The organism is Actinoplanes italicus (assembly GCF_003001815.1).
In the GTDB taxonomy this organism is placed as follows: domain Bacteria; phylum Actinomycetota; class Actinomycetes; order Mycobacteriales; family Micromonosporaceae; genus Actinoplanes; species Actinoplanes italicus.
Genome location: NZ_PVMZ01000022.1, coordinates 1 through 115,343, shown reverse-complemented (window position 1 = coordinate 115,343; position 115,343 = coordinate 1). Strand labels below are relative to the sequence as shown.

At 70.3% G+C, this 115,343-nt stretch carries 98 protein-coding genes, 2 pseudogenes and 1 riboswitch (1 of these 101 running past the window's edge); of the genes and pseudogenes, 64 read left to right on the top strand and 36 right to left on the bottom strand.

All coding sequences use genetic code 11. From position 1 onward, the window contains the following. The 4 genes from CLV67_RS39755 to CLV67_RS39740 form a co-directional block, all read right to left on the bottom strand. Nucleotides 1-1,694: the 5' portion of a ThuA domain-containing protein gene (locus CLV67_RS39755; protein ID WP_106328100.1), read on the bottom strand. It extends 7 nt beyond the left edge of the window; only the first 1,694 of its 1,701 coding nucleotides appear in the window; its start codon is at nt 1,692-1,694; its stop codon lies beyond the left edge, outside the window. Nucleotides 1,695-1,708: 14 nt separating this feature from the next. Further along, nucleotides 1,709-4,522, bottom strand: coding sequence for a PQQ-dependent sugar dehydrogenase (locus CLV67_RS39750; protein WP_373873126.1), 2,814 nt, complete (start codon nt 4,520-4,522; stop codon nt 1,709-1,711). Nucleotides 4,523-4,678: 156 nt separating this feature from the next. Continuing rightward, nucleotides 4,679-7,720 (bottom strand): glycoside hydrolase family 9 protein, encoded by a 3,042-nt coding sequence (locus CLV67_RS39745; protein WP_106328096.1) that lies wholly within the window; start codon nt 7,718-7,720, stop codon nt 4,679-4,681. Between the two features lie 156 nt (nt 7,721-7,876). Then, on the bottom strand, nt 7,877-11,413 hold the full coding sequence (locus CLV67_RS39740) for a ThuA domain-containing protein (RefSeq protein WP_106328094.1): 3,537 nt from the start codon (nt 11,411-11,413) through the stop codon (nt 7,877-7,879). Between the two features lie 327 nt (nt 11,414-11,740). Here CLV67_RS39740 and CLV67_RS39735 point away from each other — a divergent pair, with 327 nt between their 5' ends. The 6 genes from CLV67_RS39735 (at nt 11,741) to CLV67_RS39710 (ending at nt 18,612) form a co-directional block, all read left to right on the top strand. Beyond that, entirely contained in the window at nt 11,741-13,249 is a 1,509-nt protein-coding gene (locus tag CLV67_RS39735; RefSeq protein ID WP_106328092.1) for a sugar ABC transporter ATP-binding protein, read from the top strand. Next, a complete protein-coding gene (locus CLV67_RS39730) occupies nt 13,246-14,220 on the top strand; it encodes an ABC transporter permease (RefSeq protein WP_106328090.1) in 975 nt (324 codons plus the stop codon). Before CLV67_RS39735 ends, CLV67_RS39730 begins: the two co-directional genes overlap by 4 nt. Further along, nucleotides 14,220-15,191 (top strand): ABC transporter permease, encoded by a 972-nt coding sequence (locus CLV67_RS39725; protein ID WP_106328088.1) that lies wholly within the window; start codon nt 14,220-14,222, stop codon nt 15,189-15,191. The genes CLV67_RS39730 and CLV67_RS39725 overlap by 1 nt, the downstream gene beginning before the upstream one ends. Nucleotides 15,192-15,200: 9 nt before the next feature. Further along, a complete protein-coding gene (locus CLV67_RS39720) occupies nt 15,201-16,382 on the top strand; it encodes an ABC transporter substrate-binding protein (RefSeq protein ID WP_239166111.1) in 1,182 nt (393 codons plus the stop codon). A 5-nt stretch (nt 16,383-16,387) separates the two neighbouring features. Continuing rightward, entirely contained in the window at nt 16,388-17,245 is an 858-nt protein-coding gene (locus CLV67_RS39715; RefSeq protein WP_106328269.1) for a sugar phosphate isomerase/epimerase family protein, read from the top strand. A 116-nt stretch (nt 17,246-17,361) separates the two neighbouring features. Further along, on the top strand, nt 17,362-18,612 hold the full coding sequence (locus CLV67_RS39710; protein ID WP_106328084.1) for a GAF domain-containing protein: 1,251 nt from the start codon (nt 17,362-17,364) through the stop codon (nt 18,610-18,612). On the opposite strand, the gene CLV67_RS39705 is transcribed toward CLV67_RS39710, so the two are convergent. Next, the gene (locus CLV67_RS39705) at nt 18,602-19,060 is read right to left on the bottom strand and encodes a hypothetical protein (RefSeq protein WP_146169483.1); all 459 of its coding nucleotides are present in this window, start codon (nt 19,058-19,060) and stop codon (nt 18,602-18,604) included. The two genes, CLV67_RS39710 and CLV67_RS39705, sit on opposite strands and share 11 nt — an antisense overlap. Before the next feature lie 135 nt (nt 19,061-19,195). Between CLV67_RS39705 and CLV67_RS39700 the strand changes: the two genes are divergently transcribed. Next, nucleotides 19,196-21,382 carry an NACHT domain-containing protein gene (locus CLV67_RS39700; protein ID WP_170154182.1) on the top strand — a complete coding sequence of 729 codons (2,187 nt, stop codon included), beginning with the start codon at nt 19,196-19,198 and terminating at the stop codon, nt 21,380-21,382. On the opposite strand, the gene CLV67_RS39695 is transcribed toward CLV67_RS39700, so the two are convergent. The 3 genes from CLV67_RS39695 to CLV67_RS39685 all read right to left on the bottom strand — a co-directional run bounded on the left by CLV67_RS39695 (nt 21,379) and on the right by CLV67_RS39685 (nt 25,540). Beyond that, entirely contained in the window at nt 21,379-22,476 is a 1,098-nt protein-coding gene (locus CLV67_RS39695) for a hypothetical protein (RefSeq protein WP_106328077.1), read from the bottom strand. The genes CLV67_RS39700 and CLV67_RS39695 overlap by 4 nt on opposite strands. A gap of 190 nt (nt 22,477-22,666) precedes the next feature. Then, complete coding sequence (locus CLV67_RS39690) at nt 22,667-24,466, bottom strand: RICIN domain-containing protein (RefSeq protein WP_106328075.1); 1,800 nt, start codon at nt 24,464-24,466, stop codon at nt 22,667-22,669. 45 nt (nt 24,467-24,511) lie between these two features. After that, nucleotides 24,512-25,540, bottom strand: coding sequence for a LacI family DNA-binding transcriptional regulator (locus tag CLV67_RS39685; RefSeq protein WP_239166110.1), 1,029 nt, complete (start codon nt 25,538-25,540; stop codon nt 24,512-24,514). Nucleotides 25,541-25,658: 118 nt separating this feature from the next. Between CLV67_RS39685 and CLV67_RS39680 the strand changes: the two genes are divergently transcribed. Continuing rightward, a complete protein-coding gene (locus tag CLV67_RS39680; protein WP_106328073.1) occupies nt 25,659-27,380 on the top strand; it encodes an amylo-alpha-1,6-glucosidase in 1,722 nt (573 codons plus the stop codon). A gap of 22 nt (nt 27,381-27,402) precedes the next feature. On the opposite strand, the gene CLV67_RS51390 is transcribed toward CLV67_RS39680, so the two are convergent. Then, the gene (locus tag CLV67_RS51390; RefSeq protein ID WP_146169482.1) at nt 27,403-27,699 is read right to left on the bottom strand and encodes a hypothetical protein; all 297 of its coding nucleotides are present in this window, start codon (nt 27,697-27,699) and stop codon (nt 27,403-27,405) included. 81 nt (nt 27,700-27,780) lie between these two features. Here CLV67_RS51390 and CLV67_RS52290 point away from each other — a divergent pair, with 81 nt between their 5' ends. The 10 genes from CLV67_RS52290 to CLV67_RS39640 all read left to right on the top strand — a co-directional run bounded on the left by CLV67_RS52290 (nt 27,781) and on the right by CLV67_RS39640 (nt 37,519). Further along, complete coding sequence (locus tag CLV67_RS52290; RefSeq protein ID WP_170154181.1) at nt 27,781-27,918, top strand: hypothetical protein; 138 nt, start codon at nt 27,781-27,783, stop codon at nt 27,916-27,918. Nucleotides 27,919-28,091: 173 nt separating this feature from the next. Continuing rightward, nucleotides 28,092-29,483 carry a DM9 repeat-containing protein gene (locus CLV67_RS39675; RefSeq protein WP_106328071.1) on the top strand — a complete coding sequence of 464 codons (1,392 nt, stop codon included), beginning with the start codon at nt 28,092-28,094 and terminating at the stop codon, nt 29,481-29,483. 116 nt (nt 29,484-29,599) lie between these two features. After that, complete coding sequence (locus tag CLV67_RS52285) at nt 29,600-29,773, top strand: hypothetical protein (RefSeq protein ID WP_170154180.1); 174 nt, start codon at nt 29,600-29,602, stop codon at nt 29,771-29,773. A gap of 40 nt (nt 29,774-29,813) precedes the next feature. Next, nucleotides 29,814-30,629, top strand: a complete 816-nt coding sequence (locus CLV67_RS39670; protein ID WP_239166120.1) for a helix-turn-helix transcriptional regulator — start codon at nt 29,814-29,816, stop codon at nt 30,627-30,629. A gap of 72 nt (nt 30,630-30,701) precedes the next feature. Further along, nucleotides 30,702-31,463 carry an alpha/beta fold hydrolase gene (locus CLV67_RS39665; protein WP_106328265.1) on the top strand — a complete coding sequence of 254 codons (762 nt, stop codon included), beginning with the start codon at nt 30,702-30,704 and terminating at the stop codon, nt 31,461-31,463. A 73-nt stretch (nt 31,464-31,536) separates the two neighbouring features. Then, a complete protein-coding gene (locus tag CLV67_RS39660; protein ID WP_106328264.1) occupies nt 31,537-33,525 on the top strand; it encodes an ABC transporter ATP-binding protein in 1,989 nt (662 codons plus the stop codon). A 35-nt stretch (nt 33,526-33,560) separates the two neighbouring features. After that, the gene (locus tag CLV67_RS39655; RefSeq protein WP_239166109.1) at nt 33,561-34,358 is read left to right on the top strand and encodes an ABC transporter ATP-binding protein; all 798 of its coding nucleotides are present in this window, start codon (nt 33,561-33,563) and stop codon (nt 34,356-34,358) included. A 9-nt stretch (nt 34,359-34,367) separates the two neighbouring features. Next, nucleotides 34,368-35,129: an ABC transporter permease gene (locus CLV67_RS39650; protein ID WP_106328065.1), complete on the top strand. Its 762-nt coding sequence runs from the start codon at nt 34,368-34,370 to the stop codon at nt 35,127-35,129. A gap of 45 nt (nt 35,130-35,174) precedes the next feature. After that, nucleotides 35,175-35,975 carry a MerR family transcriptional regulator gene (locus CLV67_RS39645; RefSeq protein WP_106328063.1) on the top strand — a complete coding sequence of 267 codons (801 nt, stop codon included), beginning with the start codon at nt 35,175-35,177 and terminating at the stop codon, nt 35,973-35,975. Between the two features lie 89 nt (nt 35,976-36,064). Continuing rightward, nucleotides 36,065-37,519, top strand: coding sequence for an LmeA family phospholipid-binding protein (locus CLV67_RS39640; RefSeq protein ID WP_106328061.1), 1,455 nt, complete (start codon nt 36,065-36,067; stop codon nt 37,517-37,519). 21 nt (nt 37,520-37,540) lie between these two features. Here the strand turns inward: CLV67_RS39640 and CLV67_RS39635 are convergent, their stop codons facing one another. Both CLV67_RS39635 and CLV67_RS39630 read right to left on the bottom strand, forming a co-directional pair. After that, entirely contained in the window at nt 37,541-38,008 is a 468-nt protein-coding gene (locus CLV67_RS39635; RefSeq protein WP_106328059.1) for a hypothetical protein, read from the bottom strand. 77 nt (nt 38,009-38,085) lie between these two features. Then, entirely contained in the window at nt 38,086-39,195 is a 1,110-nt protein-coding gene (locus tag CLV67_RS39630) for a hypothetical protein (RefSeq protein ID WP_146169481.1), read from the bottom strand. On the opposite strand from CLV67_RS39630, the gene CLV67_RS51385 reads away from it, so the two are divergent. Beyond that, the gene (locus CLV67_RS51385; protein WP_146169480.1) at nt 39,154-39,636 is read left to right on the top strand and encodes a hypothetical protein; all 483 of its coding nucleotides are present in this window, start codon (nt 39,154-39,156) and stop codon (nt 39,634-39,636) included. The genes CLV67_RS39630 and CLV67_RS51385 overlap by 42 nt on opposite strands. A 264-nt stretch (nt 39,637-39,900) precedes the next feature. On the opposite strand, the gene CLV67_RS39625 is transcribed toward CLV67_RS51385, so the two are convergent. Beyond that, nucleotides 39,901-41,262 (bottom strand): SGNH/GDSL hydrolase family protein, encoded by a 1,362-nt coding sequence (locus tag CLV67_RS39625; RefSeq protein WP_170154179.1) that lies wholly within the window; start codon nt 41,260-41,262, stop codon nt 39,901-39,903. Between the two features lie 652 nt (nt 41,263-41,914). Here CLV67_RS39625 and CLV67_RS39620 point away from each other — a divergent pair. From CLV67_RS39620 to CLV67_RS39590, 7 genes and pseudogenes are all read left to right on the top strand, one after another. After that, the gene (locus CLV67_RS39620; protein WP_146169479.1) at nt 41,915-42,247 is read left to right on the top strand and encodes a hypothetical protein; all 333 of its coding nucleotides are present in this window, start codon (nt 41,915-41,917) and stop codon (nt 42,245-42,247) included. Between the two features lie 404 nt (nt 42,248-42,651). Continuing rightward, the gene (locus tag CLV67_RS39615; protein WP_106328051.1) at nt 42,652-43,251 is read left to right on the top strand and encodes a DUF4956 domain-containing protein; all 600 of its coding nucleotides are present in this window, start codon (nt 42,652-42,654) and stop codon (nt 43,249-43,251) included. Further along, nucleotides 43,248-44,033: a polyphosphate polymerase domain-containing protein gene (locus CLV67_RS39610; RefSeq protein WP_106328049.1), complete on the top strand. Its 786-nt coding sequence runs from the start codon at nt 43,248-43,250 to the stop codon at nt 44,031-44,033. Before CLV67_RS39615 ends, CLV67_RS39610 begins: the two co-directional genes overlap by 4 nt. Continuing rightward, nucleotides 44,026-45,972, top strand: coding sequence for a CotH kinase family protein (locus tag CLV67_RS39605; protein WP_239166108.1), 1,947 nt, complete (start codon nt 44,026-44,028; stop codon nt 45,970-45,972). Before CLV67_RS39610 ends, CLV67_RS39605 begins: the two co-directional genes overlap by 8 nt. A gap of 47 nt (nt 45,973-46,019) precedes the next feature. Next, nucleotides 46,020-46,364: pseudogene (locus CLV67_RS53850) on the top strand (chorismate synthase); the annotation flags it as partial. A 63-nt stretch (nt 46,365-46,427) separates the two neighbouring features. After that, nucleotides 46,428-50,261, top strand: a complete 3,834-nt coding sequence (locus tag CLV67_RS39595) for a GTPase (RefSeq protein ID WP_106328047.1) — start codon at nt 46,428-46,430, stop codon at nt 50,259-50,261. Next, nucleotides 50,258-51,847, top strand: coding sequence for a GTPase (locus CLV67_RS39590; protein WP_203736928.1), 1,590 nt, complete (start codon nt 50,258-50,260; stop codon nt 51,845-51,847). The genes CLV67_RS39595 and CLV67_RS39590 overlap by 4 nt, the downstream gene beginning before the upstream one ends. Here CLV67_RS39590 and CLV67_RS39585 read toward each other — a convergent pair. From CLV67_RS39585 to CLV67_RS39575, 3 genes are all read right to left on the bottom strand, one after another. Next, nucleotides 51,834-52,577 (bottom strand): L,D-transpeptidase family protein, encoded by a 744-nt coding sequence (locus tag CLV67_RS39585; RefSeq protein WP_239166107.1) that lies wholly within the window; start codon nt 52,575-52,577, stop codon nt 51,834-51,836. The two genes, CLV67_RS39590 and CLV67_RS39585, sit on opposite strands and share 14 nt — an antisense overlap. 54 nt (nt 52,578-52,631) lie before the next feature. Next, complete coding sequence (locus tag CLV67_RS39580; RefSeq protein ID WP_106328043.1) at nt 52,632-53,660, bottom strand: zinc-dependent alcohol dehydrogenase family protein; 1,029 nt, start codon at nt 53,658-53,660, stop codon at nt 52,632-52,634. 287 nt (nt 53,661-53,947) lie between these two features. Then, the gene (locus CLV67_RS39575; RefSeq protein ID WP_106328041.1) at nt 53,948-54,517 is read right to left on the bottom strand and encodes a C40 family peptidase; all 570 of its coding nucleotides are present in this window, start codon (nt 54,515-54,517) and stop codon (nt 53,948-53,950) included. 6 nt (nt 54,518-54,523) lie between these two features. Beyond that, nucleotides 54,524-54,699: riboswitch (cyclic di-AMP (ydaO/yuaA leader) on the bottom strand. A gap of 460 nt (nt 54,700-55,159) precedes the next feature. Between CLV67_RS39575 and CLV67_RS39565 the strand changes: the two genes are divergently transcribed. After that, nucleotides 55,160-55,999: a flagellar M-ring protein FliF C-terminal domain-containing protein gene (locus CLV67_RS39565; protein ID WP_170154178.1), complete on the top strand. Its 840-nt coding sequence runs from the start codon at nt 55,160-55,162 to the stop codon at nt 55,997-55,999. A 38-nt stretch (nt 56,000-56,037) separates the two neighbouring features. On the opposite strand, the gene CLV67_RS39560 is transcribed toward CLV67_RS39565, so the two are convergent. Next, the gene (locus CLV67_RS39560) at nt 56,038-56,466 is read right to left on the bottom strand and encodes a peptidase inhibitor family I36 protein (protein WP_106328034.1); all 429 of its coding nucleotides are present in this window, start codon (nt 56,464-56,466) and stop codon (nt 56,038-56,040) included. Nucleotides 56,467-56,619: 153 nt separating this feature from the next. Then, nucleotides 56,620-57,423, bottom strand: coding sequence for an alpha/beta fold hydrolase (locus CLV67_RS39555; RefSeq protein WP_106328032.1), 804 nt, complete (start codon nt 57,421-57,423; stop codon nt 56,620-56,622). 73 nt (nt 57,424-57,496) lie between these two features. Between CLV67_RS39555 and CLV67_RS39550 the strand changes: the two genes are divergently transcribed. The 6 genes from CLV67_RS39550 (at nt 57,497) to CLV67_RS39525 (ending at nt 62,033) form a co-directional block, all read left to right on the top strand. Then, nucleotides 57,497-58,168 (top strand): winged helix-turn-helix transcriptional regulator, encoded by a 672-nt coding sequence (locus tag CLV67_RS39550; protein WP_106328030.1) that lies wholly within the window; start codon nt 57,497-57,499, stop codon nt 58,166-58,168. A gap of 64 nt (nt 58,169-58,232) precedes the next feature. Continuing rightward, a complete protein-coding gene (locus tag CLV67_RS39545) occupies nt 58,233-58,784 on the top strand; it encodes an RNA polymerase sigma factor (protein WP_106328028.1) in 552 nt (183 codons plus the stop codon). Further along, complete coding sequence (locus CLV67_RS39540; protein ID WP_106328026.1) at nt 58,781-59,650, top strand: zf-HC2 domain-containing protein; 870 nt, start codon at nt 58,781-58,783, stop codon at nt 59,648-59,650. Before CLV67_RS39545 ends, CLV67_RS39540 begins: the two co-directional genes overlap by 4 nt. After that, nucleotides 59,647-60,342, top strand: a complete 696-nt coding sequence (locus CLV67_RS39535) for a hypothetical protein (RefSeq protein ID WP_146169476.1) — start codon at nt 59,647-59,649, stop codon at nt 60,340-60,342. Before CLV67_RS39540 ends, CLV67_RS39535 begins: the two co-directional genes overlap by 4 nt. Beyond that, complete coding sequence (locus tag CLV67_RS39530) at nt 60,339-61,154, top strand: hypothetical protein (RefSeq protein WP_106328022.1); 816 nt, start codon at nt 60,339-60,341, stop codon at nt 61,152-61,154. Before CLV67_RS39535 ends, CLV67_RS39530 begins: the two co-directional genes overlap by 4 nt. A 12-nt stretch (nt 61,155-61,166) precedes the next feature. Continuing rightward, the gene (locus CLV67_RS39525; protein ID WP_106328020.1) at nt 61,167-62,033 is read left to right on the top strand and encodes an ATP-binding cassette domain-containing protein; all 867 of its coding nucleotides are present in this window, start codon (nt 61,167-61,169) and stop codon (nt 62,031-62,033) included. A 159-nt stretch (nt 62,034-62,192) separates the two neighbouring features. Here CLV67_RS39525 and CLV67_RS39520 read toward each other — a convergent pair whose 3' ends face one another. From CLV67_RS39520 to CLV67_RS39510, 3 genes are all read right to left on the bottom strand, one after another. Next, nucleotides 62,193-63,554, bottom strand: coding sequence for a glycoside hydrolase family 6 protein (locus tag CLV67_RS39520; RefSeq protein WP_106328018.1), 1,362 nt, complete (start codon nt 63,552-63,554; stop codon nt 62,193-62,195). Nucleotides 63,555-63,648: 94 nt separating this feature from the next. After that, on the bottom strand, nt 63,649-65,085 hold the full coding sequence (locus tag CLV67_RS39515) for an FAD-dependent oxidoreductase (RefSeq protein WP_106328016.1): 1,437 nt from the start codon (nt 65,083-65,085) through the stop codon (nt 63,649-63,651). Between the two features lie 38 nt (nt 65,086-65,123). Continuing rightward, nucleotides 65,124-67,133, bottom strand: a complete 2,010-nt coding sequence (locus CLV67_RS39510; protein ID WP_106328014.1) for a DnaA/Hda family protein — start codon at nt 67,131-67,133, stop codon at nt 65,124-65,126. Between the two features lie 353 nt (nt 67,134-67,486). Between CLV67_RS39510 and CLV67_RS39505 the strand changes: the two genes are divergently transcribed. From CLV67_RS39505 to CLV67_RS52280, 8 genes are all read left to right on the top strand, one after another. Next, the gene (locus CLV67_RS39505; RefSeq protein WP_106328012.1) at nt 67,487-68,584 is read left to right on the top strand and encodes a hypothetical protein; all 1,098 of its coding nucleotides are present in this window, start codon (nt 67,487-67,489) and stop codon (nt 68,582-68,584) included. Continuing rightward, nucleotides 68,574-70,823 carry a sensor histidine kinase gene (locus tag CLV67_RS39500; RefSeq protein ID WP_106328010.1) on the top strand — a complete coding sequence of 750 codons (2,250 nt, stop codon included), beginning with the start codon at nt 68,574-68,576 and terminating at the stop codon, nt 70,821-70,823. Before CLV67_RS39505 ends, CLV67_RS39500 begins: the two co-directional genes overlap by 11 nt. A 12-nt stretch (nt 70,824-70,835) precedes the next feature. After that, nucleotides 70,836-71,285 (top strand): roadblock/LC7 domain-containing protein, encoded by a 450-nt coding sequence (locus tag CLV67_RS39495; RefSeq protein WP_106328008.1) that lies wholly within the window; start codon nt 70,836-70,838, stop codon nt 71,283-71,285. Continuing rightward, entirely contained in the window at nt 71,282-71,752 is a 471-nt protein-coding gene (locus CLV67_RS39490; protein ID WP_239166106.1) for a DUF742 domain-containing protein, read from the top strand. The genes CLV67_RS39495 and CLV67_RS39490 overlap by 4 nt, the downstream gene beginning before the upstream one ends. Continuing rightward, nucleotides 71,730-72,347 carry a GTP-binding protein gene (locus CLV67_RS39485; protein ID WP_106328006.1) on the top strand — a complete coding sequence of 206 codons (618 nt, stop codon included), beginning with the start codon at nt 71,730-71,732 and terminating at the stop codon, nt 72,345-72,347. Before CLV67_RS39490 ends, CLV67_RS39485 begins: the two co-directional genes overlap by 23 nt. Beyond that, a complete protein-coding gene (locus tag CLV67_RS39480) occupies nt 72,344-72,832 on the top strand; it encodes a GNAT family N-acetyltransferase (protein ID WP_106328004.1) in 489 nt (162 codons plus the stop codon). Before CLV67_RS39485 ends, CLV67_RS39480 begins: the two co-directional genes overlap by 4 nt. 299 nt (nt 72,833-73,131) lie before the next feature. Then, the gene (locus CLV67_RS39475) at nt 73,132-73,338 is read left to right on the top strand and encodes a hypothetical protein (protein ID WP_146169475.1); all 207 of its coding nucleotides are present in this window, start codon (nt 73,132-73,134) and stop codon (nt 73,336-73,338) included. A 510-nt stretch (nt 73,339-73,848) separates the two neighbouring features. Next, on the top strand, nt 73,849-74,016 hold the full coding sequence (locus CLV67_RS52280; protein ID WP_170154177.1) for a hypothetical protein: 168 nt from the start codon (nt 73,849-73,851) through the stop codon (nt 74,014-74,016). Here the strand turns inward: CLV67_RS52280 and CLV67_RS39470 are convergent. Then, entirely contained in the window at nt 74,003-74,380 is a 378-nt protein-coding gene (locus CLV67_RS39470; RefSeq protein ID WP_146169474.1) for a hypothetical protein, read from the bottom strand. The two genes, CLV67_RS52280 and CLV67_RS39470, sit on opposite strands and share 14 nt — an antisense overlap. Before the next feature lie 289 nt (nt 74,381-74,669). Beyond that, on the bottom strand, nt 74,670-75,656 hold the full coding sequence (locus CLV67_RS39465) for an aldo/keto reductase (protein WP_106327998.1): 987 nt from the start codon (nt 75,654-75,656) through the stop codon (nt 74,670-74,672). A 102-nt stretch (nt 75,657-75,758) separates the two neighbouring features. On the opposite strand from CLV67_RS39465, the gene CLV67_RS39460 reads away from it, so the two are divergent. Then, on the top strand, nt 75,759-76,616 hold the full coding sequence (locus CLV67_RS39460; protein ID WP_106327996.1) for a helix-turn-helix transcriptional regulator: 858 nt from the start codon (nt 75,759-75,761) through the stop codon (nt 76,614-76,616). A 41-nt stretch (nt 76,617-76,657) separates the two neighbouring features. Here CLV67_RS39460 and CLV67_RS39455 read toward each other — a convergent pair whose 3' ends face one another. Next, on the bottom strand, nt 76,658-77,800 hold the full coding sequence (locus tag CLV67_RS39455; protein WP_106327994.1) for a MalY/PatB family protein: 1,143 nt from the start codon (nt 77,798-77,800) through the stop codon (nt 76,658-76,660). Further along, on the bottom strand, nt 77,797-78,255 hold the full coding sequence (locus tag CLV67_RS39450; protein WP_239166105.1) for a mycothiol transferase: 459 nt from the start codon (nt 78,253-78,255) through the stop codon (nt 77,797-77,799). The genes CLV67_RS39455 and CLV67_RS39450 overlap by 4 nt, the downstream gene beginning before the upstream one ends. Before the next feature lie 98 nt (nt 78,256-78,353). On the opposite strand from CLV67_RS39450, the gene CLV67_RS39445 reads away from it, so the two are divergent. Beyond that, nucleotides 78,354-78,926: a CGNR zinc finger domain-containing protein gene (locus tag CLV67_RS39445; protein WP_106327991.1), complete on the top strand. Its 573-nt coding sequence runs from the start codon at nt 78,354-78,356 to the stop codon at nt 78,924-78,926. Between the two features lie 100 nt (nt 78,927-79,026). Here the strand turns inward: CLV67_RS39445 and CLV67_RS39440 are convergent, their stop codons facing one another. Further along, nucleotides 79,027-79,884, bottom strand: coding sequence for a hypothetical protein (locus CLV67_RS39440; protein ID WP_146169473.1), 858 nt, complete (start codon nt 79,882-79,884; stop codon nt 79,027-79,029). A gap of 169 nt (nt 79,885-80,053) precedes the next feature. Between CLV67_RS39440 and CLV67_RS39435 the strand changes: the two genes are divergently transcribed. The 4 genes from CLV67_RS39435 (at nt 80,054) to CLV67_RS39425 (ending at nt 82,701) form a co-directional block, all read left to right on the top strand. Beyond that, on the top strand, nt 80,054-80,956 hold the full coding sequence (locus CLV67_RS39435) for a LysR family transcriptional regulator (RefSeq protein ID WP_106327986.1): 903 nt from the start codon (nt 80,054-80,056) through the stop codon (nt 80,954-80,956). A gap of 200 nt (nt 80,957-81,156) precedes the next feature. After that, complete coding sequence (locus CLV67_RS54445; protein WP_275414880.1) at nt 81,157-81,285, top strand: hypothetical protein; 129 nt, start codon at nt 81,157-81,159, stop codon at nt 81,283-81,285. Beyond that, nucleotides 81,282-82,070, top strand: coding sequence for an SDR family NAD(P)-dependent oxidoreductase (locus CLV67_RS39430; protein WP_106327984.1), 789 nt, complete (start codon nt 81,282-81,284; stop codon nt 82,068-82,070). Before CLV67_RS54445 ends, CLV67_RS39430 begins: the two co-directional genes overlap by 4 nt. A gap of 16 nt (nt 82,071-82,086) precedes the next feature. Beyond that, nucleotides 82,087-82,701: a nitroreductase family protein gene (locus CLV67_RS39425; protein ID WP_106327983.1), complete on the top strand. Its 615-nt coding sequence runs from the start codon at nt 82,087-82,089 to the stop codon at nt 82,699-82,701. A gap of 53 nt (nt 82,702-82,754) precedes the next feature. Here the strand turns inward: CLV67_RS39425 and CLV67_RS39420 are convergent, their stop codons facing one another. Then, nucleotides 82,755-83,504, bottom strand: coding sequence for an SDR family NAD(P)-dependent oxidoreductase (locus tag CLV67_RS39420; protein ID WP_106327981.1), 750 nt, complete (start codon nt 83,502-83,504; stop codon nt 82,755-82,757). 89 nt (nt 83,505-83,593) lie between these two features. On the opposite strand from CLV67_RS39420, the gene CLV67_RS39415 reads away from it, so the two are divergent. The 8 genes from CLV67_RS39415 (at nt 83,594) to CLV67_RS39380 (ending at nt 91,259) form a co-directional block, all read left to right on the top strand. Further along, nucleotides 83,594-84,193, top strand: coding sequence for a TetR/AcrR family transcriptional regulator (locus CLV67_RS39415; RefSeq protein ID WP_239166104.1), 600 nt, complete (start codon nt 83,594-83,596; stop codon nt 84,191-84,193). A 34-nt stretch (nt 84,194-84,227) separates the two neighbouring features. Continuing rightward, nucleotides 84,228-84,791, top strand: coding sequence for a hypothetical protein (locus CLV67_RS39410; protein ID WP_106327979.1), 564 nt, complete (start codon nt 84,228-84,230; stop codon nt 84,789-84,791). Between the two features lie 85 nt (nt 84,792-84,876). Beyond that, entirely contained in the window at nt 84,877-85,563 is a 687-nt protein-coding gene (locus CLV67_RS39405; RefSeq protein WP_106327977.1) for a response regulator transcription factor, read from the top strand. Continuing rightward, nucleotides 85,560-87,311 (top strand): sensor histidine kinase, encoded by a 1,752-nt coding sequence (locus tag CLV67_RS39400; RefSeq protein ID WP_106327975.1) that lies wholly within the window; start codon nt 85,560-85,562, stop codon nt 87,309-87,311. The genes CLV67_RS39405 and CLV67_RS39400 overlap by 4 nt, the downstream gene beginning before the upstream one ends. Nucleotides 87,312-87,336: 25 nt before the next feature. After that, the gene (locus CLV67_RS39395; RefSeq protein WP_203736927.1) at nt 87,337-88,440 is read left to right on the top strand and encodes an efflux RND transporter periplasmic adaptor subunit; all 1,104 of its coding nucleotides are present in this window, start codon (nt 87,337-87,339) and stop codon (nt 88,438-88,440) included. Next, nucleotides 88,437-89,102: an ABC transporter ATP-binding protein gene (locus CLV67_RS39390; RefSeq protein ID WP_106327973.1), complete on the top strand. Its 666-nt coding sequence runs from the start codon at nt 88,437-88,439 to the stop codon at nt 89,100-89,102. The genes CLV67_RS39395 and CLV67_RS39390 overlap by 4 nt, the downstream gene beginning before the upstream one ends. Beyond that, on the top strand, nt 89,099-90,259 hold the full coding sequence (locus CLV67_RS39385) for an ABC transporter permease (RefSeq protein ID WP_106327971.1): 1,161 nt from the start codon (nt 89,099-89,101) through the stop codon (nt 90,257-90,259). Before CLV67_RS39390 ends, CLV67_RS39385 begins: the two co-directional genes overlap by 4 nt. Before the next feature lie 247 nt (nt 90,260-90,506). Then, on the top strand, nt 90,507-91,259 hold the full coding sequence (locus CLV67_RS39380) for an alpha/beta hydrolase (protein ID WP_146169472.1): 753 nt from the start codon (nt 90,507-90,509) through the stop codon (nt 91,257-91,259). Between the two features lie 151 nt (nt 91,260-91,410). Here the strand turns inward: CLV67_RS39380 and CLV67_RS39375 are convergent, their stop codons facing one another. Then, nucleotides 91,411-92,307, bottom strand: coding sequence for an SDR family NAD(P)-dependent oxidoreductase (locus CLV67_RS39375; protein WP_106327967.1), 897 nt, complete (start codon nt 92,305-92,307; stop codon nt 91,411-91,413). 105 nt (nt 92,308-92,412) lie between these two features. Here CLV67_RS39375 and CLV67_RS39370 point away from each other — a divergent pair, with 105 nt between their 5' ends. Continuing rightward, entirely contained in the window at nt 92,413-93,075 is a 663-nt protein-coding gene (locus tag CLV67_RS39370) for a TetR/AcrR family transcriptional regulator (protein WP_106327965.1), read from the top strand. Between the two features lie 21 nt (nt 93,076-93,096). On the opposite strand, the gene CLV67_RS52275 is transcribed toward CLV67_RS39370, so the two are convergent. Continuing rightward, nucleotides 93,097-93,396 (bottom strand): hypothetical protein, encoded by a 300-nt coding sequence (locus CLV67_RS52275; RefSeq protein ID WP_170154176.1) that lies wholly within the window; start codon nt 93,394-93,396, stop codon nt 93,097-93,099. A 424-nt stretch (nt 93,397-93,820) separates the two neighbouring features. Here CLV67_RS52275 and CLV67_RS39360 point away from each other — a divergent pair, with 424 nt between their 5' ends. After that, nucleotides 93,821-96,664: a PLL family lectin gene (locus tag CLV67_RS39360; RefSeq protein ID WP_106327961.1), complete on the top strand. Its 2,844-nt coding sequence runs from the start codon at nt 93,821-93,823 to the stop codon at nt 96,662-96,664. A gap of 45 nt (nt 96,665-96,709) precedes the next feature. Here the strand turns inward: CLV67_RS39360 and CLV67_RS39355 are convergent, their stop codons facing one another. Together CLV67_RS39355 and CLV67_RS39350 are read right to left on the bottom strand one after the other, a co-directional pair. After that, nucleotides 96,710-98,503 carry an RNA polymerase sigma factor gene (locus CLV67_RS39355; RefSeq protein WP_106327959.1) on the bottom strand — a complete coding sequence of 598 codons (1,794 nt, stop codon included), beginning with the start codon at nt 98,501-98,503 and terminating at the stop codon, nt 96,710-96,712. 159 nt (nt 98,504-98,662) lie between these two features. Further along, nucleotides 98,663-101,401, bottom strand: coding sequence for an exo-rhamnogalacturonan lyase family protein (locus CLV67_RS39350; RefSeq protein ID WP_203736926.1), 2,739 nt, complete (start codon nt 101,399-101,401; stop codon nt 98,663-98,665). A gap of 76 nt (nt 101,402-101,477) precedes the next feature. On the opposite strand from CLV67_RS39350, the gene CLV67_RS39345 reads away from it, so the two are divergent. From CLV67_RS39345 to CLV67_RS39330, 4 genes are read left to right on the top strand one after another with little or no spacing between them, the layout of a single operon-like run. Next, entirely contained in the window at nt 101,478-103,241 is a 1,764-nt protein-coding gene (locus tag CLV67_RS39345) for a DUF2264 domain-containing protein (RefSeq protein ID WP_106327957.1), read from the top strand. A gap of 35 nt (nt 103,242-103,276) precedes the next feature. Next, a complete protein-coding gene (locus tag CLV67_RS39340; RefSeq protein ID WP_106327955.1) occupies nt 103,277-104,368 on the top strand; it encodes a LacI family DNA-binding transcriptional regulator in 1,092 nt (363 codons plus the stop codon). Further along, the gene (locus tag CLV67_RS39335) at nt 104,365-104,880 is read left to right on the top strand and encodes a hypothetical protein (protein ID WP_106327953.1); all 516 of its coding nucleotides are present in this window, start codon (nt 104,365-104,367) and stop codon (nt 104,878-104,880) included. Before CLV67_RS39340 ends, CLV67_RS39335 begins: the two co-directional genes overlap by 4 nt. A 29-nt stretch (nt 104,881-104,909) precedes the next feature. Next, a complete protein-coding gene (locus tag CLV67_RS39330) occupies nt 104,910-105,401 on the top strand; it encodes an SRPBCC family protein (protein WP_106327951.1) in 492 nt (163 codons plus the stop codon). Between the two features lie 13 nt (nt 105,402-105,414). On the opposite strand, the gene CLV67_RS39325 is transcribed toward CLV67_RS39330, so the two are convergent. After that, the gene (locus tag CLV67_RS39325) at nt 105,415-106,290 is read right to left on the bottom strand and encodes a S41 family peptidase (protein ID WP_170154175.1); all 876 of its coding nucleotides are present in this window, start codon (nt 106,288-106,290) and stop codon (nt 105,415-105,417) included. 183 nt (nt 106,291-106,473) lie between these two features. On the opposite strand from CLV67_RS39325, the gene CLV67_RS39320 reads away from it, so the two are divergent. Both CLV67_RS39320 and CLV67_RS39315 read left to right on the top strand, forming a co-directional pair. Beyond that, nucleotides 106,474-108,801 (top strand): M4 family metallopeptidase, encoded by a 2,328-nt coding sequence (locus CLV67_RS39320; protein WP_106327947.1) that lies wholly within the window; start codon nt 106,474-106,476, stop codon nt 108,799-108,801. A gap of 147 nt (nt 108,802-108,948) precedes the next feature. After that, complete coding sequence (locus CLV67_RS39315; RefSeq protein ID WP_106328249.1) at nt 108,949-109,404, top strand: hypothetical protein; 456 nt, start codon at nt 108,949-108,951, stop codon at nt 109,402-109,404. Between the two features lie 16 nt (nt 109,405-109,420). On the opposite strand, the gene CLV67_RS39310 is transcribed toward CLV67_RS39315, so the two are convergent. The 4 genes from CLV67_RS39310 to CLV67_RS39295 all read right to left on the bottom strand — a co-directional run bounded on the left by CLV67_RS39310 (nt 109,421) and on the right by CLV67_RS39295 (nt 113,635). After that, a complete protein-coding gene (locus CLV67_RS39310; protein WP_203736925.1) occupies nt 109,421-110,059 on the bottom strand; it encodes a hypothetical protein in 639 nt (212 codons plus the stop codon). A 76-nt stretch (nt 110,060-110,135) separates the two neighbouring features. Then, on the bottom strand, nt 110,136-111,761 hold the full coding sequence (locus CLV67_RS39305) for an extracellular solute-binding protein (RefSeq protein ID WP_106327942.1): 1,626 nt from the start codon (nt 111,759-111,761) through the stop codon (nt 110,136-110,138). Nucleotides 111,762-111,773: 12 nt separating this feature from the next. Next, nucleotides 111,774-112,658, bottom strand: coding sequence for a carbohydrate ABC transporter permease (locus CLV67_RS39300; RefSeq protein ID WP_106327940.1), 885 nt, complete (start codon nt 112,656-112,658; stop codon nt 111,774-111,776). Then, nucleotides 112,655-113,635: an ABC transporter permease gene (locus tag CLV67_RS39295; RefSeq protein ID WP_239166102.1), complete on the bottom strand. Its 981-nt coding sequence runs from the start codon at nt 113,633-113,635 to the stop codon at nt 112,655-112,657. Before CLV67_RS39295 ends, CLV67_RS39300 begins: the two co-directional genes overlap by 4 nt. Before the next feature lie 174 nt (nt 113,636-113,809). Here CLV67_RS39295 and CLV67_RS39290 point away from each other — a divergent pair, with 174 nt between their 5' ends. Beyond that, complete coding sequence (locus CLV67_RS39290; RefSeq protein ID WP_106328245.1) at nt 113,810-114,805, top strand: hydroxyacid dehydrogenase; 996 nt, start codon at nt 113,810-113,812, stop codon at nt 114,803-114,805. A 103-nt stretch (nt 114,806-114,908) separates the two neighbouring features. Here the strand turns inward: CLV67_RS39290 and CLV67_RS39285 are convergent. Further along, a pseudogene (locus CLV67_RS39285) lies at nt 114,909-115,343 on the bottom strand (SPFH domain-containing protein); the annotation flags it as partial.

Below are 115,343 nucleotides of genomic sequence, written 5' to 3'. Positions count from 1 at the left end.
AGAACCCACCTCTGGTTGGCGGCGCCGTGGCAACTCCAGATGATCAGTTGGGTGCCGTCGGCGGTGCTGGCGCCGTTGGCGTCCAGGCATCGGCCCGAAGCGGCGTGGACCAGGGATCCGTTGCTGCCGGCGGTCCAGTTCTGCCCGGCCGCGCCGGTGCAGGTCGACAGCTGGACCAGTCCGCCGTTCGCGGTGCTGCCGCCGGCCACGCCCATACACTTGCCGAGCGACCGCAGGGTGCTCCCGTTGACCGTCCACTGCTGGTTGGCGCCGTTGGTGCAGGTCCACAGCTGGATCTTGGTGCCGTCGGCCGAGCTGTTCCCGGCGACGTCGACGCATTTGCCCGTGGAGCTGGTGATCCGGCCGACCCGGGGTGTCGTACCGCCCAGTTCCTTGATCCGGACGTTGCGGAACGAGACGTCGTCACCGGTGCCGTGGTTCTGCAGCCCGATGTGGCCCGAGGTGAGCGAGCGCGCCGGATCCGTGTTGGTGAAGTCGTTGATCCGTACGCCGTTCAGGAAGACCTGCAGCCGCTCGCCCTCGACCAGCAGCTCGTAGGTGTTCCACTCACCCGGCGGGTTCAGCGCCGCGTCTCGGGCGGCGATGTCGGCCGACTTGACGCCGTAGACCGCGCCGGTGGTCCGGTCGGTGGCGTCGGTGGCGTCGATCTGCACCTCGTAGCCGCTCGCCAGAGCCGCGTCCGGGGTGCTGCCGGCCGGGAAACCGATCACCACGCCGGAGTTGTCGTCGCCCGGCATCATCCAGTCGAGCTTGAGTGAGTAGGAGCCGAACTCCTTGGCGCTGTACCACAGCATGCCCATCCCGCCGGACGAGGTCAGCGTGGCGTTGCTGTTGCCGAACGAGCCCGGCCCGGCCTGGGACCAGCCGGTGGTGGAACCGTTGTAGAGGGTGGTGTAGCCGGTCTCGGGACGGCAGTCGGCTTTCGTCCGGTTGGCCGCGTACCGGATCCCGCCGAGGATCAGCGCCCGGAAGCCGGCCTCGCTGTAGCTTGCCTGGGTGTGGCCGGCGCCGGTGTAGAACGAGCGGCCGCCCTGGTAGCTCTTGCACCAGGTGTGCGGGTGGTCGCCGCCCATGGTGCCGCCGGAATAGCTCGACTCGTCCAGGGTCGACAGCACCCGGGCCGACGAGCGGGGGTTGGTCCGGAAGTTGTACCACTCGTCGGTGCGGGTCGCCGCCGGGGCGAGTCCGGCGGTGGCCGCGTGCGCCCGGTTCTCCGTCCGGACGGTCGCCTGCTGGATCGCCGGGTGCGAGGCGAAGTACGCGCCCACCAGTTCGCCGTAGAACGGCCAGTCGTACTCGGTGTCCGATGCCGAGTGCACGCCCACGTAGCCGCCACCGGCCCTGATGTAGTTCTCGAAGGCGGTCTGCTGGGTGGCGTTGAGCACGTCGCCGGTGGTGTTGAGGAAGACGACGGCTTCGAACTGAGCCAGGTTGGTGGCGTTGAACTGGCCGGCGTCCTCGGTGGCGGTCACCGTGAAGCTGTTGGCCGCCCCCAGATCCCGAACCAGCTGGATACCTGCCGGGATCGCGTCGTGCCGGAAGCCGGCGGTCCTGGAGAACACCAGGACGTCGTACGGCGTGTCGGCCGCCCTCGCCGGTGTGCCGCCGGTGCCCGCGACGGTCAGCAGCACCGCTGCCGCGACGCCGAGGACGTGGCGTGTGAGTGATCGCATGGCCGGGATTCCTCTCATGGCAGGGTCCAGCGCTGGTTGGTGCCGCCGTGGCAGGTCCAGATGATCAGCTGTGTTCCGTTGGCGGAGCTGGCGCCGTTGGCGTCGAGGCACTTGTTCGACGCGCCGTTGACCAGGGAACCGTTGGTCCCCGCCGTCCAGTTCTGCGCCGCCGCGCCGGTGCAGGTCGACAGCTGCACGAGGCTGCCGTCGGCCGTGGCCCCGCCGGCCACGCCCATGCACTTGCCCAGCGCCCGCCAGGTGCTCCCGGTGCGGGTCCACTGCTGGTTGGTGCCGCTGTTGCAGGTCCACAGCTGGATCTTGGTGCCGTCCGTGGACGCTCCGCCGTTGACGTCGACGCAGGAGCCGCCCGCCCCGACGATCCGGCCGGTGCCGCCGCTGGGCGGGGCCGCGCCGAAGGTGAACGCGTCCAGGTCGAACAGCGTCCCGGAGCCTCCCTGGAAGGTCAGGTACAGGGTGCTGGTGCCGGCCGGGACATTGGACAGGGTCGTCGAGACCTCGGTGAAGGTCTCGTAGCTGCCGGTGACCGGAACGGTGACGGAGCCGAGCACGGTGCCGGTGGCCGATCCGGCGCGCACCGAGATCGTGCCGCCGGCGCCGCCGGACGAGACCCGGGCGGTGAACCGGTTCTCGCCGGCGAGGGAGTAACGCTGGAACGCGATCCAGTCGCCGCTCTGGATGTCGCCGACGGTCTGTCCACCCTCGGCGGTCGTCTTGCTGTACAACGACGTGCCGGACTGGGTGTTGCGGTGCTCGGCCTGCCGGTGCCGTGGCTGCAGGATCTGCTGCGTGTGCGTGGTCAGCGCGGGCTGGCCGCCGGCGCCCTGGTCGGTGTACTCGGCGTCGAACACCGCGTACAGGTTGGCGGCCGTGTCGTGTTCTCCGTCGGCCGGGATCTGCAGTGTTCCCGAGCATCCGGTGCTCGAGGTGATGGGGTGCGCGTGGTCGTCGTGGCCGAGGTAGTAGCTCAGCTTCACCCGGCCGCAGTCGACGGCGCCGTCCTCGGGGTCCGAGACCGTGATCGTGTACGGCACGTTGTCACCGAAGCTGAACAGTGCCCCGTCGGCCGGTGTGTTCAGCACGACCGTGGGAGCGGTGTTGCCGACGGTGACCGTCGTCGAGGCGGTGGCGGTGAGGCCGGCGGGATCTCTCACGGTGAGGGCCACGGTGCGCACGCCCGCGGTGGTGTAGGTGTGGCTGGGGTTGGCCGCTGACGAGGTGCCGCCGTCGCCGAAGTCCCAGGCGTAGCTGAGAGCGCCGCCTTCGGGGTCCGACGAGCCGCTCGAGGAGAAGTTGACGGTCAGCGGCACCGCCCCGGACGAGGGGTTGGCCGCGAGACGGGCGATCGGCGCCTGGTTGTTGCCGGCCCCGGTGTACTCGATGCGGTACAGGGCGGAACTGGCGTCGCCGCTGCCCCAGCCGGTGCCGTAGTCCAGCACGTACAGGGCTCCGTCGGGGCCGAACGCGCTGTCCATGACCTGCGTGCCGCGCCACGGGAAGGCATTGATCTGCCCGGCCGATCCGTCGGCGTTGACGTCGATGTTCTTGATCCAGCGCCGGCCGAACTCCATGGCGAGGAAGTGCCCGTCCATGGCGGCCGGGAACTTGACCGTGGACGGGTTGGCCGCGTCGTACCGGTAGACCGCGCCGCCCATCGGCGACTCCGACCCGCAGCCGAACGCGGCCAGCGAGCAGTTGTCGTACCTGATCCACGCGGGGCGCGCGGCCGGCAGGTTGGTCAGGCCGGTGTTGCGCGGCGAGTTGTTCACCGGTGCGGCGCAGTTGAACCGGCTTCCCGAAGGGCCCGACGGGAACGTGTAGTCCACGTAGGTCTCGTTCGTCGTGTTCGAGCCGGTGCAGTAGGGCCAGCCGTAGTTGCCGGCGGAGGTGATGCGGTTGAATTCCACCTGGCCCGCCGGTCCGCGCGTCGAACTGGTCGTGCCGGCGTCGGGTCCGTAGTCACCGACGTACAACACGCCGGTCGCCTTGTCGACGCCGATCCGGAACGGGTTGCGCAGGCCCATCGCGTAGATCTCCGGCCGGGTCTGTGCGGTCCCCGGGGCGAACAGGTTGCCCGAGGGGATCGAGTACGTGCCGTTCGCGTTCACCTTGATCCGCAGGACCTTGCCGCGCAGGTCGTTGGTGTTGCCGGCGGTGCGCTGGGCGTCGTAGACGGGGTTGCGGTTGCTGCGCTCGTCGATGGGCGTGTAGCCGCCGGAGTCGAACGGGTTCGAGTCGTCACCGGTGGACAGGTAGAGGTTCCCGGCCGCGTCGAAGTCGATGTCGCCGCCGACGTGGCAGCACATGCCCCGGTTCGTCGGGACCTCCAGCACGGTCACCTGGCTGCCCGTGTTGAGGGTGAAGTCGGCGTTGAGCGTGAACCTCGACAGCCGGTTGACCCCGTTCCACGCGGAGAAGTCCGTGCCGGTCGCCGGGGCGTCACCACCGGGAGTGGACAGCGGTGGCGCGTAGAAGAGGTAGATGAACCGGTTGGTGGCGAAGGCGGGGTCCACCCCCACGCCCTGCAGGCCCTCCTCGTCGTGGGTGTACACCTGCAGCGTGCCGATCACGGAGGTGACCCCGGCCGCGGTCGTCCGGCGCAGGACGCCGTTGCGGGCGGTGTGCAGAACCGAGCGGTCCGGCAGGACCGCCATCGACATCGGCTCGCCCATCTCCGAGACCCCTCGGGCGAGTTCGACCTGCTGGAAGTCGGCGGCGTTGACCGGATGAGCGGTCGCCGGCGAGGCAGGGCCGAGAACTGTCGCCACCATGCCGGCGGCGGTAAGGACGGCGGTCACTGCCGCTGTCATCGCGCGTCTTCCCATGGGCTGGTCACACCTTCGTCAACGTCACGAGTAATCATTCATATGACGTCTGATGTTATTCGTGGCATAGACGCTAGTCAATGAAATGGGGACGTCGGCCAGACCGGGCCCGCCGCGGCCCGGCCTGGCCGACGTCGTCTGTCACCGGCAGGCGGATCCGTTGAGCGTGATCAGCTCCGGCGCCGGGCTCGGGCCCCCCGGGGTGGTGGCGTTGAACCCGAAGTACACCGTCTGCCCCGGCTGGATCCGCCGGTTGGTGGGATTCCTGGCGGTCACCGTGGCGCCGTCCTGCGTCGCCGCCGCCGACCACGCCTCACGCACCCGCTGGCCACCGAGGAAGGCGAACCGTGCGGTCCAGCCGTCGATCACCGTGCTGCCGGTGTTGGTCAGCGTGACCTGCGCGGTGAAACCGCCGTTGCCCTGCCACGGCCCGTAATCGGTGTAGGTCGCGTCGCACGACACCCCGGCGGCCGGCTGCCCGGTGCCCTGGTCGGCGAGGAACGAGGCCACCCACGCGAGCGCCGAGTTCCAGTTGATCGCCACCTCGTTCGTCGCATACGACTCGATGTGGTCGACGTAGCAGAACATCGGCTTGCAGCCCTCCAGCAGATCCTTGGCGTACGGGTCGTCGAGGCTCGCGTTGGCGCCGCCGGCCAGCGAACCCGCCGGAGGATGCGGCGTGGACGCGTCCGCCTGGTGCGCGAAGATCCGGCTGTGCTGGTTCTGCGAGAACTTCTCGCCCCAGCCGGTGACGTACGACTGGTTCAGCGCGTTGCGCCCGAAGACGTAGTCGACGCCCTGCAGCGCCCCGTCCCGATACTTGACGTCACCGGTCAGGTCGTACGCCGTGGCCAGCACCTGGACGTTGTTGAGGACGTTGCTGTTCGCGCCCCAGAAGTAGCTGCCCGCGTTGCCCGGCATGGGCAGCCCGTACGCCTGCGCCTTCAGCGTCGCCAGGTAGCTGTCGGCGGCGTCCGCGACCGACTGCCGCACGCGCTGCCGGTCGGCCGTCGGGAGCAGGTTGGGCACCGTGGCCAGATCGAGCCGGCCCAGAGCGGCCGTGCTGCCCCAGCCGAAGCCGGTGGCGGCGAAGACGTCGCCCGTGTGGTGCGGGCTGGCCGAGAGATCGGTCAGGAACGCCTGCTCGGCGGTGCTCAGGTACAGCTCCGCGGCAGCCCAGTAGAACTCGTCACTGACGTCGTTGTCGCCATACCCGCCGCCACCGCCACCGAGGTCCTGCGCGATCTTCGCGGGGTTCGCCTTCGCCGCCGCGTACGCCGTACGCGCCGCGCTCAGGCAGCGACCGGAGAACGCCGCGTCGTACGGCGCGAACAGCCGCGCGCACTGTGCCGCGGTCGCCGCCAGGTTCAGCGTGGCCGCCGTCGAGACCGGGTGCAGTTCCCGCTGCTCCGGGTCGTCCTCGGGCTGCATCGGGATGCCGGTCCAGTTGGCGTCGTGCATCTTGTGGTGCGCCATCCCGGCGAATTGCTTCCCGGCCGGCACCTGCATCCGCATCAGGAACTCCAGTTCCCAGCGGGCCTCGTCGAGGATGTCCGGCACCTTGTTGCCGCGCTCGGGTACCCGCAGCGTGCTGTCGGCCAGCGCGGCGCCGTGCCCGGCGGTGACCGCCGTCTTCGTGCGCTCGAACGTGCTCATCAGCTGCTGCACGGCGATGCCGCCGTTGACCACGTACTTGCCGTGGTCGCCCGCGTCGTACCAGCCGCCACGCACGTCCAGCCGGTAGTCGCAGGCGCCGGCGCGGCAGGGCACGTCGGTGTCGCCGCGGTTCGGTGCCACGCCGAGGTGTCCGGCCGGGCGGGCGTACTGCTCGCCGACCAGGTCGCCGTCGATCGCGATGCCGCTGCGCTGGATGTAGAAGAACTGCAGGGCGTCGGAGCGCAGCTGCTGGTAGACGGTGCCGGAGATGTCGAACGGGTGGCTGGTCTGCCCGTCGGCGACCAGCGTGTAGCCGGTGCCTGCGGTGCGGAACGAGGTGAAGTCGATGCTGTGCACGTTCTGCCCGGACGCCGCGTCCACGCCGCGCGGCGTACTGGTGCCGTCGGCGACCACATCACCGCCCGCGTTCCTCAGCTGCCAGGGCAGCGCCGCGGAGGCGTCGGTGACGACCGTCGCGTTCTTCGGTCCGGCGGGCAGGTAGCCGACCTGATTGACCCGGACCCGCGGTCCGGTCTCCGGCACATACGGCGGCTCCTCCTCGCCGCCGATCAGGGAGACGTTGTCCAGGCAGATGGTGTACGCCTCCGCGCCGCCGCCGAGCTGGAAGGCGACCTGACCCTCGGCCGTGCCGGCGGAGGCGGTGAACGTGTACTCGAAGTGCTGCGAGCTCGCGGTGAGCGCCACATCGCGAGACAGGAACGAGGTGTACGGCTCCGCCCCCAGCTGCACGTTCGCCCGGACGGTCGCGCCCGGCGCCGCGGAGGCGTCGAACGCGAACGTGTACGACGACCCCGCGACCAGGTCGACCCCGTTCTGCCCGATCCCGGCGTCCCACGGGTTCGCCAGCCCACCCGGCACCGCCGAGCACAACCGGCCGTCGTCGGTGGTGGTGGATGTCGTGCCGTACGAGTACCAGCCCGAGCTGCCCTCGGCGAAGTCCCCGTTCTCGATCTGCTCCGGCCCGCCCGGCGGCGCGGCCTCGTCACTGGTGAGGCTCACGTCATCGAGGCAGAACGTGAACGGGTCCGCGCCGCCGCCGAGCTGGAAGGTCAGGGTGCCGTTGGACGAGTCGAGCCCGGCCGTGAACTCGTACGCGAAGGTCTGTGCCGTTTCGGTGAGCGCGACGGTGCGCGACAGCGCCGTGGTGTACGGCGCCTCATTGAGCTGGACGTTGGCCCGGACACTGACCGGCTCGCTGGCCGAGGCGCGGAAACTGAGGGCGTACGCGGCCCCGTCGATCAGCGGGACGTCGTTGTGGCCGAGGCTGACGTCCCAGGCGTTGGCCGTGCCGCCGGGAATCTCGGCGCACAACCGGCCGTCGACGACCGACATGGGCGCGTTCTCGGTGGACCACCAGCCGGTGGTTCCCGAGCCGAAGGATCCGTTGGGGATGTGCTGGACCGGCTCGGCGGCGGCCGGGACCGCTGCCAGAACTGTCGACGCGAGGACGGCGGCCGCCGACGCCGCGAGCGCCGCGATGGCCTGCCGAGGTCGATGTGGATTCACGGGGGTCCTTCCGATGGCCTGCAACTCGGTCTGGGAGCGCTCCCAGAACTGCCTCGATTGTTACCACCGGATTAATCGACGTCAATGACAGTAGCGGGGTCGGGCCGGACGGGCGGGTCCAGGAGCCCTGGGAGGAACCCGCCCGTCCGGTGCCTGTCACACCTGGCCGAACCGCCACTGCTGATTCGGTGAACCCTGGCAGGTCCACTGCAGGATCCGCGCCCCGTCGCTGGTCGCGGCCCCGTTGACGTCCACGCAGAGCCCGCTGACCGCACTGCGCAGGGTGTACACCCCGGAGGTCCCGGTCGGCGTGGCGGTGAATCTCTGCTGGGTGCTGCTGGTGCACGTGGCCTGTTGCAGGAACGCGCCCGCGGCCGAGGAGCCGCCGGTCACCTCCGCGCACTTGCCGCTGTGCCCGGCCTTCAGGGTCACGGCGCCACCGCCCGCGTCCACGGCCTGCCACCGCTGGTTGGCGCCGCCGGTCGCCGCCCACTGGAGGATCTGAGCGCCGTCGGCGGTGGAGGCGGCGTTGACGTCCATCAGCTTGCCGCTGTGCTGGGCGGTGAGCGTCCAGGTCTTCCCCGCCACGCCGGTGGCATTCGGCACGCCGACACCGGCCCCGCCGAACGTGTGCGAGTCCAGGTCGAACCCACTACCCCTGAACACCATGTAGAGCGTCGAGGACCCGGCCGTGCCGGCGACACTCACCGGAGCCGTGGACTGGTAGTTGTTCCAGCCCCCGGTGCTCGGCACCGTCGTCGTGGCGAGCAGGGTCCCGGTCGGTGAGCCGCTACGCAGCTCGATCGACCCGCCACCCGACGGTGACGACAGCCGGTAGCTGACCGTCGAGATTCCGGACAGGCTCATCGGGGTGAACGACACCCAGTCGCCGGCGGAGATGTCCCCGATGCGCTTGCCGCTCTCCGCGCCGGTCTGCTCGACGACCCGGGTCCCGGACTGGCTGGAGTAGTACTCGCTCTGTTTGTGCTTGGGCTGCAGGATCGCCTGGGCCCGGCCGGTGAGTGGCGCCGCCCCGCCCGTACCGCCGTTGTCGGTGTATCGGGCGTTGAGCACGTAGAAGAGGTTGGCGCCGTCCGGGTGCCCGCCGAGCAGCTCGGTGAGGATCGTGCCGGAGCAGCCCGGGTACTCGCTGGTCTCGTGCGCGTGGTCGTCGTGCCCGAGTGCGGGGTTGACGAAGACCTTCGAGCAGTCGACCGCGGCGCCGCCGGGGTCGGTCACGGTGACCGTGTAGGCGACCCGGTCGCCGAAGTCGACCATGCCGCCGGTGGGCGGGGTGGTGATGGTGACGACCGGAGCGGTGTTGCCGACGGTGATGGCGATGTTCGCGAAGCCGGACTTGCCCGACTCGTCGGTGACCTTCAGCTGGGCGGCGTAGTTGCCGTTGCTCGTGTACACGTGGCTCGGGTTCGCCGCCGTCGAGGTCGCGCCGTCGCCGAAGGTCCACTGGTAGCTCAGGGTACTGCCGGGATCGGGGTCGGTCGTGCCGGTGCTGCTGAACTGCACGGTCAGCGGCGCCGTGCCACTGGTCGGCGTCGCGGAGGCTCTGGCCAGCGGTGACTGCCCGCCCTGGATGTAGTCGATGCGGTAGAGGCCGGAGTCGCTGTTGCCGCCGCCGAAGTTGGTGCCCCACTCGAGCAGGTAGAGCGAGCCGTCGCGGCCGAACTCCATGTCCATCGGTTTGTTGAACCGTCCGCCCGGCAGGAACGGGTTGGTGCGGGTCACCGCGGTGTTCGCGTCGAAGTGCACCTCTTTGACGTAGTTGCGCGACCACTCGTAGAAGAAGTGGACCCCGTCGTAGTAGGCCGGGAACTTCGTGTCGGACGGGTTGGCCGCGTCGTACCGGTAGACCGGCCCGCCCATCGGCGCGGAGCCTCCCGACCCGAGTTCCGGGAAGGTCGGCGAGTTGCCGTACCCGTACCACATGTTCGGCGCGACGACCGGCCGCAGGCTGGTCAGCCCGGTGTTGTTGGGGGAGTTGTTCACCGGTGCCGAGCAGTTGAACTTGGCCCCGACCACGCCGGTGTCGGGGTTGAAGGGGGCGTACGGCTGGTTGTCGCCGTGGCAGAACGGCCAGCCGTAGTTGCCCGGCGCCTTGATGACGTTGAGTTCGACCAGACCTTCCGGCCCCCGGTTGGTGGTCGGCGGGTTGCGGTCGGGTCCGTAGTCGGCCAAGTAGACCCAGCCGTTCGCCGGGTCGATGGAGAACCGGAACGGGTTGCGGAAGCCCATCGCGTAGATCTCCGGCCGGGTCTGTGCGGTCCCCGCCGGATAGAGGTTGCCCGACGGGACGGTGTAGCCGCCGCCTGCCTGCGGCCGGATGCGCAGCAGCTTGCCGCGCAGGTCGTTGGTGTTTCCGGCGGTACGAGCCGCGTCGAGGTTGGCCTTGCCGTTGCGCCAGTCCAACGGGGCGTAGCCCTGCCAGTTCGCGTCCAGGTTCGGCGGGGTGTCGTCGCCGGTGCCGATGTAGAGGTTGCCGTCCGGGCCGAAATCGATGTATCCACCGGTGTGTCCCGGTTCGGGGAAGGTCCGGTCCCGGTACGCCGGGATGTCGATGATGGTGACTCCGCCGGAGACGTTCAGCGTGTCGCCGGTGAGGGTGAAGCGGGAGACCCGGTTGACGTCCGTCGCGCTGCTCGCGGGAGAGTGGTACAGGTAGACGTACCCGTTGGTGGCGAAGTCCGGGTCGAGTGCCAGCCCGGTCAGACCGTCCTCGCCGCCGGTGTAGACGCTGAGCGTGCCCGCCGTGACGGTGGAGTTGGACGCCGGCTTGAAGATCTTCACCTGTCCGCCCCGCTGGACGTACATGACCCGTCCGTCCGGCAACGCGGCCAGCGCCATCGGGTCGACGGTGTCGTCGTCCAGTGTGCGCTTCTGGAAGTTGCTCCACACCGTCCCGCCGCACTCGCCCGGCTGGTTGCCGGCGGCCCACTTCACCCCGCCCAGGACGTGGTTGCGGAAGTTCGCCTCGCTGTAGGACTCGGCGGCGTGGCCCATCCCGGTGGCCCACACCCGTCCACCGGCGGCGTTACGGCACCAGGAGATGGGATGGTCGGGACCCATCGCGCGGGAACCGGGGTTGTACGTGCGCTCGTCAGCGGTCACGAGCACGTGCACGTCACCGCGGGGGTTGCGGTCGAAGTTGTACCACTCCTCGCTGCGGATCCAGCGGTCCGGCAGGCCGGCCGTCGACGGATGCTTCTTGTCCGCGACGATGGCGGTGCCCTGCAGCACTCCGGGGGAGTGTTCCGGCATGTGGGCGCCGGCGTTGATCGTCTGATCCCACCACGGGTATTCGCCTTCGATGCCCATGTCGGTGGCGTTGTGGACGGCGACGATGCCCTTGCCGGAGGCGAGGAAACCTTCGACCGCCTGCCGCTGGGCCGCTGAGGTCCACACCATGCCCGAGGTCTGGAACATGATGAGCACGTCGAAGGTGGCGAGGTTGGCGGGCGTGAAGACGCCGGCGTCCTCGCTGTGCACCAGTTCGAAGTTCTCGGCCGCGGCCTGCTGCTGGAACATCGCGATGCCGGCGGGAATCGAGTCGTGCCGGTAGCCCGTGGTCTTGGTGAACAGCAGGGCGCGGAAGGTCGGGGCGGCCGACGCCGGGGCGAAGAGCGCGAGCGAGGCCAGCAGGCCCGCGATCACCCCGATGGCCAGCGTTGAGCGGCGCATGCGTCTCTCCTGGTCATGATTGCCAGCTCCGCCCGAGGCATGACGGAACGTAGTGTCACGTCGCGTCTTCCGGTTCGGCCCGGAGCGTTCGGAGTCTTCGAATTAATTCATGTACTTCGATCTACTCGAGCCTCTCCGTTCCGGTTGGGCGGCAGGGCGGCGCGCGCCGGCCCTGCCCTACAGAGCTCTGAGCATTGGTTTCAGGTAATGATTGCCTGAGGATCGGAGAACATCTATCTTCATACGTGTGATGTTTCCTGCCTGTCAAGCATCGCCCTTTGCCGGGCTGTCGAGCACCACGACGCGCTGGCGCAAGAGGGACCGACGATGACTACTCCTGGTGATGTCGGGTCGCTGCTCGACCTCCGGGCCGTCACCAAGTCGTTCCTCGGCGTGCGCGTCCTCGACCGCGTGGATCTCGACGTGGCCCCCGGCGAGGTCCACGCCGTCGTCGGCGAGAACGGCGCGGGCAAGTCGACACTCATGAAGATCATCTCGGGTGGGTACGCACCGGACGAGGGCACTGTCGTGTTCGCCGGTGAGGCACGCCGGTTCCGCGGACCGCGCGACGCCGGCCGTGCCGGAATCGGGATCATCCACCAGGAGCTCGCTCTGCTGCCGGACCGCACGGTCGCGGAGAACATCCACCTGGGCCACGAACCGGTCCGCCGGGGCCTGGTCGACCGGCGCGAGATGCGCGCCCGTACCTCGGCGTTGTTCGCCTCGATGGGCGCGGGACCCGTCCCGGCGGACGCCCTGGTCGGTGATCTCGGCGTGGCCCAGCGCCAGCTGGTCGAGATTGCCAAGGCACTCGCCCTCGACGCCCGGCTGCTCATCATGGACGAGCCCACGGCGGCGCTCGCCGACCACGAGGCCGAACTGCTCCATGCCCTCGTGCGGCGCCTGCGGAGTCAGGGGATCGGGCTGCTCTACGTCTCGCACCGCCTGGCCGAGGTTTTCGCCCTGTCGGACCGCATCACGGTCCTGAAGGACGGCCGGCGGGTGACGACGGTGCCGACCGCGCAGACCACCACGAATCAGCTGGTACGACACATGGTCGGCCGCGACCTGTCCGGCTACTACCCCGGCCGCGCCGACCCCGGGGATCTCGGGCCGGTCCGGCTCACCGTCCAAGGCGGTGGCAACGCCAAACTGCGCGGCATCGACCTGCGGCTACGGGCCGGTGAGGTCGTCGGCGTCGGCGGACTGCAAGGCTCCGGGCGCTCCGCGCTCGCCCGGGCCCTCTTCGGCGTCACCCCGTTCACCAGCGGGGTGGTCGAACTGGAGAACAGGCCGATCCGAGTGGCCTCGCCACGCGCCGCCATGCGGGCCGGCATCGCCTACGTCAGCGAGGACCGCAAGGGCGAGGGCATCACCGCCCGTCAGTCGGTGCTCGACAACGCGCTGCTCGCCGGCCGGGCCCTCGGCGGCGCGTGGACCGGCCGCGCGGCCCGGGTCACCCGGATGCGCGGACTGCTCGACGCGGTGGACGTGCGCAGCGCCGGGACGGACCAGGAGATCCGCTTCCTGTCCGGCGGCAACCAGCAGAAGGTCGTGCTCGCCCGCTGGCTCGCCCTCGGCCCGCGCGTCATCCTTTTCGACGAACCGACCCGCGGGATCGACGTGGGTGCCAAAGCAGCCGTCTACGACGTCGTACGCCGTCTCGCCCGCGACGGGGCCGCGGTCCTGATGATCTCGTCCGACCTTCCGGAACTGCTCGGCATGAGCGACCGGATCATCGTCATGCGCGAAGGCCGCATCGCCGGTCAGGTGCCCGCCGGAGCGAGCGAGGCGGACGTCGTCGCCCTGGCGATGGGCGCGGTGGCGGCAACGTGAGTGCCCTGTCCTTCCGCGCGGCCCGGCGTACCGTCCCCGGCGTCTACCTCGCCCTGGTGCTCACTCTCGCGATCGGGTGGCTCGTCGTCGTGCTCAGCGGCGGAACTCTGTTCACTCAGGCGACGGTCGTCAGCCTGCTGCACGTCGCCGCCGGCCTCGGACTCGTCGCCGTCGGCCAGACCCTCGTGATCATCGGCGGCTCCCTCGACCTGTCGGTGGCATACGTGGTCAGCCTCAGCACCCTCGTCGCCGCCGAGGCGATGAACGGCAGCGACACGGCCCTGCTTCCGGGCGTCCTGCTGGCACTGGCGGTCAGCGCCGGCATCGGGCTGCTCAACGGCCTGCTGATCGCGCGGACCCGGATCGACGCCTTCATCGCCACCCTCGGCGTCGGACTGCTCCTCAAGGGCTACCTGGACAGCGGCTACGACGGACCCGCCGGAGCCACCTCACCCGCGCTGGTGCAGGCCCTCGGCTACCAGCGCATCGGGCCGGTGCCGATGTCGTTCCTGCTCCTGGCAGCGGTCGCGGCGGGGGCCTGGCTGACACTGAGGCGCACCCGTTTCGGCCACCACCTGCTCGCCGTCGGCGGTGACCCGGAGGTCGCGCGGCTGTCCGGTGTCCGCAACGACCGCGTCCTCGTCGCCGCACACGTCCTGTGCTCGCTGTGCGCCGGCCTCGCCGGCGTCTACCTGGCCGCACGGCTCGGCTCCGGCGCGCCCCGGGTGGGCACCGAGGGCATCTACGACCTGGAGTCCATCGCCGCCGTGGTGATCGGTGGCACCGCGCTCGCCGGTGGACGCGGCGGCGTCGCCGGCACGGTCGGCGGCGTCCTTCTGCTCGCCGGCCTCGACGCCGTCTTCAACCAGCTCCAGCTCGACGCGTTCGCCAAGCAGGTGGTCCGGGGCGTGGTGATCATCGGCGCGGTCGCCGTCTACGCACGCCGCGTCATAGGCAAGGGCAGGTCCTGATGCAGGACACGCTGCCCCGGCGCGCGCTGCCGGTCCGTGCCGGAGGTCCTCTGCCGATCCTCGCGATCCTCGGGGTGCTGCTGGTCCTCGTCGCGATCCGGCAACCCGACTTCCTAGCCCCGGCCTCGCTGATGTCGTTTCTCGGCCGCTCGGCACCGATCATCCTGCTCGCCGCCGGTCAGTACTTCGTCATCGTCTCCGGCGAGTTCGACCTGTCGGTCGGGTCCCTGGTCACCGCCGAGGTGGTGATCGCCGCCCGGCTCATCGACGGCGATCCGGACCGTACCTGGCCCGTCATGGCCCTCGTGCTCGTCTCCGCCGCGTTCGTGGGACTGGTCAACGGCCTGATCACGTCGTGGCTGCGGGTGCCGTCGTTCATCACCACCCTCGGCATGCTGCTGATCCTGGTCGGAGCCGTCTACCTCTGGTCCGACGGTTCCCCGAAGGGCGAGCTCTCGGAACAGTTCCGGCGGTTCGGGCGACGTGCCGTCGAGGACGTCCCGGTACTGGGCCGGGTGCCGTACGCGTTGCTGATCGTGCTCCTGCTGGCCGTGCTCGCCACCGTGCTGATGCGATCGGACTTCGGGCGCATCCTGGTCGCCGTCGGTGACAACCCGCGTGCCGCCGAACTCAGCGGGGTGCGCGTCGGGCGAACCCGCACGATCGCGTTCGTCCTGAGCGGATGCGCGGCCGGCGTGGCAGCGATCCTGCTCGGCGGCTACAGCGGTGTGTCGTTCCAGGCCGGCAGTGGCCTGGAGTTCTCCGCCATCACCGCGGTGGTCCTCGGCGGTGTCGCCCTGGGCGGCGGGCGCGGATCCGTCGCCGGCGCGATGCTCGGCGCCCTGACGCTCGAGCTGCTGTTCGCCCTCATGAACTTCTTCGGTGTCTCCGGGACGGTCCGACCCGCCGTCCAGGGCGCCATCATCCTGCTCGCCGTTGCCGTCTCGGCAGCGCGCTCACCGTCCAGATAGGGGAACATCGTGCGCCGTCGCATGGCATCGCTGGCCGCTGTCATCGTGCTGTCCCTCGCGGGCTGCTCCACCGACGAACCGGTCACCGGACCCTCCGGCGGCCCGCCCTCCACCGGCGCGGGCACCGGGGAGCAGTCGAAGTTCTTCGTGTCCGCCGACTACGAGGCCGAGCTCGCGATGCTCGGCGCCACCGCGACCGGCCCGGCCGGCAAGCCATGGGAGCAGGTGCTCAACCCCACCATGGTGGACACCGCCTCCTTCAAGAAGGCCGGCCCGCACAAGATCTGCTTCTCGAACGCCGCGCTCAACAACCCGTGGCGTCAGGTGGGATTCAAGACCATGCAGGCCGAGGTCGAGACGCACCGCGACAAGATCGCGGAGTTCGTGCACGTCGACGCCGAAGGCAAGGACCAGAAGCAGATCGCCGACATCAACGACCTGCTCGGCAAGGACTGCGACGCCCTCATCGTCTCGCCCAACACCACCGCGACGCTGACCCCGGCCGTCGAGGCGGCATGCCGCACCGGAGTCCCCGTCATCGTCTTCGACCGCGGCGTCGACACGACGTGCCCGGTGACCTACATCAACCCGATCGGCGGGTACGGATTCGGCCATGTCGGCGCGGAGTTCGTCGCCCAGAAGATGAAGCCCGGTGGCAAGGTGCTCGCCCTGCGGATCCTGCCGGGAGTCGACGTGCTGGAGACACGCTGGTCGGCGGCGAAGCTGGTCTTCGACCGCGCGAAGGTCGACGTCGTGGGCGTCGAGTTCACCGACGGCGACCCGGCGAAGACGAAGAAGATCGTCGACGATTACCTTCAGCGGTACGGGACGATCGACGGGATCTGGATGGACGCCGGCGCCGTCGCGGTCGCGGCGGTCGAAGCATTCCAGGACGCGGGCAAGCCCGTACCCCCGATCAACGGTGAGGACCAGCTCGACTTCCTGCGCATGTGGAAGGACCAGAAGCTCACGGCCATCGCACCGACCTACCCGACCTATCAGTGGCGTACACCGATCATCGCCGCACTGCGAATCCTGGACGGTGAGCAGGTCTCCAACCCCTGGAAACTGCCGCAGCCGACGATCACCGAGCAGAACCTCGACGAATACCTCGACCCGGACATGCCCCCGCTGCACTACGCGATGTGCGGCTGCACCGGCCTGCCCGGCTATCCGCAGCGCTGGAAGTGACCGGCGTGCGCGCCGTCGGAGTCAACCCCTGGGTGTGGGCGTCCCCGATCGACGACCAGGCCCTGGCGGAACTGATCCCACAGATCGCCGCGTTCGGCTTCGACGCGGTCGAGCTGCCCATCGAGCAACCCGGTGACTGGGACCCGGCCCGCACCCGTGACCTGCTGGCGGCACACGGCCTCACCGCGGCCGCCGTCTGCGCGGTCACGCCACCCGGCCGGGACCTCGTCAGCACCACCCCGGCCGTCACCGGCGCGACCGTCGCCTACCTGAAGGGCTGCGTCGACAGCGCGGCGGCGGTCGGCGCGCCCTGTGTCGGCGGGCCGGTGTACGCGTCGGTGGGCCGGACCTGGCGGATGACGGAGGCGGCCCGCACGGCGTGCTACGCGGACTTCCGCCAGGCGATCACGCCGGTCGCCGACCACGCCGGCGAACGCGGGGTATCGATCGGCGTGGAGCCGCTCAACCGCTACGAGACGAGCGTCGTCAACACCGTGGGGCAGACCCTCGAGATGATCGCGGGACTGCCGTCCACGATCGGCCTCATGATCGACACCTATCACCTCAACATCGAGGAGGCCGACCCGTACGCCGCTCTCGCCGCGGCCGGGCCACACATCAAGCACGTCCAGGTCAGCGGCACCGACCGCGGCACCCCCGGAGCCGACCACTTCGACTGGCCCCGCTTCTTCTCCGTCCTCGACGGCACCGGTTACGGCGGCGGGGTCTGCATCGAATCCTTCACCAGCGCGAACGAGACGATCGCGACCGCCGCGTCCATCTGGCGTCCGCTGGCCCCCTCCCAGGACCGCCTGGCACTCGACGGACTGAACCACCTACGACGGTTCCTGCGGAGCCCTTGAGCGGCGTTGTCCCGATCCTCGGCCGCCACGCCGGGAGCGCGACCAGCGGGCCCGCCCGGTCGCGCGTACCCTGGCCACCATCATTTGCCGGTGAGCAACGAATGGGTGGCGACAGGATGACGTCGGTATCAGGCCAGCAGCATGCCGCCGATGACATGCGAACCCTGTTCGGCCAGTCCACCGTCGTCTTCGCCCAGCTCACTGGCGCGGAGCACGTGGTGGAGACGGCGAACCCGGCGTTCGTCGCCGCCATCGGCGCCGCTGAGCACGCCGGCACCGGGATCCCGCTGGCCGAAATGGCCGACCAGCGACTTCTCGACCTGATCGGCCAGGTCTTCCGTACCGGCGATCCGTACACCGACCGCGACGTGCGAGCGCTGCTGGGCGATGGTCCCCACGCGCGTGAGGCGTTCTTCGACCTCACGTACGAGCCGTACCGCGACGCCGACGGCGCCGTCATCGGAGTCCGGGTGATCGGCGTCGAGACCACCCAGGTCAAACACGCCCAGCGACTGATGGCCGAACACCGGGCACTGCTCGAGCAGATCGCACGCCAGGCACCCCTGGCCGATGTGCTCGACGGGATGGCCCGCAGTATCGAGGACCTAGCCCCGGACGACGTGCTCGTGTCCGTGCTCCTCGCCGACCCCGACGGGCTGCACCTGCGTCACGGCGCCGCTCCCAGCCTGCCCGACTTCTACAACGAGGCCATCGACGGCATCGCCACCGGTGAGGGGGTCGGTTCCTGCGGCACCGCCGCGCACCGGCGCGAGCCGGTCATCGTCACCGACATCACCAGCGACCCGTTCTGGCGCGACTTCCGCGACCTGGCCGGACGCGCCGATCTGGCCGCCTGCTGGTCCACACCGATCCTGGCCCGCGACGGCGCGCTGCTCGGCACCTTCGCCATGTACCACCGCACCCCGCGAGTCCCGCAGGACACCGACCTGGCCCTCGCTCACCTCTTCGCCGGCACCGCCGCCCTGGCCATCGAACGCCACCACATCGAGCAGGCGCAGCAGGCCGCCGAAGCCCGTGCCCAGGCCGCCAACGACGAACTGGCCAAGACAGTCCGCTCCGAACAGACACTGCGCGCCGCCGCCGAGGAACGCGCGACCGCCGCCGCCGAGCTCACCGCGCAGATGCACGCCGCCGCGGCCGTGCAGGCCGCCGCACCGCACCCCGAACACTGCCAGCTCGGCGGCGCCTCCGGATGCACCGAGCCGGCCGAGCTCAAGGTCGCCGACTCATGGGGCGACGCGGCCTGGGGCTGCCCCGTCCACGTCGAGGAGGCCATCCTCAACGTGCGGTCGGTCTTCATCGCCAGCGAGGAACTCGGCGGCCTCACCGCCTACCTCAACCGCTGACCTCGCCGGGTGGCTGCTGCTTGCGGAGACGCTCCTGCCGCAGCCCCGGATTCCACAGGCCGTCCTCGTCCTCGTCGGGGCGAACGGGCTGCGGTGGCGGCTTCGAGGGCAGGGGCGGCAGCGGCTGCTCCACGGGCGGCGCCGGCCGGCGGGCGAAGCCCAGCAGAAGCGCCACGATGTTGCCGAACAGCCCGATCGTGACAGCGGCTCCGATCCGGCGGCTGCGGCACTCGGCGGCGACCCAGTCCGGGACCTCGCCCGGATCGAGCCAGTAGTAGCGCGCATCGTCGGAGAGCACGTAGCTGATCGGAGGAGAGCACTCATACGTGGTGTTCGACGAGGAGGACCCTTCGATCGTCGGCCCGTCGAGGGCGAGCAGCGCGCTCCAGGCTGCCAGGAGCACCGCGATGACGCGACAGATCACGGTTCGGCGGTGAGCCTTCGTCACCAACAGCACGATAGCGGGAGCCGGCACCCGTCGCGGTCCCGTCTCGCCGCGTACGGTCAGCGCGGGACCACCGGCGCCATGTCAGGCGTTCGCGTGGTGTCGGCGATGAGCATCAGGCGGCCACAATGGGCAGTCATGAGGGCCACGATCCGCTGGATACTCACCGCGATGCTGGCGCTGAGTGCCTCCGGCGTCGCATGGATGTTCCTGGGCGACCCGGCACGCGACGGCCTGATCGGCAACGCCAACGTGCTCGACGCGCTCATGGGCGTGGCCGCATTGATCGCCGCCGTTCTGCTCGGCTTGCCGGCGCTCCGGCGGGATCGGTCGTCGATGACCGCGGAGCAGGCGAGATCGGCGACCGAGCGACTGGCCTCCGAGGTACTGCGCTTCTGGGTCGCTGAGGCGAAGACCCGCGGGATCATCACACCGATCCCGGCCGCGGTGCGGTGGCGGTGGGCCAGGACCGCGGTCGCCGCACCCGCTTCCGACATGCAGTGCGACGTCCTGACCAGCGGAGTCGTGACCAGTCTGCGGACGGAACTCTACGAACGACTCCAGCCGCCGGCCCGGTTGGTCGTCATCGGAGGACCGGGTTCCGGCAAGACGACCGCCATGATGCTCCTGCTGATCGACATCCTGCGTAACCGGACCGCGGACTCCGAGGAACCGGTGCCGGTCTGGCTCACGCTGGGAAGCTGGAACCCGGAGACCACGCCGCTCCTGGACTGGGCCGCCGACATTCTCGCCCGGGACTACCTCGGGCTGCGGCCCCATGACCGAACCGGGCGGGAACTCGGTGAGCAACTGCTGCGGAGCCGGAAGGTGGCCCTCTTCCTCGACGGACTCGACGAGATGCCGGACAGCCTTCGCATCGCCGCGCTGTCGGCGCTCGACCAGGACGCCGCAACCCTGCACGTGGTGCTGACCTGCCGCTCCCGGGAGTACGAGACCGCGGTCAAGGCCACCCGCCTATGGAGCACCGCGGTGATCGAGTTGCTGCCGGTCGAACTCGATCAAGCGGCCGCCTTCCTCCTCGCCGAACAGATCGGCGCGCGCCGCGTCGCCTGGGAGCAGGTCACCCAGCACATGTCGGCTGACCCGGACAGCGTCGTCGCCCGCACGCTGACCTCACCGCTGGCACTGAGCCTCGCCCGGCACGCTTATGCCCAATCGGATCCGTCCAGGATGCTCGACGAGGCCTCCTACCGGGATCCCGAGTCCCTCAACCGGCATCTGCTGATGCGGACTCTGAACCTGGCCTATCCGGACCGGCGCGAACGGGAACACGCGGTCTACTGGCTCGGATGGCTGGCGGGCCGGATGATGACCTCCCGGGAGTTGCCGTGGTGGGACATCCCTCGCTGGCGGACCCAGCGCCGGTTGCCGCTCGCAGCTCCGGGCGTCTGGCTGCTCGCCGTCCTCGGTCTCTGCGGCTGGGCGGTCGGTCACCGCGCCGGAATCGGCTGGCTGAGCACCAGCGCCGTCGTTCTGCTCGGCCCCGCATTCGTGCTCACGCTGTGGGACCTCGCGTTCCGGATCTCCTGTGACCGGCCGCCGCTGCGTCTTGTGGTGCGATGGCCCCGCAGGTTGTGGCTCGTCGGTGTTCCGCTGGCCCTGGTGTCGGTGCCCGAGCTGACCGCCTTCGACTTCCGGGGTGCCGAACAGGCCGCTCCTACGGCGCTGCTGCTGCTCGCCTTCCTGCTGCCGACTGTCCTGGTCTTCGCCTGGACCGCACCGCTCGCCGCAGCCGGGGTGGCGACTCCGTGGCAGGCGTACACCGCGGACCGGCGCCGGACACTGATCGTCGGACCGGCCTCCGCCGCCACGACCGGTGCGATCGTGTGTTTCGCCTGGTACCGAGCCACCGGCTCCCCGCTTCTCGGTGAAGCGTCGGTGCTGGCACTCGGCACTGGACTGTGCACCGGTCTGATCCTGTCGGCAGGCGCGACCCTCGGACTGTGGTTCGTTCAGAGCGTCATCCGTCTTCGGGGCCGCAGCGTCTCCTTCATGCGACTGCTGCGTACGGCTGCGGAGCGCCAGGTGCTTCGGCAGGCAGGTTCGGTGTACCAGTTCCGTCATGCGGAGCTTCAGGATCTGCTCGCCCGGGTGGAAGCCGGCACGATCGTCGAGGACGAAGGAACACCGGATGGTGACCGCCGGCTACCCGAGCCGGAACCACGGCCGCAGGTCAAACCTGACCGGCACATCATTGCCACCACCTGGACGGAACCGGACGTCCACGAGGGCCTGGCCTCCGGCTGGATCTACCGGCCCGAGACCGGCTCGACCAGCCGAGAGCCGTTCCGGCCGAACGGCTAGCGCACTGCACTACCACTGGGCGCCGGGACCGCCGCGCTGCTGCCGTCCGGGCGCAAGCGCTCGACCAGGATCGTGTTCACCCGGGCGGCGATCCGGATGTCGTACTTGGCGGGGGCGGTACGCCAGCCGGTCTCCCGCAGGGTCGCACCGTTCGCGACGTCGCGCCGCGTCGTGCCGCCGATCGTCGCCAGAGCGGCGCCCTTCGCCACACGGATCCGGACCAGGGCGCCCACCTCCGTGCGAACCGTCAGGTCACCGACCGGCCCGGTGATCGTCAGCGGGGCGGAGCCCTTCGGCTTGGCCAGCTGCAGCACGCCGCGCGACACCGCCGAGACCGACTCGATCGTCGCGAGACCACCGGCTCGCGCGTCAACGTCGAGGTCGGTGGCACCACCGGTGAGCTTCACCGTCCACGACGCCGCCGAGTTGAGCACCACCTCGGCGCCCGGCGTCACGACCGCCTCCGGCGACAGGGTGAGCACTGAACCGCCACCGGCCTCGGCGACCCGAGGAGGGATACCCGGATCGAAACCCGTGATGCTGTACGACGACTCGCCCAACGGCGCCGTGCGGATGCGCAGCGTCGTCACCGCGCCGGTGATCTCCAGTCGCCGCTGTCCGGGCGCGCCGAGCGGGGCGGTCAGCGGAACCGGCGACACCACCGACGGCGCTGCGACGCTGGGGGCGGCCGCCACCGGCCGTGACTTGCCGGCCCGGTAGGCCTCGGTCTGACCCAGCACCACGCCGACGGTCAACGACACCAGCATGGCCGTGAACATCAACAGCCGCCACGGCCTGCGCACCTGCTCATAGACCAGCACCACCCGACCGGCATCGCTCGACGGCGGCCGCCGGACGGGCTCGCCGCCGACGGCCGGTGAACCGCCCCGCAACCTGGCTATGGTCTTCCTGCCGACCAGCCGGGACCCGCGCGCCGGGGTTGCCTCGGCCCACCGCCCGGCCACGGGTTGCTCACCGGCCGGACCGCCGCCGGTCGTGCCTGGCCGGGCCTCGGAGCCGTCCGACGGCAGGAAGCGAAGTTCGACGTGCGGGCGTCGTTGATCCGAGAGCTGTTCGCCCCGCTGTTCTGCCATCGCGCCTCCGCCCGCCTGAATGCAATCTTCAGCGTCACGGAGTACGGATGACAAGCTCGTCCCGGATCGACGAAGATCGAGTAATTCAACATCAATACGGGACGGTGAAGTAGAACCGCGGCGCCGTGGCAACCTGGTGGACGGAACCAGCGAACAGGACCAGGCTGATCACCAGCTCGGCGACCATCGGTCAGCGGCCGAACAGTCGCCAGGTCTGGTTGAGCGGGCTGCTCTGGGTCACCGGGTTGCAGGTCCACTGATGGATGACCGCTCGCGCGGCGGTGGAGACGGCGCTGACGTCGACGCACTTGCCGCTGTGCCGGGCGACGAGCTGATAGTCGTGGCCGTCGTTGCCGGCGTAGGTGACCTTGCGGAGCGTGAACTGCTGGTTCGTGGCGCCGCCGGTGCACGTCCACTGCTGAACGGCCACGCCGTCGGCCGTGGCGCCGGCGTTGACGTCGAGACACTTCCCGGACTGCTGGTTGACGACCGTGTAGGTGCCGGCGACCCCGGCGACCGGCCGGAAGTTCCAGAGCTGCTGGTCACCGCCCTCGCAGTGGAACTGCTGCTGCCGGTTGCCGTCGGCGCTGCTCAGACCGGTGTTGTCCAGGCACTGACGGCTGTGCTGCGCGACAGCGACGGACTGGAAACTCGCGTCGGACGGCGGCAGCAGGGTGACGGTGAACGTGTCGTCGGCGTTGCCGTGGGCGAGGTTGACGGTGGTGGCGTTCCCGGACAGGGTCACCGTCGTGTCGGACACGGTGATCGGCCCGGCGACGGCAGCGCCGCCGTCGTGGGGGATGCGCTGGACCCGTACCCGCACCTGGTTGTTAACCACGATGCCGGTGGTGGCGTCGACCCGGTTGAGGCGCACGGCGATGTTGCCGGTGGTGCCGCCCCCGCCGACGAGGATCTTCGCGCTGCCGGCGGTCCTGGTGGCGAACGCGTCGTACGCGGCGCTGGGCGTCGTGGAGACGATGCTGCCGGTCTGCCCCGCGTAGTAGCGGTAGACCCACCACTCACCCTTCGGCAGATGCTGACCGGCCGCGTTGCGTACCAGAAGATTGCCCAGGTCGTTGTGCAGGTTGCCGGCGGAGGCCCAGTTCGCCCGCAACCCGTCCGCGCCCGCGCGTTCGAGACGGGCGATGTACCAGGAGCCGTCCCCGGGATTCTGCTCGTGCGGGGCGCCGTACTCATTTATCTGGTACGGGCGGGGGTGTGCGATGCCACGAGAGCCCAGCGACGCGTTGGCGCTGGCGACGTCGGCGACCGGGTCGCCGGGCAGCGAGTGCCAGCTGAAGATGTCCGGGACCACGTTGTTCGCGCGGACGTGGTCCAGGAATTGCGTCCACCAGCCGGCCGAGGTCTGCGGGACACCGGCGTGACTCGGGCCGACGATCAACGTGCCGGGCATCTCGGCGCGCAGGCGCTGGTGGGTGCGCCGCCACAGTTCGAAGTACTGCGCCTGCGAGCGGTTCCAGAAGATGGAGAGGTTCGGTTCGTTCCAGATGTCCCACTGCACCGGTACGCCGGTCGCCTTCACGTCGGCGATGAGCCGGGTCAGGAAGTTGTCGTAGTCGGTCCAGTCCCCGTTGTCGCCGGGGAAGCGGGCGATGCCGGCGCCGTCGGCGCCCCACAGGTCGTGGGGGAGCAGGATGAACGTGCCGCCGAGGGCCCGGGTCCGCAGCATCTGGGCGCGGGTGGAGTTCCAGCGGCGATCGTAGGTGCCGTTGGCCCACCCACCGGGGCTGCCCAGCTGGGCGCCACCGGCGCGCATGCCCCGGAACCTGACGTCGGTGAAGAAGTGGTCGGCGGGCCCGGCACCGTTCTCGGTCATGCCGTAGATCCAGGCTGACGCCCGGTGGGTGGGGGCGCCGCCGGCGATCGAGAAGTCGACGCTGATGGCTTCGTCGGCTGCCCGGGCGGGGCTGGGAAGGGTCAGCAGGAGGGCGCCGGAGAGCAGTCCGGCGGCGACGCGGCGTACGGGCATGGGGAATCTCCTGTCCTGGGGGGAACGCACGGAGAAAGCGGGGATTCAGCGCGGTACGGGCCCGGTGCTGGCGCGCAGCGAGATGGGCGGGGTGAGCAGCAGGTGGCGCACGGGCGCGTCGGGTGCGGCGATGCGCTCGAGGAGCAGGTCCACGGCGCTCGCGCCCATCTCCACGGTCGGGACGTCGGCGGCGGTGAGCTGTGGCCGGAAGTCCTCGGCCCAGTGGCGGGCGGCGACTCCGGCGAGGGAGAGGTCGCGGGGCACGACCAGGCCGGCGCGTTCGATGCCGCGCTGGATGCCCGGAAGGGCGGCCTCGTTGACGGTGACGACGGCGGTGACGTCGGGATGCCGGTCGCGGAGCTGCTCGAAGCAGGTCTCCCCGGCTGCGGGCTCGTCGGCGCAGGTGAGCCCGACTCCGGCGAGGCCGCGCTGCGCGACGGCGTCGGTGAAGCCGGTGATCGCCCGGTGTGCGGGACCGTAGCCGGTGGCGAGCAGCTCGGCGGATCGGTTGACCAGGGCGAGGCTGCGGTGCCCGAGGTCGGCCAGGTGGTGCACGCAGCGGGCGATGAGGGTGGTGTAGTCGACGTCGACCCAGCAGGTGCCGTGCGGGTTCGCGGTGTGCCCGATGGTGACGAAGGGCAGGCCGCTGTCCTGCAGGCGGGCGACGCGTTCGTCCTCGAGACGAATCTCCATCAGGATCACGCCGTCGACGCGGCTGCCGGTGAGGATCCTCTCGAAGGATCGGTCGTGGTCGCCGCCGGACGGTGACAGCAGGACGTCGAGGTCGGCGCGGGCGGCTGCCTCGACGACGCTGGCTACGAAGCCGAGCTGCATGTCGGTCAGGCGCTGACCCGCCGGTGGGATGACCAGCCCGAGGGTACGGGTGCGGCCCTCCTTGAGAGCGCGGGCGGCGGCGTTGGGGCGGTAGCCGATCTCGTCGATCACGGCCTGGATCCGTCGCCGGGTCTCGGCGGTGACCGGCCGTTTGCCGCTGAGCGCATACGACACGGTGCTGCGCGACACCCCGGCGCGCCGTGCGATCTCGCCGATGTTCATCAGCACCCTCCGGGTCATCGAACCGATTCGCAGGAGGACCGTAGGCAGTGATGGTTGGCAATGTCAATGAGCGCGTATCATCGTGCGAAACGTATCGTCGAATCGATTCGCTCGTTGAAGGCAGGACGCCCCCACGATGACCGTCGCGCCCTTCTCCGTCCAGGAGATCCCGTTCAGCTACCGCGGATCCTGGTTCGACATCTCCCCGGTGATCGCCGAGAAGACCAGCGCGCCGGATCTGCACCTGGTGTCCCACCAGACCGGCATGCACCCGGTTCTTCGCTTCGAAGCCCGGCACGATGACGTCCGCGCCGAACCGGTCGTCGTCGCGACCCCGTCCCTGCTGTCCTGGCGACACGAAGGCGGCACGATCGACCTCGCCTACCAGACCCCCGACACCATCCGGCTGCGAGGAACCGGCCTCGGTCTGCGGATCACCGCGGCGGCCGGCGCCCTCACCCCGTTCGGCGGTACCTACCTCTACCGCGACCCGGCCGACGGCGCCCACGTCTTCACCTCCTACGAGACCGGCCGCCGCTACCGGATCACCGTCCTCAGCGGCGGCCCGCTCACCGCCCACGGCATCGAAGGCCTCGGCACGGGCGAGCGCCACCTCGACCTACCCGGCGGATCCGGGTGGGAGATCGCCATCGAGGAGTACGCGACCGCTCGCGCCCCCTACACCGCCGGCATCCCGTTCGAGCAGGTCGCGGCGGATGCCGGGACAGCGTTCGGTGCCTTCCTCGACGCGATCGCGCCGTGGCGCAGCACACGGACACCGGCCGCCGGGCTGGCCGCCTACGTCATCTGGTCGGCCACCGTGGCACCCGGCGGTTTCGTCACGCGTCCGGCCGTACTCATGTCCAAGCATTGGATGGACAAGGTGTGGAGCTGGGACCACTGCTTCAACGCGATCGCCGTCGCCGCCGGCGACCCCGAACTGGCCTGGCACCAGTTCATGCTCCCCTTCGACCACCAGGATCCGGCCGGAGCGCTGCCCGACTCGATCGCGCACTCCGAGATCCTCTACAACTTCGTCAAACCCCCCATCCACGGCTGGGCGTTCCACCATCTGCGGCGCCTTCTGCCGCAGCCGCTCAACCACGATCAACTGCTTTGTGCGTACGAGCGGATGGCGCACTGGACGCGGTTCTGGCTCGAGCATCGCCGGGCACCCGGTGACGAGCTGCCCTGGTACCAGCACGGCAACGACAGCGGCTGGGACAACGCCACCACCTTCGACAACGGTCGCGTCCTGCAGACCGCCGACCTCGCCGCCCACCTCGTCACCCAGCTGACCGAACTGGCCGGCCTCGCCACCGAACTCGGCCGGCCCGATGACGCCGGACACTGGGCGGCCACCACGCACGTCGTCAGGAAGGCGATGCTGGAACGCCTGTGGAGCGGTGACCGGTTCGTGGCCCGCCGACCGGCCGACGGACAGACCTTCGGCAGCACCAGTCTGCTCGACCTGATGCCCCTCACGCTCGGCGCCGAACTGCCCGCACCCATCCGGGAGCAGCTGACCGCCCGCCTGCGTACCCATCTCACCGCCAACGGCCTGGCCACCGAACCGGTCGACTCCCCGCATTACGACCCGGACGGCTATTGGCGCGGTCCGATCTGGGCGCCGTCGACCGTTCTCCTCGAGGACGGCCTGCGCCGAGGCGGCAACGACACTCTCGCCGACGAGATCAGCGAACGGTTCCGTGCCCTGTGCGAGAGGTCCGGCTTCGCCGAGAACTTCGACGCCGAAACCGGAGCCGGCCTGCGTGACCGCGCCTACACCTGGACCGCGAGCAGCTACCTCATCCTCGCCGGGGCCCACGAGAACCGCGGGTTCCGGACGCCCTCGTGACCAGGCTCGGCCGACCGCTCGTTCACGTGATTCGCGGCTTCCGCGGGCCTAGACTCAAGAATCTAATAAATGGTGCAAAAGTAATCGGTGCGATAGTGCTGGGAATCGGACCCCACACCATCACGACCAGGCCCTTCGCAGTGCCGTGACACGGCCGGGCCAGCACCGCGTCGAGACGCTTGCCGGCGAGGTTGATGCCCGTCCGCTCCTCGGAGACGCCGTAGTCGGTGCCGACGACCGTCACCCCGGTCGAGCAGGCGAGCACCCCGCGTCGCCGCCGCAAGTCAACGAAACGCTGATCCTGCCATTGCGGCGTCATGCGTCCGGCAGATGCGGGAGCAGGGCCCGCTTGGAAATGATGTGGGCCGTACTACTAATACCCACGAAGGGAAACACGCTGATGAACATCGACGACTTCGAGGAAAAGAACGCACACCTGGCCCGTCGTGCGGCCGCCCGCACCGGTCGCGACCGGATTGCTCAGGTGCTGGTTCTCGAACCATGGGGGTTGTTCTCCCGCCTGTTCTCCTGGTTCTGATCGTGTCCCCTCCGGCCGGGAGGAACAGTGGGTAGCCTGCCGGAACTGATCGACCTCCCTCATTGATTACCTTCGGGTCGTGAACGGGTGACAGATTCCGCCTCAGGTCTGTCTGGCCGCCTGCGGCCGCCTCTGCCGCGACCGGCTCGCCCCGTTGATCTATCCTCCACGGAATGCGCGCGTCGGCTGAGGAATATCGCTGGGAGACCGCCCGCGGCGGCCGGATTCCGTCCGGCGCGACGCCACACGGCTACGAGGCCGACGGCGAGCCGCTCTGGGTGTGCCGCGTGCGGATGCACGGCGGAGTGCACCCGGCCAAGGTCCGCCCCGCGTTCGGCGCGGCACAGGCGAGCTGGGGCGGTGACGAGGTCGCCGTCGACGAGTACGAGGTGCTCTTGGACCGCGGTGTCTGGGGCATCGCGTCCGGCGGCGCGGTACCCGCGAACGCGTTCCCGGCCGGCCGGGAGAGCGACGGCGAACCGCTCTACGTCGCCCGCGCGGCGGTCGGGCCTGGCACCCTGCACCTCGGCAAGGTCCGCCCCGCCTTCGGCGGCGCCAACATCGGATACGGCAACGAGGAACACCAGATCCTGTCGTACGAGGTGCTGCTGGACCCGTCGTCTCCCGCGCCCCGGACCGCCCGGCGCCCCGGCGTGCCGATGGAACCCACCTACGCCGACTTCGGCACCGAACCGCCGCGCACCGGCAACATGACGGTCCGCGCCGCCGAGCGGGCCTCGGCCGCGGGCGACCACCTGGCCATCGGCGACGGCGGCTACGTCGAGCTCGAGTTCGACGTGCCCGACCCGGCCGTCGTCCGCGAGGCCTGTGTCGCCCTGCGTGCCCTCGCGTCGATGCTCTCCCACGAGCCGGGACACGCCCCGCTGACCGTCCGCCTCAACGGCCGGCCGCTCGCCGAGCGGCTGCGGATCCCGAACGGCGGGGGACTGCCGCAACGGCTCGCCTTCGCGGTGCCCGCCGAGGACCTCGTCGCCGGCCGCAACACCCTGCGCATCGAGAGCGGCGACGACGCCCGGACCATGCTGTGGCTGTACCGGGTGACGATCGACCCGATGCACGCCCACGACCAGGCGAACCTGACGCTGGAACGGCAGGTGATCGCCGAACCGGTGCTGCGGTACACGACCGAGGCCGGCGACGTCACCGTCTACATCGACCGCGGCGAGCAGGCCGTCCTCGAGCAGGTCGCCTGGGCGGACGCGTCCGGCGCCGAGTACGCGATCACGTTCGAGCAGCGGCAGGCCGCCTTCTACGGCTGGCGCCGGCAGCCGGGACAGCGGCCGAGGGAGTTCCGTGGCCGGCTGATCGGGCGTGGCGCCGTGGCCAAGGAGGCGCTCCGCTTCACCACGGAGGAGGGCTGGAGCGGCGGATGGCACCGCAGCGGGGACCTGCACCTCGCGGTGGGCGTGCCGGGCCACGCGGCCACCAGGCTGAGCTGGCGCGACGGCCGCGGCAACAACGGCACCGTGGCATTCGGCGGCGGCGGATTCCTGGGCACCTATCAGCGGGCCGGCGAGGGCCCGATCGGCTACCGCGGCCACTGATTCCACTATGGTCACAGTACGTAACGCGCATGTCGGGTGACGGCCCGCATTGGAGTGCTCGACATCACCTGAACTGCGTTTTTCCCGTGGAGTTTCGGTGTCGTAACCTACGCAGCGTGATCTTCTTCGACGACTCGGACGCCGTCGCCGTCCAGGACGCCCCGGTTCTCTCCGCCCGCTTCGACCTCTGGACCGTCGCCGGCCGTCTCGCCGCCGGAGCCGGCGCCGCGGCGCTGATGCTCGTCGCTGTCGCCGCGGCCGCCGCCGGGGTGACCGCGGCCCTGATCTGACCGTTCGGCCGTCCAGGGCGGCGGCTAACGTGGCGGCGTGATGCGTGCGGAACTCGGTGACTTTCTGCGGCGCCGCCGGGACGCGCTGACCCCGGCCGCGGCCGGTCTCCCCGGCGGCGGCCGCAGGCGGGCACCCGGGCTGCGCCGCGACGAGGTGGCGTCGCTGGCCCACCTGTCGGTCACCTACTACGAGCGCCTCGAACAGGGCCGCGGGCCGCACCCGTCCGCCGCCACCCTCGCGGCGCTCTGCGCGGCACTGCGGCTGACCGGCGACGAACGCGACCACGCCTATCGGTTGGCCGGACACGCGGCACCGGCCGGCCCGGACGAGACGCCCGACCCGGGACTGCTGGCGCTGCTGCACGGCAACGCGTCCGCCCCGGGCTATCTCGCCGACGACCTCGGCACCGTCCTGGCGCAGAACGCGCTCAACGTCGCGCTGTTCGGCCCGTTCACCGGGCTGCCCGGCCGCGCGGGCAACCTGATCTGGCGCTGGTTCACCTCACCGCGGTGGCGCCGGACCCTGGAACCGGGCAAGGACCACGAGCCGACCGGGCGAGCCTACGTGGCCGACCTGCGGGCGGTGACGGTCCAGCGGGGCCACGACGAGGCGGCACTCGCCCTGGTCGAGGATCTGCGGGCGGCCAGTGGCGAGTTCGCGCGGATGTGGGACGAGCACCACGTGTCCGCGCTGCACTGCACGACCAAGCACATCGTCGACCAGCGGGTGGGCCGGCTCGACCTCGACTGCGTCGTCGTGACCAGCCCACACTCCCGGCAGAGGCTGCTGCTTCTCCTCCCGATGGCGGGCACCGGCACCGAGGACCGGCTGATGGGCGTTTTATCCCCGCACTGACGGGACGTGGCTGACTGGCAACGGAGTTTCTACGGTTTCCCGGACCACAAGATCACCTCCGGAGGTATCCGTATGAACACCGTCGTCCTCGTGCACGGCTTCTGGCACGCCAGCTGGTGCTGGAGCCCGGTCACCGAACTGCTGTCCGGCCACGGCGTACCGTGCGTCGCGGTCGACCTCGACGGCCACGGACTACGCGCCGGCACGCCCGCCGTCACCGCCACCTCGGCCGCGTCACTACTGATCGAACAACTCCGCACGATCGGCCGTGGCGAACCGGTCACCGTGGTCGCGCACAGCATGGGCGGCGTCGTCGCCACCCGCGCGGCCGAACTCGCACCCGAGCTGTTCGCCGGCCTGATCTACCTGAGCGCGTTCGCGCCGGTCCTCGGCCTGCCCGCCGGCGCCTACATCGACCAGCCGGAGAACCTCGGCGAGCACGTCACCGGCCTGATCGCCGCCGACCCCGCGGTCACCGGCACGCTGCGCATCGATCCCGCGAACACCGGCGCCGTACGCGACTGCTTCTACCACGACGTGCCGCGTCCCTTCGCCGACGCGGCAATCGCCCTGCTCACCCCGGACGGCCCGCTGGGCGTGACCACCGAGGCGTTCGACGTCACCACCGAACGGTTCGGCCGGATCCCGGTCACCTACCTGGTCTGCACCGAGGACCGGGCCGTCCCGCCGGCTCTCCAGCACCGCTTCGCCAAGGAGATCAACACCAAGACCATCACGCCGGTACGGGTGATCGAGCTGCCCACCGCGCACTCACCGTTCCTGTCGCACCCCGGCGTGCTGGCCGACGCCATCCAAGCCCGCAACGGAAGCTGACCGCGTCGGGTCCCCGACACATCACACTGTGTCCGCCCCGGTGCGGAAGGTTCGTGTCGTAATGGTGACGAGCATTCCGACCACGTCCGCGAATCCGGCGAGGAGGACTGATCGAGTGAGCGCCACCACCCGCGAGACCCGCCCTGACGAGCCCGTTCCCGACCGGCCGGAAGAGCCGGAGCCCGTACTGCCGGAACTCCGCCCGATGTGGTGGGAGCAGGGCATGCGCGCCCGGGTCAACGCCGGCCTGTTCGGCGTGTTCACCGGCATGCCACGCCTGATCGTCGAAGCCCTGAAGATCAGCTGGTCCGCCGACCGCGTCCGCACCGGAATAGTCGCGGCGTCGACGCTCACGTCCGGGGCGATGGCCACCTTCGGCCTGCTGGCGACGCAGCGCGTGCTGGTCGCGCTGTTCGCCGCCGGACCGACCCCGGACCGGGTCCGCGCCGCCCTGCCGGCCCTCGCGCTGCTGGCGTTCGCCACCGCGGTGCGCGGCGCACTCGGCATCGCCACCGGCTACGCCATGAACGGGCTGACACCCCGGGTGAACCAGCGCGCCGAGCGGCGCCTGTTCGAGACCACCACCGCGGTACGACTGGACGCCTTCGACCAGGACAGCTTCGCCGACAGCATGGAACGCGCCTCCCGCGGCTCCGACTCGGTGATCGACCTCGTCCAAGGTGTGATGAACCTGCTGGCCGGCGTGGTCAGCCTCTGCGCCGTCACGGTCGCGGTCGTCGTCATCCACCCGCTGCTCCTGGTGGCGCTGGTCGTGGCCACGGCACCCAACGGCTACGCCGCCCTGCGCGCCGGCCACGTCAAGTTCGGCACCTACCTGGAGAGCTCGGCACGCCGCCGCCGCATGTGGGTGCTGCACCGGCTCATGGCCGAACGGGTCTCGGCGTCGGAGCTGCGGTCGTACGGCCTCCGGGACTTCGTGCTGGGCCTCTACGACCGGGTGATGGGTGCCCAGACCGCCGTCGAGATGGTCCTCGCCCGGCGGATGACCACGACGACCAGCCTCGGCGCGGTGATCAGCGGCCTGGCCACCGCCGGCGTCTACGTGCTGCTCGGCGTGCTGCTGCTGGAGGGCCGGATCCCGCTCGCGGCCGCGGCCACCTGCGTGGTCGCCGTCCAGGCGGCGCAGCGCGCGCTGGTGCAGGTGACCTTCCAGACCGACCGGGTCTTCACCGACGGCCAGCACTTCAACGAGTACGTCGCCTTCCTGTCCCGCGCCGACGCCCACCTGCCCCGCCGTTCCGAGCAGACGCCGCCGCAGCCCGGGCCGCTGCGGGAGCTGATCGTGCGCGGCATCAGCCACCACTACCCGGAACGTGACACCCCGGCCGTCGACGACGTCACCCTGACGATCCGGGCCGGGCAGACCGTCGCCCTGGTCGGGGAGAACGGATCAGGCAAGTCGACGCTGGCGGCGCTGATCGCCGGACTGCGCGACCCGTCCGCAGGCGTTCTGCTGTGGAACGACCGGCCGGTCACCGACTGGGACATCACCGCACTGCAGGGCAGGATCTCGGTGGTCCTCCAGGAACATCACAAGTGGCCGTTCACCGCCGCCACCAACCTCGCCATGGGAGACATCGACACCCCGCCCGAACGGCAACGCATCGAGGACGCCGCGAGGCTGGCCGCGGCCCACGACATGATCCTGGAGCTGCCGCACGGCTACGACACCCTTCTCGATCGTACGTTCGCCGAGGGACAGGACCTCTCCGGCGGCCAGTGGCAGCGGATCACCGCGGGCCGCGGCTTCCTGCGTGACGCCGACCTGCTGATCATGGACGAGCCGTCGTCGGCACTCGACCCGCGCGCCGAGGACACCCTGTTCCAGGCGATCCGCGGCCGCCAGGGCCACCGCACGACCATCCTGATCACTCATCGGCTCGCGAACGTCGTACACGCCGATCGGATCTTCGTCATGCATCACGGCCGTCTCGTGGAGGAGGGCACGCACGGGGAGCTCATCGCGGCGGGCGGCCGCTACGCGGAGCTGTTCGCCCTCCAGTCCGCGGGCTACCAGATCGGGCGGTGCCCCGGGGCTTGACCTTGACGCTGCGTCAACCCCTCATGCTGGCCGGCATGAGCATTCCGCCGACAACAGGTCGCGCCCAGTCGCCCGCGATCTTCGTGCAGGGCCTGGAGAAGTCGTACAAGCAGCTGCGCGTGTTGCGCGGCGTGGACTTCGAGGTGGCCCGGGGCGGCATCTTCGCCCTGCTCGGCTCCAACGGGGCGGGCAAGACCACGCTGGTGAAGATTCTGTCCACGCTGCTCAAGGCCGATGCGGGGACCGCCCGGGTCAACGGCCTCGACGTCGCCGAACAGCCCGCCGAGGTACGCGAGTCCATCAGCCTCACCGGGCAGTTCGCGGCGGTCGACGAGGTCCTCAGCGGGCGGGAGAATCTCGTCCTGGTCGCCAGGCTGAGGCGCCTCAGGGATCCGGGTGTGATCGCGGATGACCTGCTGAGGCGCTTCTCGCTGACCGAGGCGGGCACCCGGAGGGTGGCGGCGTACTCCGGCGGCATGCGCCGCCGCCTGGACATCGCGATGAGCCTGATCGGACATCCGCCGGTCATCTTCCTCGACGAGCCGACGGCCGGGCTGGACCCGCAGGCACGCATCGAGGTGTGGCAGGCCGTCGAGGAACTCGCCGCGGGAGGTACGACGGTACTGCTCACGACGCAGTACCTGAACGAGGCGGAACAACTCGCCGACCGGATCGCGATCCTTCACGAGGGCCGGATCATCGTCGATGGCACCCTGGCCGAGCTCAAACAGCTGGTGCCGCCCGCCGAGGTGGAATACGTCGAGAAGCAGCCCTCCCTCGAAGACGTCTTCCTGGCGGTCCTCGGCGGCGCCGGCGACCAGGACGAGAGGTAAGGAACAACCATGGCCACGCATCTTCTGGGCGATACCACCGTACTCACCGGACGGACCATGCGCCACATCACCCGCAGCCCGGACACCATCGTCACGACCGTGATCACCCCGATCGCCATCATGCTCATGTTCGTCTACGTGTTCGGCGGCGCGATCGACACCGGGTCGGTCTCGTACGTGAACTACATGCTGCCCGGCATCCTGCTCATCACCATCGCGTCGGGCGTCTCCTACACCGCGTTCCGGCTCTTCGGCGACATCCAGAGCGGAATCTTCGAGCGATTCCAGTCCATGCCGATCGCCCGGCCGGGCATGCTCTGGGCACACGTGCTGACCTCACTCGCCGCCAATGTGATCTCGCTCGTGGTCGTCGTCGGCGTCGCCCTGCTCATGGGCTTCCGCTCGAGCGCCGGAGTGCCGGCCTGGCTCGCGGTCGCCGGCATCCTCCTCCTGTTCACCCTGGCGCTGACATGGCTGGCCGTCATCCCCGGCCTCACCGCGAAGTCCGTGGACGGCGCGAGCGCGTTCGCCTACCCGCTCATCTTCCTGCCCTTCGTCAGCTCGGCGTTCGCGCCCACCGACACCATGCCGGGCCCGGTGCGCGCCTTCGCCGAGCACCAGCCGGTGACCTCCATCGTCGATACGATCCGGGACCTGCTCGCCCAGCGGCCGGTCGGCACCGCCATCTGGATCGCCCTGGCCTGGTGCGCCGGCATCCTCGTCCTCGCCTACCTCTTCGCCGGCATCTCGTACCGTCGCAGGATCTCCTGAGCCGGTGCCGAGCGGGTCAGGGCGAGTCGAGGGCGGGATCAGGGCATGCTGACGATCGGTCAACTGGCGGCGTATGCCGGCGTCACGGTGCGGGCAGTGCGGCACTATCACCAGATCGGACTTCTGCCCGAGCCCGAGCGGGATGCTTCGGGGTACCGCTGCTACGGCGCACGAGCAGTCGTGTCCCTCGTCAAGATCCGCACCCTCGCCAACGCCGGCGTGCCGCTGTCTCAGATCGGTCAGATGCTGGAAGCCGACGCGTCGACGTTCGCCGAGGCGATCCAGAGGATCGACAGTCACCTGAACGACGAGATCGAACGGCTGGAGACCAGCCGCGAGCAGATCGCGCAACTCACCGCCGGGGACAGTCTGGCACTCCCACCGGAGGTCGTCTCCTATCTCGACCGGCTACGAGAGATCGGGGCGTCAGAACGGATGGTGGAGGCCGAACGGGACGGTTGGATCGTGGTTGCGGCCCGCTGGCCCGACGGCGTCCGCGAGATCATGCCCGCGAAACACGCCCAGCTCGATGACCCGCAACTCGTTCGGCTCTACCGGCTCGGGTCGGAACTCCTCGACAGCGACAGCGACACCGACACCGACACCGACACCGACCCGCGCCTGCAGGAGGCTGCCGACATCATGGCCGGCCTTCTCGAGCAGGCACACACCTCCGGCGAGAACGTGGGCGAGGCGGTGCACGACGACCTGCCTTTCGACCTCTTGGACGCACTCGCCCTCGAGTCCGACCCGCGGACGCGGCGGCTGATGGACCTGATGCGCGAGCGTGGCTGGGCCAGTTGGATCCGGACGCGGCCGGAGCGGCTGGCGGAACCACCCGGGTGACCGCCCGCGAACCGGTCTGAACTGATGAGTAACTTAGGCCGTACTCCTCCCCGATCGCGTCAACGGAACCAGACCGTCGCGGAGGTGGCATGTCCACGTTGCTCAGCAGTCTGCTCCATCGTGCCGCCCACGCCGCGGGGACCCGCCGCCGACGGTGGCTGATCGGGACCGGTGCCGGTGCGACGGTGCTGGTCACTGTCGGCGTGGCGGCGTACGCACTGCCCGTGCCCTTCCTCGACAGCCTGATCGCCGGCCAGGTCACCGAGCGGGTCAGCGCCCAGATCTCCTGCGCACAGGTCACCGTAGGCGGTGACCGCCTGCTCGCCCAGGCTGTGCGCGGCACGCTTTCCGAAGTGCGGCTCACCGTGCCGGACGTGACGCTCTCCGGCGTACAGCACGCGTCCTTCACCGCCACCCTCAACGACGTGAGCCAGCCCGCCGCCGGCCAGACGCACGTCGGCACGATGACCGCCTCGATCGCGATCGGCTTCGCGAACATGCCGACGGTCGAGGGAACCACCGCCCCCACCTACTCGCGCGCCACCGACGGCGGCCTGATGGTCGACACGGTGGTGCCGGCCGAGGCGTCGGAGAACGTCAAGGCGAAACTGTTCCTCAAGATGCGCATCGCCGGGGACAGCGCCGAAGCCGTACCGCAGCAACTGGAGATCTTCGGCCGCAAGGTCGCCGCCGCCAAGGCATCGGCGCTCACCGGCGGCGTACGCAAGCAGAACCTGCCCGAACTCCCGGACGGCGTGACCTACCGGTCGATCACCCCGCGGGCCGACGGCCTGCACATAGTGCTCGCCGGTGTCGGCACCCAGGCGCTGAACACCCTGCCCACCCAGGTCGGCGACCAGACGGTCACCTACTCGGCCGCCGACGGCCTGCTCGGCATCTCCACAGCGATCAAGGTCGAGCCGATCGTCGACGTACCGCTCACCATCCGCGCCGAACCGCAGCTGGACGGCGACTCGCTCACCCTCGTCCCGCGCCTGGTGCGCATCCTCGGCAAGGACCGGCCGACCGACGAGTTCCTCTCCAAGATCGTGCTCTCCCGGATCGACGAGAAAGACCTGACCCGCAAGCTTCCGCCGCTGCCCCCGGGTGTGCGATACCGAGCGGTCACCGTGGACCCCGATGGCGTACACGTGACCGTCGGCGGGACCACCGTCCAGCCGTTCTCCGTCCTCAAGCAGCCGGAGGGCGGCCAGCCGACCACCTTCGGCGCGGAGGGCGGTTTCCTGACCGCGTCGACCAAGGGCTCAGAACAAGACACCAAGATCCAGCTGTACGCCCAGCCGAAGATCACCGGCAACACGCTGGACATCTCACCGCAGCAGATCGAGATGTTCGGCACCCGCTTCCCCGCCGACCGGGTGCTCGCCCAGGTGAAGTCGTCGCCCACCACCTACCCCCTGCAGGAACTGCCACCCGGCCTCACCTACCGCGACGTCGAGGTGACGCCCAGCGGGCTGCTGATCCACCTGGAGGGCAGCGATGTGACCCTGGCCAAGGGCGCACTCGGGGGCGGCTCCTGCTGATACCACTGGAACCGCGGCGACCTAGTCCTCTGTGTTCCCACCGGCTCCCGGCGCCAGTCCTGGAAGTGCACCCAGCATCGCCTCGAGTTGGCTGACCACCTTGTCCTTCTGCGCGGTCAGATCGACGACCTCCCGGCGGGCGGCCGCGACGATCTGGTCAGCCTCGCCCCTGGCCTCGGCGACTATTTGATCCGCGCGAGCCTGGGCATCCCGGATGATGGCCGCTGCGCGCCGGGTCGCTGCCTCGTCAGACTTGTCAGTTCGCACCATCGACGAATCCCGGCCGGAGTCACCCACGCTCGAACCTCCCGTCAAGGACTGCGCCGGTCCAGTCACCACCGAGTAGATGGCGACGAACAATGCGCCGACGCCGGCTATCCAGCTGGCGATTTCGATGCCGTCCTTGTTCCATTTGGCGTTGATTGCCAGGAGGCCTGCGACCCCCACAAAGAGCAGAGCGGCAGCAACCGTTCGGCGATCCGTCGTCACCGGTTCATCCTGAGGCATTTGAAGATCGACTGCCACTGACACGAGAACGCTGCTCTTCTCGCCCGGGGCGTTTCGAGTCAGAACTCGATGTGCTCGTATTCGACGCTCTCCAGCCAGCCGGTCATCTCTGCGAACTGGTCGCGGGTGACGCCGTGGGCGACCCACTCGTCCTGCTGGTCGAGCCGGAGGAACCCTTTTCCGGCGAAGGCGCGCCGCAGGTAGTCGGTGAAGGTCAGGCAGTGCTCCTCGTCCCGGACGAGCGGATCCGCCCCGGCATGTGGCAGCCAGACGGAGTACGGTGCGCCCCCGCTGATGTTGGCCTTGTGCAGATAGTCGGCGGCGATGGTGATTTCCAGCGGTCCGACGATTTCAGGGTGCAGGTCCTCCGATTCCTCCTGCCACTCCTCGACCGAGAACCACGCCGTGCTGAGGTCGGTGATCTCCAGTGGGTCGGCGACGGCGAGTTGTTCGGGTACGCCGGGCGGGAACGGCGCGTTCCAGGTGCCGCGCGGGACGAGGTCGATGGTTCCGACGATGCGCCAGTAGGCGGCCAGCGCCGGCGGCACCGGCGATCCCGTGATCTGCTCCAGTTCCCGTAGCAGGTCCTCGACATCGTCAGCGGGACCGGACAACGCCTGCTTGTCGATGACCGGCCAGCCGCAGGCGATGAGAGCGGCGGTGAGGCTGGAGGCGTTTCGCCGGACACGCTCCATGGTCAGCTCGGCCACCTGCTCGGCCTCCGCGCGCCACACGTCGTCAAGCGCATCGACCGCGCCGAGGTCACGCCAGACACCTCGATGGTCGCCGTCCCGATAGCGGGCCACGAGATCCCCCGGCCGTAGGTGCCTGCCGGCAGGCGTCCTCGTCTGGACCGCCCGCAAAGCTCTGGCAGCGTCCAGCGCCGGACCGGTGATGGCGGGATCGGCATCCCCGAGTACTTGGCGGGCCTGCGGGCCCAGGAACTCGTGGTCGCGAAGGCTGACGCACAGGTCGAGCCAGCGGCGATCGTGCGACAGCGGGTCGCGCGCCTCCTCCGACTGCCCCGCGTGGTCCGTTCGGGGGAACGAGCGCGGCGATAGAAGACCGAGAGCCTCAGCCGCAGCCGTCAACCCGGCCGTGGTCGCAAGGCACTCGCCGGAGAAGAGATGGCCGACGTTGTCCCAGGCCGTACCGTCGTCGGTGAACATGACCTTCAAAGCCATGAAGCGGCCGAGGTGGTCGTGGTCATGGATACCGTGCCGGAGGGCATCGCGGGCTTCGGCGGTCCCGATCTCGAACAGCGCGTGAGCGGCGGCTACCGCGACCGGATGGACAGGACACTTCTCCCACAGCCCGATCAAGGCCGGAACGGCCGGCTCATACCGCAGCCTGCCGAGTTCACGAATCTTGTCGGCCGCCGGCCGCCAATCGGCACCACCACGGACGGCGGAGATGCCTATCTCCTGGTAGACCCTGGCTTCGTCCGCAGAAAGGCCGGCCCATTGCTCGATGCTGAGGCGGGCCCGGATACCGACATCCGGCCATCGAGCGAGCGCGTCGAGGAGCGACTCCAGCAAGCGCGCGCCATCAGCTTCATTACCGCCCGAGTCGCTCAGCACGCGCACAGTATGCCAGCGGCCGGACGGTGAGCCACCGCCGCTCAGCACAGTAGGCGAGTGCCGGCAGGACCGACCACACCCCGAGCCCCAGCAGTGAGGACAACCTTCGGACGAGTGCCGGCACTCTGCACCCTGGAAGGGCCTCCCGAGACGGACGGAACCCTGGACGAGTCCCATCGTTCCAGCTCAGAAGGCGCTCTGGCGTTCCCGGCCACCGCTACCGGCCGCCCTCACCGAAGGGCTGAGGCTACGCCGCGCGGACATTCCGAGCAGGGAGGCCGCGCGGCGTTCGCATCAGTCCAGGAAAGATGCGGCGGCTGCGCTGATGGCTGCCTGTCCGCTATCGGATGGGTGTAGTCCATCAGTTGCGTACAAGCCCCCGCCGACACCTGCGGGTGAGCCGGTCGACGTCAAGTCGAGTAGCGCAACAGATGAATCCGCGGCCGCTACATCGCGGATGGCATCGGCAAAGTCGCTCCACGTGTAGCCATTAATGGTGCCGTAGGCCGAGAAGTCCCAAGGGATCACTACCGTGACAGACGGTTGGTGGGTGGAGTGCGTACTTGCCTTGGAACGGATACTTTCAATCATGTCTTGCAAGTTTGCAGTGACGCCGGCGGGGGTCTCTGAGCCGCTCAGGTAGTCGTTCGCGCCGAGTGCAATGGTTACCAGATCTGCTTTTGCGGTCGCCGTGATTTCGGCTTGGTCCCACATGCTGGATGTAAAGTCGTCGGTGGTGGCGCCGGTGTGTGCGGCGTCGTACAGGCGGATGCCTCTGGTCTCATCGCCGTTGTACACCATCAGGCCTTCAAGATAACTTGTACCTGATACGCCGGTAACAGTCACCGTATGCGTGCCGGGTGTCGTGAAGGTAACGTGGACGTGGCTGGACGGATCGTAGCTGCCGGAAGTGCTGACATTCACGGGTGCGCCGGAATCAATTTGGTAGCTGAAGGTGCCGCCGGCGCCCTGTGCGTACAGTATGTCAACGGACGTACCGGTGACCGTGAAAGTTTCGTATCCGCCGGTGCTCATGTTGACAATGCGATTGCCCAGCGAGCCACCCCAATATTCCCAGGAGTGGCTGCCGCCCGATGAGGTAAATGGCATCCAGGTCGAATCGGGGGCGTAGGTCGCGTAAAACGATGGCAGATAGCCCGCGCCGCCCGTTGTGCCAGTTGTCGGGTAGGTGCTGCGCAGACTGCCAAGTGTTTCGTCGATCCAGCGATCGGACCTGCTCGATGCGCCCTGGCCCTCTGTGAAGGAATCCCCCCAGGCAACCCAAGTCGCTGGTTGCGAGTTGCGGTTCGCGACAGCGTTGCTCCATTGTTCAAGGGCGTCGTCGCCATAGCTGCTGCCCGAGGGCGCGGGGGTGGTGTGGCCTACGGTAAAGGTTTGCGAAGCGCCCGCCTGGTACCAGACGTTATTGACGCTGAGGCACACAAAATAGGTGTACGTTCCGGCATCGAAGGCTTTTGTGGAGCCATTTAAGTTTGTGCCGGTCGTGCTGATGAGATGGTTGGTGTGCTTATCGAAGTCCCAAATCTCGCCAGAAGCATCACGCACACAGATACCGGCATGTTCGGCCGTTGTTTGTGGCGACGCCTGCACATTGGCAGTAGCCGTGACGTTGGCGCCGCTCACTGTTGCCGACATCGAGTTCAGGGTGAATGTCGGACTGGCATGAGCCACACTGCTATGCGTGAATGGTGCGGCGACTGCCGCCACCATTGCGATGGCGAGAAATTCTCGGTGTGCGTTTCTGCGTACCATGCACTTCCTCCCAGACATGTACTCAAGGTTTACTCGAAGTGCCGATTTCGAAGAAGACATGTGTTCTCGGCGACATTGGTGATTCTTGCTTAAATGCTGTCTTCATTGTGGGCGGCGGGGCCGTGCGAACGCCCCGGCCGGTACGAGTTGCCGATGTAACCCGACGACAGCCGCATGCTGCTGTGGCTTGGGGTCTCATCGTGCCGGTCGTCGGTCAGCGGGTACGCGGTACGCGGACGTTCGCGCGCGAGTGAACTCCTCGTAGCCCGCCCGCCGGATGGAACCTCGACCAGTCCGTTCCGCGACCCGCAGCCAGCCGAGGCGACGACTGACGGTCGACGACGACCCTGTCCAGATACGACAGCACGTCCTCCAGGTATCCATGATCGCACCGCCGGCACCGTAACACAGTGGACGATCGCGGGGACCGATCTCGATCAGCGATCGGTCAGGTTCACTGTCAGGCATCCTTGACGCCGATCACGGTCGGGCCGGCCGGGACCGGGGCGAGGCGCTACCGGTAGCAGCGAGTGACGTGCGACTGCGTCGATCACCATCGGGTTTGCCGAGCCGGCTCGAGGACGACGAGTTCGGTACGCCGAGCGCGTCCTTGCCGGACGACGACCACCTGGGTCTCCGGTTGCCGCACAAAGCGCAGCTCCGTGAACCCGCGGGGAAGCTGTGGCCGGATCACCGGGGCTTCTTCCAGCTCGGCGGATACACCTGGGGCATAGGCGCGCGGGCCACCGATCACCTGTGGCACACCCCGGAGGTCGAGATGGCCGAGCGGCACCTCGATGCGCGCAGGCAGGCCGGGGAACTGGCCATCGGACGGGGTGAGCGGGACGGGTATCTGGAATCCTGCTGAGGGTTCGGTCGGCATCCATTGCTGGTGTTCGCGGTACGCCTGTTCGCCGGTCCACGTGTTGCTGCCTCATGGCATACCGCTTCGCGCCATCGATGCCTCGGCTGACAACGGGACTTCGTCCGACCGAAACTTCCGGCCGGGATCCCGGCCGAATGCCCGGGCCGCAGTGGTGTGCTTTTTCGGACTCGACGGTATCTGACGCGCCACCACGATGACCCGCATCGGCGCCCGGTCCGAGCCGCGCTCGACGAGCAGCTGGTGCGGCAAGGGGTCGGTGGAGCTGCTTGCCGGGGTTCCCGCGGTAGACATTGACATTCATCGAATGTTAACCCTAGCCTTCGGTCGAAGTTCCGGATGTTAATCGAAACTTCCGAAACGTTCTCGCGCTCGGAGGAGGACCGCAGATGTCCGAATTCGCCCTACTCGGGGCCGAACTTCTGGCCGTCACCGTGCTGGTGTTCGGGCTCTACTTCCCGCGGCACCGGCGCCGCGACCTGGTGGTGGCCTACTTCGCCGTCAACATCGGGGTGCTCGCCGTGGCCGACGCGCTGCGCACCAGCGGCGCCGGGGCGGGCCTCGGGCTGGGGTTCGCGCTGTTCGGCGTGCTCTCCATCATCCGGCTGCGGTCCACCGAGCTGGATCAGCACGAGGTCGCCTACTTCTTCTCGGCGCTCGCGCTGGGTCTGCTGGGCGGCCTGGAGACCACCTCGATCTGGCGCAACATCGCGCTGATGGGCCTGATCCTCGTGGTGCTGGCGATCGTCGACAACCGGTGGGTACTGGGCCGTTACCGCCAGCAGATCATCGTCCTCGACTCGATCGTGACCGATGAGGACGAGCTGATCCGACGGCTCGAGGACCTGCTCGGCGCCAAGGTCTACTCCGGCCGGCTGCTGCGGGTCGACCTGATCAACGACTCCACCGTGGTCGACGTCCGCTACGCCGGCCGGCCCGGGAGGCTGATCGCCCCGGTCGGCACGCCGACGTACGCGGGGCAGCGATGACCGCGGCCGTCGCGTTCGACACACTGGGCGCGTTGCCCGCCGTCAGCCTGGCCGAGATGGATCAGCGGGCCGCACTGCAGTGCCGGTTCGACCGCAAGTACCTCCTGCCGGCCGGCGACGCGCACCGCCTGCTCACCGAGCTCGCACCGGTGGCCCGGGTGCTGGAGATCGACGGAACCCGGCACTTCACCTACGAGTCGCTCTACCTCGACACTCCCGACCTGGTCAGCTACCTGCGGACCGCGTACCGGCATCGGCGCCGTTTCAAAATCAGGACCAGGACGTATGTGGACTCCGGCTCCTGCTGGCTGGAGGCGAAGGTGCCGGGCCCGCGCGGCAGCACGATCAAGTACCGGACGCCGCACGTGCCCGGGCAGCCGCACCCGACCGACACCGGGCTCGCCTTCCTCGACGAGGTCTTCGCCCGGCACGGCCTGTCGCCTACCGCCCGGGCCGGTCTCACCCCCGTGCTGCGCACCGCCTATCTGCGGTTCGCGCTGCTCATGCCGGGCGACAGCCGGGTCACCGTGGACACCGATCTGCGCTGGATCGCCGACGGCCGCGAGCTGCGGCTGCCCGGCGTCGCGATCGTGGAGACGAAAACCGGCTCGGCCGCCGCCGAGGCCGACCGCCGGCTGTGGCGCCGCGGCCACCGTCCCGTCGCCATCTCCAAGTACGCCACCGGCCTCGCCGCACTCCGCGCCGACCTCCCGGCGGCGCCGTGGCGCCGGGTCCTCCGACAGCACTTCACCCTCAGCAGAGAGGACCTGCTCCATGGGTAGGCAAACGATCCGGACCATCGCCCTGGTCATCATGGCGATGCTGCTCACCACGGCCGGCGTCCCGGCTGCGGCGGCCGCCGGCGGGCTCGCCGGGGACATCACGTTCTCGGTGCCCAGCGGCACCTTCCAGGGCTCGGTGTCGGTGGCGCTGGGCACCGCGATCGCCGGTGCGGAAATCCGCTACACCACCGACGGCACCCGGCCGGCGACCGCCTCGGCGGTCTACCCCGGCCGGCCGCTGACCCTGACCGGCACCACCCAGCTGCGGGCGCAGGCCTTCCTGAACGGCGCGCCCACCGGCGCCCCGGGCACCGCGCTCTACGTGGCTCGCGCCGTGGACACCCAGCACGACCTGCCGCTGCTGCTGATCGACAACTACGGCAAGGGCAAACCGGGCCGCGACTACATGGACGCCGCCGCGATGGTCTTCGACACCACGGCCGGGGGGACCTCCTTGTCCGCCGCACCGGCCGTCGCCACCCGCACCGGCATCCACCTGCGCGGTCAGTCGTCGGCCATGTTCGAGAAGGCGCCCTACCGGCTCGAGTTCCGGGACGACGCCGACGACGACGCCGACCACCCGGTGCTCGGCATGCCGGCCGACTCGGACTGGGTGCTGCGTGGGCCGTTCAGCGACAAGTCACTGATCCGCGAGGCCCTGGTCTACGACCTCGGACGGGAGATGGGCCTGGCGACGCCGCGCTACCGCTTCGTCGAGCTCTACCTGAACACCGACTCCACGCCGGTCGCGGCCTCCGACTACCAGGGCGTCTACATGCTGGTCGAGACGATCAAGAACAGCAAGAACCGGCTCGACCTCAAGCAGCTCGAGGAGGAGGACACCACGCTGCCGAAGATCGCCGGTGGCTACATCTTCAAGTTCGAGTGGCTGGCCGCCGAGGAACCCACGCTCACCTGCACCGGCGCCGCCGCGACCTGCTGGAACTTCCTCGAGGTCGAGGACCCGTCCCCGCTGAACACTTCTCAGCGTGCCTGGCTGACGCAGTACCTGCAGCAGTTCCACGACATGCTGCACAGCCCGCGGCTCACCGACCCGCAGACCGGCTACCGGACCTGGATCGACGTCGGCTCCTGGGTCGACCTGATCATCCTCAACGAGCTCAGCCGGGAGATGGACTCCTATCTGCGCAGCACCTACCTCTACAAGGATCGGGAAGGCCCCATCGTGGCCGGGCCGCTGTGGGACTACGACCTGACCTTCGGCGTCGGCGGCTTCTTCGGTAACGAGCAGACCGCCGGCTGGCAGTACCAGCAGACCCGGAGCCCGCGGGCCAACGACTGGTTCCAGATCCTGCTCGCCGATCCGGCGTTCCAGAACGACCTCAAGACCCGGTGGCAGTCGCTGCGCCGCGGACTGCTCGCCACCACCTCGCTGACCAGCCGGGTGGACGCATTGGCCGCGCCGCTGACCGCCGCCGCCCAGCGCAACTTCCAGCGCTGGCCGAACCTGGGCAGCCGGATGGTCGGGCCGTTCATCACCGACACCACGCCGACCTGGGCCGGTCAAGTGCAGGTCATGCGCACCTGGATGACTCAACGCGCGGCCTGGCTGGACGGCCCGTCGGCATGGGGCGGTGCCACCACCTCGCCGTCCACACCGCCGCCCGCAGGTGGGTGCACCGCGACCTACACCCAGACCGGGCAGTGGACCGGCGGCTTCCAGGGCGAGGTCCGGGTGACCGCCGGAACGAGCAGGATCAACGGATGGACCGTCACGCTGTCCTTCGCGAACGGCCAGCGGGTCAGCCAGGTCTGGAACGGGACGATGAGCACCACCGGGACCGGAGTGACTGTCCGCAACGCCGCCTACAACGGTGCCCTGGACGCCGGGGCGGCCACGACCTTCGGTCTGCTCGGCTCCTGGAACGGCAGCAACACCCCACCGGCGGTCACGTGCGCCACCGGCAGCGCCGGGTAATCATGCGGGGAGGTGCGGACCCGATGGCTCGATTCGTGTATTCAACGCCTGTCCTCGCGGCCGAGCTCGACGGCCAGGCCCGTAACGCCCCGCTGACCCGGCCCCGTCCCGGTCACGCCGACCTCGCCGGCATGCAGAAGTACGCCCACGCCGACGCCCGGCCGATCCTCTAGCGTGCCTCCGCATGTGAGACCGCGGCCCGGGTGGCGGTCGGCACGGTCGCGAAAGCGCGGCTCCGGCAGGCTGTCGGCGTCGAGATCGTCTCGCACGTCGTCGAGGTCGGCATTCTGGTCCAGGCGCGAGACGAGGCCGGTGACACCGACGGCGCCGAGGAGCTGTGCCGGCAGGCGACCGGCACCCCGTACGTCAGAAATGATCCTGTCCGTTGTCTGAAAATGGCCGGTGGTGTCGGTGATCTAGGATCGGCGGCGGGAACGGCGGGGTAAGGACCTCCTGTGGACCGACGTCTCGGCATGCGTTCTGCGGTGGAGAGTGACGACGAGTTGACCTCTGAAGTGGTGTCGTTCGAGGAGGCCGTCGGATCGGCCGTGCAACAGGGGCAGGCGGAGCTGGCCCGTCTGGACGCGCTGGCCGGTGAGCTGGTCCGCGTTTTCGAGCGGGCTCAGCGGGCCGGTCCACCGGCGTCGGAGCTGATCACCCGGCTTGACGGCTTCACCGCCGGGTTCCCGGCTCGGCTGCGGCGTCACCTCGACCGGGAGCGCGAGTCGCTCGGCACGTTCAACATCGCGTTCTTCGGCCGTACGGGAGTCGGCAAGAGCACCCTGCTGTCGGTGTTCGGCCGGCTCGACGGGACGTACGTCTCGCCGGGGGAGAGCGACTGCACCACCGAGGTGCAGGCCGTCGAGTGGGAGCGCTGCCGGCTGTACGACACACCCGGCATCAACGGCTGGGGACGCACCGAGAGCCGTGAGAGCCTCGAGCGGAAGGCACGGCGGGCGGTCGAGATCGCCGACATCGTGCTGCTGTGCTTCGACACCCAGTCGCAGCAGGTGATGGAGTTCGAGAAGATCGCCGCCTGGATCAAGGAGCACGGCAAACCCGTCGTGGCGGTCCTCAACGTCCGCAACCCGATGTGGCACCACCCCGCGAAGGTGGCGCAGCCGCTGCGGCGCAACATGTCCGAGCAGGTACGCCAGCATGCCGACAACATTCGCACCCATCTGGTGCAGATCGGGCTGCCGGAGACGCCGATCGTGGCGCTCAACAGCCAGCGGGCCCTGTTCGCCCGCGCCTCGACTCCGTTCCTCGGCCCGGCCGTGGACGGCTTCCGCTTCGAACGCGACACCTTCGGACTCGACTACCTCGAGCGCTGGTCGAACTTCGGCGCGCTGGAGCGGCTGATCACCGGCGCTATCGCGGAGGGTGCCGCCGACCTGCGGCTGGCGGCGCTGCGCGAGGACGTCCGGTCGCGGTGCCGGCGGGGGATCGGTGAACTGGAGGATCTGGCGGCCGAGGCCGACCGGGAGGCCGGGTCCCTCGAACGCGACGTCGAGTCGCTGTTCGCCGTGCTCGGCTACCCGGACGACGCCGAACGCGCCGAGTGGCTGCACGACGCGGCCCTCGGCGCGGATCTCGTCGGGGTGTCCGAGACGGCGCGGGGTGTCCCGTACACCTCACCGCCGCAGGGGACGCTCGACCGCTTCGTCCGGCATCTGGCCGCCTCGCACCTGGCGGGCTGCCACCGCAAGGCGAAGGCCGACGTCGACGACCTGATCCGCAAGGCGTTCGCCGAGAAGAAGGCGGTCGAGGAGGCGGAGTTCACCGAGGCGGTGTTCGACGAGGACGCCGTGTCCTCGGCGGTGGCGGCCGTGTGGGCCGACCGCGGCGCGTTTCTGCAGCGTGAGCTCGAAGTCGTGGTGGGCCCGGAGTCCGGGGGCAACCGGCTGACCATGTCGCACGCCGCGCGGATCCTCGGCGGCGAGGGCGGTCGCGTCGTGGGTGATGTCGTCCGGGGATCGGGCATTCTGCTCGGCGCCGGCTCGGTGTTCGTACCGATCGCCGCCTTCGCCCTGCTCTCGAACCCCGTGGGCTGGGCGATCGCCGTGACCAGCGTGGGTGTGGGCCTCGTGAGCCAGGTCCAGCAGTACTTCGGCAGGAAGATGAGCGACGAGCAGGCCGAACGGGCGCGCGAGGCCAAGGCCGAGGCGACGCTGTCCGGCCACCGGGCCGTCGACGAGACGTTCACCGGCTACGAGGAATCCCTGGTGGCCCAGAGCCGCAAGGCGGCGTGGACGTTGCTGGCCCCGGCCGTCGCCGCGTCGCTGCGCACCGCGGTCGAGCTGCGCACCGCCCGCGAACGGATCGGGCGGCTGGTCGACGGCCTGCGTGCCCACGCCGACGCGATCGAGCCGGCACCGGAGGTGGCCGGCGTCCTGCTGCGGGCACAGGCCACGATAGGCACCACCCCGGCGGAGGTGACGCGGACGCTGCTGGGCGAGGACTGGCTCGACTCCGGCGTCGATCTGCACCGGGCGGCGGAGATCAATGATCAAACCCGGCGGCTGTACGAGGAAACGCGCGCCCGGGACCACGACAGCCTGACACGCGTACTGGCCAGGGCGTGGAGCACCCCGTCCACGGCCCGCATCCACGCGTGGCGTGCCGGACTCGAGGAAGCGGCTGGCCACGACCGGGAACTGTTCGACATCGTGCGGACGTTCCAGCGTGTCGACGGCACGAAACCGGCCCTCGCCGTCCTCGGCGACTACAACTCGGGCAAGTCGTCGCTGATCCGCCGGATCATGGTCGACAGCGGCCGGCAGCCGCGCGCGGAGTTCGACATCCGGGCCTCGCCCGCGACCGCCGCCGCGACCCGCTACGCGCTCGGAGGATTCGACCTCGTCGACACACCCGGCCTGCAGAGCGGCCACGACGAGCACGACACCACCGCCTACGAGGCGATCGTCGAGGCCGCCCTCGTGTTCGTCGTCGTCCACATCAACCTGCTGGTCGGCAACACCTCGATGCTGGAGGACCTCGCCCGCGGCGCGCAGACCCTCGCCGCGAAGGGCGCGCGCCTGGTGTTCCTCATCAACCGGTGCGACGAGCTCGGCGTACACCCGCTCACCGAACCCGCAGCCTTCCTCAACCTGCAGAACCGCAAACGCGAGGAACTGCGCGCCGCGTTCGCCGCCCGCGGCGTCGTCATCGGCACCGACCGCATCCACTGCCTGTCCGGCGACCCGTTCGGCCTGGTGGGGGCCGCTCCCACGGTGCCGGCCGCGGCCTTCGACGAGAACCGGCTGTGGGACGGCGTCGCCGCGCTGACCAGCACGTTGTCCGGCCTCACCGAGCCGCAGCTGGCCGAGGCGTCGACGTCGGCCGCGTTCGACACGGCGGTCACCGGACTCAAGCACCGTCGCCACCAACTGGAGCGGGTCCAGGCCGACGGCGAGGCCGAGCTGCGCCGCTGCGAACCGGTGACCGCCACCGTCCGGGCCGCGCTGAAGGACGCCGTGATCCTGGAGGACTCGCTGCGTGAGGACGCCCGCCGGATGGTGGACCGCCACCTGGTGGCGGCGAAGTCCGAGGTCGTCAAGATCGAACGCAAGAACGCCAAGAAGCTGGAAGGCCTCGTCCAGTCTTGGTGGAAGGCCCCCGAGTTCGAGGCCGATCTCGAACGCTACCTCGCCAGCGCGGCACGCAAGCTCGACGACTGGTACAGCGACCACATGTCGGCGATCGGCCGCGAGATGCGCGCCGCCGAGCTTCAGGTGGCGCCCGAGTTCGCCGCCGAGTTCAAGGCCAGGGGACACGCCTGGTACGAGAACGTGACCGAGGGCGCCGGCACCGTGGCCGCGGCCGTGGCGCCGCTGGTGAGCGCCCTGGGCAGCCGCGACGCCGTCTACGCGATCGGCAAGTACGTCGGCCACAACTTCAAGCCGTGGGGTGCGGTCAACGGCGCCGCCACGGTCGCCCGCGCCGGGGTCGTCCTCGGGGTCGTCGCCTCGGCCGCGGACGCCGTGATGATGGCCAACGACAAACGCAAGGACGGCAAGCACAAGGACCAGCAGGAGTCAGCGATGCGGCAGCTCGGCGACGCGGCCGCCGGACTCGTCGAGCAGATCATGCGCGGCGAGCAGGGCGACGGCCCCGTCGGCTACCTCGAGCAGCAGATCAGCGAGCTCGAGGCGCTGCTCGGCGCGCACCTCGAACTCGAGACGTCGATCAGGGAGCGGATCGAGTCGGCGAGGACGCGGGCCGGGACGACCGGCACACTGATCGACGCCGCCGGCGAACTGACGGGCAGCACGGGGAGAAACGAGTGACAGTGGTCGACATCGAAGCAGTGCGGGACTGGCTCGGACGGCTTCCGGGCGGATCGCTGGCCGGGCGGTACGGCGCCGACTGGGACGCCTTCGAAAAGCACGACAAACCGGTCGTCACCCTGTTCGGGTCGTACGACACCGGTAAGAGCTCCCTGCTGCGCCGCCTGATCGTCGACTCGGGCGGCACGGTGCCCGCCTGGCTCACCATCAGCGCCCGCCACGAGACCTTCGAGGTCAACGCCGCCGAGGTCGCCGGCTGCGTCGTGCGCGACACCCCCGGATTCTCGGTCGGGGCCTCCGACCTGCGAGGACAGAACAACACGGACCGGGCGACGGCCGCGGTCGGACTCACCGACGTCGGCGTCGTCGTCCTGACCTCGCAGCTGGCGACCGCCGAGCGCGGCCTGCTGCAGCAGGTGTTCACCCGGGACTGGCCGGCCGGAGCGCTGTGGGTGGTGATCTCGCGGTTCGACGAGGCCGGCATCAACCCGGAGTACGGCCTCGACCCGTACCGCGCCCTGATCGAACGCAAGACCGGCGAACTGCGCACCATGTTCGCCCTCGACGTCCGGACCCGGATCTTCGTCGTGGCGCCGGATCCGTTCGGGCTGGCCGGGTCGTACACCGACCTCGGGCCGGAGACCTGGGACGCCTACCGCTCCTGGGACGGCATGAAGGACCTGCAGGACGCGCTCGCGACGGTGTCGCCGTCGGAACTGCCCGGCTTGCGGCAGGCGGCCGGGCAGCGGTACTGGGCCGCGGTCCTCGACGAAGCCCTGACCGAACTGCGCACGCAACTCGCGGACTACACGGCCCGCGCCGAGGTCGCCACCGGTGGCCTGCACCGCCGGCGGGCGTCGGAGAACGAACTCGACGCCATCGACCGGGCCGCCCGCGCCGGACTCGACGGGCTCGTCGAGGAGGTGCTGCGGCAGTCGTGGAATCCGGCCGGAGGCGTCGACGAGCCGCAAGCCGAGATCCAGCGCGCGCTCGACGAGTGGTTCAAGAAGCATGAGGTACGCCTGCAGCGGCTGCGGCAGTCGATCCGTAAGTCCACCGAACGCGACCGCGCCCACCCCTCCTGGGACGACTTCGCGTCACTGGTCGCGTCCCTCGAATCCGGCGACGCCGCCCCGGAACCGGCCGGCGGCGTCGCCGGACGTGTCGAGTCGGTCGGGCCCATGCTGGTCGGGGTGCTCAAGGCGATGACCGACGCCGCCGAACCGCTGACGAGCAAGAGGACCCGTACGGCGAAGGCCGCCGAAGGACTGGGCCGGCACCTCGGCACGGTCGAGGCCGCGATCCCGCTCGTCGTCTACGTCGCCAAGATCTTCGACGACTTCCGGGCCGACCGTGCCCGCGTCGACCAGGAACGGGCCGTCGCCGAGAAACGGCAGGAACTCGTCGACGCGTGCACGCGACGTGCCCTCGACACCTGGCAGCCGTACGTCGACGAAGTCCGCGACGAGATCATCGCCGAGACCAGCGACCGCGTCGACCTGGACGCGAGCCTGCACCGGCTCGTCGAGCAGCTCCGCGAGGCCGTGGCCGAGGGCGAACGATTGCTTTCGGTCACGCCTTCCTGATCGCGGACGCCGGGGCCATCACGATGCGGGGCTTGGCCGACGGCTTGAGCCATCGCAGCAGCCGGACCATGTCGGCCCGGCTGACCGAGACACAGCCGGCCGTCGATCCGCTGCCACTGGCATGCAGGAAGATCGCCGAGCCGCGCCGCGTGTCGGCCTTCGTGATGGCCACGTACTGACGTCGGGCGGCGTCCCACCGTACGCCCGAAGGCTTGTTGAAGTCGATGACGACGGCATGGGCGTACTGCCTCGGGTAGGCGGCGAGGCGCTCGGCCTGCGAGACGCGCCAGGTTCGCTTCGGCGACGCGGCCGGTTGGAAGAGGTTGTACGTCTTCGCGTCCCGGTTGTCGCCGGCCCAGTAGTCGTCGGCGTCGACCTTGCGGTACGGCAGCCGGGTTCCCGGGTCGGCCCGGACCCCGAACGCCTGCGTGAGCGTGAACGTGCCCGCCGGCGTCTGACCCGTGTCCTGCCGGCGGGCGGCGGCCCACTTCCAGCCGCCGTACCCGATGCGCGCCTTGGCGGTGAAGCTCTGCCGCCACCGGCCGTCCGCGCCACGCTGAAAGGCGCGGACGGTCGCGTGGGTGGACGTCCAGCTCCGGCCGGACACCACGATCACCTGCCTCGCGTTGCCGACGTGCGCGAGCTCGTCCGGCAGCGCGGCCGCAGCGGGCGCAGCCGTCGCCAGGACCGCCGTCATGACGAACGCGAGTACCGCAGCGATCCTCTTCACGGCTACCGATCCTGGCAGACGCGGGCATTCTCCGGTCAGGCCGTCTCGGGGGCTTCAGGGGCGGAGCAGGGCCTTGATGGCGCGGCGCTCGTCCATCGCCCGGTAGCCCTCGGCGGCCTCGTCGAGTCCCAGTTCCAGGTCGAAGACCTTGCCGGGGTCGATCTCGCGCTTGAGGATCAGGTCGATGAGCTCGGGCAGGAACCGGCGCACCGGGGCCGGCCCGCCGTGCAGGTGCACGCCGGACAGGAACAGCTCCATGCCCGGCAGCGTGACGCCGTGGGCGACGCCGACGTAGCCGACGTGCCCGCCGGGTCGCGTCGAGCGGATGGCCTGCATCATCGACTCCTGGGTGCCGACCGCCTCCACGACGCTGTGTGCCCCGTACCCGCCGGTCAAGTCCTTGATCTTGGCGACGCCGTCGTCGCCGCGTTCGGTGACGATGTCGGTGGCGCCGAACTCGAGCGCCAGCTTCTGCCGGTCGGCGTGCCGGCTCATCGCGATGATCCGCTCGGCGCCCAGTTGCCGGGCAGCCAGAACGGCGAGCAGGCCGACCGCGCCGTCACCGACGACGGCGACCGTCCTGCCGGGGCCGGCCTCGGCGGCGACCGCACCGAACCAGCCGGTGCCGAGCACGTCGGAGGCCGCCAGCAGCGATGGGATCAGGTCGGCGTCCGGCAGGCCCGGAGTGGCGACCAGCGTGCCGTCGGCCCACGGGACCCGCAGGAACTCGGCCTGCGCGCCGCCGGTCTCGCTGACGATGGGCGCGAAGTTCGGGCAGCGCGACTGGTAGCCGGCCCGGCAGATCTCGCAGGTGTTGTCGGAGGTGAAGAACGAACCGACGACGAACTGACCCGGTGTGATCTCGCGGACCTCGCTGCCGACCTCCTCGACCACACCGACGTACTCGTGACCCATCGGTGCCGGTCCGTCGAGCTGCTCGATTCCCCGGTACGGCCACAGGTCCGAGCCGCAGACACACGCCGCGGACACCCGGATGACGGCGTCGGTGGGCTTGATGATCGACGGCTTGTCGCGCTGTTCGACGCGGACGTCGCCGGGGGCGTGCATGACGGCCTGTCGCATGTCAGTTCTCCTTGGTGGTGAAGACCAGTTCGGTCGCGCCTCGACAGTTCCGGGCGTTCCCGGATCCGGCCGGACAACACGTGGCCGGTGCACGGAGTCGCTGAACGTGCTCCGGACGCCGAGGTCACGCCATCCATGGAAGCGGAACCGGCAGGCGGGAGGGAGTCACTGACGAAGGAGGTACCGACAGGGCATCCCTGCCGTCCGGCAGGCTCGGACGACGCTTCCACGGGCAGCGGCGCCTGCACCCCCACCAAGTGGGTGCAGGCGCCGCCGCCGGTCGAGGCTCAGACCAGACGCCGTACCACGTAGTTCTTGGCGTAGATCTTCTGCTTGGTGACCGTCTTGCCGGCCCGCGGTGCGGCCCACATCTTGCCGCCACCGGCGTAGATGCCGGCGTGCGTGCCGCGTGTGCCCTTGCGGATGACGATCAGGTCACCCGGCCGCTTGTTCGCCTTGGCGACGGCCTTGCCGTACCGCTGCTGCAGGTGGGCCTTGTGCGGCAGCTTCTTGCCGGCCGCCTTCTTGTAGACGTACATCGTGAAGCCGGAGCAGTCGAACCGCTTGGGCCCGGCGGCGCCGAACTTGTACTTCTTGCCCTTGTGCCGGGACGCCTCGCTCACGACCCGGACGCCGGCCGCCTTGGCGCTGGCGGCCTTGACGGTGACGGTCGCCCGGTTCACTGCCACGCTGGTCTGCGGCAACGCCCAGGTGGCGGCGATGGTCGAGGCCTGCGGGGCGGCGGTGGCGGACTGTGGTGTGCCGAGTCCGCCGGTGAGAAGACCGAGACCCACGGACAGGGCGATGGTGCCGGCTCCCAGGTTACGGGTGGGCCGGCTCAGGGTGCTTACGCGCACGGTGAAGGAATCCCTCCGGCACGCCTGCGAGGTTAGCTGTCGGGTTCGGGCGCGAAGGATTGCCCGGCCGCGGGTAGCGGCTTCACCCCGAGGACCTCCGGCCGGGCCACCGCGTACGGCGTGCCGGTCGAGGACCGATGAATGGTTCCCCCGTCCCTGCCCCCGATTGCCTCATGAATCGTCATGCTCCTCTCGTGCCGCCGGACCGGGGCAGGGCTCGGCGTGGTCCAGATCGGCACGACCGGCGAGCAGGTGCCCGCCGCCCCTCCTTGATAGCCCGGCCCGGTAGCCGAATCATCCGGCCTAGCGATCACCGTGTGTAGTTGCCGTGAGGGTGAGTGTCCGGTTTGGAGGCCGGGTGCGAGGTTTGCCGCGACCTTGTGTTTCGTCCTGGTCACGCATTGGTGGTGTTGATCTGTGAAAGGGAACACGGAGATGGTCGGGCCGTTGCTATGGGTGACCCCGGTGGGGTCACCCGGTTCGCCGATGGTCGTGACCGGCCGTCCGTGGACCGCGGTCCTAACCGATGACCTCACCCCTCAGCCGGGGTAACACAACCGAAGTGCAACCGGCGGATGGGTAAACGCGTACCGCCGCCGAACGATGAGCAGGATCCGATCCACCACCGCCGGAGACTGCCCGATGATCAGAAACAGACTCGTCGCTCTGCTGGTGGGGTGCGTCCTCGCTGCGGGCCTCGGGACCACGCCCGGGTACGCGACGCCCGGCGCCGGAGATGCGGCCGCGGTGCATCAGGACCGGCTGGATCGCTCGTTGCAGGGCATCCTGGATACCGTGGTCGGGCCGGGCCGCTCGACGGTCACCACCAACGTCGAGCTGGACCTCGACCAGGTCACGACGACCAGCACCACCTACACCCCCGGCGCGGCGACGGTCAGCAGTCTGCTGGAGAAGGTCGGCGCCGGGGGTGGCGTCACGCGGTACGAGAGCAGCAGCGAGACCCGTGTGAACGCGCTGAACGAGCTGCGGGCGACCCGGCTGGAGGCGCCCGGCGGCATCGTGTCGCTGAAGGTCGCGGTCGTGATCGACGAGACCGCCGCGAAGGGCCTCGACCTGGGACGGGTTAGTGAACTCGTCGGGGTCGCCGCCGGGATCGACACCCGCCGCGGCGACCGGGTGACGGTCGCCGCCCTGCCGATGCACACCGCTCCGGCAGCCCGTGCCGGGAGCCCGCCGCCGTCGGGTGCCGGTCAGGGCGCCGTTTCCCGGGCGGCGGTGTTCGCGGCCGCGCTGGTTGTGCTGGTCCTGGGGGTGGTGCTGGTCTTCCGCCGACGCCGGAAGCCGGCGGAGGCGGGCCGGCGGGAACCGTTGCGTGCCGAGCTCGAACCGATCGCCGCCACCGCTCACACCATGCCGACCGCCGTGTCTCACCGCGACGGCGGGCAACAGCGCGTGATCGAATCCGTGGCTCCGGACCAGGCCGCGGCGCAGTTGCGTGGCTGGCTCGGCCGTGACGGCTGACAGCACGGGGCCCGGATCGCGAGGATCACCGGGACAGGTCAGTAGCAGGTCGAGAAGGGACCGCCGGCGATCAGGCGCAGCGAACTCGCCTCGTTGGCCTCGCCGATGCCGTTGCCGGGGATCCCGTCGTCGGGCAGGTTCTGGACGTCCTGTCCGGGGTTGACACAGAACACGATGTCCCCGGTGTAGTTGACGCCGTAGTAGTAGACGCTCACGTAGTTCGAGCTCGTGCGGTTCTTGGCGGACTTGATGTTGTTGTCGACGACCACGCCGGTGTTGAACGTGTTGTCGCGGAAATCGGCGTCACCGTTGAAGAAGGCCACCTTGCCGGTGTTGAAGCCGATGTCCCAGCCGCAGTGATAGCCGGTGCCGCAGCTGGAGTCGGCCGAGGCCGGCGACGCCGGTACGAGGGGGGTCACGAGCAGCGCGGCCACGACGCCGCCGAGCATCCGCGATTTTCTGATCATCCTGGCTCTCCTTCGATGGGGCCGACCGACGGCATGCCGGGCGCCACCCCGGGTAGGAAAGTGACGTTCGGCGATGTCTTGCTGTCGAGTGTCGGCCGCCGTCGCCCACCCTGGGAGAGGTTCGGACGATTTAGGACGCCGTTGGCATCGGCGTCAGCCGGTGAAGAACGTGCTGAGGATGGGGCCGAGTACGGCCGGGTCGGCTACGTGTCCTTCGACCTTGAGGGTGTCGCGCCGGGCGTTGGGGAGCGCCGTGGCGGCAGCGTCCGCCGCCGCGCCGAAGAAGTCGACGGGGAGCCCCGCCATGTGCGGGTCGACCGTGATGCCGGTCGTCAGGAGCATCGGCTGCCGGATCGTCGCGAGACGGTTCGCGGGCGGCGGTCCGTCGCCGAGGCATGCCGCGTCGTAGCGCAGTGTGGGTGCCAGTGCGCGGAGCGCGGGCCATACCGGGGCGGCTTCGGCGCCGGCGATGTCCTGCTCGGACGATCCGGCCAGCCGCATGAACAGCCTGAGCGCCTGATCGTGGTCGTCGGCGCCGAGTGCGGCGTCGAGCTCGAGCCGGTATGCCTGCCAGGCGGAGACCATCGTGTCGTCGACCAGGTACGGGACCTCGTGGACGGCGATCCGGTCGACGGGAAGTCCCGCGGCGGCCGCCTCGAGCGCGAGTGCACCGCCGCTCGACGCGCCGAACAGGTGTGCTCGTCCTCCGGTGGCGTCGATCACCGCTGCGAGGTCGTCGATCTCCCGTGCGACGGCGTACGGCTGCCGGTCGCCGCTCTCGCCACGGCCGCGTCGCCGGTAGTTCACGACGCTGAAGCGGCCGCCCAGATACTCGCCCAGCGGGCGGTTCTCCGTGCCGTCGTCCAGGCCGCCCCCGATGAGCACCAGCGTGGGCCCTTCGTCGCTGGGCCGGTCGTAGCCGATCGACGTGCCGTCGGCGGAGTTCACGTGTGGCATCTCAGGCTCCCTTGTTCCGCTTTACTCCTAAAGTAGGAGTAAGTGGTGTTGAAAAGCAAGGTACGATCGGGGCATGCGGAGCTACCGGGATCTGTGCGGCATCGCCAGGGCGCTCGACGTGGTCGGCGAACGCTGGGCGTTGCTGGTGGTGCGCGAGCTGCTGTTCGGTCCCAAGCGGTTCGCGGATCTGCATCGTGGACTGCCCGGCACGAGTCAGAACGTGCTGACCCAGCGACTCCGTGAGCTGGAGGATGCCGGCGTCCTGCTACGGCGTCGCGCGCTGCCCCCGGCGGCCGGGCTGATCTACGAGCTCACCGACCGCGGTCGTGCCCTCGAACCGGTTCTGCTGGCGCTGGGACGCTGGGGCAGTCCGATGTCACCGCGGCCGGACTCGGGCGAGGAGCTGAGTCCGGACGCGCTGATCGTGGCACTGCGCACCACGTTCGACGCCGCCGCTGTGGGCTCTGTTCGCGGCACCGTCAAGCTCCGGCTGCCCGGCGACGCGTTCCTGCTCACGGTCGGCCAGGGAGAGCTGGAGGCGATCCGCGGCGACGCGCCCGCGGACGCCGCCCTGACCGCCACCGTGCGCACCGTGCAGGACCTCGTATTCGACCGGCGCGAGCTCGACGAAGCCATCCGGAGTGAAGCCGCCAGCGCAGAGGGCGACCTGCGGCTGCTGCGCCGCTTCCTGGCCGCCTTCGACGACCACCGCGAAGCGGCTCCGCGCAGCCGGCCGCCGGTCTGAACCTTTTCCTCCGCCACCTGCTACACACCTTGCAGACAGTGGGCTCGCCGGAGGAAGGTAACGGATGCATTCGGGCGGCGACGAGGCGTTGCTGCGGTCGATCGCGGCCGGTGACGCCGCCGCGCTGTCCCGGCTCTACGAGCGGCACGGCCGGGTCCTCTTCGGGTATCTGCACCGGCTCGCCGGTGATCGGATGACCGCCGAGGAGATCCTGCAGGACACGATGCTCGCGGTCTGGCGGACGGCGGGCGCCTTCGAGGGCCGGGCGAAGGCGACGACGTGGCTGTTCGGCGTCGCCCGCCGCCAGGCCCACAACCGGCTGCGCGGCCGGTCCGCGCCCGCACCCGCCGCTCCCGACCTGTCCGACCAGCCCGATCACGGCGCCGGTCCCGAGGAACTCGCGATCGCCGCGGCCGGTGGCACACCGGTAGCCGCCGCCATCGACCGGCTGCCCGAGCATCATCGTGACGTGATCGCCCTGGTGTTCGTGGCGGGGCTGCCGCTCGCCGAGGTCGCCGAGGTGCTGGGCGTCCCGGTCGGAACGGTGAAGAGCCGGCTGCATCACGCCCGGGCCGCCGTCGCCGCGGCGCTCACCGCACAGGAGGTGCCCGAATGAAGGACCTGTTGCCCGCGTACGCTGCGGGGTCGCTGCCGGACGCCGACCGGGAACGGGTCCGCCTGCACCTCGCCGACTGCGCGCGGTGCCGGGCCGATCTGGCCTCCTGGCAGGCGCTGGCCTCGCCGCACCGCGAACCTCCGCCCGACCCGGCGGCGCTGATCCGCGGTGTGCTCACCCGTAGTGCGCTGACGCCGCCGGAGAAGAGCCCGCCGCGCCGGCTGCGGCACCTGGCCGGGCTGATGCTGGCCGAGGCGCGGCTGATCCGCATGGCAGTGCCGATCGCCTCGGCGCTGGTGATGGCGCTCGGCGTGGGTCTGGTGCTGTGGCAGGCCACCGCGGGTGCCGAGCTGGTACTGGCGCTGGTGGCGCCGATCGTCGCCGCCGCCGGGGTCGCGGGCACCTACCGCTCGGGCCACGATCCGGCCGCCGAGGTGGTCGCGGCCACGCCGACCTCGGGCCGGTTGCTGCTGCTGGTTCGCATCGCGCTGGTCTTCGGGTACGACCTCGCGCTGGCCGTGGCGGCGTCGGCGGCCCTGGCCGCGACCGGTGCAGCCGGTACCGCGAGCATGAACACGCTGGTCACCGCGTGGCTCGGTCCGATGGTGCTGCTGTCGTCGATCAGTCTGCTGATCGCCGTCAGGTTCGGGCCGGACGTCGCGCTCGGCGCCGCCGTCGGCCTGTGGGCGGTCCGGGTGCTGGTCGGCGGGGTCCTCGTACGTGACGGCCGGCTCGCCCGTTTCGTCGTGGAGGTGTGGACCACGAACGCGCCGGTGCTGGCGGTCAGTGCCGCTCTCACGACCGTCGCGTTCATTCTCGCGGGACGTGAACCTCCGGGCGTCCGGCACGCTACCCACCCGATGTGAGACCAACTTCCCTTTGGCGGTACGAGGTACGCCGCGCCGGATGGGCCGCTGTGCTGGGCCCGCCGCTGGCCGTCGCGCTCGGGGTCGCGGCCGCGCTCGCCTTCCCGGAGCCGAGCGACACGACCAGGGCCCGGATCCTGCTCGGTGGCCTGGAGATGGCGGTTCCGCTGGCCGCGGCCGTCGCCTGTGCGACCCTGATCGGTCAGGACCCCGCCCGTGAGGTCCAGCTCAGCGCGTTCACCCCGTACCGCATCACGTTGTTGCGCCGGATGACCGTGGTCCTGGCCTGGACCGCATCGGTCGCCCTGCTGACCGCCGCCGTTCTGATCCTGACCGGCTGGTGGGAACGCTGGCCGCAGAACCACGGCGCGCTCGCCGGGCAGCTCACCTGGCTGGCGCCGACGCTCGCGCTCAGCGGACTGGGGTTCGCCGCCGGCGCGGTGCTGCGCAGCCCGGCCGCGGCCGGCGCGATCGTCACCACCGTGTGGGCTGTCCAGCAGTTCTTCGGCGACGCCGTGCAGGCGCACCAGCCGGGCCGGTTGCTGTACCTGTTCGCCACGACGCGCGGCGTGGTGCCGGGGGACTGGACGGCGAACCGGCTGACGCTGCTCGGCACGGGCGCTGCGCTGATCGCCCTCGCCCTGGTCCTGCTGGGCCGCCCGGAACGCCTGATCAGTGAGGAGGACGAGTGACGACCTTCGGCGCCAGCCTGCGCTACGAGTTCCGGATGCAGGTCCGCAAACGGTCGGTGTGGATCGTACCGGCGTTGACCCTCGTCCTGTTCGTCCTGATCGGCGGGAGCCTGCTGCGGGACCTGTTCGACCCGGGGGAGCGGCCGCTCGACCCGCGGACCGGAGTGGTCGGCCTCGCCGTGCAGCTGCACGCGCTGCTGGCGATCGGGTTCGGCTGTCTGCTGGCCGACCGGCTGGTCCGCGACGACCGGCTCGGCGTGGCGCCGATCCTGGACGCCACCCCCGCCTCGCCGGCCGCCCGGCTGCTGGGCAAGTACCTGGGCGCCGCCGCCGCCACGGCCGTCCCGATCGCGGTGGCCTACTTCGGGTTCGCGGCGGCGTACGCGATCGACACCCGGCAGCCGGTCGCCCTGGCCTGGGCGCTGGCCGCCTTCACCGTCGTGATCGTTCCGGGACTGCTGCTGGTGGCCGCGTTCGCGCTGGCCGTACCCATGATCATGCCGGCGCCGCTGTTCCGGGTCCTGTTCGTCGGCTACTGGCTGTGGGGCAACATCGTCTCCCCGGAGATGATGCCCACCCTCGCCCGGACGCTGTTCCATCCGCTCGGCGGCTACCCGCTGGACGCGCTGTTCGGCTTCCACGGCATCGACGGCGAGGACACCTGGGCCGGGCCGGTCACCGGGGCGACCTTCAACGTGCTGCGCCCCGAACCGACGCCCGTGCTGGCCTGGCTGTCGATCGCCCTGCTCCTGCTCGTCTCCGCCGCCGCGCTCGCCGGGGGCCACACCCTGCGCGCCCGCCGCCTCCGTTGAAAGGGACTGCCCATGCGCATCGAGATCTCCGGTCTGACGAAGACGTACCGCGGTGGGGTCCATGCCCTTGATGGTCTTGACCTGGACATTCCCACCGGGATGTTCGGACTGCTCGGCGCGAACGGCGCGGGCAAGACCACACTCATGAGGATCTTGGCGGGGATCGTACGGCCGTCGGCCGGCCGGGTCGTGGTCGGCGGACACGACATGGCCTCGAGTGCGGGCCGGACCGCCGTCCAGCGTGAACTCGGTTACCTGCCGCAGGACCTCGGCGTCTACCCCGACCTGACGGCCCGCCAGTTCCTCGACTACGTGGCGCTGCTCAAGGGCATGGACGACCGGCCGGTACGCCGCCGCCGCGTCGGTGAACTGCTCGAGGTGGTGGCGCTGACCGAGTACGCCGACCGGCGGCTGCGTGGCTTCTCCGGCGGCATGCGGCAGCGGGTGGGCATCGCCCAGGCCCTGCTGGCCGACCCGCGGCTGCTCATCGTGGACGAACCGACCGCGGGCCTCGACCCGGAGGAGCGGATCCGCTTCCGGACACTGCTGTCCCAGTTCGCCGGCCGCCGGACCGTGCTGCTGAGCACGCACATCGTCGACGACATCGGACACACCTGCCGCGAGGCCGCCGTACTGGCCAGGGGAAGGCTGATCTTCCGCGGCACCGTCGAGGAACTGACCCGCCGGGCCGAGGGCCGGGTGTGGTCGGTAGTCACCGACGGCCCGGCACCCTCGGAGGGCACCGTGGTGTCGGCGCTGCCGCAGGATGACGGCATGCGTTACCGGGTCGTCGCGCGTGACGCGCCCTCGGCGCAGGCCCGTCCGCTTGACCCGAGCCTGGAGGACGGCTATCTGGCCGTGGCTGCCGACCAGTCATGACACCGGCTGTGTCGCACCGCTGCCTCAACTTCTCTGAGACAGCGGTGCGACACAGCCGGGTAGGTGATCGCGGCCGCGGCCGGTTGGTGGCACGGCCGCGGCCGCGATCGGTGAGGCGGCCGGCCGGGGCGCGAGTGCGGGCGCGTCCCGGCCGCCGCGTCAGGGGGAGGTGCAGCTGAGGGCGGGCGTCCCGGGCGTTCCCGAGGCGATGAACCCGAAGGTGGTCGAGCCGTCGGCGGGCAGGTTGCCGTTCCACGACACGTTGCGGACGCTGACCGTGGAACCGGACGAGGTCAGCGTGCCGTTCCAGACCTGGCTGACCGTGGAACCGGACGGGAGGGTCCAGGAGACCGTCCACCCGCTGGGCGTGCCGCTGCCGGCCTGGACCTTGACCTCACCCTGGTAGCCACCGTTCCAGGTGCTCACCGCTCGCAGCGTCGCACCGCAGGCGCCGGTGGGCAATGACGGCGACGACGAGGGGGACGAGGACGGCGACGACGAGGGGGAGGACGACGGGGATGAGGGTGCCGGCGACGACGGGGACGGCGACGGCGGGTTGGGGGCGGTGCTGGCCAGGCTGTACGCGAGGTCGGGCTGGAACGATCCGGCCGCGTACCGGCAGCCGTCCGCCTCGCCCGGCGGCTTGATCCACAGGTACGCGTCGATGTTCGCGTCCCCGGTGTTCACCGTCGGGTACTGGCCGATCCGGCGGTCGGTGTTGTCGTCACCGCACCAGTCGCCGCTGGCACCGCCATTTCGACTGGTGTCGATCACCTGCCGTTTCCCGCTGACGCCCTGCCCGTTCAGCGAGGAGATGATCGAGCGCCCGTACGACGCCTCGGCGCTGGTCGGCTGGAAGTTGGAGGCATTGGTGTAGAAGCCGTCCGCGCTTGCGATCCCGGCCGCGACGAGGCGCGATGCCTGTTCACCGGCGCTGTTCCAGGCGGAGTGCCCGCCGTCGAGGTAGACCTTGGCGTTCGGATTGCCGGCCTTCAGTGTTTGCGTCGCGGTGCGCAGCGCCTGGTTGCGGGCCGCGATCTCGCTGCTGTTCAGGCAGGTGAGCAGGGCGATCGAGTCGGGTTCCAGGTTGAGGACGACGGTCTGGCTGCCCAGGTTGCGGGCGATGTTGCCGATCCACGTCTGGTACTGGGTGAGATCGGGGGCACCGCCCGAGCTGGCGCCGCCGCAGTCACGGTTGGTGATGCCGTACACCGTCAGGGCGGGGATCTGCCCGGCGGCGTTGGCGGCGTTGACGTAGCTGGAGACCTCGCTGCCGATGGTGGAGATGTTGAAGTTCGACAGCCAGCGGGTGGCGGGCTGGCTCTCGATCTTCGTGCGGATCACCGAGGCGCGGGAGTCACCGGCGTTCGACTGCAGCCACCGGGCGACGGGGGTGCTGGTGTCACGGTAGAGGGTTCCGGAGATGGTGCCGGCGGAGGCGCTGCCGGTGATCATCAGAGCGCCGGCCGCCGCCACGGTGGTGCAGGCGGCGGCGACGGCGATGACGCGGGAACGGGCCATGGAGCTCTCCTGGGGGACGGGACTGGGAGCGCTCCCAAAGTTAACCGCATCGATGTGAGAAGGCAATGTTTCTGCAAAGACGGGCGCCCGATCCTCACCGCCGGCCGCAGTGCCCGGAGGTCTCGGCGCCATGGGGGAGTGCGGTGACGGCGTCCAGGAGCTCGGCGCGCGACGGTCCGGGCAGCGGGTACTGCGGCGCCGGCATGCCCAGGGCCAGGACCCGGTCGCGCAGGCCCGGCGTCGCGAAGACCTCGTCGGGCGTGTTCAGGAACGAGCTGATCGACAGATAGCCGCGCAGGGCGCCCGGGTCGCGGAGGGCGGCGGCGAACAGCGCCTTCGACGCCAGCCAGCGCAGGTCGTCCGGCCGGTACGGCACACCGGCGACGTCACCGTCGATCTCGGCCAGCCGATGCGTGTCGACGAAGTTGGTGGCGCGGTAGAGCGGTTCGACGACCTGAGCGGTCGCCTCATCGAACCGGCGCACCAGCTTGTCGTGGTCGGCGGCACCGACCTCGCGCAGGACGTCACGTAGGACGCGGGCGTGAATGATCGCGAAGGAGGCGCCGCGGCCCAGTGACGGGTTGGTGCACGCCCACGCGTCACCGACCGCGACGACACCGGTGGCGACCGGGAGGCCGTCGACGACGTACCGGCGCAGCCTGTCCTCCAGACCGGCCATGACGTCCACGCCGCTGATCGGCTCGGCGCCGAGCCAGGCGGCGGCCGCCGGATAGCGGCTCACCACGGCCGACCAGGTCGCCGGTTCGCGCAGTCCCCGCAGCGCCCTGTCCTTGCCGCTGGTGGTCAGCACCACGCTCCAGGTGCCGTGGTCGGCCGGCAGCGTCAGCACCGACAGCGACTCGTACGGCTGGATCACCATCGACCTGATCTCCGGCAGCCGGCCGTGCGGCGATCGGAAGTGGCGGGCGTAATAGACGAAGCCGGCGTCGGACCGTTCCTCGGCGACCGGCCGTGCCCCGGCCGCGGCGAGCCAGGCCGGCAGTGCGGACCGGCGGCCGCCGCAGTCGATCACGAGGTCGGCGCTGACCGGGCCGGCGGTGGTGATGACGCCGATGACGCGGGGAACCGGGTGGCGGCCGTCGGTGCGCACGCCGACGACCCGCACACCGCGCCGGATGGTGACCCCGGCGGCGGTGGCGGCGGCCGCCAGGGCTGCCTCGAGGACCGGGCGGCGAGCCGTCACGGTGGCGAACCGGTCGTCGTCGTCGCGGTCCGGGCCGCGGATCTCCGCCGGCAGGGCCGCCAACGGGTTGATCACCACGGCGCCGGCGGCCCGCACTGCGGCCGCGGCGTCGGGCAGTTCGGCGCGCAGCTCGGCCCACCAGCGCGGCAGCAGATAGTGCGGCAGCCGGAACTGGTTCACCCCGGGCCTGTCCCAGTCGTCCCACGGCCGGTCGGTGGGCACGGCCGGGTCACGTTCCAGGACGGTCACCTCGTGGCCGTCACGGTGGAGCATCATCGCGGTGGTCAGGCCGGCGAGGCCGGCACCCAGGATCGTTGTCGTCGTCATGGCCCGAGGATGTGACCGGGAGCTGCTCACTCTCCAGGTCAGTCGCCGGTCACTTCCTGCCCGGTCTTCTCCTGCCCGGTCTCGCGGGCCCAGAGCCGCCCGGCGAGTTCGTCCACCGCCTTGGCGAGATGCCGCCGGTAGGTGCTGAACGGCAGGCCGAGCACCTCCGCCGCAGCCTCCTGGGTGGGCGCGGGACTGACGTAGGTGCGGTGCAGCACCGCCCGGAGCCGGTCGCCGCGCGGCAGCCCGGCCAGCTCGTCGACCGCCGTGCGCAACGCCGTCCGGACGGTGGCGGCATCGGTGCCCAGATGGGTGCCGACCAGGCGCGACGCGGCGATCCGGTCCGGCCTGCACAGGTTCGGCAGCGCGGCGCGTACGGCGGCGTCAAACGTGTCCCTGCTCAGCGGCGCGGGCAGTTGCATCCAGTCGGGCGGCGGGCCGGTGCCGCCGGACTGTTCCCGCTCCTGCATGAGCTCGAGCCACGTGTGAACCGGGAAGCGCCGCCAGTCGTTGCCGTACACCACGTGACGCCGTCCGTCGAAGGTCACCTCGAGGATCTCGCGGAAGGCGAGATAGTCGAAGAACGGGCCCCAGAACGACGGCTCCACCGACACGATGAAAGCCCACGCGAGCGGACGGCCGCACCACTCGATGATCGAGGAGATGGAACCGGCGAAGACCGCGTACGGATCACTCTGCGCTCCGTCGTGACCGAGCAGGAACCGCGAGATGTCGACCTGCTCACCGGGTCTCAGCGGTGCGGTGCGGGCGACATGATCGAGAATTGCCCGTACGACCGGATCCTCATTTTCGGTCGTGGAACCGGACGGGCATCGCGCGTGATGGACGAAGCCGCCGATCCCGCCCTCGACACGCACCACACTGGCGCCGGCCTGCCGCTCGGCGAACCAGCCGCGGGCCAGCTCGGCCGAGCGGGGACCCACATGCGTGCCGATCAGCTCCGCGACACCGGGAAGTTCCTCCGGCCGCGCCCGCACCAGTGCGATGGTTCCGTCCGCCGCCACGGCGCGGAACTGGGCGCTGAACGGCCCCTCCCGGTGCAGCTGGGCGAGTTGCTGTGCGAGCAGCTGACGATGCGTGCCGGAGGAGGCACGCAGGCCGGCGACGACGTAGTCGTGCACGACCCGGTGCAGATCCCGGTAACGGTCGGGGAATCGCCGCTCGAACTCGGCTTCCAGAACGGCGCGCGTCAGGTCGTGCGGCGTCAGGCCGTGCGGCCGGACCGTGACGAACGGCCGGTCCCGCAACCACTCCCAGACCCGCGGCGCGTCGTCGCCGACCGTGCGCCGCAGCAGGTCCTCGGTGGTCAGCAGCACCTTGGCGCAGGTTCCCAGGCCGACCAGGTGGGCGTCCGACGGGGCATCGTTCACCAGCGACGCGATCAGCGCGGAGATCAGGTCCGGCGCGTCGGCGAGGGTTCTCGGGACCGTGCCGGTCAGTGCCACGTCGGCGAGCAGAGCGAGTGCGAGCGGGTGGCCACGGCCCAGCCGCATGATCGCCTCCCGGTCCGGTGCGGCGACACCGGCCCGCTCGAGCAGGGCGGTGCTGTCGGCCTCGTCCAGGTCGCCAAGAGAGTGCACAGCGACCAGCCCTCGCCAGCCCAGATCGGCCCGCCAGGCCGGCGCGGGCGCGTCGCGGCCGGCGACGACCACGACGCCGTCGGCGGGCAGGGTGGGCACCAGATCGCGGCGTAGCCAGCCGTCGATCGGGGCGAGATGCTCGTATCCGTCGACCAGCAGCACCGGCGCGGCACCGGTGTCGACCGACTGGACAGCGTGGACGAAGCCTTCGGGGGACGGATCGAGTTCGCTGCCGTCCAGGTAGACGGCGGGACGGCCGGCTCGCCGCGCCCGGCTGCGCAGGTGCAGCAGGAGGGTGGTCTTGCCGACGCCGCCGGGACCGTGGACGAACAGCACGCGGCGAGCCGATCGGCCGGCCAGGGCATCGTCGAAGGCGGCCACCTGCGCGGCCCGGCCGACGAAGCCGTGCCACCGCACGTCGTCCATGACGTCGCCCAGATTCGCCATGAAGCAGAGTGTCGGCGTCCCGGCGCGGTCACGCCAGCGGGTAGCCGACAAACCCGCCGCCGGGTGCCGCGGGATGCGGGCCGGAATACCCCTGTCGCACCGGATCGCACCGGGCTTCTGACGGTGCGCCACCGTACGCCTCTCAAGATCTCTTGAAAAGTGACTAACCTCACTGGCGTCCGAACGTTTATGTCTTCCGGCCGATACGTCGTGACAACTAGTCGAGTCGCCGTCACTCCACGCACCGCCCCGGTCGTAGGTTTTCCCAGCGAACCTGTGTGGCCTTCCCGGGCCGGAACTGTTCCAGGACAACGCGGCGCCCTTTCGCGACGCTGTCCGGAGAGCGAGTGAGAATGACCGTCAGGGCACACCAGCGTCAACGTGGCAGGCCGATCGGCGCCCTGGCCCGGCAGGTGGTCCCGATTCTCCTGGCCGTATCGGTCATGGCGCTGTTCACCATGGTGTGGCAGTCGGCCGACGAGCAGTCCGACTTCGCGGCCCTGGAACGTGACGGCGTCCGTTACATCCAGGCACTCGGACCTCTGGAGATCGCGCTCACCAACGCCGGGTCCGGAGCGGTCGCCGGCACACCCGCGGCACCCGACGCCATGAACCGGGCCGTCGACGCGGTCAACGCCGTCGACCGGGAGCTCGGCGAACGACTCGGCGCCCGGGACCGGTGGGCCGGGCTACGGGCCAAGATCGAAACACTGCCCGCCGACGGCGACGCCGCGAAGACCATCGCCGCCTACGGTACCGCCAGCGACCTGCTGCTCGCCCTCATGGACAAGGTCCGCAACAGCTCCAAACTGGTCCGTGACCCGGACGCCGACCTCTACTACCTCGGGGACGGCGCGGCACAGGAACTCCCGGAGAGCATCGTCGCGGCCACCCGCTACACCAACCTGCTCACCAGCCTGCCCGGACTGTCCGCAGCCGACCGGGCCGCGACGCTCATCGACATCAACACGGCCGCCTCGACCCTGGCGGGCAACGCACGCGACCTCTCCGACGACGTCCGGCTCGCCGTCGAAGGCACCGGCAGTGAGAACCTCGGCAGCGCGCTGCTGAGCCGCCTCGACCGCTTCAACCGGTCCGTCGACAATCTGCTGCCGCTGGTCGAACCGCTGAAGACGGGACGCGGCATCGTCGATGCGGAGCAGGTCAGCCGCGGCCGCGACGAGATGCAGGCCGCCGCGTCCGAACTCTCCACCGCGCTGCTCGAACAGATCGACATCGGGCTGCGTGACCGGATCGACTCCTACGACCGGCGCCAGCTGCTCGCCGCCGGCATCCTCGTCATCTCCGTGATCCTGGCCTGCCTGCCTGCCGGGCTGCTCCTGGTAGCCCGGGTACGCGGTGACCGTACGCCCCGGATGAACGACATCCCGGCACCATCACCCGTGTCCGAGCCGGAGGACGCTATGCGGAGGCGAATCAGTGTTCCTTAGCAGCCTCCGCATCCGCGGCAAGCTGACCCTGCTGGTCATCATCCCGCTGCTGGCCATGATCGCGCTGGTCGTGCCGGTGATCCGTGGCCTGGTCATCGACGCCGAGAAGGCGACCGAGATCGACACCATCGCCACTGTGGCCGGCCGGGTCGGTCCGCTGCTGGAGGACGTGCAACGGGAACGGCTGCTCGCCGTCGGCTACCTGCTCGGCGTCATCGAGGAGGACGACCTCGCCCTGCAGAGCGCACTGGTCACCGACCGGGTCCGCGACGTGCAACGCGAGCTGGGCGACCAGATGCCCGACGCGCTGCGTGCCGAGATCGGCCGGATGGCCGAACTGGAGAGACTGCGCCAGCGGGTACGCGCCAAGACGGCCAGCCCGGACGAGGCCATCGCCGGATTCGACAACGTCCTGGACGGCACGATCGACTCGCTCGGGCTCACCGACAGAGCCGACGCCGGGACCGCCATCGGCCGGCAGCTCATCGCCCTGGACGCCCTGCTGCGCATCGACGAGTCCAGCAACGACAGCAACATGCTGCTGGCGCTCATGGCGGCCGGCGACGTGGACGAGTACGCCGTCGAGTACCGCGAGGACAGCGCACGGTTCCAGACCTACGTCGACCGTTTCACCGCCTTCGCCACCCCCGGGCAACGCGAGTTGTACGAGCTCGTCACCGTCGCCTTCTCCGACCGCGTCGGCAAGGACTTCGACACCAGGTTCGAGCAGGACCCGGCCCGCACCATGGCGGCGCTGCCCATCGACGAACTGTTCCCGATGCTCCGGTCGTTCAGTGTCCTCGGCGGCTTCGCCAAGAAACGCATCGTCGACGACGTCACGACGGCGGTCGCCGAACAACGGCAACGGCAACTGACCGTGGCGTACGGCATGGGCCTTCTCGTTCTTCTGGTCCTGCTCGCCGTCCTCGCCCTGGTCGCCACCGTGGCCCGCGCCGTGGCCGTGCCCCTGACCCGGCTCAGCCGCGCGGCCGAACGGGTCGCCGAGGCAGGCGAGACGGAGCTGCAACGCATCGCCGACGACGAGGCCGAAACCGCCGAACCGGTACGCCTCGAAGTGCTCGACCTCAACTCCCAGGACGAGATCGGCGACCTGGCCCGGGTCTTCGCCCGCGTGCAGCGCACCGCCTCACAGCTCGTCGAACGTCAGGTCCTCAGCCGCCGCAACGTGGCCGAGATGTTCGGCCACATCGGCCGGCGCACCCAGAACCTCGTCGGCGGACAGGTCGACCTCATCGACGAACTGGAGAACGAGGAGACCGACCCGGACCGGCTGGCCAAGCTGTACCGGCTCGACCACATCTCCAACCGCCTGCGCCGCAGCGCCGACAGTCTCGTGGTGATCTCCGGAGCCGACCGGGAGCAGAGCCACGCGTCACCGGTCCGGCTGATCGACGCCGTACGCCTCGCCCTCGCCGAGATCGAGGAGTACACCCGCGTCGACGTCGACGTCCCGCTCGACCTGCTCGTAGCGCCCTCCCTGGTCAGCGACATCGTGCTGATCTGCGGCGAACTGCTCGAGAACGCCACCACCTTCTCCCCGCCACACACCCGGGTGACCGTCATCGCCCGGGCCGTACCCGGCGGCGCCCGGCTCACCATCGCCGACCACGGCATCGGCATGCCCGACGAGCGACTCGCCGAGGAGAACTCCCGTATCGCCCACCGCGAGCGCCTGGACCTGGTGCCGACCCAGGTGCTCGGCCTGTTCGTGGTCGGGCGGCTGGCCCGGCGCCACGGCATGACCGTCGACCTGTCACACACCCCCGGCGGCGGCGTCACCGTCCAGGTCGGCATCAGCAGCCTGCTGCTCGCCGGCGACCTGCTGGTCAGCGAACCGGTCGCGCCCCGGAGCACGGTCTCGGTCGAATGGTCCGCGCCGCAACAAGCGGCCCCCGCACCCAGGCATCCCACCGTCCGGGAGTCGATCTCCCGCGTCAGCGACGTGATGAGCGATCCGCACACCTGGAACGGCTTCGACGTGCCCCGGCAACTGCCGGCCGGCCCACCCGCGCAAGCGCCACAGGCGGCACCGGCCTCTCCCGGCGGCCTGCGCCGCCGGGTCCCGGGAACCCACCTGACACCGGAGCCCGCCGAACGGCCCGCCATCGCCGCGCAACTGACCGACCACGACGCCGACGCCGCCCGCCTGCTCGTCGAACAGCTCGAGTTCGGCGTGACACAGGCGCTCCAGGAAACCTCACCGCACCACCGACAGTGAGAAGGCTTCGCCATGGACACCATCCGTACGCACCAGAACACCACGGATTACAGCGCCGAGGTGAAGACCTTCAACTGGCTCCTCGGATCGTTCGCCACGCGGACGTCCGGGGTGCAGGAGGCCGTCGTGGTCTCCTCGGACGGCCTGCTCATGGCACGGTCGTCGAAACGGGAACGCGCCGACTCCGACCGCCTGGCCGCGGTGGTGTCCGGGATGGCGAGCCTCGCGGCGGGCGCCTCCGAGTGGTACCGGCTCGGCGCGCTGAACCGGCTCGTCGTCGACATCGCCGAGGGCTATCTGGTGATCACCACGATCAGCCGGGGCTCGGCGCTGGGCGTCATCGCGAGCCGCTCGGCGAACCTCGCCACGGTGGCCTACGAGATGACCCTGTTCGGAACCCGGGCCGGCGCGTCGCTGACGCCGGGGTTGATCGCCGAACTGAAAAGCGCAGCGCAGAGTTGAACGACGACCCGCGCGCCACACCGGGGCCCGAGGCGATCGGGCGGATCCCTCCGTACCTGCGGGCCAACCCGCCCGGCGTCGCACCGGGCGGGTCCCCGAGCCGGCCCCCGACCGGCCACTCCTCGGCACCGCGGCCGTTCGTCCTGACCGGCGGCCGGGTCAACGCGGTCGACCGCGAGATCGACGTCGAAACCCAGGTGACCCTACGGCCGTACGATCCACGCGCCGGCCGGACTCCTCTCGGCTCACTCGGCCCGGAGATGCAGGCGATGGTCGAACTGTGCGTCGAGCCGATCTCGGTCGCCGAGATCTCGGCACGGCTGCGCCTGCACCTGGGCGTCACCAAGATCCTCGTCGCCGATCTGCGCGCCGCCGGATACCTCGACGTGCACATCGCGGACACGCTGAGCCCGCTGTCCTCCGACACCATCCTGCGAGTGATGCATGGACTACGCGCCATTTCCTGACACGCCGGGCGTGAACAGGCCCGCCCGGCAGACCCCACCGGTGCCCGTCAAGATCATCGTCGCCGGCGGTTTCGGCGTCGGCAAGACGACCACCGTCGGCTCGATCTCCGAGATCGCCCCGCTGACCACCGAGGCCGAGATGACCGCCGTCTCCATCGGCGTCGACCGGCCCCGCGACCAGAGCCTCAAGACGACCACCACGGTCGCCATGGACTTCGGCTGCGTGACCATCGATCACAGCCTCAAGCTGTACCTTTTCGGCACGCCCGGACAGGACCGCTTCGGCTTCATGTGGGACAGCATGGTCCGCGGGGCCCTGGGCGCGCTCGTGGTCGTGGACAGCTCCCGGCTCGACGACTGCTTCCAGGCCGTCGACTACTTCGAGCGGGCCGGGCTGCCGTTCGCCGTCGCCGTCAACGAGTTCAACGGGCACGCCACCCACGACCTCGCCGAGGTGCGGTGGGCCCTCGCCGTCAACGAGCGGGTGCCGATCGCTACCTTCGACGCACGGAAGCGGACGTCGGTACGCGACGCGCTGATGATGGTGCTCGAACAGGCCCTCGACAAGGCCGCCCGCACGGAAGGAACCGGATGACCCACCCGACTTTCGGCGCTGTCGTCGTGAGGCCGGCCCGGAATGCCGACGTCGCCGGCGTGCAACGACTGGTCGACGTGGCGTTCACGCCGTACATCCCCCGCATCGGCGAACGGCCCATGCCGATGAACAACGACTACGCCCGGCTCGTGGGGGAGGGGCGCTGCTGGGTGGCCGTCGCTGCCGGCCGGGTCGTCGGCATGGCGCAGCTGCTGGTCGCCGCCGACCACGTCGAGGTCGAGACCCTCGCCGTCGCACCCGACGCCCGGGGCGCGGGGGTCGGCGGGCGGCTGCTCGAGCTTGCGGAGGAGCAGGCCCGCGCGAACCGGCTGACCGAGGTGCGGCTGTGCACCAACGAGGCCATGACCGAGAACCTCGCCTACTATCCGCGGCGCGGTTTCCGGGAGACGCATCGTGACACCCAGCACGGGTTCCACCGGGTGTTCTACACGAAACCGGTCGCTCCGCCGCCGGGTGCCGGCTGACGAATGCACCGCCAGCGTCGCAGGGCGAGAGCTGTGCACCGCGTCGACCCACCTCGTCGAACCCGCTATCGGGTCCGGCGAGGAACCAGGCCGTTACCTGACACCCTCCTGGAGTATCAGTCCGACGTAAAGAACGATCATGATCAGGCGCCTGCGCGCCAGGGCGGCCCGACACGGCGTGGACTGCGCTACCGTCTGGTCATAGCGGCCATGGTCTGCGATACCGTCTGGTTATCGCGGCGGCCGCCTGAAGGTCCGCAGTGATCCGGGCGGTTTCTGAACAGCACGAGGAGACACCGATGACCGACGCTACCGGCGACGCCGATTCCACCGCTACCAGCGAAGGGGAGTCCGAAGAGCAGCCGCAGCCCTTCGAGAACCGGGCGGCACGCCGGTCCAAGGGCAAGGCGGCCGCCAGCCACATCAGCGGTGCGGCGGGCCCCGTCCACGGCCGTTCCAGCACAGTGCAGAACCGTCGCCAGTACGGCAACCGTCGAAGCGGCTGATCTGCGCAATCCCGTCCGCGGCCGAACTCGGCTGGCCTGGCCGCGTGGGCCCCGGAGGCGGCGCTGCCCCTGCCGTTCATCACCCCGTTCGTGGCCGGCGGCTGCTGCCTGATGTTTCTCGTGGTCTCCCGCCGGGGCCGCTTCACCCGATGGCTGTACGGATACTCCGGTGGCCTGGCTGAGGTCGACCCGGACGGCTACCCGCGCGTGGTGCGCTCGGGCGAGGTCACTGACGTGGTCGACGAGTGGACCTCATCCGGCTCGGAGTCCCAGTCGGGACTACGAAGGTTTCCGCCTCACCACCGCCGATGGCCGCACCGTGTCGATCACCGCGAAGTACCGCAACGCGCTTGACCCGTACGGCCCGGTCGGTGGGCTGACCGCCGCGCTCGCGCCGGCCGAGGTCGGCATGGCCGTTCCCCGCTCTCCCTCGAGGGAATCGCGGGCCCCAAGGACACCACGATCACGCCGTGGGACGCGATCGAACGGATCGAGCTGCGGCCCGGCCACGTGAAGGTGCGCCCGATCGCCGGTAGGGCCCGCAAGTACGACGACTACCGTGATGGCTCCGGATACGCGGTGTTCTGCCGCGCGCTGGCCGGGCTCGGTGTCAACGCCTCCTTCGAGCCGCGCGGCTGGGCCGAGGGTACGAAGCCGACGCCGGTTACTGACGGCTGAAATCGGCTGGAACCTTCGCCGCCTTGGCCTTGAATGCTCTGCTGATGGGATTCGGTCCATCGTCCACGAGGCGGTGGAAGTCCTCGTCCGATGGCAAGGAGTCGGGCGATTCGCCGTTGAGGCTGCGGTCCAGGACGTCCTGCAGGAAGTCCGCAGCCTCGCCAAGCTCGAAATAGCGCAAAGCGATAATCGCATTTCTGACCCGGAATGGCTCATTGACCTCCAGAGCGAAGCCAAGGCCGCCGCCCATCGCAGAGTTGTAGACGCGCAGCAAGGACGCAAGGTGCTCGATGCCGGGCGGCGTGCCTTGCGGAACTTCACCGTCAGCGCCGTAATCGCAGGCTTGGTTCCAGATGGTGTCCAAGCCGTTCAACTCGGTACCTCCAAGCATGAGCTGGCGATGATCTGGGCCGGTGCGGGCCGGAGGGAGACGCCGCGGACACGTCCCATGATTGCTCATCGGATGTCCTCGCGCGACGTGCTGCAGTCACGATTCCTCCCGCCGGGGCTTGCAGCCTCCGAACGCTTGCTGTGCGCGCCACATCGGCAGGATGGTGAGAACACGGGATCGCGCCGCCTGAACAGCTTCAGGTAACGAGGGTTACCTGAAGCTGCTGTTGCCGGTCTCCGACGTATCCGGGTCGGCCCGTCGTTCAGTTGCCGACCTCGAGGGCGGCCATGAACGCCGTCGGGTATCGGTCCCCACGGGCTGACCCGGCCGGCACCGCCTTCTCGATCTCGGCCAGGTCGTTGCCGGTCAGGTCCAGGCTGATCGCCGTGAGTGCCTCGGCCAGCCGCTCCCGGGTTCGGGCGCCGATCAGCGGGACGATGTGCTCGCCCTGCGCGGCGACCCAGGCGATCGCCAGCTGGGCTACCGTGCAGCCCTTGGCCTCGGCCACCCGGCGCAGGGCGTCCACCAGGGTCAGGTTGTGCGCGGCGTTCTCGCCCGAGAAGCGAGGGCTGTGGTTGCGGTGGTCGCCGTCGCGGCCGGGCGCCCAGTGCCCGCTGAGCAGGCCCCGGCTGAGCACGCCGTACGCGGTCAGGCCGATGCCCAGATCACGCAGCGTCGGCAGCACTTCGGCCTCGATCCCCCGCGACAGCAGCGAGTACTCGATCTGCAGGTCGGCGATCGGGTGCACGGCATGGGCGCGGCGGATCGTCGCCGCCCCGGCTTCGGACAGCCCGGCGTACCGGACGTACCCCGCTTCGATCAGCTCCTTGATCGCGCCGATGGTGTCCTCGATCGGCACCTGCGGGTCGACCCGGGCCGGGCGGTAGATGTCGATGTGGTCGACCCCGAGGCGGGTCAGCGTGTACGACAGGAAGTTCTTGACCGCCTCGGGCCGCCCGTCGGCGCCGGAGAACCGCATGCCGGGCCCGACCAGCTGACCGAATTTGACACTGAGCTGGTAGCTGTCCCGGTCCCGGCCGCGCAGTGCTTCACCGAGCAGCAGCTCGTTGTGGCCCATGCCGTAGAAGTCGGCGGTGTCGATCAGCGTGACACCGGCGTCCAGCGCGGCATGCACGGTGGCGATGCTCTCGCCGCGGTCGGCCGGCCCGTACGAACCGGACATGCTCATCCCGCCCAGACCCAGCGCGGAGACGACCGGACCGTGCTCACCAAGAGTTCGTTTCTGCATGTCCCCAGCCTGCGCCGGATCCGCCGGGCCCGGGAGCGGAGCGCTTATCGTGGGAGCGCCGCTCCCTGTCTTCCCGGCCGCCCGGCGAGGGAGCATGGTCGCATGGAACGTGACGAGCTGGCCGACTTCCTGCGCCGCCGCCGGGAGGCGATCCGCCCGGCCGAGGTCGGCCTGTTCGACGGACGGCGCCGCCGCACCACCGGTCTGCGCCGGGAGGAGGTGGCGATGCTGGCCGGCATGTCGGTGGACTACGTGGTCCGCCTGGAGCAGGGCCGCAGCAGCCAACCGTCGACGCAGCTGCTGGTCGCGCTGGCCCGGGCGCTGCGGCTGTCCGACGACGAACGGGACCACCTCTTCCGCCTGGCCGGGCACCAGCCGCAGCCGGGCGCCGACACCGCCCGGCTGGCCCGGGCGGGTCTGCTGCGGATGCTGGACCTGCTCGGTGACACCCCGGCCATGGTCATCTCCGACCTGGGCGTGGTGCTGGCTCAGAACCGCGCGTCGATGCTGCTGGCCGGTGACCACACCGGTTTCACCGGCTATCGTCGCTACCTTGTCTATCGCTGGTTCGCCGAACCGGACACGCACCCCGTCTCGTCCGCTCCGGAACGCGAACGGCTGGGCCGGCAGCACGTGGCCGATCTGCGCGCCGTGGCCGGCCGGCGGGCAGGCGATCCCGAGGTCACCGGCCTGATCGCGACTCTCCGCGCCGCCAGCGCCGACTTCGCCCGGCTGTGGGCGGAGCACGAGGTCGCGGTTCGCCGCAGCGACCGTAAGACGTTCGAGCATCCGCGGGTCGGCCGGCTCGTCATGGACTGCGAAACCCTGCTCACCCCGGACCTGGGCCAGCAGCTGCTGGTGCTGACGCCGGCCGACGACGAGGCCCGCGAGCGCCTGTCGCTGCTGCGGGTCCTCGGCACCGAGGAGTTCCCGGCGTCGGTTACGGCTGAAGGCCAGTGACGCCTCCCGTATCAAAGCGGACCGAGGACCGGGCCGGTTGGTCATGCCGCCGACTCGATCGCGGCGCTGAGACGGGTCAGCATTTCGGTGAGCACCGCCGGGCTGGTCGCGAAGTTCAGCCGTACCCGTGAGCCGGTGTCGACGGCAGTGTGCTGAGCGAACTCGGCGCCCGCGCTCAGCTTGACCCCGGCCCGGTCCAGCAGCGCGGCGGCCGGATCCGGGCCGAACCGGTCACCGCAGTCCAGCCAGGCCAGGTAGGTCGCCTCTGGCGGGCGGTACCGGGCGGCCCACGGCAGGCCCGCGGCCCACTCGGAGACCTGGTCGCGGTTGCCGGCCAGGGTGACCAGCAGGCCGTCGAGCCAGTCGTCGGCCTCGGTCCACGCGGCCACGGTGGCGGCTCGGCCCAGCACTCCTGGCTGACCGAAATAGTCCAGCGGCATGCGAGACAGGGCGTCGCGGATGCGGCGCGGGCCGATGTGCGCGACCGCGCAGCGCAGTCCGGCGATGTTGAAGGCCTTGGTAGCCGAGGTCGCGGTAACGGTACGCGTCGCTGCGGCGGGGCCGAGCGACGCGAACGGCACGTGCCGGTGGGGCGTGAAGACGAGGTCGGCGTGGATCTCGTCGGCCAGGACCACCACGTCGTGGTCCGCCGCGTCGTCGGCCAGAGCCGCCAGTTCCGTACGGGTGAACACCCGGCCGCTCGGGTTGTGCGGGTTCACCAGGACCAGCATCGCGCAGTCCCGCAGGTCGGCCGGTCCGTCACCGGGCAGCGGCAGCGGGACGACCCGGCGCCCGGCGCGGACGATGCTCGCCAGGAACGGCGGATAGGTCGGTACGTGGATGGCGATGGCGTCGCCCGGCTCGGTGGCGTGCTCGATCATCACCTGCAGGATCTGGATCAGGTCGCTGAACACCCGGGCCCGGCCGGGTGCGGGCGCCCACCCGTGCCGGGCGGTCATGCGCTGCTCGAATGCGGTGATCACCGGATCGCCGGCCGGCCAGTGCGGATATCCGAAATCGGCGATCTCGTGGATCCGTCGCCGGATCACCGGCGCCACCGGGAAGTCCATGTCGGCCACCCAGGCGCCGAGCACGTCCGGCGCGAGCGAGCCCCACTTGACGCCGTACCCGGCCCGCAGCGCATCGAGGTCCGCGCTCGCGTCGAAGACGCCGGGCGCGTTCACGCCCGCGTCCTGGCGCGGAGAGCGTCGCGCAGAATCTCCATCTGCCCGTGGTGCTGAGCAAGCTCCTCCAGTACGTGCAGCAGCGCACCGCCGCGGGTCAGAGGACGGTCCGGGCCCTGAAACGATCGGGGCGGCTCGGCCCGCAGCGGGCCGTCGAGATCCGCGCCTCGAACGTCCGCGTCCAGCCGTTCACGCAGGGCCCGGACCTCGGCGAGCAGCGGGCCCACCGGTCCGGTGGCGGTGAACTCGGCGTCACGGTCGCGCGCCACGGCTCGGCCGGCGACCAGAGTGCCGGACCAGTAGTCGGCCACTCCCACACAGTGGGTGAGCAGGGCATACGGCGAGTTCGCCCCGGGCAGCGGGGGCCGGACGGTGGCCAGGTCGTCGCCCAGCCCGGCGACGATGCCGGACATCCCGTCGAGCGCCCGCCCGACGAAGTAGAGGTAGTCGTTCACGGATATCACCAGCGACCTCCCGTCGATGTTGTCACCACCTGAGCCGGTGACGCCGTCTGACCTTGCGGGATCCCCGCGTCACCTGTCAAGGTGGTGACGTGACCTTCGTATTCGTCGGCGGCAACCTCGCCCTTGACCTGCTCGGCACTCTGAAATGGCGCCGGACCGCGAGCGAGGAGTGCCTGGGATCACCCGCCGACGCGGCCCGGTGGGCGGTCGCCTCAGGGGCGCTGACCAGCGAGCCCGGGTTCTCCACCACTGATCTGGCGGCGCTGCTGGAGTTGCGCGAGGCGATCTACCGGCTGTTCCGTGCCGTCATGGCGGGCGACCCGCCGACTCCCGCCGACCTGCGCCTGGTCAACGCCGCAGCAGCCCGGCCGGGCGCGGCGCTCGAGCTCACTCCGGCCGGCGCCACCCGGGTCGGTGACGCCACGGCTGTCGCCGCCGAGGTGGCGCGGTCGGCCGCCGGACTGCTCGGGGAGATCTACGCGGGCGGCGGTCCGCGGCTACGCGAATGCGAACGCCCCGCCTGCACCCGCCTGTTCGTCGACCGTTCGCGCGGTGGCACCCGCGCCTGGTGCGGCATGGCCGAGTGCGGCAACCGGGTCAAGGCCGCCGACTACCGGGCCCGCAAGGCCGCGGCCCGGCGCCCCGGGTCAGCCGACATCTGAGTATCACCGTGCCGCGTGGCCCCACCGCTCCTGGTCGGTCATCGCTGCATGATGCACCGCGGGTTTCCGGACCGTTGCGGTCAGGCCGTTCGCTGGTGTGTCAGCGCAGGCCGACGACGATACGCGCCACCTTCACCGAAGCGGCGAGCTCGCAGCGTTCGCAGTGAAAGGGCTCCGGCGGCTCGGCCGTGCCCGCGGTCACCTCGGCCAGCCAGCCGGTGACGTAGGAACGGGCGGCGTCCACGTCTTTCCGCTGGCTGCCGGCGCGCTCCGCATAGGAGTGTTGGTAGTAAATGGCATGGCGGGCGGTGCCGGGAGGTTCCTCCCCTATCCCGGAATTGGCGTAAACCTGTCCGTCGGCCCTCAGGAAGAACCCGCCGATCCTGGCATATTCGTCGCTGCTCTCCTGGTAGCGGACGAGCCATCCGTTGATCTGCCCCAGGGTCTCCTCTTTGCGTTCCGACTTCTTCGTCGTCCCGAACAACGTCCGCCGCTCCCGGGTTCGGTAGGTGAAGACCACGGGCATGGGGTTGCTCACCGACCCTGACCCGGGCGCTTTGAAGGCGTCCAGCGCAACGGCGAAGGGCCCGCGGCCGAGGTGGGCGCCCCAACCGGCGGCCTTGCCCACGATCTGGGCATACGTCTCGTTTCCGGTGCCCTCGCGGGCCGACCAGAGGTCGAGGGCCAGCATCCAGGCGGTGCCCCGGGCCGTGCCCTCGGCGCGGAGTTGCCCGGCCAGGTCTTCCAGGGTTCGCCGAACGGCCCCGCCATGGCAGGCCTCGCAGAGGACCCTCGCATCGGCGCGCGGCTTGGTCGCGACGCGGGCCGTGAGAGCCTGATAGTTGGCGAGCATGCTGTCGGCGCGGGTGTGGCTGTTCTGCCTGTGCGAGCCGCAGACGAAAGTCGAACACTGCGTGCACTTCGCCGCCGCCTGGTTTCCGCAGTTGCAGTAGTTCACGATGTCGTAGCCTGTTCCGTGTTCCGACCCGGTCGGGCGGGAACGCTACCAGCGGCACATCCGGATCGGCAGGTAGGCGAGGCCACCACCGGTGTCCGGTCACCGCCGATGCGTGAGAACCGGGCGAACTAGGCTGACACCGAGTGGCACGAAACCGGTGAGGACGACCATGGAATTGCGGTACGTGGCTGCGTTCGTGGCCGTGGCTGAGGAGTTGCACTTCGGCCGGGCCGCCCGCCGGCTGCAGATGGCGCAGCCGCCGCTCAGTCAGATGATCCGCCAGCTGGAGAAGGAGCTCGGCGTCCAGCTGTTCGAGCGCAGCACCCGCAGCGTACGGCTGACCAGCGCGGGGGAGTCGTTCCTGGGTCCCGCCCGTCAGGTGCTCGACGACGTGGATCTGGCGAAGCGGGCGGTGACGTCGGCCGGAACCGGGGAGTACGGGCGCGTCACCATCGGGTTCGGCGGGGCCTCGAGCCATGCCGCGCTGCCCCGGCTGGCCCGGGCGGTCCGCGCCGCGCACCCGGGGATCGAGCTGGTGATGAAGGTGCAGCAGTACGCCAACGTGGCACTGGACGGCGTTGCGGACGGCTCCCTCGACCTGGGCTTCGTCCGGATGCCGGTGACCCGGGCGGGCGTGCGGACCAGGGTCATCGAGAACGACCGGCTCGTCTGTGCGCTCCCGGCGGATCATCCGCTGGCCGGCAAGGAGGAGATCGACCTGACGGATCTCATCCACGACCCGTTCGTCAGCCTTCCGGCGAGCTCCGGGTCGACGCTGCTCGACGCGATGATCCGTACCTGTGAGGAAGCGGGCTTCACGCCGAAGGTGGTGCAGGAGGCGCCGGACTCCAACACCGTCCTGGCACTGGTCTCGGCCGGGGTCGGAGTGACGCTGACGTTGAAGTCGGTGGAGCACGTGTGCCAGGGCGGTCTGGTCTACCTGCCGATGGCCGGGCGAACGGTGTGGCAGCAGGCCGCACTGGCGTGGCGCGCCGACAACCCGTCGGCGGCCCTGCGTGCGGTCCTCGCGATCGCCGAGCGGGAACTGCCCACGCCGGCCGCGGAGTCCTGAGAACCGCTTTATGAACGATGCGCTCTCAATGTGAGAGCGAATCCGTATTGGACGCCATTCGATATCGCTGCCACGCTTGATCCATGCGAATAGGGCGACCTTTTTCGGTAAAGGCGCCATTGGAGAGAGCTGGTATCGCAATGACTACGGGTGCGACGGAAAACTATTCCACCCTGATTCGCGGCGCGACGATCCTGACCATGGATCCCGCTGCCGGTGTCCTGGAGCGCGGCGATCTGCTGATCGAGAACGGGCTGGTGGCCGCGCTGGAATCCGCTGCCGAACGTCTCGGTCCGGTTCCCCGCTCCGCTCTCGGGCCCGCGTCGTGATCGTCGACTTCACCGGCCGGCGGGTTCTCGTCACCGGGTCTACCAGCGGGATCGGTTTCGCTGCCGCCCGGGGCTTCCTGGCCGCGGGTGCGAGTGTGGTCGTCAACGGCCGCGGTGCGGAGAGTGTCGCTGCCGCCGTGGCGAGGCTGGGCGGCCCGGCAGCGGCTGTCTCCGGGTTCGCCGGGGACCTGGCCACGGAATCGGCCTGCTCCCGGCTGGTCGGCGACCATCCCCACTTCGACGTCATCGTCAACAACATCGGGGTCTACGGCCCGCAGGATTTCTTCGACATTCCCGACAGCGAATGGGAACGGTTCTTCCGTACCAATGTCATGTCCGGTGTCCGCCTGGCGAGGGCCTATGCGCCGGCCATGGTGGAACGCGGGTGGGGCAGGATCGTTTTCGTCTCCTCGGAATCTGCTCTCAACATTCCGGTGGACATGATCCATTACGGATTCACGAAGACCGCCCAGCTGGCGATCTCGCGTGGCCTGGCGAAGCGGCTCGCGGGGACAGGTGTCACCGTCAACGCCGTGCTGCCGGGTCCGACCCTGTCCGAAGGCGTGGCGGGGATGCTGCGAGCCGACGTCGACCGGACCGGCGACAGCCTGGAGAAGGTGGCCGCGGATTTCATCGCCGCGCAGCGCGCCTCGTCCATCCTGCGGCGTGCAGCGACCGTCGACGAAGTCGCGAACCTGATCGTCTATGTCAGCTCCCGCCAGGCGTCGGCGACCACGGGCGCGGCCCTGCGGGTCGACGGTGGCGTGGTCGACACCATTGTCTGAGGAAAGGAAACACGCCATGCACCCGATCATCAAAGCGATCGAGGAACGCCGGACCATCAACCACTTCGACTACACGCGGGGGATCAGCGACGAGGCGCTCCACGAATTGGTACGCCTGGCGACGAAGGCTCCGTCCTCGTTCAACCTGCAGAACTGGCGGCTGATCGCCGCCCGGACGCCCGAGGCGAAGGCGCGGCTGCGCAGGGTCGGCTGGGACCAGCCGAAGATCACGGAGGCCGCGGTGACGTTCGTCGTGGTCGGTCAGCCGGCCGACCACCAGCTGGTGCCCGATCGGCTGCGGCCGGCCGTCGACGCCGACATCATGCCCGAGTCGGTGGCGACGGGCTGGGCGGGCGCGGCGAAGATGCTCTATCACGAGCAGCCGCAGCGCCAGCGTGACGAGGCGATCCGCTCGGCGACGTTCGCGGTGAGCACGCTGACGTTCGCGGCCGAGGCGATGGGTCTGTCCACCGGGCTGATGATCGGGTTCGATCCCGAAGGCGTCAGCGAGGAGTTCGAGCTGGCCGCGGACGAGTTCCCGGTCATGCTGGTCGCCGTCGGGCACGCCACCGGGGAGAACTGGCGGCAGAAGCCACGCCGCGATCACACGCACATGCTCGAGGTGGCCTGAAGCGCCCGCCCGCGGCCGGGTACACCGGCCGCGGGCGGGGGACTGTCGCTGGGTCAGATCTGGTTCTCGCCGCCGTCGACGTACACGTTGGCGCCGAGCATGAAGCTGCTGTCGGAGGAGGCCAGGAAGGCCACCGCGGCGGCGATCTCGTCGGGGTCCGCCATCCGGCCGATGGCGATCCGGGCTGCCTCGCCGGCTTTGAAGGGCGCCGCGTTGTCCTCGCCGACCAGCTCGGTGATGCCGGAGGTGTCGGTCGGTCCCGGTGAGATGGCGTTGACCCGGACGCCGCGGCCCTTGAGCTCGTTGGCCCAGACCCGGGTGAAGGTCCGCAGCGCGGCCTTCGAGGCGGCGTAGGCGCCGAATCCCGCGGTGCCACGGTCGGCGGCGGTCGAGGCGTTGATGATGACCGAGGCGCCCTCGTTGAGCACCGGCAGCGCCTTCTGGACGGTGAGCATGGTGCCCTTGACGTTGACGTCGAAGACCTGGTCGAGGTCCTGCGTGGTGATCGTCTCGATGGTGCCGAACGAGGCGGTGGCCGAGTTGGCGAACAGCACGTCCAGGCCGCGGCCGCGGGCGGCGACCGCGGCGTAGAGCCGGTCCAGGTCGTCGGGGTTCGTGATGTCGCCCGGTACCACGGTCACGTCCCGGCCGATGGCCTCGGCCGCGTCCTTGAGCTCGGCCTCGCGCCGGCCGGTGATGAAGACGTGTGCGCCCTCGTTCACCAGCCGCGCGGCGCTGGCCCGGCCGATGCCTCGGGTGCCGCCGCCGGTGATGACCGCGGTCTTGCCTTCCAGTCTGCGCATGTCTGCCTCCCCTATTTCGGCACCGATCGGTGCCGAATGCGACCGTAGCACTTCGGCACCGATCAGTGCACAAGAGGTAGGCTGCCGGAGTGGAAAAGGCACAACTGGGCCGGCCGCGGGCCTTCGACGCGGACGCGGCGCTCGACAAGGCCATGGTCGTGTTCTGGCAGCAGGGCTACGAGGGTGCCAGCCTGACCGACCTGACCGAGGCCATGGGCATCTCCCGCAAGAGCCTGTACGCGGCGTACGGCAACAAGGAAGACCTCTTCCGCAAGGTGCTGCAGCGCTACACCGACGGTCCCGCGTCCTACGTCGTCGACGCTTTGAAGGCTGCCACCGCCCGCGAGACGGCGGTCACCTTCCTCGCCGGCTCGATCCGGGCCAACACCACACCCGGCTGGCCCGCCGGCTGCCTCGGCGTGCAGGGCGCGCTGGCCGCCGGTGAGACCGGGAAGGTCGCCCACGACATCCTGGTCGAATGGCGTGCGCTGGGCCAGATGCATCTGCGCGATCGATTCCTGCGGGCCGTCCGTGAGGGTGACCTGCCCGCCGACGCCGACCCGGAGATGCTCGCCCGATATCTCATGACCATCGCGAACGGCCTGGCCGTGCAGGCGTCGGGCGGCGCGACCCGCCAGGATCTGCAGCGTGTGGCCAACGCCGCCCTCCGAAACTGGCCGCCGGTCTAGCAAGATCTGAACATTGCTTTGCGAGAGTGCCGTCATGTCATACCGAACCCGTTTCGCCCTCGTGGCCGTCAGCCTCACCGTCCTGCTCGCCGGCTGTTCCAGCGGCGACGAGAAGAAGGACACGCCGCAAGTGGCCACGCTGCAGAGCTCGGCGGCGCCCTCCAGCGCCCCCGCCAGCGACCAGCGGCCGGTGTACCCGATCGACGCCACCGAAGAGCAGATCAAGGCGATGGCCAAACCGTGGGCCGAGTGCCTGAAGGCGGAGGGGGTGAAGAAGCCGGACGACGCCGTGGGTCTGATGCAGAAGGGCGGCACGGCCAAGGACCTGCGTCTGATCGAGTCCGAGGACGACGCCGCAGCGTGGAAGGCCTGCGAGGCCAAGCAGCCGGAGTCGTTCGAGCAGCACCAGCTGCGTACCAGCCCGACGGAGTTCAAGGACAACCAGCGCGAGTGGTACCGGTGCGCCCAGGCCGCCGGCTACAAGCTGAACGCCCCGGACCCGGCCACCGGCCAGTTCGGCCTCACCGAGATCGGCCCGAACGGCGACTTCGGTTCGGAGAAGATGCAGGAGTGCCGCCGCCAGGCGTTCGCGAGCTGACACCCGTGGACCGGGCAGCGGGCCGGTTGTCAGGAACTGATTAGGTTTCCGGCCGGTCGGCGATCACGCGGTTATCGTCGTCGCCGTGGGTGCATATCTGCTGGTGGCGGAGGACGATCGCGGTCAGGCCGAGGTGTTGCGGCGCTATCTGAGCGCCGAGGGCTACGACACCGTGGTGGTGCACGACGGGCTGGCCGCGCTCGATCACGTGCGGCGGCGCCGGCCGGACCTGCTCGTGCTGGACCTGATGATGCCGGGGCTGGACGGGCTGACCGTGGCCCGGATCCTGCGTGCGGAGTCGGAGGTCCCGATTCTGATGCTGACCGCCCGGGCCGGCGAGGACGACCTGCTCGCCGGCTTGGACGGCGGCGCCGACGACTACCTGACCAAGCCCTACAGCCCCCGGGAGCTGACGGCGCGGGCCCGGGCGTTGTTGAGGCGCAGCCATGGCCGTACGGACGAGACGGTTTTGACCGTGGGTTCGATCGTCGTCGACGCCGCCCGCCATCAGGTGCACGCCGACGGCCGGCTCGTGCAGTGCACACCCGGTGAGTTCGCGATCCTGGAAGCACTGGCCGGACAGCCCGAACGGGTGTTCACGCGGGCGCAGCTGCTCGAGTACACCAACGGTGTGGAACGCGACTCGGTCGAGCGCAGCATCGACGTGCACGTGCTCAACCTGCGCCGCAAGATCGAACCGAATCCGAAGCGGCCGGCCCGGCTCGTCACGGTGTACGGGATCGGCTACAAGCTGACCTCGGGCCCGGCGTGACCCGCGTACCGCCGCATCGAAGTCTGATCTTCCGCCTGCTGGTGGCGTCGGTGACGATCGCGATCGCCGCGATCGTGGCGACGTCCTGGCTCGCCGCCCAGTCCACGTCGCAGGCGATCCGGCAGGAGATCGGGCAGTCGCTCAGCGACGACAAGAGCGTGTACGACGAACTGCTCACCTACGCCGCCACCCACACCGACTGGTCGGGCGTGCAGCCCCTGGTCGCCGACCGGGCCCGCGCCCTGGGCCGCCGGATCACCCTGATGACCGAGAAACGGCGGGTGATCGTCGACTCGGCGCCCGGACCGTCGCTGGAGCTGGCACGGCCCTCGGCGCTCGTGGACCCGCTGTGGGTGGATCTGACACTCACCGGGCGTACGGACCACATCGATCCCCGGGTCGTCGGCCCGTATCGGCTGACGGCGAAGGAACAGCAGCGGATGCGCCGGCAACTCGACGAGGCGCTGGAGTGCGTCCGCACCTTCGGCAGCGAGGGTGTCATCACGACCGGCCCGCACGGACGGCCGAAGCTCGCCCTCACCCGGATGGGCAAGGAACCGTACCTGTGCACGCTCGTCCCCGACCTGACCCGGTCCGAACAACGTCCGTTCGAGACCCTGCGCAAACTCGTCGCCGAGTGCGCGCACGAGCCGGCCGTGACGCTGACGCCGGATCTCGTCGTCACCGTCGTCGACCGGGCGAAGGGCGTGCCGATCCCGGACCGGACCGACCGCGCCGCCCAATGTCTGCAGGGCGCCCGGTACACCCAGCTCGAGCCGTACGTCGCCCCGCCCGCGCTGCTCTTCGTCACCGACCCGGGGGACCCGGCCGCCCAGCCGGTGTCCCCGTTCTCGCGCCCGAACCTCGTCCGTCTCGGCACGGCCACCGGCATCGTGCTGATCCTCGCCGTGCTGGTCACCGTCGTGGTCGGCAGCCGGCTGGTCAGGCCGCTGCGGGCGCTGACCGAGGCGGCCCGCAGACCCACCGAGCATCAGCGCGTGCCGGTCACCGGCAAGGACGAGATCGGCCTGCTGGCCGTCGCGCTCAACGAGTCGACCGAGCGCCGGGAACGGTCCGAACAGCAGCGCAAGGCCATGGTCAACGACGTCGCGCACGAGCTGCGCAACCCGCTGACCAACATCCGCAACTGGCTGGAGGCGGCACAGGACGGCCTGGCCACCATCGACGGCCCGCTGCTGACGCTGCTGCACGACGAGACCGTGCACCTGCAGCACATCGTCGACGACCTGCGCGACCTGGCCGCCGCGGACGCCGGCAGTCTGCGCATGCACCCCGAGCCGATGCACCTCGACGACGCTATCGAGCAGGTCCTCGACGCGCACCGCCCGGGCGCCGCGGCCGCCGGGGTGACACTGGCCATGTCCTTCGACGGCGATCCGCTCGTGGTCGCCGACCCGGTGCGGCTGCGCCAGCTCGTCGGCAACCTGCTGTCCAACGCTATCCGGCACAGCGAAAGGGGCGGCACGGTCACCGTGCGGGCCTCCACCGACGCGGGCCGGTTGACGATCACGGTCGCCGACACCGGCGCCGGGATCGCGGAGGCGGATCTGCCGCGGGTGTTCGACCGGTTCTGGCGTGCCGACGAGTCACGCACCCGCTCCACCGGGGGCAGTGGCCTGGGTCTGCCGATCGCCCGCAAGATCGCTGAGGCGCACGGCGGCGGACTCACCGTGCAGAGCACTCCCGGCGCGGGCGCCACCTTCACCGCGACGCTAACAGGATCCTGAAATCGGAGCCTCATGATCTCCCGTCATGAGAAGGAGCCGACGGCTGCCGCTGATTCTCGCGGTGGTCCTGATCGTGGGTGCGACCTCCGTCGCCGGCTGGTGGGCCTGGGACCGGCGCGAGGTGGGCGATCCGGCGCGGCCTGCGCCGTCCCTGGCGACGGCGGAGATCGTACGGCAGGACATGTCCACGAGCGTGTCGATGTCCGGCCGGCTGGGGCACGGAACGGCGCTGCCGGTGAAGGGCGGCCGCCCCGGCATCATCACCTGGCTGCCGTCCCCGGGCGCGACGCTCAAGCGCGGCCAGACGATCTACCGGGTCGATGACGAGCAGGTGCCGATCTTTTACGGCAACACCCCACTTTTCCGTACGCTGGACAAGCCCGACACCGTCGGCCGGGACGTGCGGGTGGTGGCCGAGAACCTCAAGGCCCTGGGCTACGACGTGGGCAGGCGTTACCAGGCCGGGGAACGCGTACAGCAGAAGACGACTCCGCCGACCTCGGTCACGGTACGCAAGGGCGAGGACGTACTCACGCCGGTCCTGATCCAGGCGATCAAGCGGTGGCGCGAGGACACCGGGCTGCCCGCGTCGAGCTCTCTGGGAATCGGGGACGTCGCGGTGCTGCGGGGACCGGTGCGCGTGGAGAGCACGACCGCGCAGGTCGGTGACACCGCCGAGGTGCCGATCCTGACCGTCACCTCCACGAGCAAGGTCGTCACCGTCGACGTGGAACCCACCGCCGCCACGGGTATGAAGAAGGGCGTCGCCGTCGAGGTCCGGCTGCCGGACGACAAGACCGTGTCCGCGAAGGTCAGTGCCGTCGCGACCGCCGTGACCGACGATCCCAACGGTGCACCGAAACTCACCGTGACCATCACACCGGATACCCCGGCCGCCGTCGCGAAGCTGGACGCTGCCCCGGTCGAGGTGACGTTCCCCGGCGAGGCCCGCAACGACGTGCTGGCCGCGCCCGTCGGTGCACTGGTCGCCCTGGCCGAGGGCGGCTACGCCGTACAGCTGGCCGGCGGGGGACTGGTCACCGTCGAGACCGGCCTGTTCGCCGGCGGCCTGGTCGAGGTCAGCGGCGACGGCGTCACCGAGGGCACCCGGGTGGTGACGACCTCATGAGCGTGCTGGCCGTACACGACGTCAGCATGGTCTATCCCGGCGGCGTCACCGCCCTCGACCACGTCTCGCTCACCGTGGAGAAGGGCGACCTGCTCGCCATCGTCGGCCCGTCCGGCTCGGGCAAGTCCACGCTGCTCAACGTCATGGGCACCCTGGACCGCCCGACATCGGGCACCGTGCTGGTCGGCGGCGACGACGTCGCCGGGCTCTCCGACCGGCGACTGTCGGAGATGCGAGGCCGGCGGCTCGGCTTCGTGTTCCAGCAGTTCCACCTCAGCAGCGGGCTGACCGCCACGGAGAACGTCGCCACCGGCCTGCTCTACGCCGGTGTGCCGCGACGACAGCGGCGCCCGATGGCACGCGAGGCGCTGGACCGCGTCGGCCTGGCCCACCGCGCCGGCCACCTCCCGCACCAGCTGTCCGGCGGCGAACGGCAACGCGTGGCCATCGCCCGCGCCGTGGTCAACAGCCCCGGCCTCGTCCTGGCCGACGAACCCACCGGCGCTCTCGACACCCGCAACGGTCAGGCCGTGCTCGACCTTCTGCGCAGGTTGAACGCCGAGGGCGCCTCGATCGCGGTCATCACCCACGATCGCGACATCGCCGCCGCACTGCCGCGCCGTGTCGAGATCCGCGACGGACGCCTGGTGGCCGACCGATGAGACTCACACCGCTCGACCTGCTCGAACTCGGCCTGCTCGGAGTGCGTACCCGCCGCATGCGGGCCGTGCTGTCCGCGCTGGGCATCGCGATCGGCATCGCCACCATGGTCGTGGTGACCGGCATCCCCGCCTCCAGTGGCGCCGCGCTGCAGCGTGAACTGGCCGCTCTCGGCGCCGACATGCTGCACGTCGTGCCCACCCAGCAGGACCCGCCGGTCACCTTCCCCGACGACGCGGTCGCGATGGTCCAGCGCATCGGCCCCGTCACCGGGGTCAGCGCCGTCGCGGGCACCCCGGCTCTGGTGCGGCGATCGGACCGGCTCGACCCGGCCGACGGCTCCGGGCTGACCGTACGCGCGGCCCGATCCGATCTGCTCGGCGTGCTGCACGCCCGGGTGCGCTCCGGGCATTGGCTCACCGCGGCCGAGCAGCGTTACCCGGCTGTGGTGCTCGGCTCGGTGGCGGCCGTACGACTGGGGTTCGACGCCCCCGGCCGGCAGGTGATCATCGGGGACCGCTGGTTCACCGTGACCGGCATCCTCGAGGAGGTTCCGCTGTCGCCGGACATCGACCGGTCCGTGCTGGTCGGCTGGGAGACCGCGCGAACGGCGCTCGGTTACGAGGGCGGCCCGACGATCATCTTCGTGCGGGCCCGGGAGGACGCGGTCGAGGCGGTCCGGGACGTGCTGCCGGAGACCGTGCATCCGCAACGTCCCGACACGGTCACCGTCACCCGGCCCTCCGACGCCCTGGCCGCGAAACGTGCCACCGAGTCGACCTTCTCCGTCCTCATGCTGGGTCTCGCGGCCGTGGCCCTGCTGGTCGGTGGCGTCGGCGTGGCCAACACGATGGTCATCTCCGTGCTCGAACGCCGCTCCGAGATCGGTCTGCGCCGGGCGCTGGGCAGCAGCCGCGGCCAGATCCGGGCCCAGTTCCTCACCGAGGCGATCGTCCTGTCCACACTCGGCGGCGCGACCGGTGTCGCTCTGGGACTGCTGCTGACGGCCGGTTATGCCGCCCATCAGGGCTGGCCGCTGGTGGTCCCGTTGCCGGCGTTGCTGGCGGGTCTTGCCGGTTCGGTGGTGGTCGGCATCGTGGCCGGTGTCTATCCGTCCGTCCACGCCGCCCGGCTGACGCCCACCGAGGCGCTCGCCTAGCCCCGCCCGCCTCCCCGGCAGCCGGGCGGATGCCCGCGAACCCGCGGGGAAACGGGACGTTTGCGGGCGCGTAGGCTGGCAGACCCGCCCGGCGGCAGCCCACCCGGCCACCGCCTCGGCCCGGCCGTCCGCCCTCCGGAGGAGCGATCTGAGCGAGTCCCGCACGCCGATCCCGAAGGTCACCTGGCGTTTCCGGAAGGTGCGCGGCCGGCACGGCGCCGTGAGCACCCGCGAGTACCTTCCGGCTGTGCAGCGGCCGGATGCTGAGGTGGTCGTCTGGGTTCACGGCGGCGCGTACGTCGGTGGCAGCCTGCGGATGGCGGAGTCGCACGCGGTCGCGACGGACCTGGCCCGGACCGGTCGGCCAGTGGTCGCGGTCGACTACCGCAAGGTGTCGTTCCTGCCGCTGATGCTGCCGAAGCGCCGCATCCGGCCGCACCGCAACAACTTCCCGGTGCCGGTCCACGACGTGCTCGACGCCTACCTCGACACCGCCGGCCGGTATCCGGGGCGCCGGATCGTGCTGGGCGGTGCGAGCGCCGGAGCGAACCTGTCGGCCTCGGCGACCATCCGCGCGGCGGGCCACCGGCCGGCGGGGCTGATCCTCGCCTACGGGGCCTTCCACGTGGAACTGCCGCCGATCCCGGCCGCGTTGCAGGCCAGTATCGACGCCTCCAGCGTCCGGCGGCAGTTCACCGCGGACGTCTACCGGCGGATCACGATGAACTTCGTCGGCGACGCGTCGTTGCTCGACGACCCCGAGGCGTCTCCGGCGACGGCGTCGGCGGGCGACATCCCGCCGACGTTGTTCCTCGACGCGGAAGCGGACACGCTCCGGGCATCGAGCGAGCTGTACGCCGAGCGCCTGGACAGGGAGGGCGTCCCGGTGACCTCCACCTTCATCCGGGACAGCTCCCACGGTTTCCTCAACAGGCCGAAGGCAGATCCGTACCCGAACGGCGTCGCCGTCATGAGGTCCTGGCTCGACGATCTGCCCTGACCAGCGGCGCGGCGACGCCGCCACCACCGGCCGCGACTTCGGCATCCGCGCCGGAGCCGTCGCGTGAGGCGAGCTCCGCCGCGCCTTCCCGGCCGCTCCGAGGCCGGCCTCGAGTCCCACGTCCCGGCTGAGAGAACGGTGCAGGTGGCCGTCAGATCGGGAAGTGCACGCCGGTGAGGTCCTCGGAGACCGACCACAGCCGCTTCTGGGTCACGGTGTCGTGGGAGGCCGGGCTGGAGGCGACGAGCCGCGGATGGCCGCGCAGTTCGCCCCGGCCGCCGGGTCCGTAATACTGCGCGCCGCGGACCGCCGGGTCGGTGGCGGCGCGCAGGGTCGGCAGTGCCCCCGACGCGGCGGGCTGGGTGATGAGGGGTGCGAGCCAGGTGACCGGCAGCCGGAGCGCGGCCGGGGCGTTGCGGACCAGCTCGGTGTTGGACACGCCCGGGTGTGCGGCCACGGCGAGGGTGCCGTGTGACGCGAGCCGCCGCTGCAGCTCGTAGGTGAACATGAGGTTGGCCAGCTTCGACTGCCCGTAAGCGCCGATCCGGCTGTAGGACCGCTCCCACTGCAGGTCGTCGAAGTGGATCGCGGCCTGGATGCGGTGGCCGGTGCTGCTGACCGTCACCACCCGGGAGCCGGGCACCGGCAGGAGCCGGTCGAGCAGCAGGCCGGTGAGTGCGAAGTGGCCGAGGTGGTTCGTGCCGAACTGCAGCTCGAAGCCGTCGTGGGTGGTCCGCTTCGGGGTGTACATGACGCCCGCGTTGTTGATCAGCAGGTCGATGCGCGGGTGAGTGGCGCGCAGCGTCGCGGCGGCGGTGCGGATCGAGTCCAGCGATGTCAGGTCCAGCTCCTGCACCGTGACGTCGCCGGTGATCCGGTCGGCGGCCTGCTTGCCCTTCTCCACGTCGCGCACGGCCAGCACCACGCTCGCCCCGTGCTCGGCGAGTGCCCGGGCGGTCTCGAAGCCCAGTCCGGTGTTGGCGCCGGTGACGACCGCGACCCGGCCTTGCTGGTCGGGGATGTTCAGCTCGCTCCAGCTGTCGCTCATGTCGTGCTCCTTTTAACGTACCGCCGGTCTCTTGTAGGTTTCGACATTAAGAGACCGCCGGTCTGCTGTCAAGAGACCGGCGGTACGTAATGTAGGCTGCGGGATGTGACGTTCCAACGGGCGCGAAGCGAGGAGCAGCGGGAGATCCGCCGCCGCGCGATCCTGGACACCGCCGCGGCGATGCTCGACGAGATGCCGGTCGCCGAGGTCAGCCTCAACGAGCTGAGCCGCCGGGTGGGCCTGGCCAAGTCGAATGTGCTGCGATATTTCGAGACGCGCGAGGCGGTCCTGCTCGAACTGCTGGACCGGTTCCTGCGGGAGTGGCTGTCCGCGCTCGGCGACGAACTCGCCGGCGGCATCGATCCGCGGGCGCCCGCCACCGAGCGGGCCGGACTGCTGGCCGGCATCCTCAGCCGATCCCTCGCCGACCGGCCGGTGCTCTGCGGCCTCTTCGGGGCGCAGGGCAGCGTCCTGGAGCAGAACGTCTCGGTCGAGGTCGTCACGCGGCACAAGCGGGAGTCGCTGGATGCCCTGGCCGCCATGACCGCGCTGATCCGCAAGCACGTGCCGGAGCTCGGTGACGGTACACAGGCGTACTGCCTGCAGGTTCTCGTCCTGGCCGGGGCGCTGTCGGCCTACCTCCCGCCACCGGCCACCGTGCTCGCGGTCTACCAGGCCGAACCATCGCTCGCCGTTCTGCAGACCGACCTGCACGGCGCGCTGCACCTCGCCGTCACCATGACGACGGTGGGCACCCTGCCCCGATGAAGGCGGAGCAGGGTGTCCTGTTCAGAAATAGCGTTCGCCGGTCTCCGGAATGATCCATCCGGCGGCCCATTCGCCGCATTTCGAGCTTCGCAGGAATCGCGTCCTGCACCCCTGGACGCTGACCGTGTATTTGTTCGCGCGCGCGGCCGGGCCCACGTTCAGCTTGTCCACCCGCTGACCGCTGCCCTTGGACCGCTGGTTCAACTCGTACACCCGGCCGCCGCTGTGGATCGCCCAGCGGATGTTGAACCGGTCGGCCGAGCCGTTCCATACCACGTTGACCCGCCCCGACGTGCTGAAGAACAGCCTCCCGATCTCCACGCAGGGCTCTCCCTCGCACACCGGGATCATCTCCGTGTCGCGGCACGGTTTGGGTGCCCCCTTCGTGCAGATCTGCGGGTAGACCGCTGCCGTCGAAGGTGTCCCCCAGGCGGTCACCGAGGTGACGGAAAGCAGGGTCGCCATGGCGAGAATGGCAGTACGCCGACCGTTGAAGAATCTCATGGGAATCATTCCTCTGCTACTCGTGAACGGATTCGCCAAACCCATGAAAATGAGTGGTGCGAGTGTATTCACAGCCGGAACACCGGCACGATAGCCCGCTTGAGTGACCCGCGGCCCTCGATGATCCGGTATTCGCGCGAGCGGCCGTTGACCCGAACGGGGGTAGTTGCCCGGACCGTGTCGGTTCTCCGGACGGCCTCCCGTCTACGCCGGTGGAAGCCCTTACCGAAGGAGACCGGCGATGCCGAGAGAACCACGCCCCACCCTGCCGCACCGCCTGAAACGGTGCGGCCTCCTGCTCGTCACGGCCATGCTCGTCGTGACGTCGGCGGCCACGGTGACCCCCGCGGCGGCGGCCACGACGGCAGGCGACCCGTTGGACAGGGCGCCCCGCAACACGGCCGAGTCCCGCGCCGGGTACGCGGCCCGGTCCGACGCCGTGATCCGGCAATTCGCCTGCGAGCCCCTGATCGCGCCGGACGGCGACGGCGAGGAGAGCTTCGCGAACATCCTCACCGCCAAACTGGAGGCGGTACGCCGGGCGGCCCAGCGCGGCGGCAAGTACCAGTGCGCCAAAGGGACGGCCGACGGAGCCGAGCTGCGCGCCGAGGTCAACCGGACCCTGCTGGCCATGAAGGTCACCAGCAATCCCGGCACGGAATTCGAGGTGGTCCCCGGCGTCTGTAAACGCTCCGGCGAGTGGGACGTGGTGATGCGTGGCCTGATCGTCGCCGCCTACCGCTACGGGCAGTACCTCGACGGCGAGGTCCACGAACGCCTGCTGGCGAAAGATCCGCTGCTCCACGTACGCGGAAAGGCGCACGACGGCATGGCCCGCTGGTCCTGCAAGCTACCGCCGGTGGGGCCGAAGGTGCACATTCCGGAGAGCGAGAACCACATCCTGCTGACCCGCACGTCGCACTACCTCACCAACCAGCTGCTGCAGCGCCGTCAGCCCGGCGACGCCGCCTTCGACAACAAGGCCAACGGGATGCGCGACTGGATGCTCGGCTACCTGCAGCGGCTGCTGCGCGACGACTTCATCGAGTACAACTCGCGCCCCTACCAGGACTACTCCATGGCCGCGTTGCAGACGCTGTACGACTTCGCCGCCGACGACGACGTGAAGCGGGCCGCGCAGATGGTCCTCGACTACACCTCCGCGAAGTTCGCGGTCTCCAGCCGCGGCCTGCGCCGCAACGTCCCGTTCCGCAGGCTGCGCGGCGACGACATCGACAAGCTCCACGACCCGCAGACGTGGCGGCATCTGGTGCTCGTCGGCAGCAGCGACACATTCGGATGGTCGGTGCCCGCAGCCGACACCATGGTGCCGGCCGCCCTCACCGGATACCGGGTGCCCGACCTGATCACCGACCTGATCCTGCACCCCACCGGATACTTTCAGCGGTTCCGGCATGCCGGTGCGGAGGTGTACTCCGGCTCCGAGGAGTTCCTCATCAGCGCCGGCGGCGTGGTCACGCCACACGCGTACAAGAACCCCGTGTCGGCGCTCCTGAAACCCGACGACAAGGGCAAGGCGGTGCCGACGCTGCTCATCCCGACGCGGGCCGGGGTCGGCAGCCGCGCCGAGGTGGTAAGGATCGACGGCGTCCGCGACCACGACGACCGCGCCAACGTGTGCGTCGAACCGAACTTCGCCTGCGGAGTGAACATCGAGGTACCCGCCGCCGGCGGACACATCTGCGGCACCCGGGTGGTCGACCGGTGGACGTTCGTCGACGCGCATCTGCCGTGCCGCGGTGGTGGGGCCGGCTACTACGCGGCCGTGCGCATCGACCGGTGCGGCGAGTCGGAGGCTCTGGCCTGCGAGTCGCGCGGCGTCGGCAACGGCGGCTTCTTCGAGGCGGTCCCGGCCACCCGGATGCCGTTCGACGCGTTCGTGGACCTGGTGCTGCGCAACAACCCGGGCCCGTTCCGGGCGATGACCGGCGGCCGGTACGTCACCACCGACGGCCGCCAGATCGACTACAAACCTCTCGTGAAGCCGAAGGACGTCGCGCCGGGAGCGTTGGCCACCGGCGACATCGTCACCAGCGACGCGCACACGGGGCTGGTGACCGTCCGCAACCCGCGCACCGGCCAGGTGCTCGTGCTGGACTTCACCGTCGCGAACCGGCCGCAGCGCCACGAACGCTCGGGCGAGCGGGCCGGTACGCCGTTCAGCGTGTCGCCGGGCGCCACACCCACCGCCGCCCACCAGGCGGGCGGGCAGCTGGACCTGTTCGTGGTCGGTCGCGACGGGGTGCCCACGATGACCTGGCAGCACGGCAACGCGTGGCGGCCGTGGACGCCGGTCGTCGGTGGGTCGCGGTTCACGGCACCTCCGGGTGCGCCGATCGCCACGGCCATGCAGGGTGAGCAGCTGAACGCGTTCGTGGTCGGGCGTGACGGCGTACCCATGATGACCTGGCTCAAAGCAAAGACGTGGCAGCCCTGGGTTCCGGTCGTCGGTGGGTCGCGGTTCACGGCCCCGCCGGGCGCGCCGATCACCACGGGCATGCAGGGGCAGCAGCTCAACGCGTTCGTCGTCGGTCACGAGGGCGTGCCGATGATGACGTGGCTCAAGGGGGGCGCCTGGCAGCCGTGGGTTCCGGTCGTCGGCGGATCACGCTTCACCGTTCCGGCGGGAGCGCCGATCACCACGGGCACGCAGGGAGCGCAGCTCAACGCGTTCGTCGTCGGTCAGGACGGCGTGCCGATGATGACCTGGATCAAAGGAAAGACCTGGCAACCTTGGGTACGGGTTTCCGCCGACTCCCGATTCAGGGCCGAGCCCGGTGCACCGATCACCGCGGCGACGCGGAGTGGCCGGCCCATCCTGTTCGCCGTGGACCGGGCCGGCGCACCACACGTGACGTGGCTTCGCAACGACGGGTGGCAGCCGTGGGTGCCGGTCGCCGCCGGAATGACCGCGCCGCCTCGTGCCCGGCTGGCGGCGGCGGACCAGGGACGCACCCAGCTCGACCTGTTCGCCGTCGGCAACGACGGGGTGCCGGCCGTGAGCTGGACGACGGGTGACGCCTGGGTTCCCTGGGCGCCGGTCAGCCGGCTGCCACTGGGATGACGCGACTCGGGGGCTGCGGACCGCAGCCCCCGAGACGCAGGCGGTTCAACGGATTATCGGCGGACCGAAGGTCACACCGGCCGTGCGCCGCGCGTCCACAGCGACGGTGCACGGATCGCGCCGATCGCAGCCGGACCAGACGGCGCGCCCGACAATCGACCCGACGGCCTTCAACCTGACCTCGGTGCCCTGCGCGAACTCGCCGAACCGGCAGTTGAAGTCGCCTTCGCCACGGCACTGGGAAATCAGGGTCGAGCCGACGTACGCCTCGACTCCCCACCAATGCTCCGGGATCGGCAGGCAGGCGAACGGTGGGGTGCAGCCCATCATTCCGGTCTGGTTTCGTTCGGCGTGAACCTCGACGTCCACGAAGAACTGTGGTCGCGGCAGTGGTTCGCTCGGCACCGGCTCGGACTCCACCGGTTCCGGCTCGACCTGCTCTGGCTCGACCGGTTCCGGTTCCACGGGTTCCGGCCCGACCGGCTCGGACTCGACCGGCTCGGACTTCACGGGTTCCGACTCGACCGGCTCGGACTTCACGGGTTCCGACTCGACCGGCTCCGATTCGTCCGGGCCGGGCCGGAGCCGGCGATCGCGGCCATCCTCCTCGTCGGTGGAGGTGTCCGGTGACGGGCGACCAGGCTGAGACGGCGTCGGCCGCACGACGGCACCCGGAACAACAGAAGCCGGGGCGACAGAAGCGGAATACGGTACGGCCGGAGCCGCGGCACCCTCGGTCGTGCCACCACGGCTGTCCTCCGGCCGCAGCAGCGCCACACCGCCGAACAACGCCACGAACAGCACCAGCGACGCGGAAGTGCCGACACGGCGGCGGTTGGTCCGGCGGGCGACGGCCCGTGGACCGGGCGGCGACACCGTGGCCGGCCTGATCGCCGGCAGTGACGTCGTGTGCCCGGCCGGGCGAACCGGAGGGCGGGACTCGCGGACGACCAGCACCGGCAGCGCGGCCAGCAGCCACCAGTACCGCAGCTCGTTGCGCCGCCGCTCCTGCGCGCAGACCGGGCACAGTCGACTGCGTCCACCGGCGGCCGCGTTGGGGTCCGGATCGAGGTGCCGTCCGATCTCGCGGTACCGGGCGACCGGGACCGGCCTCCCGGCGAGCAGAAGGTCACGCACCGTTTTCTGCAGTTCGGCCAGCCGAGGACACGACACCGGCGTCCAGGCCTCCGGCGGCTCCAGCATCCACACCCTGACGTGGATGCGTCCGCGCAGATGCTGCACCGCCCGCTCGCCCTGGGTACGGACCGTGGCGACACCGTCCTCGTCGCCGAGCATCCGTGCGATCTCCGGATAGCCGCGTCCCTGCTGGCGCAGCAGCAGCACGGTCCGCTCGGTCTCGGAGAGCGCGGTGAGCTGCGACAACAGCTCACCGGACCGGTACCCGAACCGCGCCGCCGCCCGCCGTCCGGGCGTACCGGCACCGTACGCGGGCGTGATGTCGTCGTCGTCCTGAGGTTCCGGCGTCAGGGCGTCGGGCTCGTCCACCCCGATCTCGCGTCGCCGCCGGACGACCGCGCGGATCGCGTCGGTGCACGCGTTGTCGGCGACGCGCCGCACGTACGCCGCCGGGTTGTCGATGCGAAGTTGTTCCGCACCGTGGCGATGGATGTGTTCGAGCAGGCGAAGCCAGGTCTCCTGAACCGCCTCCTCGGCCGCCTCGCTGGTACCGAGCCGGCGCAGGCACAGCGGGTAGACCGCCTGCCGGACGGCCGGGGCGAGCCGCCTGGCAGCCGACGTCCGGGCCGGGCCGTCGGCGAGCTGCCGGATCAACCCGGCAAGGGGGTCGGCGGCCTCCTCCCCGGCACGAGTCTCCGTCATCGGTGCATCCCTCCGCCGCCCGTCGCAGCGATGGTGCCGGGTCACCGACAGTGATCACAATCGGTCGGACGCCAGGTTCATCCGACCGGCCGAATCCTCAGCGCCTCCATCGTGTTGCAGGTCAGGCCGAGAACCTGCCCGTCGGCCTCGAGGGTTCTCTCAGCCGGGGAGCCTGTCGCCGATCAGGGCCAGGCACTGGATGGCGGCGAGACCGTACTGCGCGGACGCGTTGGCCGAGAAGCCCGTCTCGTCGACCGGCTTGAGCACGGCCGGGCCCTCCACGCGGGTGCTCGCCCAGTTCTGGTTGCGCGGATAGCCGGCGTGACCGGTGTAGAACTCCTGCCAGGCCCGGGCCGCGAGCGTGGCGTTGTTCAGCCGGACGGCCGCGTAGGCGGTGAGCCGGGCATGGGCCTGCCGCAGGTTCTGGCTGCCGAACGCGACCCCGGTCTCGGCCTGCTGTTCGGCGGCCGTGCCGTTGTAGAGCCGGCAGTACTGCAGCCAGGCGTCGGTGAACTCGGCGTCCCCGGTCAGGGCGATGATCTCGCTGCACACCTCGACCAGCCCGAACACCGCCTGCAGCGAACCGACCGACACCTTCGCCACGTCGGGGTTGAAGGTGGCGGTGTCCAGGTCGATGAAGCCGCCGCCCTGCACGAACCCGTTCGGCAGCGCGGCAAGACTGCGGGCGCTGGCCAGCAGCTTGCGGCCGGCGTCGGCGTTGCCGCGCTCCCACTCGGTGAGCCACGCCAGCGCCAGGGCGCCCCAGTCGGTGCCGGTCGAGATTCCCAGGGCGTGCGGATCCGGGGTGTACGGCTCCGTGCGGATCTTGCGGATGGGGTCGAGGACCAGGAACGTGCGTTCGGAGTCGTACAGGTCGCGCAGCAGGTCACCGACCCGCTCGTCGGCGGTCAGGAAGTAGTGGAAGCGGCGGTAGCCGGCGTTGCTGATCCGGGTCTGCTTGGCGCTGTCGGCCCAGTGCTGGACGCCGTGGCGCGTACCCAGGTCCCGGTATCTTCCCAGGTGGTAGACGTCGACCTCGCCGGTGTGCCGGGTCATGGCCTCGGCGAAACGGAACGCCTCGGCCTTGCCGGTGCGCAGGTAGTGGTACCAGAGCCACAGGTCGGTGGAGAGCTCCGAGTTGTCCCAGGCATAGCCGCCGACGTCGTAGCGCCACACGTGCCGGTCGCCGTCGTAGGTGTGCATGATGTCGCCGTAGTTCCAGAACCCGTACCAGGAACGCTGGTCGACCTGCCCGTGGTGGTAGGCGAAGATCGCGTCCAGGCGGTCCTCGATCTCGGCGCGGGCCGGTGTCGACCGGTCGACGGGACTCCAGTCGCCGAAGACCCCGGCTGCGTGCAGGTGGGCGGGTGGGGCGATCAGCAGCGGCGGGGTGCGGACCGCGCCGGTCAACTCGGCGAGCCGCGATGCCGGGGGAGTGCCGTCCAAGGCCCAGATCATCAATTCGGTCGTACGGGCCACGCCGTACGGCGAACCGAAGCCGGGCTCGTAGTCCTCGTACGTGATCTCCAGGCCCTCGAGCTGTTCGGGGTAGGAGTCCTGGCTCATGCCGTCGTGGTAGAACCGCAGGTCCATAGGCGGGGCCTGCGGCGACCACCACCAGACGGTCACCTCGGCCTCGGCTCCGGCCGCGCCCCTGATGTCGAGCTGCGTGGGGTGCAGCTGCCAGAAGTCGCGCATCCCGAAGGCGCAGCCCTGCGACGGTCCGCCGACGTAGCCGAGGCCGCTCGCCCGGGTGCCGGCGTCGACACCGATCCAGCCGTGCCCGGCGCTGGTGCGCTTGCTGATCTGGAAACCGTCGGCGCTGAGCTGGCTGAGTGTGTAGTCACCGAACGCGGGGATGTACTGCAGCCGGCTGCTGACCCGGGTGTCCCAGGTGCCGGTCGGTGGCGTCAGCTGTCCGGCGATCTGCGCCGCCCGTACCGCAGCTCCCGGATCTCGCCGCAACCCCGTGATGCCCCGGACCGCTTCGCCGAGGATGCCGTCGCCGGTCCCCGCGAAGCGGATGTGCCGGTCGTGGAGCTCACCGCTCATCGGCACCCGGAAGCGGAGCCCCAGCCCCGCGATGAAATCGGAGTCCGCGTCGCCGTCGAAGACGAACGAGTGGACGGCGCGGATGCCGTCGGAACCGGCGTAGAAGTAGAAGCGGATCGTGAACGGTAGCCAGCGTCGCCGCTGGTCACGGTGGTTGCCGTCGACGCGGACGACCGCGCGGACCGGCCCGGACTGCTCGACGGTCACCTTCTCGACGGCGCTGCCGAACCGGGACGTGACGATCCGGCCGGTCTCGTCGTCGCCGGGGGAGTCCCGGCGCAGGCACACCAGTTCGGCGGCACGGACCACGGCGCTGCCGGCCCGGCTGACCGCGGAGATCAGCTCACCGCCGCGACGCGGCAGGACGCAGCGGATCACGCCGGTGTCCACCTCGACGCGGTCCTTGCGGTCGGTGACGCGGACGGCGGCGGCCGGTGCGGCGGGGGAGCCGGGGGCGAGGCGGTACCCGGCGGCCGGTGCGATCTCGGCGCCGACGGCGTGCGCGGTCCATTTCAGGGTGCCGTCCGGCCAGTAGCCGGTGGGCCAGGTCTGCACGGGAACGGCCGCGCCGTCGGCGCTGGTCAGCGCGAAGGTCTGGTCCTTGGCGAACTGCCCGCGCGGCCACGGGACCCCGAAGGTGACACCCGCGGCCAGGGCCGGGGGTGTGGCGCCTTCCAGCCAGGTCAGGCTGGTTTCCGCGGCGGGCTCCCTGGCGGCGGCCCGGGCGGTGGTGGTGTCGAGGAGGTAGGCGGCGGTGCCGGTGGCCGCGGCGCCGCGCAGCAGGGTACGGCGGGACAGGGTCATGACGGTTCCCATCGGGTCGGGGCTGACGCGTGTGGATTCCATCCGTAAAACGTTTTAAGATCTGCGATCGGAACATGGGAGATTGAAGCGTGTCAAGACGGAGGGATACGTTTTAACCATGCGGCTGCCACCTGAGGATCGTGACCGTTCGCCGCTGACCGGCTGGACCCGGGCGCACTGGGATGCCGTCGCCGACCACCTGCTCGCCTCGGTCGAGCCGTACGCGACCGAGGGCTACGCGCAGTACCGGCTGCCCGGTCCGCCGTCGCGTGCCGGAGCGGTCAGCGACGGTCTCGAAGGGTTCGCCCGGACGTTCCTGCTCGCCGCATTCCGGATCGCCGGCGCCGGTGGAAGCGCGCCGGGTGCGTTGGTGGAGCGTTACGCCGCCGGGCTGGCGGCCGGGACCGACCCGGGCCATCCGTACGCGTGGCCGCAGATGACCGACATGTCGCAGCCCATCGTCGAAGCCGCGAGCATCGCGATCGCCCTGCACGAGACCCGGCCGTGGCTCTACGACCGGCTCGACCCCGCCGTGCAGGAACGCGTCGTGACCTGGCTGTCCGGCATCGTCGGCAAACGCACCCCGGACAGCAACTGGGTGCTGTTCCGGGTCGTCGTCGAGCAGTTCCTGGGCTCCCCCCTGCCGGGCGGGCTGAACCGGATCGAGGACTGGTACGCCGGCGAGGGCTGGTACAGCGACGGGCCCGGGCAGAACTTCGACTACTACGCGGGCTGGGCCCTGCACCTGTACCCGATCCTGTGGGCGCGGATGTCCGGCGACACCGTCCGAGGGGCGCGGTATGCGGCCCGGCTGTCGGAGTTCCTCGACGGCTACCAGCACTTCTTCGCCGCCGACGGCAGGCCGGTCTTCCAGGGCCGGTCGCTGATCTACCGCTTCGCCACGGTCGCGCCGCTGTGGCTCGGCGCACTGGCGGACGCGAGCCCGCTGTCACCGGGCCGGACGCGCCGGATCGCCTCCGGCGTGCTGCGGCACTTCACCGAGCACGGTGCGATCGACGACCGCGGTTTGCTGAGTTCCGGCTGGCACCGGCCGTTCCCACCGATGGTCCAGGCATACTCGGGGCCTGCGTCGCCGTACTGGGCGTCGAAAGCCTTTCTCGGCCTCCTGCTGCCCGCCGACCACCCCGTCTGGACAGCCCGCGAGGAACCGGCCGAGATCGAGACCACCGACGTCACCCGGTTCCTGCCGGGTCCCGGCTGGCTGCTGCACGGCACCCGCGCCGACGGCGTCGTCCGCCTCATCAACCACGGCAGCGACCGTGCCGGCAAGACGCCGTCCGACCCCCTGTACGTCCGTTTCGCCTACAGCACCCACACCGCGCCGCAACTCGATCCTGAGATCCGGCCGGCGGGCTCACACACAACGGTCGACGGGCAGCTCGTGGTGGTGGCCCCCGACGGCCGTGCCACCGAGCGTCGCCGCATCGAGCGGCTGCCCGGCGCCGCCTCCCGCTACGTCGACGGCGACGTCCGGGTGACGACCCGATCGACGATCAAGGGCGCGGCCGAGATACGTGTTCACGAGGTGACCGCACCGGCGGGCCATGTGGTGCGCGACGGCGGCTACGCCCTCGCCGGTGGTTCCCTCGCAGGTGGTTCCCTTGCCGGTGGCTCCCTCGCCCATGACGTGACCGGCGCCGCCGCGACGGTGTCGCGCCCCGACGGGCTGCGCAGCCACATGGCGGGGCTGGCCGGGTTCACCGGCGCGGGTGTCGACGACCGGGAGGGCACCGACGCCTTCGGCCCGCGTTCGGCCACGCCGTACCTCACCGCCGAACACCCCGGGGGAACACGGCGCTACGTCTCCCTGGTCATGCTCGGCGCGGGCCGGGAGGCCGGTTCCGATGATGTAACCGGTTAAACTGCCCGCACCCCGACCTCCGATCGGAGCCCTCCATGCCCCAGGCCAGTGCCCCGGAGCCCGCAGCACGCCGGGTCACCATCCGCGACGTCGCCGCACGTGCCGGGGTCTCCATCGCCACCGTGTCCCGGATCCTCGGCGGCACCTACCCGCCCGCCCCGGCCACCCGCAACAAGGTGATGCGCGCGGTCCGCGAGCTGGACTACGTCGCCAACCCGCACGCCCGGGCACTGACCGGCGCCACCAGCAAGACGATCGCGATAGTGCTGAACTCGGTCGTCTCGCCGTACTACGCGCACGTCGCCCAAGGCGTCCAGGCCGAGGCCGCCAAACACGACCGCCTCTGCCTGATCGGCACGACCGGCGGCGATGCGGGCCGCGAGCTGGCCACGGTCCGGCTGATGCGCGAGGAGGGCGCCGACGCCGTGATCCTGGTGGGCAACGTCATCGACGACGAGGATTACAAGGCGAGGATGAGCGAGTACGCCCACGCGCTCGCCGCCGCCGGCTCGCAACTGGTGCTCTGCGGCCGCCCGCCGCTGGGCCCCGGCGTACCGTCGGTGGGCGTCGAGTTCGACAACACCGGCGGAGCACGGGCGGCAACCAGCCACCTGCTGTCGGCCGGACACGAGCGCATCCTGTACCTGGCACACCGCGCCGGCTACACCACCTCCGAGGGCCGGATCGCCGGCTACCGGGAGGCGCTGGCCGCGTTCGGTGTCGCACACGACCCGTCACTCGAGGTCGAGGGCACGATGGAACGAGCCGAGGGATACCGCCTCATGAAGCGCCGCCTCGCGGCCGGACCGCCCGGCTTCACCGCGGTCTTCGCCGCCAACGACCTGGTCGCCGCCGGTGCCCTGCGGGCCCTCAAGGAGCACGGGCTGCGGGTCCCCGACGACATCTCCCTGATGGGGTACGACGACCTGCCACCCGCCGAGGACATCGACCTGACCACCGTGCACGTGCCGCACGACGAGCTCGGCCGCACCGCTGCCCGCCTCGCCTTCGAACGCGGCGCCGCCGCCACCGGCCACGTCATGCTCGGCACCCACATCGTGGTCCGCGACTCGGTGCGCCCCGCGGTCCGCCGCCGTCAGGGGCACCGCTCTATCGTCCAGGGATGATCGACGCACCTGCGGCAGCGCAGCGGAACCGGCGCGGCACCGCCGCATTGATCTTCGCGGGCCTGAGTCTGATCCTGTCCCTGATCGCCCTCGGCGTGGCATCCGCCGACGACGAGGACGCACTCCGGGTGCAATCCGGCCCCGACGTGGCCAGCGCATCGCAGGTGGAGGCCGTCGCGCACGTCACCCTGCCACCCGGAACCGTGCTGCTCTCCGCCGTCTACAGCAACGGGCTGGAGACCAGGCTGTCGGCGAAGTTCCGCATGCCACGCTCCGAACTCGACCCGTTCGTCACCGCGTCGAAGTTCACCGCACCCCTCACTCCCGGACTCCGGGCGGTGGACAAGAGCCACGACGTGGGCCAGGGCAACCTCTGGGATCCCGGTTCCGCCACGACCGTCGCCGGCATCGACGAGGACCTGCCCACGGCCGACGGCACCCGGCGCCAGGTGCTGTTCGACCTCGACACCCCCGCGACGGTCACGGTCTACCTCTACGCTGGTCGCCACTGACCGCCTGACCTCGCCGGGAGCGCGCCACCGTGAAGTACACCGTCTCGCTCGAGATCGCCCAGCCGAGGGAGCGGGTGGCCCAGCTGCTGGCGGACCCGGCACATCTCCCGTTCTGGTTGCGGGGCCTGGTGGTGCACGAGCCGATCGAGGGCCCGCACGGGCACGCCGGCACGAAGTCGCGGGTCGTGCTGGAGATGGGCGGCCAGAAGTTCGAGGCCACCGAGACCGTCACCCGCCGCGAACCGGTGGACCTGCACGAGATCCCGAGCGGCACCGTCGTTCACTTCGAACGCGAGATCGTCGGCCAGGGCATGTGGAATGCCGCCCGCGAGCGCCTGACCGAAGCCGGCCCCCAGACGACCCTGTGGGAGAGCGAGAACGAGTACCGCTTCAGCGGCGTGATGATGCGGCTGGTGGGGCTCTTGATGCCGGGCACCTTCCGCAAGCAGTCGCTGCAGCACATGAAGGACTTCAAGGCGTACGCCGAGCACGGAACAGACGTCCGCAACGCACCGGTGTGACAGCGCCCCGGCATCACGGCACCGGGCGGGCCAGGGCCACCTCCCATGCCTCCTCCGCGGTGCACGTGATGTCGGGGCGCACACCCGAGCCCTCCCAGTTCGAGCCGCTGGCGGCGTCGATGACGGTGCCCTCCGGCAGCAGGCCCGTCACCTGACCGGTCAGCCGGATCGGCGTGACATGGTCGGCGGCGCCCCGGGTGGTCTCGCCGACGATCACGGCCCGGCCCCGCACCTGCAGGTGGTAGGCCAGCGCTTCCGCCGACGAATAGGTCCGCGAGCTCACCAGCACGGCAAGGTCCTGGGTCAGCGCGAAGCCGGCGGGACGGGCACGAGTCCACCATTGGCGACGCCGGTCCGCGTAGATCACCTCGGACAACGCCCGCGCACCGTCACCGAGCAGATGTTCGGCGACCAGCGCCACCGTCCCCGGGTCACCGCCCCCGTTGCCGCGCAGGTCCAGCACCAGACGACGGGCACCACGGGCAAGATCGAAGGCGTTTCTCAGGTACGGGCCCGCATGCTCCACCGGGTCGAGGGTGTCCAAGGTCAGCGCGAAGGTGCCGTCCGCAAGCCGCCGCACCTCGCGGACACCGGCCGCCCGCGCCCGTACCTGCTCCGGATCGACCGGGTCCCAGCCACGCGACTCGCTGTCCGGCTCAGCCGTCTGGTCCGCGTCGAAATGCAGTTCGAGATGCCGGGCATGCCGCTGCGCGCGAGCCTCGACAGCACGGCAGGCGTCCGCGGTCAGCGGCTCCGGCCGGTCGGCGAAACCGGCCTCGAGATCGGCGGTGAGGCGCTCGAGCCGCGGGCCGGGCGGCATCAGCCGGCGTAGCCAGCCGGTCAGGTGGTGGGTGAAGCCGGTGACGCCGGTGCGCTCGTCGATCGCCATGATCGAACCGTATGCCGCGGGCTCGGCCGCTGTCATCGTCAACCGCTCTGCCCTGGGCAGACATGGGTGCGGCCCCGCCGGGACAGCCGGTGAGGCTGACCACAGTAGACCGCGTGCGGGGCCGCTTTCATCGAAGAAGTCCGCTATGTTGCCCGTCGATCCACAACGGGGAACGGGGAACACATGGCTGGACGACGCGCATTCGCAGGCGCGGTAGGCCTCGCGATGCTCGCCGCGGGCATCGCGGTGACGACAACGACCACGGCGGCCGCTGCCGTGCCGCCCTCACCCGGTGGCGGCGCGCCCGCCACCGAAGCGGAATCAGTCGTCCAGCGCGACCGTGCCGTCGTGCGGGGCGGCCCGGACGAGCAGTACGCGGTGCGCGACGTGCTGGTGGACCGCGACGGCAGCCGGCACGTCCGCTTCGACCGGACCTACCGAGGCTTGAAGGTGCTCGGCGGTGACTTCGTCGTGCACTCGGAGCCCGACGGACGCCTGAGCTCCACCACGGTGGCGCAGGACAAGACCATCGACCTCTCCACCAAGCCCGCGGTCTCCGCGAAGAAGGCGGCCGCGACCGTCAAGGGCGCGCCGGGCGCCGCCCTCGTCGTCGACGCGGCCGCCGGCAAGCCCGTACTGGCGTGGCGGGTCGTCGCCGACGGCGTCGAGACGATCGTGGACGCCTCGACCGGCAAGGTGCGGCGGAGGATCGACGACATCCGGACCGCCGGGCACGCGGGCTCCGGCCACGGCCTGCATTCCGGCCCGGTCACGCTGAACACCACCCGCCGCGACGACGGAAGCTTCGAACTCGTCGACCCGGACCGGGGCGGCTCCGAGACCCGCAACGCCGAGAACCGGGACAGCCCTCCGCGCGAGCAGACCGCCGCCTTCACCGACGCGGACAACACCTGGGGCGACGGTACGATCGCCGACCCGGCCACGCTCGCCGTCGACGTCCACCACGGCGTGCAGCAGACCTGGGACTACTTCCAGCGCACGTTCAGCCGTAACGGCATCGCGAACGACGGCCGTGGCGCGCTGGCCGTCGTCCACGACAGGTCCTCCGATGGCAACGCCAGCTGGAGCGACTCCTGCTTCTGCATGCGCTTCGGCGCCGGCGACGGCTGGAGCAAGGCGCTGACCACGCAGGACATCGTCGCCCACGAGTGGTCGCACGGGGTGACCAGCGCGACCGCCGACCTCGAGTACTGGGGCGAGTCCGGAGCGCTCAACGAGGCGACGAGCGACATCTTCGGCACGCTGGTCGAGTTCGCCGCGGCCAACCCCGTCGACCCGCCCGACTATTCGATCGGGGAGCTCGCCGACTTCGGTGGCGAGGGCCGGCCGCTGCGGTACATGGACGCCCCGGAACGCGACGGCCTGTCGGTCGGCTGCTGGGACGGCGGTATACGCGGCGTGCACTACCTGTCCGGCGTACCGAACAAGTTCTTCTTCATGCTGGCCGAGGGCAGCGGGAAATCGGCCTTCGGCTACGCCACCCCGTGCGACGGCGCGGCACCGGTGACCGGCATCGGCCGCGACAGGGCGGGGGCGATCTGGTACCACGCGCTGAGCCGCTACATGGTCTCGACCACGGACTTCACCGACGCGCGCGCCGCCACCCTGCGCAGCGCCGAGGACCTGTACGGCAGGGACGGCACCGAGTACGCGGCCGTCGCCGCCGCCTGGACCGCCGTGCACGTCGAGGCGGTGCGGCCGCCGACCACGCAGTCGCCGACGATCACGCAGATCGCCGACCGGACCGGCCGGGTGGGTGAGCCCGTGCGCCTGCAGGTCGAGGCGACCGATCCGCAGGGTCAGCGGCTGACCTTCACGGCCGAGAGCCTGCCGCAGGGCCTCGCCATCAGCGAGGACGGCCTCATCACCGGCACCCCGGTCGAGGACACCCGGTCGGTCACGATCGTCACCGTGACGGACCCCGACGGGAACCGTGCCACGACCGTCTTCACCTGGGACGTGCATGCCCCGCCCGTCATCGAGGACCCCGGACCGCAGCAGAATCGGGTCTTTGACACCGTCGAGCTGCAACTGCAGGCCTCCGACAGTGACTACTTCGACTGGCACTTCACCGGCCTGCCGGACGGGCTGCGCGGCGACGACCTCGGCCGGGTCGTCGGCACACCCGCCACCGAGGGCACGTTCGAGGTCACCGCGACGGCCACCGACGATGACGGCTCGGCCTCGTCGGTGACGTTCGTCTGGACCATCACGCAGGCCCCGCCCCCGGCACCGACCCGCCTGCTCTACGGGTACATGACCGACGGCGAGGTGCAGGTCGTGTGGCTGCGCGCGCCGGGCCACCCGGACTCGATCGGCGGCTACGAGGTCACCATCGGACCGGACGGTCCCACCGTCACGGTGGACGCCGACACCACCAGCACGATCATTCCCGGACTCGACCAGGCCAGGGAGTACACCGTCTCCGTCGTGACGATCCACCGCGACGGCCGCCGCAGCACACCCGCCACCGCCGAGGTGTGGAAGTGAGAGAACCCGCCGGCGAGCACCCCGGCCCCGGCGAGGGCGTCGTCGAGACGCTGGCTGAAGTCGCCGGCTTGACCCTCGACCTGGTCGAGCGTTCATGATCACGTCCGAGAACGTCGACGCGGAGGACGAGAAGTGAACGACACGGTGATGGAAGAGATCCACAGGGCGCAGCAGTTGAACGTCGGCGGCGACCGGGCCGGCGCGCGGGCGATCCTGGAACGCCTGTGGGAGACAGCCGACGACGCGCTGCACCGGTGCACCATCGCCCACTACCTCGCCGACCTGCAGGGCTCGGTGGAGGACGAACTGCACTGGGACCAGCTGGCGTTGCAGGCGTTCCCCGACCTCACCGACGAGCGCGCCCGCGAGTACGACGACACATGGCGGGCACGAGCCTTCCTGCCCTCGCTGCACCTCAACCTGGCCGACGTCCACCGGCGCGCCGGCAACCGGGAGCCCGCGCGTCATCACCTCGCCGAGGCGCGCTGGGCGCTCGGCGCACTGCCGGCCGACGACTACGGCGCCATGATCCGTGACGCCGCCGACAAGGTCCGCGAGGCCCTCGACGCCGGTTCGACGGCGCCGCTGACACCGGTGAGCTGAGGCCCGCGTACCGGTGTCAGTGGCACTGCCAGAGGAAACGGCCTTCCAGACCGTCGGGGGAGACGAAGATGTAGGCGATGCCGGCATCGCCGAAGTTGTGCCCGAGCCCATCGGACAACTGCCCGACCAGCCGCCAGCCGGGGCCCGGTGGTTCGGGGCTCTGCAGCCACCGGGGTTCGCCCCCGAGGAACTCCCACGGCGTCTGCCCGTCGGCGGTCACGACGTCGACGGGCAGGTGGTCCTCGGTGAATGACGGCCTGGCGCGCAGTCCCCGCACGGCGATGAACGAGGGCACGCGCCCGCCCGGCTGGATGATGACGGCGTTCTCGCCGCCCTCCGGCTCGAAAGTGCCGTCGACCGAGTTGTCGTCCGCCTCGTCATCCCGGTCCTCGTCCTCCTCGTCCTCCTTGTCCTCCCCGGCGGCCTCCTCGTCCTCCAGGTCGAAGATGTTCTCGTCGGACATGAAGACGTAGGCCAGGCGGATCTCGCCGGTGCCGTCGTCGAGGCGGAACTGCCCGATGAACGGCATCGGCCGGTCACGCGAGCGGGACAGCGGCCACTGCGGCTCCTGGAGCCAGACCGGATCGCCGCCGAGTTTGGTCACCGGCTCGTCGACCGTCCGACCGGCCGACTCGTATCGCACCGCACGACGCATGATTCCCCCCGGAGTGCCCGACTCCCGAGGTTAGGGTCCGGCGTCGGCCCGCGGCGCCGGAACGGGGCGAAAGGCTTCAGGAGGCAGTCTGGTACTCCTTGGCGAGTTCCTCCGCGAGCTGGTCGCCGCCGGCCGCCTTCCACTGGGCGACCGTCTCCTTCCACGACGAGACGGGCTTGCGGCCGAACGTGATCGCCGCGATCCCGTCGCCGAGGATCTGGTCGAGCTGGGCGCCCTTGGACGACTGGGTCGCCGACTGCAGGCCGGTCTGCGGGTTGGCGAGGCTCTTCGGCATCACGGCCTTCTCCCAGTCGTGGGCGGCCCGGGCGACCCCGGCGAAGCCGGGCAGGTGCAGCACGGTCGGCGCGGTGCCGATGTAGCGGATCGGCAGGATCGAGCTGTTCTCCGACTTGTACAGGTCGGTGGTGGTGACGACGCCGTTCTCCTTGGTGAAGTGCCGGCCTTCGATCCCATAGTTGATCAGCTCGTACTCCCGGGTGCCGAAGGGGGAGCTGAGGTGGTTGACGACGCGGAGCAGCATCTTCAGGCGTTCCGGCGCGGCCTTCTTGAAGGTGGCGAACCCGAACGTGCCGGTGCTGCGCCAGGTCGTGGCCTGCGGGGAGTACGGCCGGGCCAGACCGAGCTGGAACCGGTCACCGATCTTGAGCAGGTTGGACAGCGCGAGCGCACCGAAACCGTTGGGCAGGCTGGCGACCGTACCGTTGTAGAAATTGTTCTGCATGTCCGTCGAGCTCGCGGTGAGGCTGTCCGGATAGTGGGTGGCCGCGCTGGTCAGCTCGCGCATCACAGTGAGGGCCTGCTCGAACTGCGGGGTCGTCGAGGTGTGGACGAACGCGCCGCCCTGCACCGCCCAGCCGTTCGGCGCGCCGGCCGACAGCGCGTGGTACGTGATGCCGCTGAGCCCGCCGAAGAGGGTCTTGTACCAGCCGGTACCCCACCGGCGGCCGGTGCTCAGGTCGCGCATCGCGGACAGGTACTGATCGTGGTTCCAGTCCAGGGGCGCCTTCACCTCGTCGAGGCGGGTGCGGTTGACGAACATGCTGTTGGCCGGCATGGGGCGTTCCAGCGGTACGCCGTAGATGCGCCCGCCGATGCGGCCCATGCCCTGCCAGGCGTACGTGGGGATGTTGGCGATGCCCGGGTACTGCTTGACCGCGTCGCCGCCGACCAGGTCGGAGATGTCGGCGCAGCCACGCTGGATGAACTCGGCCCGCCGCGGCAGGTTGAGGTTGGTGAACATGACGATGTCGGGCAGGTCGCCGCCGGAGGCCATCAGCGTGGTCATCTTCTGCGCGTACTCGGGGTCGGGCACCACGATCACGTTCAGCTTGATGTTGAGCGCCTTGTCGATCTCCTGCCAGAAGCTGTTCTCGGCCAGGGGTTTCGGCGGCGCTTCGTAGCTGACGACCAACGCGGTCACCTCGGAGCCGTCCCCGGGCGCCTCGGCGACCGCCTGGGCGAGCTGGGCCGGATAGTTGAGGTAGAGCGGCTGGATTCCCACGCTGTCGTCGCCGGGAGCGTCCGGCTGTGGCCCGTCGAACGGGACGTAGGTCGGCCAGGGGGCCAGGTCCTTGCCCGCGTTGCCGACGTTGCCGGTCTTCGAGCCGCCACTGCTGCATGAGGCCAGGGCCGGCGCCGCGGCGACCGCACCCGCGGCGGCAATCAAGGAGCGTCGCTTCACTGATGTGGCCTTTCAGGATTTGAGGGCTCCGGTCAGGACACCCTTGACGAAGTAGCGCTGCAGGAACGGGTAGACGCACACGATCGGCAGGGTCGCCAGCACGACGACGGCCATCTGGATCGACTGAGGGGAGGAGACGGTGCCCTCGCCGCCCTCGGCGAGCGCGGCGCCGCCGGTGACGTACTGGCGAAGGACGGTGCCGATCGGCCACTTCGTCTGATCGTTGAAGTAGATGATCGCCTCGAAGAAGCGGTTCCAGTACGCGACCGCGTAGAACAGGCCGACCACGGCGATCACCGCCTTCGACAGCGGCAGCACGATGCGGCGCAGCATCGCGAACTCGCCGGCGCCGTCGAGCCGGGCCGCCTCGAGCAGTTCCTCCGGGATGGACTGGAAGAAGCCGCGCATCACGACCAGGTTGAACACGTTGATCAGGAAGGGCAGGATCAGGGCCGCGTACTGGTCGAACAGGCCCACCCCGTTGACGACCAGGAACAACGGAACCATGCCCGGCGGGAACAGGAACGTGAACAACACGAGCAGAAGGATCGGCTTTCCCCCGTACAGCCGTGGCCTGGAAAGGGCGTAGGCCAGGCCGATCGTGCAGGTCAGGCTCAGGGCGGTGCCGACCGTGGTGATGCCTGCGCTGACCAGCAGCGCCCGGGTGACGATGCCGCCGTCGAGGATCTCGCGGTAGGCGCCGACGTCGAACCGCGAGGGCCAGATCACCCAGCCGCCGTTGTCGATCACCTCCTGCGGGTCGGCGAGGCTGGTCGACACCACCGCCCACAGCGGAAAGATCACCAGAGCGACGATCACGGCAAGGGCGACGACCTTGGCGGTACGGACGGCGAAGCTCGGCCGGCCCTGCCAGGCCGGGTAGGCGAACCTGCTCATGATCGGTAGATCCCCTGCTCGCCGAACCGGTGCGCGACCCGGTTGGCCGCATAGATGAGAGCAACGCCGATGACGCCCTTGAAAAGGCCGACGGCGGCCGCGTAGCCGAAGTCGCCGGAGGCGAAGCCGGTGTAGTAGACGAAGGTGTCCAGCACCTCGCCTGCCTCGGCGCCGACCGACTGGCGTTGCAGGAAGAACTGCTCGAAGCCGATCGACAGGAACTCGCCGAGCCGCAGCACCAGCAACAGGATGATCACCGGGCGGATCGCGGGCAGCGTGACGTGCCACAGCCGTCGCCACCAGGACGCGCCGTCGAGCGCGGCTGCCTCGTACATCTGCTCGTCGATGTTGGCCAGTGCGGCCAGGAAGATGATCGTGGCCCAGCCGCACTCCTTCCAGATCACCTGCGCGACCACGAGCGGCTTGTAGGCGTCCGGGTTGCCGATGATCTCGATGCCGCCGACGCCCAGGTCGGCGAGCCACCCGTTGACCACACCGGCGCCGCCGAGCATGTGCTGGAACAGCGCGATGACGATCACCCAGGACAGGAAGTGCGGCAGGTAGACCACGCTCTGCACGAACTTGCGGATGGTGTCGCCGACGATGCTGTGCAGCAGCAGGGCCAGTGCGAGCGGCGCCGGGAAGAAGAAGATCAATTGCAACAGGGCGATGAGTACGGTGTTCGCGACCGCGCTCCAGAACAGCGGGTCGGTGAACATCCGCTCGAAGTGTGCGAACCCCACCCACGCGCTGTCGCGGACGCCGAGGAACGGCACGTAGTCCTGAAACGCGAGCACGTTGCCGAACAGTGCTCCGTAGTGGAACACCAGGAAGTAGAGCAGTCCGGGGAGCAGCAGCAGTAACAGGACCAGGTCGGCGCGCAGGCGCCGGCCTGGTCGGGCCGGTGGTGTGGCGCCGGGCTCGCTCGCGCTGGTGGTGGGGATGCCGCCGCTCTCGCGGACCCGGGTCATGACCATCCGGGCCTCACCTCTCGTGATCTTTAACCTCGGTGAAACAAGGTGGACCGAAGATAAAACGCTTTCAATCGATGGTCAAGAGTGGAGGTAGACCACTTGCTGCCCTGTCGCACCCGGCTGGGAGGAATTAGCGGGCTGTGATAGAAAACGTTTAAACATCTGGAGGTGCCCGACGTGCCCCACCGACCCGCCGCGGTCTTCGCGCTCTCCGACCGGGCGCGTCAGGAGGCGTTCCCCGTCCCCGTCCTCGACCGGCTGTGCCGCCTCGTCCGGCTCGACCCGCTGGCGAGCCTCACCGAGTTCGGGTCGCCTGCCGCCCGTACCGCGCTGGCCGGGGTCGAGATCCTGATCAGCGGCTGGGGAGCGCCCCGCATCGACCGGGACGTGCTCGCCGCCGCACCCCGGCTGCGGGCCGTCGTCCACGCCGCCGGAACCGTGAAACGCCTCGTCGACGAGGCCGTCTTCGAGCGCGGCATCGTCGTCACCTCCGCCGCGCAGGCCAACGCCCTGCCGGTCGCCGAGTTCACGATGGCCGCCCTGACCTTCGGCGCCAAAGCGGCGTTCACCCGGGCCCGCCGCTACGCTGGCGGTGGCTGGCCTCCCGCCGCCGGCCCCGGCCTGCTCGGTTCCACTGTCGGCATCGTCGGCGCGTCCCGCATCGGCCGCCTCGTCCTGGAACGCCTCCGCGACCTCGACGTCACGGTCCTGCTCGCCGACCCGCACGTCACCGCGAGCCAGGCCCGCGCCCTCGGCGCCGAGCTGCGCGATCTCGACACCCTGTGCGAGCGCAGCGACCTGCTGAGCCTGCACGCCCCCGCCCTGCCCGAGACCCGCCACCTGCTCGACACCCGCCGGCTGTCCCTGCTGCCGGACGGCGCCGTGGTCGTCAACACCGCCCGCGGGTCGCTGATCGACACCGCGGCGCTCGTCGCCGAGTGCGCCACCGGCCGCATCGCCGCCCTGCTCGACGTCACCGATCCCGAGCCCCTGCCGGCCGGCCACCCGCTGTTCGCCCTCGACAACGTCTTCATCACCCCGCACCTGGCCGGCGCCGAGGGCCGCGAGGTGCGCCGCCTCGGCGAGTTCGCGACAGCCGAGATAGCCCGCCTGCTACGCGGCGACCCCCTGCACGGCCGCATCCACCTCGACCACCTGGCATGGATCGCCTGATGACCACCGGGCCGGACCGGCCCGATCCGGATCCCCGGCGCGCCGCTCCGGGGATCCGTCTTCATTCTGGAGCTGCCAGACCTCGGCACGGGAGTCACGGCTGTCAGGCCCGGCTCGGCTCCGCGCCGGGCAGACCCCGCGTCGCCTCGGGGGCGGGCAGGCCGCCGGGCTGCTCGGCGGCAGATCCGGAGACCTCGGCTTCGGCCGCGCGTACCTCGGCGTCGACTTTCTGGGCCTCTGCCGCCGCGGCCCGGGCCGCCTCGGTGGCCTCCCGTTCGACGGCCTGCGCGTTCAGGCCGGCCGCGGGCTCGTCGCCGACCATGCCGGCCAGGCCGCCCAGTGCGCCGCCGAGACCCTCGAGAGCCTTGGTCAGCTCGGTGGGGACGATCCACACCTTGTTGGCGGTGCCGTTGGCAATCTGCGGCAGCGACTGCAGGTACTGGTAGGCGAGCACCTTCTGTGACGGGTTGGCCTGGTGGATCGCGTCGAAGACGGTGCGGATCGCCTTGGCCTGTCCCTCGGCCTGCAGGATCCGGGC

Bases quoted from the DNA above. Each gene is read 5' to 3' on its own strand.
- CLV67_RS39465 (WP_106327998.1), bottom strand. From the start codon at position 75,656: ATGCAGAAACGAACTCTTGGTGAGCACGGTCCGGTCGTCTCCGCGCTG.
- CLV67_RS39615 (WP_106328051.1), top strand. From the start codon at position 42,652: ATGTCCGAATTCGCCCTACTCGGGGCCGAACTTCTGGCCGTCACCGTG.
- CLV67_RS39710 (WP_106328084.1), top strand. From the start codon at position 17,362: ATGACGTCGGTATCAGGCCAGCAGCATGCCGCCGATGACATGCGAACC.
- CLV67_RS39650 (WP_106328065.1), top strand. From the start codon at position 34,368: ATGGCCACGCATCTTCTGGGCGATACCACCGTACTCACCGGACGGACC.
- CLV67_RS39610 (WP_106328049.1), top strand. From the start codon at position 43,248: ATGACCGCGGCCGTCGCGTTCGACACACTGGGCGCGTTGCCCGCCGTC.
- CLV67_RS39640 (WP_106328061.1), top strand. From the start codon at position 36,065: ATGTCCACGTTGCTCAGCAGTCTGCTCCATCGTGCCGCCCACGCCGCG.
- CLV67_RS39390 (WP_106327973.1), top strand. From the start codon at position 88,437: ATGAGCGTGCTGGCCGTACACGACGTCAGCATGGTCTATCCCGGCGGC.
- CLV67_RS39525 (WP_106328020.1), top strand. From the start codon at position 61,167: ATGCGCATCGAGATCTCCGGTCTGACGAAGACGTACCGCGGTGGGGTC.
- CLV67_RS39385 (WP_106327971.1), top strand. From the start codon at position 89,099: ATGAGACTCACACCGCTCGACCTGCTCGAACTCGGCCTGCTCGGAGTG.
- CLV67_RS39485 (WP_106328006.1), top strand. From the start codon at position 71,730: ATGGACTACGCGCCATTTCCTGACACGCCGGGCGTGAACAGGCCCGCC.
- CLV67_RS39420 (WP_106327981.1), bottom strand. From the start codon at position 83,504: ATGCGCAGACTGGAAGGCAAGACCGCGGTCATCACCGGCGGCGGCACC.
- CLV67_RS39625 (WP_170154179.1), bottom strand. From the start codon at position 41,262: ATGTCGGCAACAGTGAGCGGCGCCAACGTCACGGCTACTGCCAATGTG.
- CLV67_RS39555 (WP_106328032.1), bottom strand. From the start codon at position 57,423: ATGCCACACGTGAACTCCGCCGACGGCACGTCGATCGGCTACGACCGG.
- CLV67_RS54445 (WP_275414880.1), top strand. From the start codon at position 81,157: ATGGATCCCGCTGCCGGTGTCCTGGAGCGCGGCGATCTGCTGATCGAG.
- CLV67_RS39350 (WP_203736926.1), bottom strand. From the start codon at position 101,401: ATGGAATCCACACGCGTCAGCCCCGACCCGATGGGAACCGTCATGACC.
- CLV67_RS39435 (WP_106327986.1), top strand. From the start codon at position 80,054: ATGGAATTGCGGTACGTGGCTGCGTTCGTGGCCGTGGCTGAGGAGTTG.
- CLV67_RS39495 (WP_106328008.1), top strand. From the start codon at position 70,836: ATGGACACCATCCGTACGCACCAGAACACCACGGATTACAGCGCCGAG.
- CLV67_RS39725 (WP_106328088.1), top strand. From the start codon at position 14,220: ATGCAGGACACGCTGCCCCGGCGCGCGCTGCCGGTCCGTGCCGGAGGT.
- CLV67_RS39740 (WP_106328094.1), bottom strand. From the start codon at position 11,413: ATGCGCCGCTCAACGCTGGCCATCGGGGTGATCGCGGGCCTGCTGGCC.
- CLV67_RS39320 (WP_106327947.1), top strand. From the start codon at position 106,474: ATGGCTGGACGACGCGCATTCGCAGGCGCGGTAGGCCTCGCGATGCTC.
- CLV67_RS39515 (WP_106328016.1), bottom strand. From the start codon at position 65,085: ATGACGACGACAACGATCCTGGGTGCCGGCCTCGCCGGCCTGACCACC.
- CLV67_RS39550 (WP_106328030.1), top strand. From the start codon at position 57,497: ATGCGGAGCTACCGGGATCTGTGCGGCATCGCCAGGGCGCTCGACGTG.
- CLV67_RS39685 (WP_239166110.1), bottom strand. From the start codon at position 25,540: ATGACCCGGAGGGTGCTGATGAACATCGGCGAGATCGCACGGCGCGCC.
- CLV67_RS39700 (WP_170154182.1), top strand. From the start codon at position 19,196: ATGAGGGCCACGATCCGCTGGATACTCACCGCGATGCTGGCGCTGAGT.
- CLV67_RS39375 (WP_106327967.1), bottom strand. From the start codon at position 92,307: ATGAGCGACAGCTGGAGCGAGCTGAACATCCCCGACCAGCAAGGCCGG.
- CLV67_RS39690 (WP_106328075.1), bottom strand. From the start codon at position 24,466: ATGCCCGTACGCCGCGTCGCCGCCGGACTGCTCTCCGGCGCCCTCCTG.
- CLV67_RS39345 (WP_106327957.1), top strand. From the start codon at position 101,478: ATGCGGCTGCCACCTGAGGATCGTGACCGTTCGCCGCTGACCGGCTGG.
- CLV67_RS52290 (WP_170154181.1), top strand. From the start codon at position 27,781: ATGAACATCGACGACTTCGAGGAAAAGAACGCACACCTGGCCCGTCGT.
- CLV67_RS39540 (WP_106328026.1), top strand. From the start codon at position 58,781: ATGAAGGACCTGTTGCCCGCGTACGCTGCGGGGTCGCTGCCGGACGCC.
- CLV67_RS39505 (WP_106328012.1), top strand. From the start codon at position 67,487: ATGACCGTCAGGGCACACCAGCGTCAACGTGGCAGGCCGATCGGCGCC.
- CLV67_RS39605 (WP_239166108.1), top strand. From the start codon at position 44,026: ATGGGTAGGCAAACGATCCGGACCATCGCCCTGGTCATCATGGCGATG.
- CLV67_RS39310 (WP_203736925.1), bottom strand. From the start codon at position 110,059: ATGCGTCGTGCGGTGCGATACGAGTCGGCCGGTCGGACGGTCGACGAG.
- CLV67_RS39360 (WP_106327961.1), top strand. From the start codon at position 93,821: ATGCCGAGAGAACCACGCCCCACCCTGCCGCACCGCCTGAAACGGTGC.
- CLV67_RS39665 (WP_106328265.1), top strand. From the start codon at position 30,702: ATGAACACCGTCGTCCTCGTGCACGGCTTCTGGCACGCCAGCTGGTGC.
- CLV67_RS39560 (WP_106328034.1), bottom strand. From the start codon at position 56,466: ATGATCAGAAAATCGCGGATGCTCGGCGGCGTCGTGGCCGCGCTGCTC.
- CLV67_RS39395 (WP_203736927.1), top strand. From the start codon at position 87,337: ATGAGAAGGAGCCGACGGCTGCCGCTGATTCTCGCGGTGGTCCTGATC.
- CLV67_RS39410 (WP_106327979.1), top strand. From the start codon at position 84,228: ATGTCATACCGAACCCGTTTCGCCCTCGTGGCCGTCAGCCTCACCGTC.
- CLV67_RS39295 (WP_239166102.1), bottom strand. From the start codon at position 113,635: ATGGTCATGACCCGGGTCCGCGAGAGCGGCGGCATCCCCACCACCAGC.
- CLV67_RS39750 (WP_373873126.1), bottom strand. From the start codon at position 4,522: ATGACAGCGGCAGTGACCGCCGTCCTTACCGCCGCCGGCATGGTGGCG.
- CLV67_RS39670 (WP_239166120.1), top strand. From the start codon at position 29,814: ATGCGTGCGGAACTCGGTGACTTTCTGCGGCGCCGCCGGGACGCGCTG.
- CLV67_RS39655 (WP_239166109.1), top strand. From the start codon at position 33,561: ATGAGCATTCCGCCGACAACAGGTCGCGCCCAGTCGCCCGCGATCTTC.
- CLV67_RS39300 (WP_106327940.1), bottom strand. From the start codon at position 112,658: ATGAGCAGGTTCGCCTACCCGGCCTGGCAGGGCCGGCCGAGCTTCGCC.
- CLV67_RS39460 (WP_106327996.1), top strand. From the start codon at position 75,759: ATGGAACGTGACGAGCTGGCCGACTTCCTGCGCCGCCGCCGGGAGGCG.
- CLV67_RS39510 (WP_106328014.1), bottom strand. From the start codon at position 67,133: ATGGCGAATCTGGGCGACGTCATGGACGACGTGCGGTGGCACGGCTTC.
- CLV67_RS39630 (WP_146169481.1), bottom strand. From the start codon at position 39,195: ATGTTCACCGACGACGGTACGGCCTGGGACAACGTCGGCCATCTCTTC.
- CLV67_RS51390 (WP_146169482.1), bottom strand. From the start codon at position 27,699: ATGACGCCGCAATGGCAGGATCAGCGTTTCGTTGACTTGCGGCGGCGA.
- CLV67_RS39675 (WP_106328071.1), top strand. From the start codon at position 28,092: ATGCGCGCGTCGGCTGAGGAATATCGCTGGGAGACCGCCCGCGGCGGC.
- CLV67_RS39355 (WP_106327959.1), bottom strand. From the start codon at position 98,503: ATGACGGAGACTCGTGCCGGGGAGGAGGCCGCCGACCCCCTTGCCGGG.
- CLV67_RS39545 (WP_106328028.1), top strand. From the start codon at position 58,233: ATGCATTCGGGCGGCGACGAGGCGTTGCTGCGGTCGATCGCGGCCGGT.
- CLV67_RS39645 (WP_106328063.1), top strand. From the start codon at position 35,175: ATGCTGACGATCGGTCAACTGGCGGCGTATGCCGGCGTCACGGTGCGG.
- CLV67_RS39340 (WP_106327955.1), top strand. From the start codon at position 103,277: ATGCCCCAGGCCAGTGCCCCGGAGCCCGCAGCACGCCGGGTCACCATC.
- CLV67_RS39325 (WP_170154175.1), bottom strand. From the start codon at position 106,290: ATGGCGATCGACGAGCGCACCGGCGTCACCGGCTTCACCCACCACCTG.
- CLV67_RS39475 (WP_146169475.1), top strand. From the start codon at position 73,132: ATGACCGACGCTACCGGCGACGCCGATTCCACCGCTACCAGCGAAGGG.
- CLV67_RS39680 (WP_106328073.1), top strand. From the start codon at position 25,659: ATGACCGTCGCGCCCTTCTCCGTCCAGGAGATCCCGTTCAGCTACCGC.
- CLV67_RS39480 (WP_106328004.1), top strand. From the start codon at position 72,344: ATGACCCACCCGACTTTCGGCGCTGTCGTCGTGAGGCCGGCCCGGAAT.
- CLV67_RS39315 (WP_106328249.1), top strand. From the start codon at position 108,949: ATGGAAGAGATCCACAGGGCGCAGCAGTTGAACGTCGGCGGCGACCGG.
- CLV67_RS51385 (WP_146169480.1), top strand. From the start codon at position 39,154: ATGGCCGACGTTGTCCCAGGCCGTACCGTCGTCGGTGAACATGACCTT.
- CLV67_RS39735 (WP_106328092.1), top strand. From the start codon at position 11,741: ATGACTACTCCTGGTGATGTCGGGTCGCTGCTCGACCTCCGGGCCGTC.
- CLV67_RS39565 (WP_170154178.1), top strand. From the start codon at position 55,160: ATGATCAGAAACAGACTCGTCGCTCTGCTGGTGGGGTGCGTCCTCGCT.
- CLV67_RS39695 (WP_106328077.1), bottom strand. From the start codon at position 22,476: ATGGCAGAACAGCGGGGCGAACAGCTCTCGGATCAACGACGCCCGCAC.
- CLV67_RS39335 (WP_106327953.1), top strand. From the start codon at position 104,365: ATGATCGACGCACCTGCGGCAGCGCAGCGGAACCGGCGCGGCACCGCC.
- CLV67_RS39580 (WP_106328043.1), bottom strand. From the start codon at position 53,660: ATGCGACAGGCCGTCATGCACGCCCCCGGCGACGTCCGCGTCGAACAG.
- CLV67_RS39520 (WP_106328018.1), bottom strand. From the start codon at position 63,554: ATGGCCCGTTCCCGCGTCATCGCCGTCGCCGCCGCCTGCACCACCGTG.
- CLV67_RS39425 (WP_106327983.1), top strand. From the start codon at position 82,087: ATGCACCCGATCATCAAAGCGATCGAGGAACGCCGGACCATCAACCAC.